Source organism: Streptomyces sp. NPDC060002 (assembly GCF_042737245.1).
Classification (GTDB): Bacteria; Actinomycetota; Actinomycetes; order Streptomycetales; family Streptomycetaceae; genus Streptomyces.
The window spans coordinates 1-114,773 of record NZ_JBHWUW010000009.1 but is presented as its reverse complement, the minus strand read 5'-3'; the positions used below and the strand labels follow the sequence as shown (position 1 = coordinate 114,773).

102 protein-coding genes, 2 pseudogenes and 1 riboswitch (1 of these 105 running past the window's edge) are annotated in these 114,773 nt (G+C 68.1%); of the genes and pseudogenes, 63 read left to right on the top strand and 41 right to left on the bottom strand.

What is annotated here, in order from left to right:
• The 6 genes and pseudogenes from lepB to ACFWBD_RS11550 form a co-directional block, all read left to right on the top strand.
• Positions 1–251 carry the end of a signal peptidase I gene (gene lepB, locus ACFWBD_RS11575; protein WP_385665867.1) on the top strand. 526 nt of this gene lie to the left of the window's left edge, so the window shows 251 of its 777 coding nt (coding positions 527–777); its start codon lies beyond the left edge, outside the window; its stop codon occupies positions 249–251.
• Positions 241–777: an NUDIX hydrolase gene (locus ACFWBD_RS11570; protein WP_385665866.1), complete on the top strand. Its 537-nt coding sequence runs from the start codon at positions 241–243 to the stop codon at positions 775–777. The genes lepB and ACFWBD_RS11570 overlap by 11 nt, the downstream gene beginning before the upstream one ends.
• 56 nt (positions 778–833) lie before the next feature.
• A complete protein-coding gene (locus ACFWBD_RS11565) occupies positions 834–1,142 on the top strand; it encodes a DUF2469 domain-containing protein (RefSeq protein ID WP_005311352.1) in 309 nt (102 codons plus the stop codon).
• A 117-nt stretch (positions 1,143–1,259) separates the two neighbouring features.
• Positions 1,260–1,637 (top strand): YraN family protein, encoded by a 378-nt coding sequence (locus tag ACFWBD_RS11560; RefSeq protein WP_385665864.1) that lies wholly within the window; start codon positions 1,260–1,262, stop codon positions 1,635–1,637.
• Between the two features lies 1 nt (position 1,638).
• Positions 1,639–2,628: pseudogene (locus ACFWBD_RS11555) on the top strand (YifB family Mg chelatase-like AAA ATPase); the annotation flags it as partial.
• A gap of 55 nt (positions 2,629–2,683) precedes the next feature.
• Positions 2,684–4,180 carry a recombinase family protein gene (locus tag ACFWBD_RS11550; RefSeq protein ID WP_385665862.1) on the top strand — a complete coding sequence of 499 codons (1,497 nt, stop codon included), beginning with the start codon at positions 2,684–2,686 and terminating at the stop codon, positions 4,178–4,180.
• Between the two features lie 58 nt (positions 4,181–4,238).
• Here the strand turns inward: ACFWBD_RS11550 and ACFWBD_RS11545 are convergent, their stop codons facing one another.
• Positions 4,239–4,373 carry a hypothetical protein gene (locus ACFWBD_RS11545; protein WP_385665860.1) on the bottom strand — a complete coding sequence of 45 codons (135 nt, stop codon included), beginning with the start codon at positions 4,371–4,373 and terminating at the stop codon, positions 4,239–4,241.
• A gap of 153 nt (positions 4,374–4,526) precedes the next feature.
• Between ACFWBD_RS11545 and ACFWBD_RS11540 the strand changes: the two genes are divergently transcribed.
• The 7 genes from ACFWBD_RS11540 to ACFWBD_RS11510 all read left to right on the top strand — a co-directional run bounded on the left by ACFWBD_RS11540 (position 4,527) and on the right by ACFWBD_RS11510 (position 14,085).
• Positions 4,527–4,856: a hypothetical protein gene (locus ACFWBD_RS11540; protein WP_385665858.1), complete on the top strand. Its 330-nt coding sequence runs from the start codon at positions 4,527–4,529 to the stop codon at positions 4,854–4,856.
• Positions 4,857–5,028: 172 nt separating this feature from the next.
• A complete protein-coding gene (locus ACFWBD_RS11535) occupies positions 5,029–5,517 on the top strand; it encodes a DUF3846 domain-containing protein (protein ID WP_385665856.1) in 489 nt (162 codons plus the stop codon).
• Between the two features lie 303 nt (positions 5,518–5,820).
• Complete coding sequence (locus tag ACFWBD_RS11530; RefSeq protein WP_385665855.1) at positions 5,821–8,004, top strand: SGNH/GDSL hydrolase family protein; 2,184 nt, start codon at positions 5,821–5,823, stop codon at positions 8,002–8,004.
• Between the two features lie 1,087 nt (positions 8,005–9,091).
• Complete coding sequence (locus ACFWBD_RS11525; RefSeq protein WP_385665853.1) at positions 9,092–11,314, top strand: type IV secretory system conjugative DNA transfer family protein; 2,223 nt, start codon at positions 9,092–9,094, stop codon at positions 11,312–11,314.
• Between the two features lie 106 nt (positions 11,315–11,420).
• Positions 11,421–12,245, top strand: a complete 825-nt coding sequence (locus ACFWBD_RS11520; protein ID WP_385665851.1) for a replication-relaxation family protein — start codon at positions 11,421–11,423, stop codon at positions 12,243–12,245.
• 89 nt (positions 12,246–12,334) lie between these two features.
• Positions 12,335–12,553 (top strand): helix-turn-helix domain-containing protein, encoded by a 219-nt coding sequence (locus ACFWBD_RS11515; protein WP_369042456.1) that lies wholly within the window; start codon positions 12,335–12,337, stop codon positions 12,551–12,553.
• Positions 12,553–14,085, top strand: coding sequence for a tyrosine-type recombinase/integrase (locus tag ACFWBD_RS11510; protein WP_385665849.1), 1,533 nt, complete (start codon positions 12,553–12,555; stop codon positions 14,083–14,085). Before ACFWBD_RS11515 ends, ACFWBD_RS11510 begins: the two co-directional genes overlap by 1 nt.
• Positions 14,086–14,207: 122 nt before the next feature.
• Here ACFWBD_RS11510 and ACFWBD_RS11505 read toward each other — a convergent pair whose 3' ends face one another.
• Positions 14,208–14,456, bottom strand: coding sequence for a helix-turn-helix domain-containing protein (locus tag ACFWBD_RS11505; protein WP_369042458.1), 249 nt, complete (start codon positions 14,454–14,456; stop codon positions 14,208–14,210).
• A gap of 341 nt (positions 14,457–14,797) precedes the next feature.
• Here ACFWBD_RS11505 and ACFWBD_RS11500 point away from each other — a divergent pair, with 341 nt between their 5' ends.
• Entirely contained in the window at positions 14,798–15,898 is a 1,101-nt protein-coding gene (locus ACFWBD_RS11500; RefSeq protein ID WP_385665847.1) for a hypothetical protein, read from the top strand.
• A gap of 249 nt (positions 15,899–16,147) precedes the next feature.
• Here the strand turns inward: ACFWBD_RS11500 and ACFWBD_RS11495 are convergent, their stop codons facing one another.
• Positions 16,148–16,723 (bottom strand): hypothetical protein, encoded by a 576-nt coding sequence (locus ACFWBD_RS11495; protein WP_385665845.1) that lies wholly within the window; start codon positions 16,721–16,723, stop codon positions 16,148–16,150.
• Between the two features lie 213 nt (positions 16,724–16,936).
• Here ACFWBD_RS11495 and ACFWBD_RS11490 point away from each other — a divergent pair, with 213 nt between their 5' ends.
• Positions 16,937–17,803, top strand: a complete 867-nt coding sequence (locus ACFWBD_RS11490; RefSeq protein ID WP_385665844.1) for a hypothetical protein — start codon at positions 16,937–16,939, stop codon at positions 17,801–17,803.
• A 27-nt stretch (positions 17,804–17,830) separates the two neighbouring features.
• On the opposite strand, the gene ACFWBD_RS11485 is transcribed toward ACFWBD_RS11490, so the two are convergent.
• The 6 genes from ACFWBD_RS11485 to ACFWBD_RS11460 form a co-directional block, all read right to left on the bottom strand.
• On the bottom strand, positions 17,831–18,727 hold the full coding sequence (locus tag ACFWBD_RS11485) for a Shedu anti-phage system protein SduA domain-containing protein (protein WP_385665843.1): 897 nt from the start codon (positions 18,725–18,727) through the stop codon (positions 17,831–17,833).
• 1,821 nt (positions 18,728–20,548) lie between these two features.
• Positions 20,549–21,229, bottom strand: a complete 681-nt coding sequence (locus tag ACFWBD_RS11480; RefSeq protein ID WP_385665841.1) for a replication-relaxation family protein — start codon at positions 21,227–21,229, stop codon at positions 20,549–20,551.
• 105 nt (positions 21,230–21,334) lie between these two features.
• A complete protein-coding gene (locus ACFWBD_RS11475; RefSeq protein ID WP_385665839.1) occupies positions 21,335–21,985 on the bottom strand; it encodes a hypothetical protein in 651 nt (216 codons plus the stop codon).
• A 22-nt stretch (positions 21,986–22,007) separates the two neighbouring features.
• Positions 22,008–22,640, bottom strand: coding sequence for a hypothetical protein (locus ACFWBD_RS11470; RefSeq protein WP_385665837.1), 633 nt, complete (start codon positions 22,638–22,640; stop codon positions 22,008–22,010).
• Between the two features lie 95 nt (positions 22,641–22,735).
• Positions 22,736–24,907 carry a type IV secretory system conjugative DNA transfer family protein gene (locus tag ACFWBD_RS11465; RefSeq protein ID WP_385665835.1) on the bottom strand — a complete coding sequence of 724 codons (2,172 nt, stop codon included), beginning with the start codon at positions 24,905–24,907 and terminating at the stop codon, positions 22,736–22,738.
• A 2-nt stretch (positions 24,908–24,909) separates the two neighbouring features.
• Positions 24,910–25,068 (bottom strand): hypothetical protein, encoded by a 159-nt coding sequence (locus tag ACFWBD_RS11460; protein WP_385665833.1) that lies wholly within the window; start codon positions 25,066–25,068, stop codon positions 24,910–24,912.
• A 55-nt stretch (positions 25,069–25,123) separates the two neighbouring features.
• On the opposite strand from ACFWBD_RS11460, the gene ACFWBD_RS11455 reads away from it, so the two are divergent.
• Positions 25,124–25,675: a hypothetical protein gene (locus ACFWBD_RS11455; RefSeq protein ID WP_385665831.1), complete on the top strand. Its 552-nt coding sequence runs from the start codon at positions 25,124–25,126 to the stop codon at positions 25,673–25,675.
• Positions 25,676–25,698: 23 nt separating this feature from the next.
• Here ACFWBD_RS11455 and ACFWBD_RS11450 read toward each other — a convergent pair whose 3' ends face one another.
• The 3 genes from ACFWBD_RS11450 to ACFWBD_RS11440 all read right to left on the bottom strand — a co-directional run bounded on the left by ACFWBD_RS11450 (position 25,699) and on the right by ACFWBD_RS11440 (position 26,327).
• Positions 25,699–25,830 (bottom strand): hypothetical protein, encoded by a 132-nt coding sequence (locus ACFWBD_RS11450; RefSeq protein ID WP_385665829.1) that lies wholly within the window; start codon positions 25,828–25,830, stop codon positions 25,699–25,701.
• A 153-nt stretch (positions 25,831–25,983) separates the two neighbouring features.
• Positions 25,984–26,187, bottom strand: coding sequence for a hypothetical protein (locus ACFWBD_RS11445; RefSeq protein ID WP_385665827.1), 204 nt, complete (start codon positions 26,185–26,187; stop codon positions 25,984–25,986).
• On the bottom strand, positions 26,184–26,327 hold the full coding sequence (locus ACFWBD_RS11440) for a hypothetical protein (protein WP_385665825.1): 144 nt from the start codon (positions 26,325–26,327) through the stop codon (positions 26,184–26,186). The genes ACFWBD_RS11445 and ACFWBD_RS11440 overlap by 4 nt, the downstream gene beginning before the upstream one ends.
• A gap of 215 nt (positions 26,328–26,542) precedes the next feature.
• Here ACFWBD_RS11440 and ACFWBD_RS11435 point away from each other — a divergent pair, with 215 nt between their 5' ends.
• Positions 26,543–27,274, top strand: a complete 732-nt coding sequence (locus ACFWBD_RS11435) for a TetR/AcrR family transcriptional regulator (RefSeq protein WP_385665823.1) — start codon at positions 26,543–26,545, stop codon at positions 27,272–27,274.
• Between the two features lie 115 nt (positions 27,275–27,389).
• Here the strand turns inward: ACFWBD_RS11435 and ACFWBD_RS11430 are convergent, their stop codons facing one another.
• The 7 genes from ACFWBD_RS11430 to ACFWBD_RS11400 form a co-directional block, all read right to left on the bottom strand.
• On the bottom strand, positions 27,390–27,722 hold the full coding sequence (locus ACFWBD_RS11430) for an Lsr2 family protein (RefSeq protein WP_385665987.1): 333 nt from the start codon (positions 27,720–27,722) through the stop codon (positions 27,390–27,392).
• A gap of 206 nt (positions 27,723–27,928) precedes the next feature.
• A complete protein-coding gene (locus ACFWBD_RS11425; RefSeq protein WP_385665821.1) occupies positions 27,929–28,939 on the bottom strand; it encodes a hypothetical protein in 1,011 nt (336 codons plus the stop codon).
• Positions 28,940–29,004: 65 nt separating this feature from the next.
• Positions 29,005–30,039 (bottom strand): UvrD-helicase domain-containing protein, encoded by a 1,035-nt coding sequence (locus tag ACFWBD_RS11420; RefSeq protein ID WP_385665819.1) that lies wholly within the window; start codon positions 30,037–30,039, stop codon positions 29,005–29,007.
• The gene (locus ACFWBD_RS11415; protein WP_385665818.1) at positions 30,026–31,621 is read right to left on the bottom strand and encodes an ATP-dependent endonuclease; all 1,596 of its coding nucleotides are present in this window, start codon (positions 31,619–31,621) and stop codon (positions 30,026–30,028) included. Before ACFWBD_RS11415 ends, ACFWBD_RS11420 begins: the two co-directional genes overlap by 14 nt.
• Positions 31,622–32,352: 731 nt before the next feature.
• Positions 32,353–32,970: an ATP-binding protein gene (locus tag ACFWBD_RS11410; protein ID WP_385665817.1), complete on the bottom strand. Its 618-nt coding sequence runs from the start codon at positions 32,968–32,970 to the stop codon at positions 32,353–32,355.
• A complete protein-coding gene (locus ACFWBD_RS11405) occupies positions 32,952–33,302 on the bottom strand; it encodes a hypothetical protein (RefSeq protein ID WP_385665816.1) in 351 nt (116 codons plus the stop codon). Before ACFWBD_RS11405 ends, ACFWBD_RS11410 begins: the two co-directional genes overlap by 19 nt.
• Complete coding sequence (locus ACFWBD_RS11400; RefSeq protein WP_385665814.1) at positions 33,299–33,625, bottom strand: hypothetical protein; 327 nt, start codon at positions 33,623–33,625, stop codon at positions 33,299–33,301. The genes ACFWBD_RS11405 and ACFWBD_RS11400 overlap by 4 nt, the downstream gene beginning before the upstream one ends.
• A 217-nt stretch (positions 33,626–33,842) precedes the next feature.
• Here ACFWBD_RS11400 and ACFWBD_RS11395 point away from each other — a divergent pair, with 217 nt between their 5' ends.
• The 6 genes and pseudogenes from ACFWBD_RS11395 to ACFWBD_RS11370 all read left to right on the top strand — a co-directional run bounded on the left by ACFWBD_RS11395 (position 33,843) and on the right by ACFWBD_RS11370 (position 39,454).
• Positions 33,843–35,009, top strand: a complete 1,167-nt coding sequence (locus ACFWBD_RS11395; protein ID WP_369043263.1) for a helix-turn-helix transcriptional regulator — start codon at positions 33,843–33,845, stop codon at positions 35,007–35,009.
• Positions 35,010–35,026: 17 nt separating this feature from the next.
• A complete protein-coding gene (locus ACFWBD_RS11390) occupies positions 35,027–35,752 on the top strand; it encodes a 5-formyltetrahydrofolate cyclo-ligase (protein WP_385665812.1) in 726 nt (241 codons plus the stop codon).
• Between the two features lie 128 nt (positions 35,753–35,880).
• Positions 35,881–36,525: pseudogene (locus tag ACFWBD_RS11385) on the top strand (ATP-binding protein); the annotation flags it as partial.
• Positions 36,522–37,682: a DNA-processing protein DprA gene (gene dprA, locus ACFWBD_RS11380; RefSeq protein WP_385665810.1), complete on the top strand. Its 1,161-nt coding sequence runs from the start codon at positions 36,522–36,524 to the stop codon at positions 37,680–37,682. The pseudogene ACFWBD_RS11385 and the gene dprA, both read left to right, overlap by 4 nt.
• A gap of 263 nt (positions 37,683–37,945) precedes the next feature.
• The gene (gene whiG, locus ACFWBD_RS11375; RefSeq protein ID WP_385665809.1) at positions 37,946–38,788 is read left to right on the top strand and encodes an RNA polymerase sigma factor WhiG; all 843 of its coding nucleotides are present in this window, start codon (positions 37,946–37,948) and stop codon (positions 38,786–38,788) included.
• A gap of 108 nt (positions 38,789–38,896) precedes the next feature.
• Positions 38,897–39,454, top strand: coding sequence for a TetR/AcrR family transcriptional regulator (locus ACFWBD_RS11370; protein ID WP_385665985.1), 558 nt, complete (start codon positions 38,897–38,899; stop codon positions 39,452–39,454).
• 1 nt (position 39,455) lies between these two features.
• Here ACFWBD_RS11370 and ACFWBD_RS11365 read toward each other — a convergent pair whose 3' ends face one another.
• On the bottom strand, positions 39,456–40,031 hold the full coding sequence (locus tag ACFWBD_RS11365) for a M23 family metallopeptidase (RefSeq protein ID WP_385665807.1): 576 nt from the start codon (positions 40,029–40,031) through the stop codon (positions 39,456–39,458).
• A 280-nt stretch (positions 40,032–40,311) separates the two neighbouring features.
• On the opposite strand from ACFWBD_RS11365, the gene rpsB reads away from it, so the two are divergent.
• The 10 genes from rpsB (at position 40,312) to ACFWBD_RS11315 (ending at position 51,072) form a co-directional block, all read left to right on the top strand.
• Complete coding sequence (gene rpsB, locus ACFWBD_RS11360) at positions 40,312–41,286, top strand: 30S ribosomal protein S2 (RefSeq protein WP_385665805.1); 975 nt, start codon at positions 40,312–40,314, stop codon at positions 41,284–41,286.
• A 146-nt stretch (positions 41,287–41,432) separates the two neighbouring features.
• Positions 41,433–42,269, top strand: coding sequence for a translation elongation factor Ts (gene tsf, locus ACFWBD_RS11355; protein ID WP_384112796.1), 837 nt, complete (start codon positions 41,433–41,435; stop codon positions 42,267–42,269).
• Between the two features lie 185 nt (positions 42,270–42,454).
• On the top strand, positions 42,455–43,213 hold the full coding sequence (gene pyrH / locus ACFWBD_RS11350) for a UMP kinase (RefSeq protein ID WP_171399760.1): 759 nt from the start codon (positions 42,455–42,457) through the stop codon (positions 43,211–43,213).
• A gap of 170 nt (positions 43,214–43,383) precedes the next feature.
• Positions 43,384–43,941, top strand: a complete 558-nt coding sequence (gene frr, locus ACFWBD_RS11345; RefSeq protein ID WP_020128692.1) for a ribosome recycling factor — start codon at positions 43,384–43,386, stop codon at positions 43,939–43,941.
• Positions 43,941–45,113 (top strand): phosphatidate cytidylyltransferase, encoded by a 1,173-nt coding sequence (locus tag ACFWBD_RS11340; RefSeq protein ID WP_385665804.1) that lies wholly within the window; start codon positions 43,941–43,943, stop codon positions 45,111–45,113. Before frr ends, ACFWBD_RS11340 begins: the two co-directional genes overlap by 1 nt.
• 234 nt (positions 45,114–45,347) lie before the next feature.
• The gene (locus ACFWBD_RS11335) at positions 45,348–45,836 is read left to right on the top strand and encodes a DUF4265 domain-containing protein (RefSeq protein ID WP_385665802.1); all 489 of its coding nucleotides are present in this window, start codon (positions 45,348–45,350) and stop codon (positions 45,834–45,836) included.
• A gap of 100 nt (positions 45,837–45,936) precedes the next feature.
• Positions 45,937–47,043: a 23S rRNA (adenine(2503)-C(2))-methyltransferase RlmN gene (gene rlmN / locus ACFWBD_RS11330; protein WP_385665800.1), complete on the top strand. Its 1,107-nt coding sequence runs from the start codon at positions 45,937–45,939 to the stop codon at positions 47,041–47,043.
• Between the two features lie 54 nt (positions 47,044–47,097).
• A riboswitch (TPP riboswitch) is annotated at positions 47,098–47,203 on the top strand.
• Between the two features lie 90 nt (positions 47,204–47,293).
• Complete coding sequence (locus ACFWBD_RS11325; protein ID WP_385665798.1) at positions 47,294–48,406, top strand: thiamine ABC transporter substrate binding subunit; 1,113 nt, start codon at positions 47,294–47,296, stop codon at positions 48,404–48,406.
• Positions 48,382–50,052 carry an ABC transporter permease gene (locus ACFWBD_RS11320; RefSeq protein WP_385665796.1) on the top strand — a complete coding sequence of 557 codons (1,671 nt, stop codon included), beginning with the start codon at positions 48,382–48,384 and terminating at the stop codon, positions 50,050–50,052. Before ACFWBD_RS11325 ends, ACFWBD_RS11320 begins: the two co-directional genes overlap by 25 nt.
• The gene (locus ACFWBD_RS11315; protein ID WP_385665794.1) at positions 50,053–51,072 is read left to right on the top strand and encodes an ABC transporter ATP-binding protein; all 1,020 of its coding nucleotides are present in this window, start codon (positions 50,053–50,055) and stop codon (positions 51,070–51,072) included.
• A 111-nt stretch (positions 51,073–51,183) separates the two neighbouring features.
• Here ACFWBD_RS11315 and ACFWBD_RS11310 read toward each other — a convergent pair whose 3' ends face one another.
• The 7 genes from ACFWBD_RS11310 to ACFWBD_RS11280 form a co-directional block, all read right to left on the bottom strand.
• The gene (locus ACFWBD_RS11310) at positions 51,184–51,900 is read right to left on the bottom strand and encodes an LAETG motif-containing sortase-dependent surface protein (RefSeq protein ID WP_385665792.1); all 717 of its coding nucleotides are present in this window, start codon (positions 51,898–51,900) and stop codon (positions 51,184–51,186) included.
• A gap of 162 nt (positions 51,901–52,062) precedes the next feature.
• Positions 52,063–53,190: an LOG family protein gene (locus tag ACFWBD_RS11305; protein ID WP_385665791.1), complete on the bottom strand. Its 1,128-nt coding sequence runs from the start codon at positions 53,188–53,190 to the stop codon at positions 52,063–52,065.
• A 35-nt stretch (positions 53,191–53,225) separates the two neighbouring features.
• Complete coding sequence (locus ACFWBD_RS11300; RefSeq protein WP_385665789.1) at positions 53,226–53,645, bottom strand: VOC family protein; 420 nt, start codon at positions 53,643–53,645, stop codon at positions 53,226–53,228.
• A gap of 113 nt (positions 53,646–53,758) precedes the next feature.
• Entirely contained in the window at positions 53,759–55,273 is a 1,515-nt protein-coding gene (locus tag ACFWBD_RS11295) for a hypothetical protein (protein ID WP_385665786.1), read from the bottom strand.
• Positions 55,255–55,998 carry an ABC transporter ATP-binding protein gene (locus tag ACFWBD_RS11290; RefSeq protein WP_385665784.1) on the bottom strand — a complete coding sequence of 248 codons (744 nt, stop codon included), beginning with the start codon at positions 55,996–55,998 and terminating at the stop codon, positions 55,255–55,257. Before ACFWBD_RS11290 ends, ACFWBD_RS11295 begins: the two co-directional genes overlap by 19 nt.
• A gap of 195 nt (positions 55,999–56,193) precedes the next feature.
• On the bottom strand, positions 56,194–57,558 hold the full coding sequence (locus tag ACFWBD_RS11285; RefSeq protein ID WP_385665782.1) for an aspartate aminotransferase family protein: 1,365 nt from the start codon (positions 57,556–57,558) through the stop codon (positions 56,194–56,196).
• A gap of 19 nt (positions 57,559–57,577) precedes the next feature.
• Positions 57,578–58,096 carry an Lrp/AsnC family transcriptional regulator gene (locus ACFWBD_RS11280; protein WP_385665780.1) on the bottom strand — a complete coding sequence of 173 codons (519 nt, stop codon included), beginning with the start codon at positions 58,094–58,096 and terminating at the stop codon, positions 57,578–57,580.
• A 164-nt stretch (positions 58,097–58,260) separates the two neighbouring features.
• On the opposite strand from ACFWBD_RS11280, the gene ACFWBD_RS11275 reads away from it, so the two are divergent.
• The 6 genes from ACFWBD_RS11275 (at position 58,261) to ACFWBD_RS11250 (ending at position 63,339) form a co-directional block, all read left to right on the top strand.
• Positions 58,261–59,709, top strand: a complete 1,449-nt coding sequence (locus ACFWBD_RS11275) for a gamma-aminobutyraldehyde dehydrogenase (protein WP_385665778.1) — start codon at positions 58,261–58,263, stop codon at positions 59,707–59,709.
• A gap of 346 nt (positions 59,710–60,055) precedes the next feature.
• Positions 60,056–61,249 carry a spermidine/putrescine ABC transporter substrate-binding protein gene (locus ACFWBD_RS11270; protein ID WP_385665776.1) on the top strand — a complete coding sequence of 398 codons (1,194 nt, stop codon included), beginning with the start codon at positions 60,056–60,058 and terminating at the stop codon, positions 61,247–61,249.
• A gap of 99 nt (positions 61,250–61,348) precedes the next feature.
• A complete protein-coding gene (locus ACFWBD_RS11265; RefSeq protein WP_385665774.1) occupies positions 61,349–61,723 on the top strand; it encodes a sortase-dependent protein in 375 nt (124 codons plus the stop codon).
• Positions 61,720–62,331 (top strand): class F sortase, encoded by a 612-nt coding sequence (locus ACFWBD_RS11260; RefSeq protein WP_385665773.1) that lies wholly within the window; start codon positions 61,720–61,722, stop codon positions 62,329–62,331. The genes ACFWBD_RS11265 and ACFWBD_RS11260 overlap by 4 nt, the downstream gene beginning before the upstream one ends.
• Positions 62,328–62,828 (top strand): RNA polymerase sigma factor, encoded by a 501-nt coding sequence (locus ACFWBD_RS11255; RefSeq protein ID WP_385665771.1) that lies wholly within the window; start codon positions 62,328–62,330, stop codon positions 62,826–62,828. The genes ACFWBD_RS11260 and ACFWBD_RS11255 overlap by 4 nt, the downstream gene beginning before the upstream one ends.
• Entirely contained in the window at positions 62,812–63,339 is a 528-nt protein-coding gene (locus tag ACFWBD_RS11250; RefSeq protein WP_385665770.1) for a hypothetical protein, read from the top strand. The genes ACFWBD_RS11255 and ACFWBD_RS11250 overlap by 17 nt, the downstream gene beginning before the upstream one ends.
• 13 nt (positions 63,340–63,352) lie before the next feature.
• Here ACFWBD_RS11250 and ACFWBD_RS11245 read toward each other — a convergent pair whose 3' ends face one another.
• On the bottom strand, positions 63,353–64,552 hold the full coding sequence (locus ACFWBD_RS11245; RefSeq protein WP_385665769.1) for a serine hydrolase domain-containing protein: 1,200 nt from the start codon (positions 64,550–64,552) through the stop codon (positions 63,353–63,355).
• 276 nt (positions 64,553–64,828) lie between these two features.
• Between ACFWBD_RS11245 and ACFWBD_RS11240 the strand changes: the two genes are divergently transcribed.
• Entirely contained in the window at positions 64,829–66,598 is a 1,770-nt protein-coding gene (locus ACFWBD_RS11240) for a sigma-70 family RNA polymerase sigma factor (protein WP_385665766.1), read from the top strand.
• 249 nt (positions 66,599–66,847) lie between these two features.
• On the top strand, positions 66,848–67,009 hold the full coding sequence (locus tag ACFWBD_RS11235; RefSeq protein WP_385665764.1) for a hypothetical protein: 162 nt from the start codon (positions 66,848–66,850) through the stop codon (positions 67,007–67,009).
• A 13-nt stretch (positions 67,010–67,022) separates the two neighbouring features.
• Here ACFWBD_RS11235 and ACFWBD_RS11230 read toward each other — a convergent pair whose 3' ends face one another.
• Both ACFWBD_RS11230 and ACFWBD_RS11225 read right to left on the bottom strand, forming a co-directional pair.
• Positions 67,023–67,709 (bottom strand): glycerophosphodiester phosphodiesterase, encoded by a 687-nt coding sequence (locus tag ACFWBD_RS11230; protein ID WP_385665762.1) that lies wholly within the window; start codon positions 67,707–67,709, stop codon positions 67,023–67,025.
• A gap of 26 nt (positions 67,710–67,735) precedes the next feature.
• Positions 67,736–68,857, bottom strand: coding sequence for an adenosine deaminase (locus ACFWBD_RS11225; protein WP_385665760.1), 1,122 nt, complete (start codon positions 68,855–68,857; stop codon positions 67,736–67,738).
• A gap of 512 nt (positions 68,858–69,369) precedes the next feature.
• Between ACFWBD_RS11225 and ACFWBD_RS11220 the strand changes: the two genes are divergently transcribed.
• Positions 69,370–70,365, top strand: coding sequence for a DUF4190 domain-containing protein (locus ACFWBD_RS11220; protein ID WP_385665758.1), 996 nt, complete (start codon positions 69,370–69,372; stop codon positions 70,363–70,365).
• 258 nt (positions 70,366–70,623) lie between these two features.
• Here the strand turns inward: ACFWBD_RS11220 and ACFWBD_RS11215 are convergent, their stop codons facing one another.
• Positions 70,624–71,184, bottom strand: coding sequence for an NADAR family protein (locus ACFWBD_RS11215; RefSeq protein WP_385665756.1), 561 nt, complete (start codon positions 71,182–71,184; stop codon positions 70,624–70,626).
• A 222-nt stretch (positions 71,185–71,406) separates the two neighbouring features.
• On the opposite strand from ACFWBD_RS11215, the gene ACFWBD_RS11210 reads away from it, so the two are divergent.
• From ACFWBD_RS11210 to ACFWBD_RS11180, 7 genes are all read left to right on the top strand, one after another.
• A complete protein-coding gene (locus ACFWBD_RS11210; protein WP_385665754.1) occupies positions 71,407–72,921 on the top strand; it encodes a gamma-aminobutyraldehyde dehydrogenase in 1,515 nt (504 codons plus the stop codon).
• Positions 72,922–72,978: 57 nt separating this feature from the next.
• A complete protein-coding gene (locus tag ACFWBD_RS11205) occupies positions 72,979–74,226 on the top strand; it encodes a spermidine/putrescine ABC transporter substrate-binding protein (RefSeq protein WP_385665753.1) in 1,248 nt (415 codons plus the stop codon).
• Between the two features lie 5 nt (positions 74,227–74,231).
• On the top strand, positions 74,232–75,386 hold the full coding sequence (locus tag ACFWBD_RS11200; RefSeq protein ID WP_385665983.1) for an ABC transporter ATP-binding protein: 1,155 nt from the start codon (positions 74,232–74,234) through the stop codon (positions 75,384–75,386).
• Entirely contained in the window at positions 75,386–76,315 is a 930-nt protein-coding gene (locus ACFWBD_RS11195; RefSeq protein ID WP_385665751.1) for an ABC transporter permease, read from the top strand. Before ACFWBD_RS11200 ends, ACFWBD_RS11195 begins: the two co-directional genes overlap by 1 nt.
• Positions 76,316–77,116 carry an ABC transporter permease gene (locus ACFWBD_RS11190; protein WP_385665749.1) on the top strand — a complete coding sequence of 267 codons (801 nt, stop codon included), beginning with the start codon at positions 76,316–76,318 and terminating at the stop codon, positions 77,114–77,116.
• Between the two features lie 29 nt (positions 77,117–77,145).
• On the top strand, positions 77,146–78,564 hold the full coding sequence (locus ACFWBD_RS11185; protein WP_385665748.1) for an NAD(P)/FAD-dependent oxidoreductase: 1,419 nt from the start codon (positions 77,146–77,148) through the stop codon (positions 78,562–78,564).
• 124 nt (positions 78,565–78,688) lie between these two features.
• Positions 78,689–79,141 (top strand): hypothetical protein, encoded by a 453-nt coding sequence (locus tag ACFWBD_RS11180; protein ID WP_385665746.1) that lies wholly within the window; start codon positions 78,689–78,691, stop codon positions 79,139–79,141.
• A gap of 271 nt (positions 79,142–79,412) precedes the next feature.
• Here the strand turns inward: ACFWBD_RS11180 and ACFWBD_RS11175 are convergent, their stop codons facing one another.
• Both ACFWBD_RS11175 and ACFWBD_RS11170 read right to left on the bottom strand, forming a co-directional pair.
• On the bottom strand, positions 79,413–81,041 hold the full coding sequence (locus tag ACFWBD_RS11175; RefSeq protein WP_385665744.1) for a PucR family transcriptional regulator: 1,629 nt from the start codon (positions 81,039–81,041) through the stop codon (positions 79,413–79,415).
• 122 nt (positions 81,042–81,163) lie between these two features.
• A complete protein-coding gene (locus tag ACFWBD_RS11170) occupies positions 81,164–83,545 on the bottom strand; it encodes an ATP/GTP-binding protein (protein ID WP_385665743.1) in 2,382 nt (793 codons plus the stop codon).
• A gap of 237 nt (positions 83,546–83,782) precedes the next feature.
• Between ACFWBD_RS11170 and gabT the strand changes: the two genes are divergently transcribed.
• The 3 genes from gabT (at position 83,783) to ACFWBD_RS11155 (ending at position 87,839) form a co-directional block, all read left to right on the top strand.
• Positions 83,783–85,117, top strand: a complete 1,335-nt coding sequence (gene gabT, locus ACFWBD_RS11165) for a 4-aminobutyrate--2-oxoglutarate transaminase (RefSeq protein ID WP_385665742.1) — start codon at positions 83,783–83,785, stop codon at positions 85,115–85,117.
• 484 nt (positions 85,118–85,601) lie between these two features.
• Positions 85,602–86,354 (top strand): phosphatase PAP2 family protein, encoded by a 753-nt coding sequence (locus tag ACFWBD_RS11160; protein ID WP_385665741.1) that lies wholly within the window; start codon positions 85,602–85,604, stop codon positions 86,352–86,354.
• A gap of 39 nt (positions 86,355–86,393) precedes the next feature.
• Entirely contained in the window at positions 86,394–87,839 is a 1,446-nt protein-coding gene (locus ACFWBD_RS11155; RefSeq protein WP_385665739.1) for an aldehyde dehydrogenase family protein, read from the top strand.
• 110 nt (positions 87,840–87,949) lie between these two features.
• Here ACFWBD_RS11155 and ACFWBD_RS11150 read toward each other — a convergent pair whose 3' ends face one another.
• On the bottom strand, positions 87,950–90,847 hold the full coding sequence (locus tag ACFWBD_RS11150; protein WP_385665738.1) for a glycoside hydrolase family 3 C-terminal domain-containing protein: 2,898 nt from the start codon (positions 90,845–90,847) through the stop codon (positions 87,950–87,952).
• Positions 90,848–91,173: 326 nt separating this feature from the next.
• On the opposite strand from ACFWBD_RS11150, the gene ACFWBD_RS11145 reads away from it, so the two are divergent.
• The 7 genes from ACFWBD_RS11145 to ACFWBD_RS11115 all read left to right on the top strand — a co-directional run bounded on the left by ACFWBD_RS11145 (position 91,174) and on the right by ACFWBD_RS11115 (position 102,217).
• Positions 91,174–92,877 carry an extracellular solute-binding protein gene (locus ACFWBD_RS11145; RefSeq protein ID WP_385665736.1) on the top strand — a complete coding sequence of 568 codons (1,704 nt, stop codon included), beginning with the start codon at positions 91,174–91,176 and terminating at the stop codon, positions 92,875–92,877.
• 25 nt (positions 92,878–92,902) lie between these two features.
• Positions 92,903–93,937, top strand: a complete 1,035-nt coding sequence (locus ACFWBD_RS11140; protein WP_385665734.1) for an ABC transporter permease — start codon at positions 92,903–92,905, stop codon at positions 93,935–93,937.
• Positions 93,934–94,869 (top strand): carbohydrate ABC transporter permease, encoded by a 936-nt coding sequence (locus ACFWBD_RS11135; protein ID WP_385665732.1) that lies wholly within the window; start codon positions 93,934–93,936, stop codon positions 94,867–94,869. Before ACFWBD_RS11140 ends, ACFWBD_RS11135 begins: the two co-directional genes overlap by 4 nt.
• A gap of 199 nt (positions 94,870–95,068) precedes the next feature.
• On the top strand, positions 95,069–97,252 hold the full coding sequence (locus tag ACFWBD_RS11130; protein ID WP_385665731.1) for a 1,4-beta-glucanase: 2,184 nt from the start codon (positions 95,069–95,071) through the stop codon (positions 97,250–97,252).
• Positions 97,252–99,231 carry a beta-galactosidase gene (locus ACFWBD_RS11125; protein WP_385665730.1) on the top strand — a complete coding sequence of 660 codons (1,980 nt, stop codon included), beginning with the start codon at positions 97,252–97,254 and terminating at the stop codon, positions 99,229–99,231. The genes ACFWBD_RS11130 and ACFWBD_RS11125 overlap by 1 nt, the downstream gene beginning before the upstream one ends.
• Positions 99,228–101,468, top strand: coding sequence for a glycoside hydrolase N-terminal domain-containing protein (locus tag ACFWBD_RS11120; protein WP_385665728.1), 2,241 nt, complete (start codon positions 99,228–99,230; stop codon positions 101,466–101,468). Before ACFWBD_RS11125 ends, ACFWBD_RS11120 begins: the two co-directional genes overlap by 4 nt.
• A 35-nt stretch (positions 101,469–101,503) precedes the next feature.
• Positions 101,504–102,217: a hypothetical protein gene (locus ACFWBD_RS11115; RefSeq protein WP_385665726.1), complete on the top strand. Its 714-nt coding sequence runs from the start codon at positions 101,504–101,506 to the stop codon at positions 102,215–102,217.
• Positions 102,218–102,294: 77 nt separating this feature from the next.
• Here the strand turns inward: ACFWBD_RS11115 and ACFWBD_RS11110 are convergent, their stop codons facing one another.
• Complete coding sequence (locus ACFWBD_RS11110; protein ID WP_385665724.1) at positions 102,295–104,337, bottom strand: TIM-barrel domain-containing protein; 2,043 nt, start codon at positions 104,335–104,337, stop codon at positions 102,295–102,297.
• Positions 104,338–104,777: 440 nt separating this feature from the next.
• Positions 104,778–105,791, bottom strand: a complete 1,014-nt coding sequence (locus ACFWBD_RS11105; protein ID WP_385665722.1) for a LacI family DNA-binding transcriptional regulator — start codon at positions 105,789–105,791, stop codon at positions 104,778–104,780.
• Positions 105,792–106,204: 413 nt separating this feature from the next.
• Here ACFWBD_RS11105 and ACFWBD_RS11100 point away from each other — a divergent pair, with 413 nt between their 5' ends.
• The gene (locus tag ACFWBD_RS11100) at positions 106,205–108,175 is read left to right on the top strand and encodes an acyl-CoA dehydrogenase family protein (RefSeq protein WP_385665720.1); all 1,971 of its coding nucleotides are present in this window, start codon (positions 106,205–106,207) and stop codon (positions 108,173–108,175) included.
• A 38-nt stretch (positions 108,176–108,213) separates the two neighbouring features.
• Here ACFWBD_RS11100 and ACFWBD_RS11095 read toward each other — a convergent pair whose 3' ends face one another.
• The 5 genes from ACFWBD_RS11095 to ACFWBD_RS11075 are packed head-to-tail and all read right to left on the bottom strand — an operon-like array spanning position 108,214 to position 111,542.
• The gene (locus tag ACFWBD_RS11095; RefSeq protein WP_385665718.1) at positions 108,214–108,933 is read right to left on the bottom strand and encodes a hypothetical protein; all 720 of its coding nucleotides are present in this window, start codon (positions 108,931–108,933) and stop codon (positions 108,214–108,216) included.
• On the bottom strand, positions 108,930–110,018 hold the full coding sequence (locus ACFWBD_RS11090; protein WP_385665716.1) for a hypothetical protein: 1,089 nt from the start codon (positions 110,016–110,018) through the stop codon (positions 108,930–108,932). Before ACFWBD_RS11090 ends, ACFWBD_RS11095 begins: the two co-directional genes overlap by 4 nt.
• An 11-nt stretch (positions 110,019–110,029) precedes the next feature.
• A complete protein-coding gene (locus ACFWBD_RS11085) occupies positions 110,030–110,887 on the bottom strand; it encodes a ThiF family adenylyltransferase (protein WP_385665715.1) in 858 nt (285 codons plus the stop codon).
• A gap of 33 nt (positions 110,888–110,920) precedes the next feature.
• A complete protein-coding gene (locus tag ACFWBD_RS11080; RefSeq protein WP_385665713.1) occupies positions 110,921–111,361 on the bottom strand; it encodes a hypothetical protein in 441 nt (146 codons plus the stop codon).
• Between the two features lies 1 nt (position 111,362).
• Positions 111,363–111,542 carry a hypothetical protein gene (locus tag ACFWBD_RS11075; RefSeq protein WP_385665712.1) on the bottom strand — a complete coding sequence of 60 codons (180 nt, stop codon included), beginning with the start codon at positions 111,540–111,542 and terminating at the stop codon, positions 111,363–111,365.
• A gap of 244 nt (positions 111,543–111,786) precedes the next feature.
• Here ACFWBD_RS11075 and dxr point away from each other — a divergent pair, with 244 nt between their 5' ends.
• The 3 genes from dxr to ACFWBD_RS11060 form a co-directional block, all read left to right on the top strand.
• Positions 111,787–113,040, top strand: a complete 1,254-nt coding sequence (gene dxr, locus ACFWBD_RS11070) for a 1-deoxy-D-xylulose-5-phosphate reductoisomerase (RefSeq protein ID WP_385665710.1) — start codon at positions 111,787–111,789, stop codon at positions 113,038–113,040.
• On the top strand, positions 113,037–114,341 hold the full coding sequence (locus tag ACFWBD_RS11065; RefSeq protein WP_385665708.1) for a M50 family metallopeptidase: 1,305 nt from the start codon (positions 113,037–113,039) through the stop codon (positions 114,339–114,341). The genes dxr and ACFWBD_RS11065 overlap by 4 nt, the downstream gene beginning before the upstream one ends.
• Before the next feature lie 202 nt (positions 114,342–114,543).
• The coding region (locus ACFWBD_RS11060; protein ID WP_310434220.1) for a flavodoxin-dependent (E)-4-hydroxy-3-methylbut-2-enyl-diphosphate synthase at positions 114,544–114,773 on the top strand (230 nt) is incomplete at its 3' end.

The following is a 114,773-nucleotide window of genomic DNA, read 5'->3' as shown; positions in this document are numbered from 1 at the left end:
CCCAGGGCACGGTCGCGCGCAGCGCCGTCACGGCCCGTGTCGACGCCGTCGTCTGGCCCATGAAGGGCATGCTGGAGCGCCCCACGGGCTTCACGACGCTCGGCGCCCTCTCCCAGCCGGGCCCGCTGGGCACGATCGGCTGGCTGATCGTCGCCGGTGGCGTGCTGGTCCTCGGTGGCGCGGCCTACGGCCCGATCGCCAAGCGGACGTCCGGCCGCCGTGCCCGGCCGGAGGCGGCCGGTGCCCGCTGACCCCACGGACGAGCCGGCCGGCGCGGGCGTCGACTCCTACGAGGGCGGGCTGCGCAAGGTCGCCCGGGTCGTCCTCCTCGACCCGCAGGACCGCATCCTCCTGCTGCACGGCCATGAACCGGACGACCCCGCCGACAACTGGTGGTTCACCCCCGGTGGCGGGGTGGAGGGCGACGAGACCCGTGAGGAGGCGGCTCTGCGGGAACTCGTCGAGGAGACCGGCATCGCCGAGGTCGAGCTCGGCCCGGTGCTGTGGCGGCGGATGTGTTCCTTCCCGTTCGCGGGCCGCCGCTGGGACCAGGACGAGTGGTACTACCTGGCCCGTACGACGGTGACGGCGACCCGTGCCACGGCCCTGACCGAACTGGAACGGCGCAGTGTCGCCGGAGCGCGCTGGTGGACGTGTCAGGAACTGACCCGGGCACATGAGACGGTGTATCCGACCAGACTCGCCGAGCTGCTGCGCAGGCTGCTCGACGAAGGTCCTCCGGCCGGACCCGTAACCCTGGACACGGAAATCGTCTAGGGGCGCGCGGGACTGGCGCACAATGGGGAGATCGCACGGCTGAAGGGGAACATGCCATGAGCGCCGAGGACCTCGAGAAGTACGAGACCGAGATGGAGCTGAAGCTCTACCGGGAGTACCGCGATGTCGTCGGTCTGTTCAAATACGTGATCGAGACCGAGCGGCGTTTCTACCTCACCAACGACTACGAGATGCAGGTGCACTCGGTCCAGGGTGAGGTGTTCTTCGAGGTGTCGATGGCGGACGCCTGGGTGTGGGACATGTACCGGCCGGCCCGGTTCGTGAAGCAGGTGCGGGTGCTCACGTTCAAGGACGTGAACATCGAGGAGCTCAACAAGAGCGATCTGGAGCTTCCGGGGAGCTGATCCCCCTCGTGGAGCGCCCGTGCGGGTGACGGGGTTGTCCACAGCCGCCGGGTTTTCCACCAAGATCCTTTCCGTGGTGGCGGATGCGTGAGCGTGGGTGCCGGAGGTGGTGCCCACATGAACACGAACACGGATCTGGCCCGAGGCGCACTCGGCAGGTACGGCGAGGAACTGGCCGCACGGCGGCTGGTCGAGGCCGGGATGACGGTCCTGGAGCGCAACTGGCGCTGCGGCAGGACCGGTGAGATCGACATCGTCGCGAGGGACGGCGACGTCCTGGTCGTCTGCGAGGTGAAGACCCGCAGCGGCGGCGGATTCCAGCACCCGATGGCGTCGGTGACGCCCGATAAGGCCGAGCGCCTGCGCGGCCTGGCCGAGCGGTGGATCCAGGCGCACGGAGGAGCCCCGCCGGGCGGCGTCCGCATCGATCTGATCGGTGTCGTCCTGCCCCGCCGCGGGGCCGCCGTCGTCGAGCACGCGCGGGGGGTGGCCTGAGATGGGCTTCGCGCGTACGTGCTCGGTGGCGCTGGTGGGCGTCGAAGGGGTCGTCGTCGAGGTGCAGGCCGACCTCGAACCGGGGGTGGCGGCGTTCACGCTGGTAGGGCTGCCGGACAAGAGCCTGACCGAGAGCCGGGACCGGGTACGGGCGGCGGTGGTGAACTCGGGCGGCGAATGGCCACAGAAGAAGCTCACCGTCGGACTCAGTCCCGCATCGGTTCCCAAGGGCGGGAGCGGCTTCGACCTGGCCATCGCCAGCGCCGTGCTCGGCGCGGCCGAACGGATCGACCCGCGGGTGCTCGCCGACATCGTCATGATCGGAGAGCTCGGCCTGGACGGACGGGTGCGCCCGGTGCGGGGCATCCTGCCCGCGGTACTGGCCGCGGCCGAGGCCGGATACGAGCAGGTGGTCGTGCCCGAGTGCGCCGCCGCCGAGGCCGCACTGGTCCCCGGGGTGTCCGTGCTCGGGGTGCGCAGCCTGCGGCAGCTGATCGCCGTCCTCGCCGACGAGCCGGTCCCCGAGGAGGATCCGGACGAGGTGGGCCGCCCGGATCCGCTCCTGGCCGGTCTGCGCATGCCCGGCACGGGGGCGGCCACCGGGATGCACAGCATGGGCGCCGCCCACCAGGACCAGGAGCACGACCTCGCGGACGTGGTCGGTCAGAGCTCGGCACGGACCGCGGTGGAGGTGGCCGCGGCCGGCGGACACCATCTCTTCCTGGAAGGGCCGCCCGGGACCGGCAAGACCATGCTCGCGGAGCGCCTGCCCGCCGTACTGCCCCGGCTGAGCCGGCAGGAGTCGCTGGAGGTCACCGCGGTCCACTCGGTGGCCGGGCTGCTCCCGCCGGGCAAGCCCCTCATCGACGTGGCCCCGTACTGCGCCCCGCACCACTCGGCCACGATGCAGTCGCTGGTCGGGGGCGGGGCCGGGTTCGCCCGCCCCGGCGCCGTCTCGCTGGCCCATCGGGGAGTGCTCTTCCTCGACGAGTTGACAACATCATGACGTATCCCACATAATACGGACATAAGGGATACGAACAAACGTGCGAAACGAACTGAAGGGACAACCGGCCGGAATCTACCTCCGCATCAGCGACGACAAAGAAGGTCGTGAGCTTGGTGTCGCTCGTCAGGAGGAAGATAACCGCCGTCTCGCTGACAGGCTGGGCGTGAACGTTGTCGAGGTCTACAAGGACAACGACATCTCCGCCAGTACCCGCACGAAGAAGAAGCGTCCCGACTACCGCCGGATGCTGCGTGACGCCGAGATGGGCCGCATCAAGGTCATCATCGCCTACACGAGTGCGCGCATCACTCGACGTCCGCGCGAGAACGAAGACCTGATCGACCTCGGTGAACAACACGGAACCGTCTTCCAGTACGTCGCATCACCAGCGTTCGACCTGAACACCGCCAACGGCCGGATGGTCGCCCGCATCCTCGCTGCCAGTGACGCAGGCCAGGCGGAGACGACCGCAGAACTGATCACCCGAAAGAAGCTGGAGCGCGCGCAAGACGGCAAGTTCCATGGTGGCGGTCGCCCGTACGGCTACGAGAAGGACGGCAAGACACCACGCCTCTGTGAGATCAAGTGCGTCATCGAAGCGGTACGCCGTCTCGGAGCCGGAGAGAGCCAAGCCTCGGTGATCCGCAGCTTCAACGATCGGGCTACGAAGACGGCCGATGGCTACCTGTGGAACGTCGGCAACTTCAAGCGGATGGTCACGAAGAAGCGGTATGTCATCTTCGACGACAGCGACCCGGAGCGCCGAGGCACCCGAGAACACAGCTCCGGCACCTACCGCGCAGAGTGGGAGGGTTTCGTCACCCGCGCAGAGCACGCGCTGATGATGGCCCATCTCGACAAAGCAGCCCAGCCGTGGGCTCACGGCCTCTCTAACGGTCGCCGGTACCTGCTGAGTGGTTGGTTGCAGTGCGGCGGCCACCACGCCTCTGGAGAGCCGTGTACGGCTTCGATGATCGGGCAAGCCAGGAAGCGCGAGAACGGCACCCACCAACGGCGGTACCGCTGCAAGGGTCGAGACAACTTCGCCCGCATCGTGGGGTGCGGCAAGGTGTTCCGCGACGCGACAGCGTTGGACGAGTTCGTCACGGAAGCGGTACTCACCCGCTTTGACTCGCCGAACATCGCACGGGCGCTCACTCCGAAGGAAGACGCCGACAAGGTGGACGAGCTGGTCAAAGAACTGGCCGGCTTCAACCTACGACGCCAGCAGCTCGCCGCTGAACACGCCCTCAAGCCGTACGCGGACTACGACATCATGCGCGCCACGATCATGCAGGCGATCGGCAAGGTTGAGAAGGAGCTGAGCAAGCTGCATGTCGGCAGTGCGAAGTCACTTCTTCCCACCGATCAGCCGATGCGAGCGACGTGGGCCAAAGCGTCGATCGAGTGGCAGCGTGACATCCTAAAGATGGTGATCGAGCGCATCATTGTGCACCCAGGTAGTCCTGGTAGCCACACCTGGAATGGGCACCGCTTCGATCCGAGCCGGATCGAGATAGTCTGGCGGGTCTAACCGCTATCACCGAATAGAAAGAAGCCGCACCCTTATCGGGTGCGGCTTCTTTCTATTTCTACTCTTCCAGCTGCTGCGCCCGGATGAGCTGGGTGACTTGCCCGATGACGGCGGGGTCTTCGACTTTTAAAGGAACGCCGCTGTCTTCAGTCGACCTTTTTACCCACTCCATCAGCTCTGCGTTGTCGTTCATTGGTGAAATTCTCCGTCTATGCAACTAATTATACGCCAGCAGCCTTCACCAACCAAACTTCCCAAGCGCTCCGCCAGATCATTTTGGCTTAATAAGAGTACGGCCGAGGAACACCCCTCGACCGAGCACCGAAACACCGAGTGGAGCAGAAAGATGGCAATCGTCAGTCAGAAGGTCTCAGACCTCAGCGGTAAGCAGGGGACCGACAAGCAGTTCGCCGCAGTCGTCGTCCGGCACCACCCGGACATCGACCAGCCGAAAGCGCTGGACGTGCTTGCTTCCGAGCTGGGCGCGTTCAAGGACATCGGAAATGACCTGGTGATTCTCGAAATCACGACGCCCGACGGCAAGAAGCGCGACGCGTACGTTCCCCTGGAGGAGTTCAACAAGGCTGCAACCGACATGCCCCAAATTCTGAAGGACGCACGCGGCACCCGTGGCCGCGTCCCTGGGACCAAGGTCGGCAACGGTAACGGCAGCTAACCCCCTCAGCTCCGAATCTGCCAACGCTCCCGGCAGTACGGAAATCCCCCGTCCTGGTGATCCCAAAGGGTCATCGGGGCGGGGCTTATCAACTTCACCGTGAGATTCAAATCTGGAGTGAAACGACCGTCACTCCAGACACAGTCCCACGGTCGAGAAAGCAAGTGGTTACGTGATAACCGGCATCTTGTTCCCCTCCGACGAGGAGCAGCCCATCAAACGGGTTGAGGTCGACGCGGAGAACGTAGAACACATACAGAGCATCGTCGGCGGGTCATACGAGGCATTCAACTTCGATAGCCCTCCAGCCTCCATCTTCGCGAACGACGAAGCGATGCTTTGGTCCCTACCCCACAACCTGCGCGCCACCGTTCTACTGTGGCAGCACGCCAAAGGGCTCCGCGGACAGGCATATATCAGTGGGGATGCAATCCTCATGGGCATGCCCGACGGACGCGGAATCACCAAGTCGGTTCCTCAGCAGTTGATAACGCTGCTACTCGAAAGCGAGACGTACGGCGTTGAGTTCCTCCACCACCCCGACGGGCCTTGGTCGCGCAAGGCGGTGACGTTCAGCGGATGGTTGGAGGCATACAACTACGCCATCATCCACGAGGAAACGTTCGCCACCGTCAGGAGCGCCAGAGTCATCGGCGTATAGCAGTTTCAGTAAGCCGTGGGATTCCCCCTCCGAGGAGGGGGTTTCTCAATTTATAAGTTCACACGTTACGTGCTCATTCCTAAAAGCAAGTTGTTGTAAATTCTACGGCTTTGCAGAAATAGAGAAACCTGTCATAAATACTATCGGCTCTCAGTCAAACAGAGGCGATCAATGGGTGCGGCCATGCCGAATGCGGCAAGGCCCTCTTTTTTCGCTTCCGTTCATTTACAACTCGAATCAAGCAGACGAAAGATGGTGAAACACCTCATGCGTCCAAAACGACGCACAACACGGGCGACAGCCGTGTCCATCCTGATGGGCATGCTGATGTCGCTCGGCCTGGTGGCTATCTCTTCGGGGACGGCGCACGCCGACACAGTGCCGGTGTTGCAGTACCCCGCCGTGACCGTAGGCAACTACTACGGCGACATCGTCACCAGCCCCACGGGCGAAGTGACGGTCGGTTGCAGTACATCGGGCAGTGGCCAGGACTTGGTCACGTACAACTCGTCCGGTGCAGTTGTCCGTCAGATCTCGCGCACATCGCAGATCGACGGCTACGCGAACTGCATCCAGAACCCCGTCGTCGACAAGAACGGCGACATCTACGGGAAGCCGAACGGCGGCAGTACCGGCACCGGCCCCAACCTGCTCGCGTACCACGCCAACACCCTGAAGTGGAAGTACCCCGCCGCGTGCGGGACTACCCCGGTTCAGGTGGCGGTGGGTGCCGACGGCAACATCTATACGCTGGTGAAGGTCAGCGGTGTTGTCCATCTCATCGGGCTCTCGCCCGAAGCGGCGGCAGGACAGACGACACCGACCACGGTGCTCGATGTTACGGTCGCCAGCGGCATCTGCAACATGACCGTCTCGTCCTACAAGGACGGCGTCGTCTTGAGTGGAAACACTTCCACGACGGACGTCTACTCCTACGCGGGCGTCCTCGTGAGTCAGGTCGCAGGCAGCGCCCTTGACGACAAGGTGAACGCTAACGGCCGGCTGTTCAGGCCGACCTACACGCAAGGAACCATCCTCAGCGCCAGCGTCTCGGCGTATAACCCCGGCAGCGGCGTATCCGCGTGGACAACGCAGGTATCGACGTCCGGGGCGAACGTGAGTGGTGGCGTTGACCTGAAGCCTCTTCCGGGAGGCGGGGTCACAGCAGTCGTCTACGAGCAGAAGATGTCCGGTGGCGTTCCCGTCGTTCCGAGCGAGTACAACTTCACTCTGGTGACGCTGAACGCCAACGGTCAGAAGCTGTGGGCGAAGTCGCTCCTCAAGACCAACGCGCAAGGCGACTCCTACGGTGGCGCCAGCGCCATCACCGCTGACACCACGAATCACATCGTGGTCAGGCGGCAGTTGGCGCACATCGGCGGTAGCCCACTGGTTTCCAGGCCGCAGGTGACCATCTCTGTACTCGACGCTGCCACCGGCAACGAGACGTACAACGGGATGATCAGCGGACTCATGGACGCCGCGAACAAGACCGGCTACACGGTGGACTCTGCCGACATCAGGCAGCACACGACCAGCGTCGACACGGTGTTCATCACGTCTCAGTGCCTCGGCACTTGCGCGGACACCAACGTCAAGCTGTACCCCGTCAAGGTGACGGGGCTCGGCTTGAACTACCCGCAAGGGGCGGTTCTCGGCGTCCCTACCCTGAAGCCGTACGTGGCCATGGGCGACTCGTACTCGTCTGGCCAGGGTGCTGGTGTCTACGACACCAGCACGGTGACCAGTACGAACAAGTGCTACAAGAGCTACAACTCGTACGGTCGAATCCTCGGCCGGGACCTCACGAGTCCGCTGACGCTCACCAGCTTCGCGGCCTGCGGCGGTTCTGTCACCTCGGATATCAAGACCACAGGAACCTATTCCGGGGTCTCACCGCAGGACACCGCTCTGTCGAGCACGACTACCAAAGTGGTGACCATCTCGATCGGTGGGAACGACATCGGATTCGCAAACGTCATCACGACGTGCGCGGACCCGACCAAGGACTGTGACGGTGCGTTCAACGCCGCCACTAACCTGCTCGGCCCCATCTTCGACAACAAGTTGCAGACGGTGTATCTCGACATTCTCCAGAAGGCGCCCCTGGCGCAGGTGTACATCCTCGGCTACCCGCCGCTTCTGGCTCCTGGATCGTCGGGCTGCATGGTCGGCAACAACGGAAGTTCTGCACCAATCTACAGTGCAGCCCGCGTGCAAAAGGCGGTCACGCTGTCAGGCAACCTGAACACCAGCATCAAGACCAACGTGGACGTGATCCGCGCGCTCGGCGTGAACTACCAGCGTCTCCACTTCGTGGATGCGACGATCTCCGGGTCACCGTTCATCGGTCACGACGTGTGCTCCAGCGACCCCTACGTCAATGGGCTCACCCTTCTCCCGGGTGACACTGCGGAGAGCTTCCATCCCAATGCGAAGGGGCAGAAGGCATACGCCGATCTGCTGGCGGCGGCGATGACGCCGTAACAACGTACAACTGAACTGAAGAGCCAAGGCCCTCAGTCCTTCGAATCGCCCACAAGGCGAGACGGGACTGGGGGCTTCTTCATTTCCCTAAGCATGTAAATCATTTGGCAAATGAGCTATAATTCTTCATGAAATGACACAAAGAAATTCTAAAACATCACTACCCGGATCCTGGCGCGGGACTCTCGCATCCTGTTTGGTGATTATTTCTTTATTCGTTATACTCTTTGTCCACGCAAGCGTAGCGGCAAAATCCTATCTCGCAACCTCTCTAGTGGGAGGTGTTTACCTGCTTGCTCTCTGGGGGTATGTACTTCTCTTTACTGGAAGAAGTACTTCAGAGACCCTTATGCAGTTCATGATGTTTTTTAGCATCGCTGGCGCCGCAGCTTCCGTCTTCCTTCTGTGGTCAATCTTCACGTTCTCTATGTAAGATAAGTTTTCCAGAGGGCGAAGTTACTTGCAGAAAACCCGGCAAATGATAAACTGGACTTAATGAGTAAACAACAAAAAACTACATCGAATCTACGAAAACACGAACGCATTGCCCTTTCCGCGAGCGTGGCAGTCATAATCCTTTCATTTATCCTTATAGGAACACCGTACTTCACGCTTTCTTGGGCATTTCTGTTGGTCGTCATGGTCGACTTGATTATCCTTATGGGGAATGCTCAGACTGAAACTGTTAGGCGTGTAGTTTTATTTCTCAGCGTCACTGCTGCGTTTTTCGCGGCTTTGTTTGCTGCTAGCGCATATTTTCCATGGTTATTCCACTACACCTAAGAGAACGATTTTAAGTCACGCGGGTCACTGCAGATCCATCGCCTAGCGATGGATCTTTTGATTCCAGCCAACCCCATACCCCCACCTCCACTCAACCTCAGCTAACCTCAATATCGACCGGGCATAGTAAGGGATAAGAGCAATCCATCCCGACCGACAGCAGGCAGCAGGCGTCTCACGAGATTGCTCCCAGACGAAAAAGTTGAATAATCATGTCAGCACAGATTCTCTGAGCCCTAGTGTTCAGCCTTCTTGTTGACACCCTCAACTTCCGAGAACCCACGTAACAGAAAGGAGGAACGCCATGTCCCAAAACCCCACGATCAAGCGCAGAGGACCACCAGACCACTCGGGTCTGATCTGGTTCGAGGTGCACTTCCCTCACGAGTTGAGCGTCCCCCAGGTGGTCAAGGCGCTTCAGCCGCTCGCCTACCGACCCTTGCTGGGCTGGTTCAAGCGCACGCCGGCCGTCGTCCTTGAGATGCGCGGTTCATCGGGTGGCGAGGTTCGCTGGTTGGTTGGCGTCGACCACCGGATCAGCGGCGAACTGCCAGGACAGCTCACGGCGCAGCTCCCTGGCCTGGTGCTGGTTCTCCTTGATCGCTCTCCTCGGCCCGTGCCAATGGTCGCAGCAACCATCAGGTCAGTTGGCCTCGCACAACCGCTCCGAACGGACATGGCGGCCAGCGTCGCAGCTGGACTCCTCGAAATCATGAACGCCCTCGGAAGTGGCGAATCTGCCGTCGTCCAATGGGTCATCGGACCCGCACAGTCACGACGCAGCAGACCAGAACCGTTCAACGCCGCTCGCGCCCTCGGCCTGGTCGCCGTGGCTCACGAGACCACAGACGACCGGAGACTCTGGAAGCAGAAAGCCGCTGAACCACTGTTCGCGGTACGCGGTCGGATCGGTGCCCGCGCCCGAGATCCTGAGTACGCCCGTGCCATCGTGCGCATGTTGGGTGAAGCGGTCCAGCTCGTCAGCGACGCGCATGCAGAACTGCGGATCAACCGCCCGGCGACACGTGACGCAAGCCAGCTCGACCGAGCGACGGCGCCGCGGTGGTCGGGCATCCTCAACGCTGCCGAACTCGCAGCGGTCATCGGGTGGCCGGTAGATGGAGCCGCTTCAATGCGCACGGCGCACGGTCGCCAGTACCCGGCACCACCGCAGATCACCGCGTCGGTAGAACGGCACCACCAACCGCAGGGTCGGGTCCTCGGCGCCGGCCTGCACCCAAGTCAGCGCAATCAACTCGTCACGCTGCCGACGGAGAGCGCGCTCCACCACTTGCACGTCGTCGGCCCGACTGGAAGCGGAAAATCAACGCTGCTGAACCAACTGCTCCACGCGGACATCGCGGCGGGGCGAAGTGTCTTCGTCCTAGAGCCACGCGGTGACCTCGTAGAAGGGGTGTTGGCCGGCGTGCCCGCGGAGCGCCGTGAGGACGTCGTCATCATCGAGCCGGGATCGCCCGGGGAGGTTGTCGGGTTCAACCCGCTCGCCGGGAGTACCGAGGACGCCGAGCAACGCGCTGACCATCTCTTGCACCTATTCCGTGAGCTGTACGGCACGAGTCTCGGGCCACGTAGTACCGATGTCCTCATGCACGCTCTGGTGGCGCTTGCACGGAGCGACCGAAGCACACTCGCCGATCTGCCGGTCATCCTGACCAACGCGGTGTTCCGCCGTCGAGTGCTCGCGGCCGTCAACGATCCCCTTGTGCTAGCTCCGTTCTTCTCCTGGTACGACGGTCTGTCGGAGGCTGAGCGGCAACAGGTCGTTGCGCCCGTACTGAACAAGACGCGCGCCTTCCTCAGCCGCACCGCCATCCGAAGGCTCCTCGGTCAAGCCTCACCGCGGTTTGCGCTGGACGAGCTGTTCTACCGTCCGCGCATCGTCCTCGTGAACCTGAACACTGGCGTCATCGGAAGCGAGACGTCCCAGATGATCGGGGCGCTGCTGGTGACGCAGCTCTGGCAAGCGATGCAGCGCAGAGCCTTGATGCCCTCGACTCACCGGCAGCCGGCCATGGTCGTTATCGACGAGGTTCAGAACTACTTGCGGCTCCCCGTAGACCTCGGCGACATGTTCGCCCAGGCGCGCGGCCTTGGTGTCGGGCTCACCGTGACGCATCAGCACATGGGCCAGCTCACACCCAAGATGCGGGCCGGACTCATCGCCAACGCCCGTAACCGTGTGGTCTTTCACCCCAGCAGTGAGGACGGCTCGCTACTTGCGAACGTTCTTGGTGGCGGTCTCGTCGCGGATGACCTCGCGCTCCTCGGGGCGCACGAGGCGTACGCCGAAGTCCTGGTGAACCGACAGCCAAGCGAACCATTCCTTATCCGTACGCGTCAGCCGGACGGGCGGGTGCTCAGTGATCCCACCGACCTACGACGCCAGAGTGCGGCGCGGTACGGGGTCGACGGCGTACAGCTCGACGCAACGCTTCGTCAGCGCTGGCAGGGCAACGCACAATCGCCAGACGGACTCATAGGACAACAGCCACGGAGGACGGCATGACCTGTCCTTCGCTCCGTGCTTCGCATCGTGTCGTACGCGGTGGTCGGTACTCCTCTGTTACTGGAGAGGAGGCACCAAAGAAACTCTCACCACCAGGAGTGTTCCTATGGTGAGACCGCTTTCGATCCCCACGGCGCGGGTGGAACGATTGCGTTCTCGGCTCAGCCCGCGTGACCTTGCAGTGCTGGCGTCCCTCGACCGCGTGCGGCTCCTCAGCCTGATCCAGATTTGTCGCCTGGCGGTGACGGATGGATCACCACGTGCTCGCACCCGTCGTGCGCAGCTCATGATGACCAGACTTACAAAGCTCGGCGTCGTGGTGCGGTTCTCGCGGATCATCGGGGGTGTGCGGGCGGGATCGTCCGGCTACATCTACGGACTGAGCGGTGTTGGCCAAGCCGTCCTCAACACGGACGGTCCGCTTGGCGGTCGCCGTCGCCGAGTGTGGGAGTCGAAACCGTACTTCCAGGACCACATGCTCGCGGTCGCTGAACTCTACGTTCAACTGGTCGAGCGCCACCGCGAAGGTACGACGGAGCTACTGGCCTACGACGCGGAGCCAGCCAACTGGCGTCACTTCACCGGGGCCGGTGGCGAACTCGTGCAGATCAAGCCGGACGCGTACGTACGGATAGGTCGAGTAGCCACCGAGTACAGCGCGTTCATCGAGGTCGACCTGTCCACCGAGACGCTCCCCACCATCCAGAAGAAGTCACAGCGGTACATCGACTACTGGCGCAGTGGCATGGAGCAGCAGTGGCGCGGCGTCTTCCCGAAGGTCGTGTGGCTCGTAGAAACCGAGCGCCGACGTGAGCGGATCGCAGGGGTGATTGGGAAGCTCGCCCTCGACGGCCAGGCACTCTTTGATGTCGGACTCCTCGACGACGGCCCTGAACTTCTAAGTGGTACCGACCAAGGAGCTGCCGCATGATGTCGAAACCACACTGCCGAAGTCCACCAAAATAGTTAACAACTTCAACTAATTGAGCTTAAATAGATAGAGAGAAGGAGGAAAATCCCATGAATGAAGTGATCAAACAGCTAACTCCTGGCGGTGACAGTGTCATCCTGCTGACCGTGCGCGAGGCATACATGAAACTACGCATTAGCAAGTGGAAACTATACGACCTGCTTCGGACAGGTCAGATTGAAGCCGTCAAGATTGGGAGGCGGACATTGATCCCGCTCCAGTCAATCGAGGCTTACGTATTGAAGGGCTGGAAGGAGTCATTAGCCTGATGGCTCGCCGTAACTCGAACGGCGAAGGCTCGGTCTACCAACGCAAGAGCGATAAGCGGTGGGTCAGTTCCATATGGGTTGAGACGGCAAGTGGGAAATCCAAGCGGGTCTATGTCTACGGCAAGACCCGCACCGAGGTACACACGAAACTTACCGAACTCAAAACGAAGAAAGATCAAGGCATCTCGACGGCAGACAAGAACTGGCTACTTGGTGACTACCTTGACTACTGGTTGACCGAGGTCATTAAGCCGAACCAGAAACCCACTACATACGACCTATACGAGTCGAACGTACGCCTCTACCTCAAGCCCGACTTGGGGAAATTGCCACTGGCCAAGCTGACCGTGCCAAGTCTGCAAAAGTACCTAAATCACCAGCTAGAAACCGGTCACTCTGTCCGCAAGGTACAGACACTCCGTGAGGTAGTAAGTTCTGCGCTCACCCGTGCCATGCGCGAGGAGGTGCTTACCCGCAATGTTGCCAAACTGGTCGAGGTGCGAAGCGTTCAAGGTAGAGGAAAACACTTCGAGCCATGGACGCCCGCAGAAGCCCGCCAGTTTTTAGAGGTAGCGTTGAAACATCAATGGTTTCCAGCGTTCCTCATCTCGGTGCTGTACGGAATGCGTCGAGGCGAAGTCCTGGGTCTGCGATGGCGCGACATCGACTCTGTCAACATGGAACTACACATTGAGCAGCAGGTATTTCGCGCCGGGGGCATCGTCCAGATTGGCCCAGTGAAAACCAAAGCCGGAGAACGAGACTTGCCCTTGCTGGAAGTTGTGGGCAAGCTACTCCTACGCTGGAAAAAGCAGAATGGCAGCATCCTTGACGATGGACTAGCCTTCACGACATCCACAGGTCAACCAATCGAACCGCAGAACTATACGCGCGCTTTCCAGCGTCTATGTGCCAGGTATCAGATCCGACGGATCAGGTTGCACGACCTGCGGCACGGTGTTGCAACGCTACTGAAGGATCTCGGGGTACCCGATAAGGACGTACAGCTCATCATGGGGCACAGCAACATATCCATAACCCAGAAGTTTTACCAGCACGCAGGGATGGACTCACGACGCACAGCGTTGAATCAAGTTGGAGATGCGTTTTTGTCGCCCGAGGTACTGATTAGCATGGCGGACGACAGCAGGTCGCTTCCCCTTGCCGTACGTACTGACAGCAACGAGATTAGTTTCGTTAGTCGGGGTAGCTGTCAAAATGGATGTCAAACACCAACCACCCCATCTTTGATCGATCAGTTCAACTCCTCGCCCGAGGGCAAAAACAAACCGGCAACAGGGGTACCTGTTGCCGGTTGGCTGAATGAATTTCTTGGTGATCTCACCGGGAATCGAACCCGGATTGCCAGGATGAAAACTCGGAACACGCCAGGTTTGGGTGGTATGCAACAGCGCGCCACCGAGGTTGACGAGATCTTGCAAGCACGGCGACGAACGTGGTTGCTCGGCGTCGTAGCTGTCAGCGCTGCTGTCAAAGACACCAGGGACGAGGAGCCGGACCTTGCTGCATAACTCAAGGCGACCAACCGCACGCCGGCCACGAGCCCTGGAACGTCCATACCAACGGCCCGCCGCGGATGCGGCGATGTTCAACGCTTCCAACGAGGGGTTCCTGCCCACCGACCGTCAAAGCTCTACTCCGAGCTGCCGGGTGCCTTGAGTCCTTGCATCAGCTCGCTCGGATCGACACCGAGCGCCTCGGCCAGCTTGAGGATGTTGTGCAAGCTGACGTTGCGTTGGCCGCGCTCCACCTGACCGATGAATGTCCAGTGCATACCGCTGTCGTCGGCAAGGCGTTCCTGGCTCTTGCCGAGTTCGTTCCGGCGGGTACGCACTCGCGCGCCGAACGTCTGTGCTGCGTCTGAGATGGGCTGTTTTGCCATAGCAGGCCCTAGCTCATACGTCCCAACCCTCAGTATCCAGAGACGATGTGTCCCAATCGCCTGCGTCCCATGACTATGTGTCCTATCCTGCTCGTCACAACCCGAGAATGCGAGGGAGGTGATGATCATGCAGCGCATCAACGGCGGCGGCAGTGGCGGCACGAAGCACTGACGCTCGCGAACCCCAGGGAAGCCCCGAGCTAACGCATACGCAGCTCGGGGCTTCCGCTTGCCAACCATTGCCCTGACCTGCAAGTTCTGTATAATTGATCTTGTATATGTCGAGTCCGTTAGAACGTCTCTATAAGACCAAGCTGGCACTGCTCGCGACCATCTCAACAGTGGTTGGCATTGCTCTGATGGTCCTGGCTCACTGGGCGGACGGCCACGCAGCCGGAACCTGGCTGAACAACCTGCCGGTCATGGACGTTGGCTCGGCACTCTTCACGACTGGCCTCATCGCAATCCTCTTCGCCTACATCGACCAGGCGGACGCCGAGACCCGTGCAAACGAGCGATTGCGGAAGGTTCTCGTCGAGGAGGCACCTGCCATCCGCGACGCCGTCGTAGACGGCTTCGCCTTCGCGCCGGAATCCCTGACGAACGTTGCCTCGGACAATACGCTCGACCGCATCATCGAGAACACGTTGGGCATCCGCCTCGGTGACAAGGAGCTCGCTGCCGACGCGTACCAAGACTTGAAGGAACAGGTCATCGGGGCGAAGCGCCGCCAGGTGGACGCCCGCGTTTCAGTGGCGCTGACGCCCTGGAAGAACGGGCCGGCTTCGGGTGAGGGGTCGATGTTCGTGGCCACCATCTCGTGGGAGTCCCGGGTCACACCGCCGACTCCGGTCCTACGCTTCTCGTGCGTTTCAGACCTCGACACCTACCGAGAACTCTCAGTCGATCCAACCTCCACGATCTCCTGGTACTTCCCTCGCTTCAACGGACTTGATGCTGCATCACCAGAGGTATTCGAGCTGGTCCAGGTCGCCGTGAACGGGAAGAATCAGACCGTCCGGCGCAGCACCCGTAAAGGGGGCCAGGTGTTCACCTGCACTCTCGACAACGACGCGAGCTTGAAGGACGAAGCCACCATCTCGTACACGTACCGCGTCCTGGTCCAGAGGCACGGTCATGTACTGCACCTCGATCTCGCCCAGCCGACCAAGGACTTTCGGGCTGAACTTTGGTACGGCGACTGCGGCATCCGGCGCATGAACGTCATCGACTACCTGTCCGGGCCTCGCCAGCCGAGGCACCGACACCTTGACGCCTCCGACCCATCCCCAAGTGTCGAAGTCGCCTACGAAGGCTGGACGTTCCCGAAGGGCGGAGTAGCTTTCGTGTGGGTGTTGGAGGACGAGATGAGCGGTGACGCAGCAGCACCGGGTACACCAGTAGGAGCCCCCGTCCAACCCTCAGCCGGCCATCGCCGGTAGCTCGACAGAGCCAACCGGACATCTGACCGCGGATGAATACGCGTAGCCATCGACGACCGCGACCTCACTCTTGAACTACCTGGCCAAGCCTCATGTCGGCGCCTTTTCTTGATCCCGCCAACCAAAACACCCCGTGGCCAGTACTGGCTGCGGGGTGTTCATCAGCTCCAGACAACGTTTGACGCTGTTGAGGATTAACGGCCTGCGTCTACCAGCGGCTGTACGCGACTCAATCAATCCTATGCCTGATCAGGCAATCATTCCCAAATTTCCCCAGGTAGCGGTAGTTCCCTTCACGTTTACCCTGATGGTCAGTTGTACCTCTTTTGGATTGGCGTCCAAGATCAGCAACCGATCAGTCTCAACGCTTACCTTCGTAATTAGTTTGTCGTCTTCCAGCAGACAGTACAGCGGAGCCTCGTCGGGCGTTGGTGACCACGATGAGGGTACTTCACTTTGATCCGTCGGCCGTCGCAGTGCATCGAACAAGGTCTTGAGCTGATTGTCGATGTCACCGGCCTTAGAAATAACTGCCCCGGGAGCTTCCGGACGTAGCATGAGGATATCAAGCTCTGCATAGAGATATTGACGGGGGTGCACTAGTGAAGCAAAGTCGTTTCCTTGGATATCCGTAAGAAGGGAGGCGTCACTACTGTCCTCCTCCTCTCCACTGTTGCGCGTAACCAGGTTCGCGGAGTGAGCCAACGCCGGGTGAGTTCTCCAAAGTTCCTTAAGCTGGGGGTGCAGTTTTCTGCGTATGTCATGTTTGACCTTCGCGTTGCTGCTGCTCGGCAGTTGGCCGTTATACGTGAGCGTGAAGTGCATATACCGTCTCCTCTTACACATCCATCATTTGTTGATCAGTATGCTGCGTCTGGGAGTCCTGGTCCAGAAGTTCACCGGACCAGGGGCTTGAGCCCGGTGACCTACACGTCCAAGCTCAACCTCGCCGCATAGACCAAGACGACCAACCCCACGCCGGCCCCTGCCGCTTGATCCGCCCGACCTAGCTGCGCAGGAAGTGTGAGCTGTGCGGTAATGGCTGCCGTGGATCAAAACTCACTGCGAAAGCTCGTGGAAGGCCAGCTCCTTCGGTTGGAGGGCAACACGTTCCAGGACTGCATGGATCGGCTCGGCCTGGAGCTGTACCCCCGCGACTACCAACCTGTGCGGGCGGCCGGGCCCAAGGGCGACACCAAGAACGACGGGTACTGCCCGCACGCTCGGGTCTTCTTCGCAGCACACGCCACGCGCGGTGAACGGATCGATAAGACCAAAGCCAAGATCCGCGGTGACCTAGAGGGCTGCCTCCAGGAGCACCGCGACGTGCGGGTGTGGCGCTTCCTCACCAACGACACCTTGCCAGGTGAGGTCGACCAGTTCATCGACAACGAGCTTCGCCCGCTGCACCCCGGCGTCACCATCGAGGTGTGGGGACTCAAGACGTTGGCCGATGAGATCAGCAAGCTCAAGAAGGAGCAGGTCGACAGGATCATCGACGTCATCACGGTCGACGAGCCAGAGTTTGAAGTCGTGCTGCTCGACCACATGAAGACAGGGCGTGATCTCTGGCCGATCCTCTCCGGCTGCCTTGGCTGGATGCCGCATGAGGAACCAGACGACTGCACTGACGACGAGCAGGACCTCATTGACAGCGCGGTCCAAGCGTTTCAGGACTGGAGCGACATCTCAGGAGACATCGAGTTCTCTCGCTCCTCGGTGCGAGACGCACAGCGAAGCATCACCGCCATCCTGGAGGAGCTTGCAGAGAAGAAGCTCGCCCTCTTCGCCGCAACGAAGAACGACTATCCTCTTACTGGCGGACCATCACCCTTTCTAGGAACAGTCGCCATATTCAGGATTACCCGCGTCTCCGCAAATCAGCTGGAACCCACCGACGAGTGAAGGCGATCGCCTTGTGCGGGCTCGAATCTACTCTCGACCCACGGCTATAAAGTATTCGTGCTTCGCAAGAGCTACCTGACGCCAGTATTTCCAGCGATCGACAACGTAGGCCCTTCGCTCCTCGCTCATGAGTTCTGTTCGAGAAAGTACCATCGAAGGGTCAGCAACGATTTCAGCAAGATCCATCATGGTCGAGCCGGTCGTGAAGGTGGGTGGCAGCGAGTCGAGACGCCACTTGTCGACCTCACACGTAACGGTTGCGTAGTCGCCAGCCTCCCGTTCCGCAGTTAGTTGGTCGTAGGTGAAGTAGTACTCACGGCTCCGAGGCATGTGGTCGCGCTTCTGCCGCATATAGGTGGGGTTGTCGTGAATTGACGTCGCTGCACGGAACTCTGAGTCGCGCCCATAGACGAGAACGAACTGAGCCTCGACGGGGCGATAGGAATAACCAGGTGCGTACGTCTTCGCAAAAATGAGCTGGTTCTCCGGTGAGGAAAACCAGACCTTCCACTCTGTGAGTTGGTCGACCGCCTGAGTGAGCTCCGCTGTCGGAGTCCTCGACCCCTTGTTAAACCAGGACTTACGGGGACTCTCGATCTCAATACAGATCGGTCGGATCGCCCCTGTATCCAGCCGGACCCACATGAAGTCCGGAACGCGTGTTGGGCCAAGACCTTTCAGCGGGGGCTGACGGATCACAGCGGAGAACGACGGCCCATGATGACCACCGGGGCCGATGTCGTCTGTTGCTCCGGGGAGGAAGCAAGGGTGAAGCTCCAAGAACTCTTGCATCTCCCGCTCGCTGGGGGAGGAGGCCAAGAGGCTCTGCCACTGCGGTACCAATGAATCGTGGTACGTCTCCCAAGGAGTTGCTTGGGGACGCTCTGGACTCGTGTCGGTCTCTGCATGACGGAAGGTGTCCACCGCAGCAGTATGGATGGAAACAGACGACCAAGTGCTGAAAACGGCAGCTACCAGAACAAGTTGACGGGCCCTTGGCGGACACACGGTCATCGACCCGCAGACGTCCGGAGAAGCTGTCGACCTACCCTGCCCGCCGGCATGGAGTTAGGTCGAAAGCTCAGCCACGAGGCCGCGGCTGTGGATGGTTGCGAGCACTCACCAGCCACCAGCTCGACAGCAGGTGCCACCCATCAAGCCGCAGCCGGCCACACCGCCTGGATCGGCCGCAACTATCTGCGTGCCTGGTGGTACTTGAGCGAGCTCGACCTCCACGGCACCGCGGACGCTCATGAGGCCGATGACTCAATCGTGCGCCGGCCCCTTTGTTTTATGTCGCGCTTTCTACCTACCGCATGCGTAGAAAGTTGCCCCTCGGCCACGCCTACTTACCGTAGGACGGAAGCTGACTTCAGCTTGTCGCGCCAGTCAAAGAAATGCGAAACCTAGATCTAGGCGAGCTCGAAGACCGCAGTCTTCTTCCAAAGCTTGAGTTCAACTACAACGATAACAATGTTAGTCATGCTGACTCACCCGACACCCAGTCGGACGGCAACACCCGCTTGATGATTCACTTCCAGAACTTCAGTATGCAGGATGAGATCGTGCGCGTGCACGAACATCAGAATTAGCCTATCCTATTTCTCCGTTTGCTTGGCAGTAGTTAGAATGTAGCGAACTATTCGACGAAATGGCGAGTAGATCATCAGTGCTAGCTTGTGTATTTGAACTGTCGGGAACGGGGCAACATTCGCCGTGTACTTTTTTCCGATTGTGTCGTACGCAATTACGTATCCAATATCCCTCCACGTGCCACCCGGCAGATCGCGATCCTTGTTAATGTTAAAGACTGCGGGCTCGCCTTCTTCGATACGGACAGTATAGATGGAGTCGAATGGAGTCACCTCTCCAAATGTCCAAAGCTTTCTATATGCAACCGCCATTATGGTTATTGGTCTACGGCCAGTATTGGTCACGACGATACTCGCTGTTCTCATGCCCAACATCACAGATCGCGAGGTCTTGAAAACGTGGACCTTTGCCGTAGCTCGATCTCTTCGATAAGTAAGCCAAGCGATAGTTAGCGAGACGGCAGAGAAAACCAGTGCGAAACCCGCAACAGGATCAATATTCGATGCGACACTCAGACTGCGCGCCCACGCTATGAGTGAATCGAAGCTCACTGTAAAATCCGCCACATGATGACACCTAGGACTAGCCCTAGGGAAATTAGGGCCGCAAGTGTGAAGTCATCGACTAGTTTGGAGTGGCCAATTGACGATGCGGAGACCCGAACGACAGTTACTCGTCCGCTAGGTTGACTAGTCCTGCTCTGCGGTCCCCAAAGAATCCGTGACAGCAGTGGCGTTTTTCGTGCTCGGCGCCCCATTCTTGCTCCTCGTTTATTTCTCTTTCCATTATCCTCCTTTCGCCACTGTTATTCAATACCTTCTGTATCTGGTGGGGATGCTCGTTTTTGTGGCGTAAAAGCGATTAGGTAGCCGGACATGAGTGCTAGGAACCCACCGACGACAATAGCGGTCGTCGCCCGATCTCTACCTGAGTTGTAGTCTTGCCATGCACTAGCGGAGCAGCGAGCCCAATCAGAATTATCCGTGTACGCTCGCCCGCAGTAACTAAGGGCAGTCTGTGTGCTCTCATAGCCTGCATTGGTTTGAATGTACCAAACACCCCATGCGGCGAGGACTATTCCCAAGAAAAAGATAATGCGTTTCATCTACTCCAAGTTATACGTGAGTTCTCGGCGCAGTGCAAGGATTTTCATTAGAGGCGGATCAATTCAGGCACCAACTCCCCGATCAAATACACCCTCAGCATGTCCCGTTGCTCCTCTGGCAGCTGCCGGAAGATCCGGGCCAGCTCGTTCTTACGCACCTGGTGCCGCACCACAAACACCACGTACGGGAAGTAGTCGGCGGTGCTCACCTCGACGGCCTGCCAGTACCCGGCGACCTTCTCCCGGATGCGTGCCGGTTGTTCGGTGCTCAGGTCGATCTCAAGGAAGAACGAACTACTCCGCCCCTGCTGCGGGAAGTCCAGCGAGACGTACAGATCAGCGCGAACACTGGGCGGCACGCGCCGTTCAACCTCCCAGGCCGTGACCGCGAGAACGCCCGCCTCCTCCGCTCGCCGCAGTTCCAAGTAGGTGTCAGCCATCATGAGGGCGTGGCTGTTGACGCTCGGCGACAGCCGTCCCTCGACGTCCAAGAGGAGACGGCCGGCGCGGCCGAGCTGGTACACGAACGCCCCCGCCCCACCCTTGGCACTAGTCGCCCTCCGACCAACCCGGGAAAGGTAGCTGAGCTTCACCAACCGCCCAAGGACCCTGTCCGGGATGCTGTGCGATACGTCCGCGAACAGCAGCTCGGTTATGTGGGTCGAGGCCACCTGGGAAAAGGTCTGGGTGAGCCTCAGTACTTCATAGTCGCGGGTGGTCAGCTCCACCGTCCGTCCTCCGTCCGGATAGGTCACGCCGTCTTCGCTGGTCAGGATGGCTACGGGTATAGGGGTAGACCTACGGTCGGCCTACCCCTGGCCTACGGGGTTCGCCTACGCCGGGTACTTCCGCATGAAGGCTTCCACCCCATCGATGAGTCGTCGCACTTGGTCACGGTCGTAGTCGGGGTAGTTGCCGTGCGCTGCCTTGTTCCGGAGGTCCATCCAGGCCGTGACCTCCTTCTGCTGCAACCCGTCGTAGACGCCGGCCTTCTTGAGGTCGGCATTCATGGTGTCGGCCTTCTTCGGCTTGCCCGCCACCGTGGTGGTTACGTTGTTCTTCGCGCAGAGAGCCCGCACGTGGACTTCAAGGGATGTCCCCGCAATGACAGCCGCAGCGTCCTTGTATCCCTTGGCAAGCAGTTCCTCTGCCATCTCCAGATAGTCGCGGTACGTATCGGCGTGCACCAACTCGACGACCGATTCAACCCATCCGGCAATCAGGTCGTCGCGCAGGCCTAGTGCGACGATACGCAGTTCCCTGAGTCGGTTAGGCTGGATCTTAATGCGAGCAGACTGAAGCTGCTTCATGTAGATGGAGCCCGGTCGCGCAGCTCGCTCAATTGCAGCTTCAAGCCGGTTACTGAGAACGATGGGGTCATCCGCCGCGCCATCCAGAAGAGACCAACTGTCATTCTTGATGTAGTTCTCAGATGCCTTGATCAGGAAATCGAGCTGTTCGACTACCTTGTCGACGTTGGCCATCCCCGTTCCCTCCGTTTTCGCTCTACGCCGGATACTTGAGCATGAAGTCGCGAACGCCACTTGCCAGGGCCCGAACTTCATTGGTGTCGTACTTCGCGTAGTTCCCGTGGGCTGCTTGGTTCCGCAGATCCATCCACGCCGTCACCTGCTTCTCCTGAAGTGTCGCGTAGACATCAGCCTTCTTGAGATCGGCGTTCATGACGGTGGCCTTCTTCGGCGCTCCGTCAGCTAGCTCTGTTTCAACACCGTTCTTCACGCACAGCGCGCGCACGTGGACTTCAAGGGCCGTCCCTGCAATTACCGCTGCGGCATCCTTAAACCCGGACCGGAGCAAGGTCTCCGACATCTCCAGGTAATCGCTGTGAGTGTCAGCGTGGACCATCTCAACAACAGACTCGGTCCAACCGGCATTGAGGTCCTCACGAAGTCCGAGCGTGATGCTGTAGATCGCTCGAAGCCTATTTGTCGTCCGCTTGTCGTCACGATGGTTGTCAAGCTGACGCACGTAACTGCTACCAGGGACAGCCAAGCGATCGATTGCCGACTCAAGCCGACTGGCAAGTAGCTTGGCCCGGTCTGACGACAGCACGCCCTCCGTCCCCGTGCGAAGCATGTCCTGATACTCGCCGATCAGGACGTCGAGCTGCTCCACCATCTTCGCCGTATCCAGCAACGTAGGTACTCCAAGCTCAAGTTGATCTCAACAGAACGGATCAGGATATGACTTGACTCCGTCCTCGCGCCAGGGAGTTAGCGAGGTCCACCGAACCGAGGTCGCCTCGTAGGAGCGCTCGCGGCCGGCTGCCGCCCGCGGCGCTGCCTAATCTCCGCCTCCACCTCCGCGACCGGTCGGCCGTAGGTACGGCGTGATCGGCGCCGCACTTCGTCGGCAGAGCCCGTTGCATCAACAGGCGGGAGCGTCACGCCAGTTACCGGCGAACTCACCCCGTTGCTTGTGGCGAGCCGCATCAAGACCTCGAACCGGCGCTGGTTCAGGAAGTCCTCTTCGGTGACGCTGCGGCCGAACTGCCGGGCAAACGAGCGGGCTTCGTCCGCTGAGGTCTGGAACACCACCGTCGACCGCGCGTTGTTCTGGGTGGCGTCCTGAAGCTCACGGGTGAGCTGTCCGAGGTGCTGATGCGCCACCGTCATCGCGAGTCCGAGCGAACGGGCCTGGGCGAACATGTCAGCGGGCGCGATCGGCAGGTTGATGAAGTCCTGGAACTCATCGAGGTACAGCATCGTAGGACGAGCCGGATTAGCGGCTCCTGCCTGCACCACGCTCCACACGGCATTCAGGAGGAGCGAGCCCAACAGCCCGGCCGTGTCCTTCCCCTCCGTTGCTCGACCAAGATTGACGAGCAGGATTTTGTTTCCCCGGATCACGTCACGTAGGTCGATCGTGCTGGCGCTTTGCCCGATGATGTTCCGGATCGAGGGCCGGTTGTTGAGTTGCCAGATCCGATCCATGAGCGGCTGGAAGTGCGAAGAACGCATCCGGTCGTCTATCCCGGCCCACCACGTCGCCAGGTCCTCGATATGTGCGACCCCACGAACGAGGTTCTTCGAGAATTCCACCTGATCCGCCCTGGGTACAGCGAGCGGCCCGATATCCGCGAACGTCATAGGTGAGGAAGTCCCGGCGCTCATCATGAGCGTCAGGATCAGGTGGTAGAACCCCTGCCGGACGCGTACTCCTCGGGCATCCTGCGGATACAGATGGTCGAACAGCCTCTGGATGTCCGCCGCCACCACGAAGGGGCTGCCCTGCAAGATGTTGAAGCCGACCGGGTAGTCCGTGTCGCTCACGTCGAGCAGCACCACATCTTGAAGCCGGCCTTCAGGGACACGGTCGAGGACCGCTTGAAACAGGTCGCCCTTGCTCTCGATCAGGATGACCCCGCGGCCCGCGTTCATGTCCTGCGAGATGAGGTTCGTAAGAAGTGCCGTCTTCCCGGAGCCAGTTGGCCCGACAACCTGCATGTGCCACGTCGACTCTTCGGGAGACAGAGCGAGCAACCGTTCCGCCCCTGGGAAGTTGGAGCGAGCGACTACCCGACCCGTGCGAGGAATCGTGCCCGTAGCGGCAAGCTGACGCGACCTGGCGGCGGGAAGCCCGGCAACATGCGGTGAGCCAACCGGCCAGCAGATCAGGCCAACCAACTCAGAGCCGGCCAGCTGCATTGGGAAAAGCGTAGGCACCGCCCGCTCGTGGACCCGTGAAATGACGCGACCACTGGTCATGAGCCGCTGCTTGAGCCGGTTGCTACTACTGCCGACCGCTCGCAGACTGGCGCGCACGCGGGCCAGGAGGTGTTCGCCGCGCTCCTTGCTGGGTGCCTTTACGGCGACACGGAGCACACCGAGAAAGTTGGGCTCCGACAGCTTGTTCCGGATGTCGTTGATCCGGTCACGGTCGTTCCGACGACCAAGGGCATGACCCATAGAACGGCGGGCCATGCCCTCCTCCCGTTCGACGGGTGGTCGCTGTCGCAGTGCTGGCGACACCACCCATTGAAGCAGCAGCGCTTCAGCCCGGCCGAGCCCCTGGAGAGATGCGAGCAAGCTGGCCGAAATAGCCTTCGGGTTCACGGTGCCGAGGCTGCGGCGAGGGTTCGCCTGTCCCAGCTCTACAGCTAGCGTCCATTGGTGGGCGGCACCATCCGCGCCCGCCGGCTGAGCCGTAGAACCTGGCACCAATGCCCGCAGCTGACCGGTCAGGAAGTCGGCCGTACCTTCCGGCACCACCAGCCGGTACTGGATACCTGCTTCTGTCGCCTCGACCTCGAATGCCATGGACGAGACGTGCAGGAGGCGCCGCGGCCCGGTGGTGAGTGTGCCGCTTACCGCCGTCAGCCACGTACCTACTTGGTCGGCGTCGAGGTCCGATGGGAAGTTCAAGCGGTAGGTCTGAGTCGTCACCGTCACCACCTCGTCATGCGGTGGTAGATGAAGCCCAGCACCAACACGATGGCGAGCGTACTCACGACGTATGGGACGAGCGGTTCTACCGCGAGCCACAGCACGCGGATCGTGAACGCTGCCAGCAGCAGCATCAGGAGGATGTTCCTGGCCTTCCCCACGACAAGCTCCTTGGGATCGAAAAGGCAGTCATTTAGGCGTAAAATGGACCTAGGAATGACAGAGGATCAAAAGCACATCTGGGAACGGGAGAAGCGGGCAGTCGGCGAGCTTCGAGACGGTCTCGGTAAGCCGGTCGATCCAGCGATCGTCGAGACGGTGACGGTCCTGCGACTCCTCGACTTCACGACGCATAGCTCTTGCGGCGGTCACCTCGACCGACCCGCCAGTCCGTACGTCGCCTTTCGCGCGTCGAGCAATCAAGCCGACCGGCGATTCATCGAGGAGGCTGAGACTCAAGACGAGCAGCGCCGCCGCAAGGACGAGGCGATGCAACACAACGCCGCGGTGCTAGACCGACTGCTTGGATACCTGGAGCGCTTCTACGTTGACCGAGACGTTCCGTTACAGCAACGGCTCATCTGCCAAGGCTTCGGGGTGATTGGGTACCGGCTCACCACTCAGTCCGCGGACCTGGTGCATGTCGCGACCAAGGATGAGCGGCACGATCTGGTGGACGTCCAGCGCCAAGAATTCGACGCCTTCACGGAGTTCTTGAAGGCCGAGTTCTTCGGCACGAAGGACGACGCACCATCCCGAGCGGCCTGAGCCGCCGCTCGGGATGGCTTGGACTACTCGTCCTCGTCGTCTTCGACGCGTACGAAGCCGTCCCCATCACAGGTCGGGCAGTCGATCGGTTCCTCGACGCCGGGCGGTGCGATGAGTCCGTTGCCGTCACACTCGACGCAGACCTCGTTCGCCATGTTCATCACCTCCCCTCAACTCGTTCGGGGTGGATGCCGCCGACCCACAGTCGCGGCCGGCGGCGAACTAGAAGGAGCGGATCAAGCGACAGTCAGTGGTCGGGGTGGCTGGCCAACATGGCTGCCTTCCCTAGCGCCTATTGATGCGCGGTTCTATCGACCGTTTCGCTCGTCGATCAGCTGCTGGGCGATCCGCTCGGCAGCCGCAGCGTCACGCGCTCCGAGCCGCATGGCCGTTTCGATCTCCTCGTCCCGGCGCCGCTGCATGTAACCGGGGCCGTACCAGTTGGCGACCTTCACCATCCCCCAGACGAACAGTCCTGGGATGACGACGAAGATGATGAGTACAGACATCATGAGCTGCCTCCGTAACTCCTGCGTGTGATGCGCTCGTTGGTGATCTCTTCCTCGACCATGGCGACCTTGTCGTCCTGGTAGTACGTCCGCCGCCTCGACGTCTGACGCTCGACTTGTTCGGTGGCTTCTTCTCGCTCCATCAGCAACCGATAGAGCTCAGCACCAAACGAGTAGGCACCAGGGCGGGGGTCGTACTGCCTTGGCCGTTCAACCTCTCGGGCCATGAACAGCTCCTTCTTCCCCGAGCCGGCCTTGCGGCTTAGCTCGATGGCATCAAAGTAGCTCTAGAGTCATGTTGAGTCAACAGCCTATGCGGACTCTTCAGTCTGCTTGACTCCAGAGCTAGTATGGCCGCATGGTGGAGGAAGAGATGGGCCCCCGGCAGAAGGCGGCCAGGACGAAGCGAGAACGCACGAGGGAGTTGATCGTTGTGTCAACGCTTGAGCTGTACGACGGGAAGACCGAGGGCGACTACACGCGGGATGAGATTGCGGCGGCTGCTGGGGTTGGAGTGGCAACGCTCCACAACAATTTCGGCAGCAAGTACGAGGTGCTGCGAGCGGCGTATGACCGGCTGCTGTCACCCGTAGTCGACACGATCATCGAGGGGAACAAGGCCGGGGTCTATCACCCGAAGGATGGCGTGGATGAACTGCTCCGCTACGTCTACACGGTCGCCAGGGTGAGCCAGAACAACCGCGCTCTCACGGTCGCCCTGGTCAAGTCGTACTACGACACCCCACCCGAGCTGGACAGATCCGAAAGGCTGGTCACGCAGACTGACCGGCTGCTTGGTGGCCGGATCGCTGAGGGTTTGCAGCCCATCTTCAAGACCAAGACGTTCGTCCCGCAGAGCGAAGAAGAGAACTGGAAGTCCCTTGAGCGGGGTGACATGCCCCTCGAACCGTCAACACTCCTGTATCACTCGCAGGGTTTCTTGACGAGCCTGTTCCACACGAACTCGGCCTACCAGACCACGCATCAGGTTTGTGTGGCGCTTCTATCCGTGGCACGACCCGGCCCTTGGTGGCTGTACGTAAGTCGTCAGCTCGAACCCATCATGAAGCAGGTGGACGCGTCCGCGTAGCTACTGATCCGCGCGAGCATTTCCTCTCGGAGATCATGACCGTAGATTCGAGAGCACCCCGCTGCCCGTTAAGGCGGCGGGGTGTTTCTCATTTCTGCGGTTCGAATAGTCGGCGCTACGCAACCTTGGCCTTCGCGTACGCCTCCTTGATCTCGGCGGGAACGCGACCACGGTCGTTCACCTCGTAGCCGTTCTCCTTGGCCCACGCGCGGATCTGCGCAGTGTCGCCGTCGGCAACCCGCGCCGTACCTCCGCGCTTGCCACCACGTGCCTGGTTCGTCTTCCTGCCCTTGTCGACGTAGGACTCAAGGGCCTTACGCAGCTTGGCCGCGTTCTTCTCGTTCAAGTCGATCTCGTACGTCTTACCGTCGAGGCCGAACACGATCGTCTCGGACGCCTCGGACCCGTCGAGGTCATCAAGCAGCTGGATAATGGTTTGCTGTGCCATCGTCGGTTCGTCCTTCTTCGGGTTCCAGGTGAACAACGTACTGATGTTGCTGACTTCTTATCAGCGCAGCAACCACACCCGCAACGCGGCCAGAAAATCAGCGCGGAGAAACCCCGTCATTGGTTGCGGCGTTCAGCATTTCTGGGGATGCCGCCTGGAACCAATCAACCACCAGGCCGTGGCCGGCCTGCGCTGGATCGCCTCGTTCAAGACGACCGCGGACCGACCTCGCGGCCGAGCTGCCATCGGTAGCGCTGTACTCGGACGAACTCCGAACCTTCCTCCAGCACGATCCGGACGGCTTGAAGGTCGGCCGCCGGCTCGTCGGGAAAGTGTGCATCGATCAGCTCGTGTACCTCAGCAGCAAGCAGCGGTTCGGCTTGCCGTGCCAAGACGATAGCCACTTGCTGCCGGATCGTAGGCCGGGATGGTGCAGCGAGGATGACCTCGCGCAGCTTCTCAACTCCCTGCCGCTCCTGCGCCGTTGCCGCCTCCAGCTTGGTACCGACCACTTCGAGTGCCTTGACGGCGAACGAAGCAGCCGACTTCCTCCTGTCGGACTTCTTCAGGAGTAGCGCCCCACCACTCAGAACGACGGCACCAATCGCCCACGGAGAGATGCCGGTCTGCCGTCCCAGGAGCTTGACCAATCCCACTACACCCCTGGCCGGAAGCGCGGCTGCGTTCATCGTGACGGCCTGGTCCCTCACACCATCGGCAATGTCGAGGACAGACTTCGCCGCTCGTTGCCAGTCCTTCGGGGCGAACCCAGGCTTCTTCAGGTGCTTGTCATCTGAGAACACGACACACGGCGCGATGAGCTTGGCCAACCATCCCGTTGGCACATCGTCAGTGTCAGTGATCGCCAAGACCTGTTCGTCCGGGTCGTCGACGTCCGACATCGTGACGAACCGCAGCGCCGGTAGGTACTCAGCTTCAAAGTGGGCGCGGAGGGTGGCGAGCGGCACCAAACCACGCTCAGCCATCCTCGGAAGGTGCTCGTAGGTCTCATCGAGGACGTGGTCGGCAGCATAGAGAGTTGCGGTGCCAGCGTCGCTCATCCGTAGCAGCCGTGACCGGAACCCCTTGCGGCAGTCGTTCTCGATACTGCTCAACAGCGCGTTGGTGTCCACGATGCCGACCAGATGCGGCGCGCTTGAAGTGTAGGGATCAAGCGATGTGCGTCTGGCGATCGGTGCGCGCTGGTCTTCCGTCATGGATCAACGGTAGTCGTCGGGTATGACAGCCTCCATCAGGTTTCAGTGGTGAACAGGAGGCAGCCTCACGACATGACAAACGCTGCGCTGTACTTCGCCCGCGTCACCGCGACATACAGCTTCGCCCTGTCCCCAGCCTGACTAGCGTCCTTCGTCTTGCAGTACTTGATCATCGGTGCCGTGGGGAAGATGAGCACCCGGTCGAAGGTGCTGCCCTTCGAGGTGCCCATGTTCATTGCTTCCAAGCCGCACGTGTCAGAGTTCTTGTTGTAGCGCAGCACGACCGGGGCATACTGCTCTGCATACGCCGGAGCGTCTGACTTCTTGATCTCGAAGATTCCGTCGTGGCCCGTGATTTCTGTGTTCTTAGAAACTGTCCGTGCAAGGTCGGGGTACAGATCATCCGCAAAATCGCAGATTTCTTGGTTGCACCGATAGCTCTCCACACGGTTCTCAACCAGGCATAGCTCAGCACGCCTACTGAGCCAGTCGACGATGCCGCTTCCCTTGAACTGCTTGTTCTTGGCGGCGTTGTTCGTCACGAAGGTGGCCTGGCGGGGGTCGCCAACGACAGTGACGGCAATCGGCGAATTCATGAGAAGGTCCAGGAGTTCGAGGTCGTACCCCGCCATGTCCTGGATCTCATCAATGTAGATGTGGTCATACATCCGCGAGAGACGATCAACCACCATTCCCTTGCTCACCTTGTTGGCCTCGAAGGAAAATGCCGATACGCCATCCCGATAGGCAGACTTGCCACGGTCTAGGTAGTACTGATGAGGCTTACTCTTGGGGATGTACCTTGAGCGCTGCCCTACGAAGTTGAGCCCACCCATCATGCCGGTTTCACCAAGAACGAAGCTTTGATAGGGACGAGCGCACTCGTTGAGAAGAAACGTGAACCAGCCCATGACTGTGACGTGTCCTGGAAGGACTCCGGTGCCTGCACTCAGCCGGTTCACGATCTGATGCAGGTTCTCGTTGGTATAGGTCGTCACCAACACGCGTTTGCTCGGATCGGCAACGACGCAGTCGATGATGTGCTGGGTCTTCCGCGAGCCGGCCGCCGCGATGACGGCCAGATTATTAGGCGACTGCATCCCTGATGTACTCCGGCATGTTGATGGTTTGGTCGCTAGAGAAAATCGTCAGAGCACAGGTTGTCTTTCGATCCTCCATATGTTCAAGCAGGTCCGCTTCGGAGGTGAAATTCTCCCCAAGGATGGCGTTCATTACGGCTAGACCGTTCGCCTTTAGGAGTTGCGGTTCAAGGGTCTTGTACGCCTTATCCTGTCCCACGTGAACAGAGATGTTCGGGAAGGCAGTGTGAGTGGCGTACTTTCGCTCTACCTCTGTGGCCTCTGTGCCGTCGTTGTCCCTCACGACGGCAACCACATTGCCAGTTAGTGATGCGATGTCGAGGAAACGCCGGAACGCCAAACCGCGGACGCTGATTACGTCTACGCCGTCTTCGATAGGAAGGCAGCCATGGATGTCCTTGTACGCCCTCTGGACAATGAGTTCATCGGAAGGCCCTTCTACAAGGATTGACCGTCGAGCAAGCACAAGGCGCAGGGTGTCGTAACCCGACAGCTTGCGGAAGTAATCTTGCGTGTCAGCGGGGAGGCTGTCGAGCCGGAAACCCTCCGTGGTTGAGAGCAAGACGAGCTTTTCAAGCCCTAGCTTGTTCAGTACGTAAGAGCTGTGCGTAGTGATGAAGACTTGCTTGCCGTCGCACTTGTCGCTGATCTTCTTAACCAACTTACCCAAGTTGGAGAACGACAGGTGATTCTCCGGTTCCTCGACGAGCACGACGTGAGCATCTTCTACCTTCTTGTTAAGAGCGAGAAGGATCTTGAGCGTGCTCTGCTCTCCCTTGCCGACATACTGAAAAGGCAGCTCGTCGAGATGCGGAACAATGCTGCTTTCCCAGCTCGACTTCTGTGACACGTCGATACCAAGCGTCAGTTCGCGGTCACTTACATCACTGGGAGCTCCCCGCAGTTTCTCGTTGATCTTCACGATTGAGTCATCCGCTGCAAAATTTTCACGGAGGCTGCGATAGGCGCGCGTTAGCTTTACGCGCTCGTCCGGCGCAAGGTGCGAGTTGATGATGCCGTTCAGGTAGTAGTCGACACCACTCTGAAGATGGATGTTCGAGGCGTCAATGAGCGAGGCGGTTGCCGGAATGCTACGGAAGGTGATGCCGTTCCCCGAGAAAGCCAACCAGTCGACCTTGTAGTACTCGGTCGGAACCAATCGAACTTGGGTCGGATCCTTGATGAACTCCTTGTACTCGGGTTCATAGTCCGGGTTAAGGGCAACGCGGATACGCACGCCCGGTTCATTAGCCTTGAGGAGGTTGTTCGTTCCCATCAGTTCGGCGGGCGCCGTCTTGCTGTCGAGAAAGAGATCAATGATGATCTCAGGCGGCCTTGCTTCCCGCCCTTCTCGAAGAGCGGCAATGTACTCGTCGACGGAATCTTTGTGGAAAAGGTAGGGCGTGAGGTCCTGTGCGAGGAGCCGACCTCGAAGCCTGCCGGTGAGCGCCAGGCTGATCGCTTCCAAAATCGTCGACTTACCGGCGTCATTGTCGCCAACCAAGATGTTCATCTTGGGGTCGAATTCAAGCTTAAACTTACGAAACGTCCGGTAGTTCTGAATGACGATTTTAGAAAGCATACGTCCCCCTAGTATAAAACTTTCCCTTTCCGGAGGCGAGCATAAGTTTGATCAGTGGAATCACACTCCCCATGAGGTTCCACAGCACACCTTCGAACAAGTGACGAGGAGCGTAGCAGGCGTCCCGCCAGTTACAGGGGCAGAGCCGATAAAGTCGAACAAGCTATCTATTTGCTCTGGTCAGAGCTTATGGGAGTTGAAGAATCATTTCAGCCATATGGCTTGAAAGCGACGCTACCTCTATACCCTCAATGGAAATGACCCGCCAGTAACAAAGGTGCGCCTGTGCTTGTACGAAGCAGAGACGCACCTTTGTGTAGTTGACCACCCGAGGGCTACGTGCGTTCAGAGCTCTCGCCCGCAGCAACCCTGCTTTCGTCCGTGTCGTAGCTGCTCCATTTCCTGTAGCGCAGCCACCCAAGGGAAAGCAGTCGTGTCCTTCGTGACCCGCCACGGGGCGGTAGGTGGAGCCGTTCCAGCTGCCAGGCTCGACGGCCGGTCGCGAACCAATGTGACTGCTGCATCCGGAAGATGCAGTGATGACATGCGAACAGCGGCAGCGCCTTGTCCTGGACGGTGATATCTCCGACGTGCGCCACGGGAACGGCGACCGCCTCACAGCGGAAGCACGCCCCTTGGAACCAGTCGAACAGCTCCCATATCTGGTCGGGCTTCATCGGGTGGTCACTCGTCGGAGAAGGTCGCCACCAAGGAGTAGCCGGCTGCGATCCCTAGGTCGCATCGTTCACCCGCGTCGAGATCATGGCGTCGACGGTCGTCTTCAAGAGCTGGTCGAAGAGTGCCGTACGCGCCTGCTCCTCAACGGGTCCCCGTGACGCCCGGATGCCCGGTGGCAACATCAGGGGTACGTACTCCTGGTCGAAAGGGGGCGGCTCCAGCGGAACGCCAAGGGGCAGTTCAGCCCAGACGACTTTCCCGCCCACGTGCGGGTGGTAGACGTTCCATCGCTTCACTAGCTCGTCAAGGAGTAGCAGGCCACGTCCGCTTGTGTCTTCAAGGGTGGGGTTCTGCCTGAGAGGTGCAGTGCTGATTCTGTCCCAGACCTCGACGTACAGGCTGGCGTCGATGGCGCGGAGCTGTATCCCGATGACGTGCTCCGCCTTGATCTGCCACGGCTTCGGGTGTGGGTCCGTGATGCCACTGGCCTTGACGGCGTTGGTGACGAGTTCGCTCATGACGAGCGTCGCCGTGTCGGTGTGTTCTTCGAAGCGCCACCGCGCCAGCGTGTGCCGGACGAACATCCGGGAGGTAGCGACGGCCGATGGGACGGCGGTCAGCCGGAGCGACGCAGTCAGTAGAGCAATCGGGGTCACGGCGTCGGAGGGCATGACAGCTCCTCGTTGGTGGAGGTGACGATCCAGACCTGACCGCCGATTTCTTGTTGCAGCAGTTCTTTCGCGAGGTTCGCCAGGATTGGCAGCGTGTTCAGGTGCTCGCTGGTCGGCACCATCACGTTGCGGATGTCGTGCCGCTGGCGGTATCGGGTCAACGCTCCGAGCGCGGTCGTGTGTCCCGGTTCCTTCTCGATGAATACTTCGGCGAGCGTGAAGCCCTCGTGTTCAGCGAAACGCCCCATGTCACCGCTCAGGCGGACAACGCCACTCATGTCGATTCCAGGCAGCGCGCGGACGTAGCCCAGTGCTCGTTGCTTCGCGCTCACGGCCTGACCCCTTGGACGATCCACAGCCGCGCGCCGATCTCGCGTTCGATGTGATCGCGCATGGCGGCCTGAAGTCCTGGCAGCCGCGCGAAGTGCCACAGCGATGGCACGATGACGTGCTTGACGCCGCTGGTCCTCAGCGTGTCGACCAACAAGAAAAAGGCCGACTCGTCGTCAGCCCCCAGTTGTTCGATGAAAAGCTGGTCCAAGGTGAAGCCCGCGCGGCGGGCGTGAGTGGTCAACGCCGTTCGCATCGTCTCGATTTCATCGCTGTCGTCATCGCCTGTGGTGAGTCGCATGTAGCCGTACATGGCTGGTGGCATCCGTTCCTCCTGGGGACTGGAACGGCTGGCGAGCGGTGGCACCGTCCTCAACCGCTCGCCAACCTGCCCGCCAGACAAGCGCTTTGACCTGCAAAGACACCACAGCAAACGTGCCGCACCAATGACGCATCCGTGTGGCACTCTGCGGTCTGGCCTGCACGGATGGTGTCAACGTGGCTATGGTGATGACCCGCCCTGTACACCCGGAGGGATGGCGATGGCCGCGAAGCGCATACGCCTCGCCAGGCGTCGCAAAGCGGCAGGCTTCACACAGGAGCGGCTTGCCGAGTTTCTCGGCGTCGAGCGTTCCACGGTAGGTCGCTGGGAGAACGCCGAAACCGAACCACAAGCATGGTTGCGGCCAAAGCTGGCGAGCGCGCTCAGGGTCTCGGTCGAAGAGCTTCAAGCGCTCCTGGACGACGTGACCGTCACCGACACGCGCCCCAGTGACCGGATGTCGTATGCCTTGGAGAATCCAGCGTCCGCCGACCTGATGGTGGTCGCCTACCTCCATGAGCAGCTGCGTCAGCTGGATGAGTCGTACGACAAGGAAGCATCGACGGCGCTGCTTGGTCGAGCCGGACAGCTGCACGGCCAGGTGAGGTTCCTTCGGGAGAACGCAGCGAACCCACGGGTACGCCGGGCGCTGTACGAAGTCGAAGCTGATTCAGCGACGTTCATGGGACAACTGGTCTGGGACGTCAGCCAACGACGCGACCACCACGCACCCCTTGGCTATTTTCAGGAAGCGGTCGAGGCTGCTCGTCATGCCCGTGATCCATCGACCGAGTCGTACGCGACGCTGCGGATGGCGTACGTGGCGCTCTACGGCGAGAAGAACCCTGGCCACGGTGTGACACTCGCGGAGCAGGCTGCCGAAGCCGCCAAACTGGTCAGTCCTTCGCTCACTGGGTTGAGCCTTCTTCACGTCGCCGAAGGACACGCCATGACCGGCGCGACCACCGAGTGCGAAGCGGCGCTAAAGAAGGCGGAAGGCCAGTTCGACCGCGTCCACCCTGATGACATTGCCGCCCCGTTCTACACGGTGAACGAGTACAACCGGCTGGCGGGCTCCTGCTACCTGTTCCTCGGCTTGCCTGAACGCGCCGAACCCATCCTCCGTATGACCACGCGGGCGCTGGCGGCCAAGAAAAAGTCTCAGGCCATCGCTCTGGGCAACCTGACGTTGGCACTCATCCAGCAACGGAAGCTCGATGAAGCGGCCAGCACCATGCACCGCACCATTGATGCGGTGGAGCTGACTCGTGGTGGCGGTGGTCTTAACCTGGCCTTCTCTGCCGGGCGTGAGCTGCGGCAGTGGCGACAGGAATCATGGGCGCAGGAGATCAACGATCGGCTGCTGGCCTTGATGGCAGCGATCTAAGTACGGGCGGGGTGGGCGTGAACGACATCGACCAAGCTAAGCAGGAGCTGCGCGAGAAAGTGTGGCGTCGCCTCATCGACGGCGGCGGCGCGCCTGCTGACTCGTACGGCAAGATTCCGGGTTTCTACGGCACCGAGAACACCGCCGAGATGCTGGCCGGTCAGGACTTCTGGCAGCGAGCCACCACCGTGAAAGCGAACCCCGACTGGGCGCAGCTTCCGGTGCGTGTCCGTGCACTCAAGGACGGCAAACGCGTCTACATGGCCGTGCCGCGTATGGCGTCGCTCGAACCCTTCTACCTGCTCGACCCCAAGAACCTCGGACTTCCGCCCGAAGAGGCTGCCGAGAAGAAGGGCGCGGCACAAGTTGCCCGCCGGCTCGCGCCAGAGTCGATGGAACCTATCGACGTGGTGGTGTGCGGCAGTGTCGCTGTAAACCGTTCGGGGGCACGCATCGGCAAGGGTGCCGGGTACTCCGACCTGGAGGTTGCGCTGTTGATCGAGGCGGGGCTCGTCACGGATCAGACGGTGATCGTCGCGCCCGTTCATCAGCTCCAAGTCGTCGAGGATGACATCCCTGAGACGGAGCATGATTTCTCGGTGGACTACATCGTTACGCCCGATGAGGTGATCCCCTGCCCCAACCCGCGACGACCGCGGGGCGTTGTTTGGGGTGACCTAACGGCTGACAAAATCGCTGCGATTCCAGTGCTGGCAGCGCAGCATGGACAACGCCCCGCGTAGGTCAAAACCGCAGGCTGTAGGCCATAGACGACCTCACCAGCAAGATCATTTTCGAGCTGCTTGGAGCCTGCCCACGGGGCTGCTTGGCCGGTAGACTGGGCAGTGCCCAGGGGATACGTGGCCATGTTGTTGACGAGACCCCCGAGTTCGGCAGCCACGCCCTCGACGCCCTGCGGCAGCCCCTGGAAGCCGGGCACGTGGTGATCGCGCGCAGCTCCGGAGTGGTGCGGTTCCCGGCACGGTTCCTGATGGTCCTCGCCGCGAACCCCTGCCCGTGCGGCAGGTTCTCGCAGCGGGACACCCAGTGCGAGTGCCCGCCCTCGGCGATCCGCCGCTACCAGGCGCGGCTCTCCGGCCCGCTGCTCGACCGGGTCGACCTGCGCGTCGAGGTCGACCCGGTCAGCCGGGCCGACCTCGCGCACCGCGGTCCCGGAGGCGAGTCCACGGCGATCGTCGCCGACCGGGTCAGGGCCGCCCGGGAACGTGCGGCGGCCCGGCTGGCGGGCACTCCGTGGCGGACCAACAGCGAGGTGCCGGGGCGGGAGCTGCGCAACCGCTGGCATGCCGCGATCGGCGCCATGGACGAGGCGGAGCGCAGCCTGGAGCGCGGGGTGCTGACCGCCCGGGGGCTCGACCGGGTCCTGCGTGTCGCCTGGACCGTCGCCGACCTGGTCGGTCACGACCGGCCCGGCCCGATGGACGTGAACCTGGCCCTGCAACTGCGCACGGGGGTGCCGCGCGGCGTGCCGATGGCCCTCGGGGCCCTGACGTGAACGGCGGCGGCGAACCGTCCGGCGAGCGGCTCGCCCGGATCTTTCTCGGGCGGGTCCTCGAGCCCGGCGACGAGGTGGGCGGGCAGTGGGTGCGCGAGCGGGGCGTGCCGGAGGTGGTGCGGCGGCTGCGGGAGGACGGGGAGCCGCTGCCGGGGGTGACCGCGCGGCGCTGGGCCGGCTTGCGGGCGCGGGCGGGGCAGGCCGAGCCGGAGCGGGATCTGGCCGTCGCGCGGGAGGCCGGGGTGCGCTTCGTGTGCCCGGGAGACGCCGAGTGGCCGGGGACGCTGGACGAACTCGGGGACGCCCGGCCGCTCGGGCTCTGGGTGCGGGGGCGGCCCAGTCTGCGGATGTGGGCGCTGCGGTCGGTCGCCGTCGTCGGTGCCCGCGCCTGTACCGAGTACGGCGCCCACATGGCGGCCACCCTCTCCGCCGGCCTCGCCGAACAGGGCTGGGTGGTGGTGTCGGGCGGCGCCTACGGGGTGGACGGCGCCGCCCACCGGGGGGCCCTCGGCGCGGGCGGCGCCACCGTCGCCGTCCTCGCCTGCGGGGTCGACCAGCCCTACCCGCGCGGCCACACGGCCTTGATCAACAGGATCGCCGAACAGGGACTGGTGGTCGGCGAGTTGCCGCCCGGCGACCATCCGACCCCGAGCAGGTTCATTCTGCGCAACCGGGTGATCGCCGCGCTCACCCGGGGCACGGTCGTCGTGGAGGCCGCCTACCGCAGCGGTTCGCTGGTCACGGCTCGGGCGGCCCTGCGGCTGGGCCGGCACACCATGGGGGTGCCGGGGCCGGCCACGAGTGGTCTGTCCGCGGGTGTGCACGAACTGCTGCGGGGAGAGGCCGTGCTGGTCACCGATGCCGCGGAGGTCGTCGAACTGGTCGGCGACATGGGTGAGCTGGCCCCCGACCGGCGTGGCCCCGCGCTGCCGCGCGATCTGCTGGAGCCGGCTGCCCGGCGGGTCCTGGCCGCGCTGCCCGCCCGCAGACCCGCTGCGGTCGACGAGGTCGCCCGCGAGGCGCGGACCACACCGGACGACGCGATCGCGAGACTCTACGAACTCAGAGCGCTCGGCTACGTCGAACGACACGGCGACGGCTGGAAGTTGACACGCCAGGCGGTGGTCTCCGTTCGAGAGGGTCGACGTCCGTGTTGACCCAGGGTGTTCGGCCGTCCGGGGGAACGCCGAAAGCCTTGGGGATTCCGGCAGTTGACCCGCCTCCGGGTCGACCGCCGTGACCGCCGTGCCCCTGGAGTGCGTCCAGCGGAACGTATCTGCGTACCGGTCCGGGCACGTCCTTCGCGCACCGCGACACCGCAGTCACGCTACGCTCACGAGGATTACGGCACAGACCGGTACCTCTGCACCACGCGGTACCCACCTCACGCACTTCACGGCAGAACGGCACAAGGCGACGAATGCCCCAGCACACCTCCGGGTCCGACCGGGCGGCGATCACCCCAGCCGCCCGTGACGGCGGCAGCGTGCGGCCGCCCGCTCCCTCGACACTCGACGAGCTGTGGCGGTCGTACAAGGCGACGGGGGACGAACGGCTGCGGGAGCAGCTGATCCTGCACTACTCGCCGCTGGTGAAGTACGTGGCGGGCCGGGTGAGCGTCGGCCTGCCGCCCAATGTGGAGCAGGCCGACTTCGTGTCTTCCGGGGTCTTCGGACTGATCGACGCGATCGAGAAGTTCGACATCGAACGAGAGATCAAGTTCGAGACCTACGCGATCACCCGGATCCGGGGCGCGATGATCGACGAACTCCGGGCGCTGGACTGGATCCCGCGGTCGGTGCGGCAGAAGGCGCGCAACGTCGAGCGGGCCTACGCGACCCTGGAGGCCCGGCTGCGGCGGACCCCCTCGGAATGCGAGGTGGCCGCCGAGCTGGGCATCGCGGTGGACGAACTGCACGCCGTTTTCAGTCAGTTGTCGCTGGCCAACGTGGTGGCACTGGAGGAGTTGCTGCACGTCGGAGGCGAGGACGGGGACGGCCTCAGCTTCATGGACACGCTGGAGGACACCGCCGCGGACAACCCCGTGGAGGTGGCCGAGGGCCGGGAGCTCAGGCGGTTCCTCGCGCGGGCGATCAACACACTGCCCGACCGGGAGAAGACGGTCGTCACGCTCTACTACTACGAGGGCCTGACGCTCGCGGAGATCGGGAACGTGCTGGGCGTGACCGAGAGCAGGGTCAGTCAGATCCACACCAAGTCCGTCCTCCAGCTGCGCGCGAAACTGGCGAGCTTCGGCCGCTGAACCGGCGGGCCCGGCCCGGCCGGACGACGGAAGTGCGGGCGCAGTCACTCCCGCCGGGGGTGGCGCGTCCGTAGAGTGGTCGGCGTGCCAAGGATTCGAGCGGCCTCCGTGGCCGAGCACCGGTCGATGCAGCGTGCCGCCCTGCTGGACGCGGCACGCTCCCTGTTGTCCGAGGGCGGGACGGAAGCGCTGACCTTCCCGGCCCTCGCCGAGCGCACGGGCCTCGCGCGCTCGTCCGTGTACGAGTACTTCCGGTCCCGGGCCGCCGTGGTCGAGGAGCTGTGCGAGGTCGACTTCCCCGTGTGGACGGCGGAGGTCGAGGCGGCCATGGCCGCGGCCGACGGGGCCGAGGCCAAGGTCGAGGCGTATGTCCGACAGCAGCTCGCCCTGGTGGGGGACCGGCGGCACCGGGCCGTCGTGGCGATCTCGGCGAGCGAGCTGGACGCGGGGGCCCGGGAGAAGATCCGGGCGGCGCACGGCGGGCTGGTGGCGATGATCGGGGCGGCGCTGGCGGAGCTGGGGCACGCGGAGCCCCGGCTGGCGGCGATGCTGCTGCAGGGCGTGGTGGACGCGGCCGTGCGGCGGATCGAGCTCGGGGCCGCTGAGGAGCCCTCGGCGATCACGGACGCCGCGGTGGGCATGGTGCTGCGGGGCGTCCGGGGCTGAGTCACGGCAGGGGCACGCCGAGCACCGGCAGCAGCCGTGACGGACCGCTCCGCCGCAGCCACGGGGGCAGCAGCGACAGCGGGTCCAGATAGGTCTCGCCGCTCAGCAGCCCCCAGTGCACACATGTGCGTGCGCAGTGCGAGCCCGTCGGCTCCACCGTGCCGACGACCTGGCCCGGCGCCACCTCGTCGCCCTTGCGCACCGACGCACGTACCGGCTCGTAGGTGGTCCGCAGGGGTGGCCAGCCCGTCGCCGACAGTTCCACCGAGACGACGCCCCGGCCCGCGACCCGGCCCGCGAAGGACACCCGGCCGGCCGCCACCGCCCGTACCGGAGCGTCCGGCGCGGCCGCGAGGTCGACGCCCCGGTGGCCGTGGGCGTACGGGCTCGCCGGGGGCTCCCAGCCGCGTACCACCGCCGGACGGGTGCCCACCGGCCAGGCCCGGCCGATCGCCGGGACGGGCGGCGCGGGGAGCGCCCGGGCTCCGGTCGCGGTCTGTGGGTCCGCCCACGCCACCGAGACCACCGTCATGATCGACAGGACCGGCAGCAGGGCCGTGAATCGCTGTGCGTGCATGGCGACACCGTTCCGTGTTCCCGCGGGCCCGGCCGTGGCCTGTGGACCACCCCGCGGTTGTGGACAGCGGCGTCACCCGGTGCCTCGCCGGTCCCGTACACTTCTTCTGGCGATCCGGGTCACCGGGTCGACTTCGCACGCCCCGGTATCGGGGGCCGGTCACGGTCGGTCCCTCGGTATCCGCGCCCCTCGGTCCTTCGTGGCTCGGCGCACAGCGGGCGTCAGGCGCGGGAGCCGTCCGGCCCCCGCGGCACAACCGAGAAACTCAAGGAGAACGGCCATGGCCGTCGTCACGATGCGGGAGCTGCTGGAAAGCGGCGTCCACTTCGGTCACCAGACCCGTCGCTGGAACCCGAAGATGAAGCGCTTCATCTTCACCGAGCGCAACGGCATCTACATCATCGACCTGCTCCAGTCGCTGTCGTACATCGACCGCGCCTACGAGTTCGTCAAGGAGACCGTCGCCCACGGCGGCACGGTCATGTTCGTCGGTACGAAGAAGCAGGCGCAGGAGGCCATCGCGGAGCAGGCCACCCGCGTCGGCATGCCCTACGTCAACCAGCGCTGGCTGGGCGGCATGCTCACCAACTTCTCGACCGTCTACAAGCGCCTTCAGCGCCTCAAGGAGCTCGAGCTCATCGACTTCGAGGACGTCGCCGCCTCGGGTCTGACGAAGAAGGAGCTCCTGGTCCTCTCGCGTGAGAAGGCCAAGCTGGAGAAGACCCTCGGTGGTATCCGCGAGATGTCCAAGGTGCCCAGCGCCGTCTGGATCGTGGACACCAAGAAGGAGCACATCGCGGTCGGCGAGGCCCGGAAGCTCAACATCCCGGTCGTCGCCATCCTCGACACCAACTGCGACCCCGACGAGGTCGACTACAAGATCCCGGGCAACGACGACGCGATCCGCTCCGTCACCCTGCTCACCCGCGTGATCGCCGACGCGGTCGCCGAGGGCCTCATCTCCCGTTCCGGCGTCGCCACCGGCGACAAGGGCGACAAGGCCGCCGGCGAGCCGCTGGCCGCGTGGGAGCGCGACCTGCTCGAGGGCGAGAAGAAGGCCGACGCCGAGACCACGGACGAGGCCGCCGAGAAGCCGGCCGAGGCCGCTGCTGAGGCTGAGGCTCCCGCCGCCGAGGCCGAGGCCGAGGTTGCTGAGGCTCCCGCCGCCGAGGCTGAGGCCCCGGCCGCCGAGGCCCCCGCTGCTGAGGCTCCCGCCGCCGAGGCCGCTCCGGCCGCCGAGGGCGAGCAGGCCTGAGTCAGGCCGTAGGCCGTACGGCCGACAGGTCGTTCGTACGGCCCTAGGGACGAAGTGACGGCGGGGGGTGCCCAGTGCACCGCCCGCCGTTCACCCACAGCCCCCAGATCTTCGAGACTTCGAACTCCGAGAGAGATTCACAGATCATGGCGAACTACACCGCCGCTGACGTCAAGAAGCTCCGTGAGCTCACCGGCGCCGGCATGATGGACTGCAAGAAGGCGCTGGACGAGGCCGAGGGCAGCGTCGACAAGGCCGTCGAGGCGCTCCGGATCAAGGGCCAGAAGGGCGTCGCCAAGCGTGAGGGCCGCTCCGCCGAGAACGGCGCCGTGGTCTCGATCATCGCCGACGACAACTCCTCCGGCGTCCTCGTCGAGCTGAAGTGCGAGACGGACTTCGTCGCCAAGGGTGACAAGTTCCAGGCCGTCGCCAACGCGATCGCCGAGCACGTCGTCAAGACCTCCCCGGCCGACCTCGAGGCGCTGCTCGCGTCCGAGATCGAGGCCGGCAAGACCGTCCAGGCGTTCGTGGACGAGGCCAACGCCAACCTCGGCGAGAAGATCGTGCTGGACCGCTTCGCGCAGTTCGCCGACGGCTTCGTGACCGCGTACATGCACCGCACGATGCCCGACCTGCCCCCGCAGATCGGTGTTCTCGTCGAGCTGGACAAGCCGAACGCCGACGTCGCCAAGGGCATCGCCCAGCACATCGCCGCCTTCGCGCCGAAGTACCTCTCCAAGGAGGACGTGCCGGCCGACGTCGTCGAGTCCGAGCGTCGCGTCGCCGAGGAGACCACCCGCGCCGAGGGCAAGCCCGAGGCCGCCCTGCCGAAGATCGTCGAGGGTCGCCTCAACGGCTTCTTCAAGGACGCCACGCTGCTCGGCCAGCCGTACGCGCTGGACAACAAGAAGTCCGTCCAGAAGATCCTGGACGAGGCCGGTGTCACCCTGAAGCGCTTCACGCGCATCAAGGTCGGCATCTGAGTCCGTGCCGCGATCGACGCGTCGGCCCGATAGGGTCGGACGCAGTCGTCCGGTACGCCGTCACGCGCGTGCGTGACGGACGACAGCAGATCTGACGAGGAGGCCATTGCCGCGCACGGGTTGGAACACCCCACCGGCAATGGCCTTCTTCGCATGTGCACCACGTGAAAGAGGCGGGATCTCCCATGACCACCAAGGCCCAGAAGAGCGACGACGGCAAACTACGCGGCCGGTTCATGCTGAAGCTGTCCGGGGAGGCATTCTCCGGTGGCGGGGGCCTGGGCGTGGACCCCGACGTGGTGCACAAGATCGCCCGTGAGATCGCCGCCGTCGTCCGTGACGGCGCCGAGATCGCGGTCGTGATCGGTGGCGGCAACTTCTTCCGCGGCGCAGAACTCCAGCAGCGCGGCATGGACCGCGCCCGCTCGGACTACATGGGCATGCTCGGCACGGTCATGAACTGCCTCGCCCTCCAGGACTTCCTGGAGAAGGAGGGCATCGACAGCCGCGTGCAGACCGCCATCACCATGGGCCAGGTCGCCGAGCCGTACATTCCGCTGCGCGCCGTGCGGCACCTGGAGAAGGGCCGTGTGGTCATCTTCGGCGCCGGGATGGGCATGCCGTACTTCTCCACCGACACCACCGCCGCCCAGCGCGCCCTGGAGATCGACGCCGAGGCGCTGCTGATGGGCAAGAACGGCGTGGACGGCGTCTACGACTCCGACCCGAAGACCAACCCGGCGGCCGTCAAGTTCGACGCCCTCGGCTACGGCGAGGTCATCACCCGCGATCTGAAGGTCGCCGACATGACCGCGATCACGCTGTGCCGCGACAACAAGCTCCCGATCCTCGTCTTCGAGCTTCTGACCGAGGGCAATATCGCTCGCGCCGTCAAGGGTGAGAAGATCGGCACGCTCGTGGGTGAGCAAGGCAGCCGGGCCTGACCGGTGGAACCCCGGTTTCGTACGACAACACCTGACCGGGGACGGACCCTGGTCGGGGGATGGACAATGTCCTGCCGGTCGGGAACCGTGCAGGAAGAAGACGCGACGCAGCCGGCCCGCCTCCGCAAGGAACCGCAGCCGGGCCTACTCAAGACACGCAGGAGCAAGTGGTGATCGAAGAGACCCTCCTCGAGGCCGAGGAGAAGATGGAGAAGGCCGTCGTGGTCGCCAAGGAGGACTTCGCCGCGATCCGCACCGGCCGTGCGCACCCGGCGATGTTCAACAAGATCGTTGCCGACTACTACGGCGCACCGACGCCGATCAACCAGCTGGCTTCGTTCTCCGTGCCGGAGCCGCGCATGGCGGTCGTGACCCCGTTCGACAAGACCGCGCTGCGCAACATCGAGCAGGCGATCCGCGACTCCGACCTGGGCGTCAACCCGAGCAACGACGGCAACATCATCCGAGTGGTGTTCCCCGAGCTGACCGAGGAGCGCCGCCGCGACTACATCAAGGTCGCCAAGGGCAAGGGCGAGGACGCCAAGGTGTCGATCCGCGCCGTCCGCCGCAAGGCCAAGGACGCGATCGACAAGCTGATCAAGGACGGCGAGGTCGGCGAGGACGAGGGCCGCCGTGCGGAGAAGGAGCTCGACGACACCACCGCGAAGTACGTCGCCCAGGTGGACGAGCTCCTGAAGCACAAGGAAGCGGAGCTGCTCGAGGTCTGATGAACGACTCTTCCTGGGGCTCACCGCCACACGCCGGGTCGCGGGCCGGGTACTGGGGGCCCGTCGACCAGGGGCCTGTCCAGGGGGCCGCCCCGGCGGGTCCCGCGTACGATGCGCCTGAGGCGCAGCAGACTCGCCCCATGCCCATCGTCCCCGAGCACGGCGGAGACCAGGATGAGGGCCGGGGGGCCGCTCGGCCGGGCGGCCCCCTGTTCCCGGACCGGCCGTACGGCACCCAGCCGTACGGCGACGCCGCCCACGGCCACGACACACCGTCGGCACAGCCCCACGCGGCGGTGCCGCAGAATCCGGAGCCCATGCCCGACGCCTCTCACCCGGCGCCCGCACCGCAGAAGAAGAGTGCGGGCCGAGACCTGGGCGCGGCCATAGGCGTCGGGGTCGGGCTCGGCGTAGTGATCGTCGCTTCGCTGTTCGTCGTCAAAGCCGTGTTCATCGGCGTGATAGCGGTGGCCGTCGTCGTCGGCCTGTGGGAGCTGACCAGCAGGCTGCAGGAGCGCAAGGGCATCAAGGCGCCGCTCGTGCCGCTCGCGGTCGGCGGCGCGGCGATGGTCGTCGCCGGATACGTCCGGGGTCCCGAGGGCGCCTGGGTCGCCATGGCCCTCACCGCGCTCGCGGTGCTGGTCTGGCGGATGACCGAACCGCCCGAGGGCTACCTCAAGGACGTCACCGCAGGTGTCTTCGCGGCCTTCTACGTTCCGTTCCTGGCCACGTTCGTCGCCCTGATGCTCACCGCCGACGACGGAGCGTTCCGTGTCATGACGTTCCTGGTCCTGACGGTCGTCAGCGACACGGGCGCGTACGCCGTCGGCTGGCGCTTCGGCAAGACCAAGCTCGCGCCGCGTATCAGCCCGGGCAAGACCCGCGAGGGCCTGCTCGGCGCGGTGTCGTTCGCGATGGTCGCCGGCGCGCTGCTGATGCAGTTCGTGATCGACGACGGCACCTGGTGGCAGGGCCTGCTGCTCGGCCTCGCCGTCGCGGCCAGCGCCACGCTCGGCGACCTCGGCGAGTCCATGATCAAGCGGGACCTGGGCATCAAGGACATGGGCACGCTGCTCCCGGGCCACGGGGGCATCATGGACCGGCTGGACTCGCTGCTGCCCACGGCTCCCGTGGTGTGGCTGTTGCTCGTACTGTTCGTGGGCTCCGGCTGACCCACCGGTACAACCGGCTCGTGCGGGCCCCTTTCCTGTGCTTCGTGCGTCAGGCGAGGGGCCCGTTGCCATGTTCGGTCTACGGCGACGGCGACGGCGGTGTCGGCTTCGGTGTCGGCTTCGGTGTCGGTGTCGGTGTCGGTGTCCGCGTTGGCTCCCGCGACTGCCCGTTCTGTGCCGGCGGTGGCTGATCGCCCGGCTCGTACCCGATGCGGCACCGTTGACGGCCGACGCATGATGGCCGTCATGGAGAGCACGCCCGAGAAGATCAAGGTCTGGTTCCGGTTCGTTCCTCGCGAGGGCTGGCTCCCGCAGGACACCGAGGGTCTGTGGGCGACGAAGCTCAGTGCCGATACGGCCCGCGTGCAGAACGTCCCCTTCCTCCAGGACGGGGTCGCCGAGGGCGACGTCGTGCGGTTCCGGACCGACTCCGAGGGGCTCCACTGGGCCGTCGGCCGGGTCAGCGCCTCCGGCGCCTGCACGATCCGGGTGCTGCCGGTCCGTACCGGCCCGCTGGGGCCGAGCCCTCAGGCGGTCCACCAGCGCTTCTCCGGGTTCGCGCTCGGCGGTGAGGTCTTCAGCGACGACTTTCCCATGGTGGCGTTGACCGCTCCGGCCGACGCGGACTTCGCCGGGATCAAGGCACTTCTGGCCCACGGGCAGGAGGAGGGCTGGTGGCACTACGAAGTCGGCTGCGGCACCGACGAGTGGTGGAGCGCCTGACCCCCACGAGTGCGCGGTTCTCCGCGCCCGACCGGCAGCGATCACGCTGCCTGGCTCGCCGCCTGGGCCATGCCATTCGATCTGCGACACTGGAAGGGTTATGCCGAAGCCCGGAGAACTCACTTTCGTCGCCCCCCGCGGAGCCAAGAAGCCGCCGCGGCATCTCGCCGACCTCTCGCCCGCCGAGCGGAAGGAGGTCGTGGCGGAGATCGGGGAGAAGCCGTTCCGTGCCAAGCAGCTGTCGCAGCACTACTTCGTGCGCTACGCGCACGACCCGGCGGAGTGGACGGACATCCCCGCCGGTGCGCGCGAGAAGCTGCGTGAGGCGCTGCTGCCGGACCTGATGACGGTCGTCCGGCATCTGTCGACGGACCAGGGGAACACCCGTAAGACCCTCTGGCGGCTGTTCGACGGCACGCTCGTGGAGTCCGTGCTGATGCGCTACCCGGACCGGGTGACGATGTGCATCAGCTCGCAGGCCGGGTGTGGGATGAACTGCCCGTTCTGTGCGACCGGACAGGCGGGTCTTGACCGCAATCTGTCCACCGCCGAGATCGTGCATCAGATCGTCGACGGGATGCGGGCGCTGCGGGACGGGGAGGTGCCCGGGGGTCCTGCCAGGCTCTCCAACATCGTCTTCATGGGGATGGGCGAGCCTCTCGCCAACTACAAGCGGGTCGTGGGATCCATCCGCGCGCTCACCGACCCGGCTCCGGACGGGCTGGGGCTCTCGCAGCGCGGCATCACCGTGTCGACGGTCGGGCTGGTGCCTGCCATCCACCGGTTCTCCGACGAGGGCTTCAAGTGCCGGCTCGCGATCTCGCTGCACGCGCCGGACGACGAGCTGCGCGACACCCTCGTCCCCGTGAACACGCGGTGGAAGGTGCGCGAGGTGCTGGACGCCGGGTTCGAGTACACCGAGCGGTCCGGGCGCCGGCTGTCCATCGAGTACGCGCTGATCCGCGACATCAACGACCAGGCCTGGCGTGGTGACCGGCTCGGGCGGCTGCTGCGCGGCAAGCCCGTGCACGTCAACCTCATCCCGCTCAACCCGACCCCGGGTTCGAAGTGGACGGCCTCCCGGCCCGAGGACGAGAAGGCGTTCGTCGAGGCGATCGCCGCGCACGGGGTGCCCGTCACGGTCCGGGACACCCGTGGCCAGGAGATCGACGGGGCGTGCGGTCAGCTCGCGGCCACCGAGCGGTAGTCTGACCCCGATATCAGCTATCGGGTATCAGTACATCCGTATCAGTACATCTTCATATTCCGACAGGGGAGCGCCACAGCGCTGAGAGTGCGGGAGAGTCCGCAGACCCTCTGAACCTTGCCCAGGTCATTCTGGGTAGGAAGTTCGGTCATCACTCAAGCTGTTGCGCCCTGCCCGGGCGCCGGCGGAACCCTCCGCCGGCGTCCGGGCAGGGCCGCGTCTCTTCCTGGTCAACCCCAGGAGGAATCCAGTGCACACCAGGACGTTCGTGGCCGCGGCCGTCGGCCTCGGCCTCGTCACCCTGTCCGCCTGCGGATCGTCGGACGACGACGGTTCGACGGCGGGCTCCAGGACCGTCACCCTCGTCAGCCACGACTCGTGGGCCGTCTCCAAGAGCGTGCTCGCGGACTTCGAGAAGCAGTCCGGCTACCAGGTGAAGGTCCTCAAGGACGGCGACGCCGGTCAGGCCGTCAACAAGGCCGTTCTCACCAAGGACAACCCGCAGGGCGACGTCTTCTTCGGCGTCGACAACACGCTCCTGTCGCGGGCCCTCGACAACGGGCTGTTCCAGTCGTACGAGGCGAAGGGCTCCGACCAGGTCCTGCCCGCGTACCGGACCGACCGGGGCAAGCACCGGGTCACGCCCGTCGACACCGGCGACATCTGCGTCAACTACGACAAGGCGTACTTCAGCGAGCACAAGCTGACCCCGCCCGCCTCCTTCGACGACCTGCTGAAGCCCGCGTACAAGAACCTGCTGGTCACCGAGAACGCCGCCACCTCCTCGCCCGGTCTCGGTTTCCTGCTGGGCACGGCCGCGAAGTACGGCGGTGGGGGCACCTCCCGGTCGAGCGAAGCCGAGAGTGGGGGCGGCTGGGCGGACTACTGGAAGAAGCTCAAGGCCAACGGCGTGAAGGTCGTCGACGGCTGGGAGCAGGCCTACAACGAGGAGTTCTCCGGGTCCGCGGGCGGCAGGAAGGCGGGAGCCGACCGGCCGCTCGTCGTCTCGTACGCCTCCTCGCCGCCCGCCGAGGTGATCTACGGCGACCCGAAGCCGACCACCGCCCCGACCGGCGTCTCCACCGGCACCTGCTTCCGTCAGGTCGAGTACGCGGGTCTGCTGAGCAACGCCGCCAACCCCGAGGGCGGCAAGGCGCTCCTCGACTTCCTGCTCACCGCGGAGTTCCAGCAGGACATGCCGCTCAACATGTTCGTCTACCCGGTCCGGAAGGGGGCCGAGGTCCCGGCGGAGTTCACGGAGTTCGGGCCGCAGGCGAAGGACCCCGAGACCCTGGACCCGGCGAAGATCGCCGACAACCGTGACGACTGGGTCAAGTCATGGACCTCGCTCGTACTGAAGTGACCGGGCGCGAAGGCCGCGCGGGGAACGCGGCGCGGCTCGGGCTCATGGCCGTGCCCGTCGCGTTCTTCGCGGTCTTCTTCGCCTACCCGGTCGCCGCGATCGTCTCCCGGGGACTCGGCGCCGACGGAGGCCTGCGCTTCGGGCGGCTGTGGGACGTGCTCGCACAGTCCGACATCCGGCATGTCCTGTGGTTCACCACCTGGCAGGCGCTGGCCTCCACCGCGCTCACGCTCCTGGTCGCGCTGCCCGCCGCGTACGTCTTCGCCCGCCTGGAGTTCCCGGGCAAGCAGGTGCTGCGCGCCGTCGTCACCGTCCCGTTCGTGCTGCCGACGGTCGTCGTCGGCACGGCGTTCCTGGCGCTCGTCGGGCGCGGCGGACTGCTCGACGACCTGTGGGGCGTACGGCTGGACACCACGGTGTGGGCGATCCTGCTGGCGCACGTCTTCTTCAACTACGCGGTCGTCGTCCGCACGGTGGGCGGGCTGTGGTCGCAGCTCGACCCCCGGCAGGAGGAGGCGGCGCGGATGCTCGGCGCGTCCCGGCTCACGGCGTGGCGCACGGTCACCCTGCCCGCCCTGGGGCCCGCCGTCGCCGCTGCCGCGCTGATGGTCTTCCTCTTCACCTTCACCTCCTTCGGCGTGGTGCAGATCCTCGGCGGTCCCACCTTCTCCACCCTCGAGGTGGAGATCTACCGGCAGACCTCCGAGATCTTCGACCTGTCCACGGCCGCCGTCCTCACGATCGTCCAGTTCATGGCCGTCGGCGCGATCCTCGCCGTGCACGCCCGGGCCGTACGGCGGCGGGAGACCGCGTTGCGGCTGGTGGACGCGTCGGTGACGGCGCGGCGGCCGCGCGGCGCCGGGCAGTGGGCGCTGCTGGCCGGGGTCCTCGGCACGGTCGCCGTCCTGCTGGTGCTGCCGCTGGCGGTGCTGGCGCAGCGCTCGCTCGACGCGCCCGACTTCGCCTACTACCGGGCGCTGACCAGCGACGACGGCAATGTCTTCCTGGTCCCGCCGATCGAGGCGGTCGGCAACTCGCTGCAGTACGCCGCGACCGCGACCGCGATTGCCGTGGTCGTCGGCGGGCTCGCCGCGGCCGCGCTCACCCGACGGGACGCCGGCCGGCTGGTCCGCGGCTTCGACGCGCTGCTGATGCTGCCGCTGGGAGTCTCCGCGGTGACCGTCGGCTTCGGGTTCCTGATCGCGCTCGACGAGCCCCCGCTGGACCTGCGCGGTACGTGGATCCTCGTGCCGCTCGCGCAGGCGCTGGTCGGCGTCCCCTTCGTCGTACGGACCATGCTGCCGGTGCTGCGGGCGGTGGACCAGCGGCTGCGTGAGGCGGCGGCCGTGCTCGGGGCCTCGCCGTGGCGGGTGTGGCGGGAGGTCGACCTGCCGATGGTGTGGCGGGCGCTGCTCGTCGCGGCCGGGTTCGCCTTCGCGGTGTCGCTGGGGGAGTTCGGGGCGACGGTGTTCATCGCGCGGCCCGACAACCCGACGCTGCCGGTCGCCGTCGCGCGGTTGCTGGGGCGGGCCGGCGAGCTCAACTACGGGCAGGCGATGGCCCTTTCGACGATTCTGATGGTGGTGTGCGTGGTGGCGCTGCTGGTGCTGGAGCGACTGCGGACCGACCGGACGGGGGAGTTGTAGATGCTGCTAAAACTGGAGCGCGCCACCGTGCGGTTCGGTGAGCGGCCCGTGCTCGACGCCGTCGATCTCGCGGTCGCCGAGCACGAGGTGGTGTGTGTGCTGGGGCCGAGCGGCAGCGGCAAGTCGACGCTGTTGCGGGCGGTGGCCGGGCTCCAGCCACTGGACGCAGGGCGGGTGCTGCTCGACGGGCGCGACCAGGCGGGGGTGGCCGCGCACAAGCGGGAGCTCGGGCTGATGTTCCAGGACCATCAGCTGTTCCCGCAGCGGGACGTGGGCGGCAACGTGGCCTTCGGGCTGCGGATGCGCGGCATGTCCAGGGCCCGGCAGGGCGAGCGGGTGGCGGAGCTGCTCGAACTCGTCGGACTTCCGGGCGCCGCGGGCCGTGCCGTGGCCGCGCTCTCCGGTGGGGAGCAGCAGCGGGTGGCGCTGGCCCGGGCCCTCGCGCCACGTCCTCGGCTGCTGATGCTCGACGAGCCGCTCGGCCAGCTCGACCGGTCGCTGCGGGAGCGCCTGGTCGTCGAACTCCGGGAGTTGTTCGGCCGGTTGGGGACGACCGTGCTCGCGGTCACCCACGACCAGGGCGAGGCGTTCGCGCTCGCCGACCGGGTCGTGGTGATGCGGGACGGGCGGATCGCCCAGTCCGGGACGCCCCTCGAGGTGTGGCAGCGGCCGGCGGACGCGTTCGTGGCGCGATTCCTCGGCTTCGACAACGTGGTGCAGGCGACCGTCACGGAGGAGGCCGCGGTCACGCCGTGGGGCAAGGTGCCGGTGCCGGCCGGGTCGGGGCAGGGGGCGCGCATGCTGCTGGTCCGGCCCGCCGGTGTGCGCCTGGTGGGTGCGGACGAGGGACTGCGCTGCACGGTCGCCGCCCGTACCTTCCGTGGCACCCATGTCGCCGTGCGCCTACAGCCGGAGGGCGCGCCGAGACTGGAGGCGGCGTGCACGCTGCGGGACGCGCCGGAGGTCGGGAGCGTGGTGGGAGTGTCCTTCGACGCGACCGAGACGGTCGTACTGGACTGACCACCGACGGCGGGCGAAGTCCAACCGAGGGCACGGGACATGCGGATGGCCCGCCCCGGAGAGAGGGGCGGGCCACACTTGTGCGTCCGGCGGGCCGGTCGGTCGTGCGGGTCAGCGCTGGCTGGACCCGCGGCGCCGCATACCGAAGAACACCGCGCCACCGCCGACGGCGACCAGGACGGCCGCTATGCCGACGACGAGGCCGGTGTTGGAGCTCGCGCCGGTCTCGGCCAGGTTGGACTCCTGGACCGCGGCCGACGGGGCGTTGCTCGCGGAGGGCGCGGGCGCGGCGCTGTCGCTCGCCGAGTCGGACGGCGACGGGGACGGAGTGGTCGTCTCGGCCGGCGGCGGAGTGGTGGAGCTGTCCGGCGGCGTCGAGGACGGGGTGGTGGACGGGGTGGAGGTGTCGTCGGCCTCGCAGGCCTTGGACGGGGTGGTCAGGTTGCCGGGGATGTCCTTGTCGACGACGACCTTGACGCCGTCGACGGCCTTGACGTGGATCCGGTATTCGGCGTTCGGCTCCCAGTCCTCGGCGAAGGACACGGTGACGCCCTTGGCCGAGCCCTTGACGGTCTGGGCCACACCGACCTGCCTCAGATCGCCGCCGTTGTTCTCGAGGAACACGGTGATCTCGGCCGGGACGCCCGAGGGGTCCTTGTCGGTGACAGTGATGACGCCCTTCGTGCCGTCACAGGCGGCAGTGGCGGAGAACTCGCTGATGTCGCAGGCCAGCGCGGTGCCGGCGGCGCTGAGCGCCAGGGCGGCGGAGGCGGCGGTGACACCGAGCATGCGCACCGAACGGGCGGCGGTACGGCGGGAAAGGGACACGTTTGTCCTTTACGGGAAGCGCAACTGCGGGGGGTGGAGGGGAAGATGGCGCCCCCGGTGAGCCGAGTGCGTCACCATCCCCAGCAGACCCACAGGTCTATAAGCGTTTCATAAGAAGTGTCAATGCGGGGACGCCTCCGAGCGGCTGGCTTTGCCCGCTTATTAACCACCGAGACGTTTCAACGCCTCCGGAGCCTCCTCGATCCGGTCAACGAGGGCGATACGGGACTCCATGGACCGCTCCCGGGCGAGTGACCGCAAGAGCGGCCAGGCGGGCAGCCGTCGAGTCCAGTGCTCCCGGTCCACGAGCACCATCGGCGTCGGCTCGCCCCGCGACCCGTAGTAGTTGGGCGTCGCGTTGTCGAAGATCTCCTGTACGGTCCCGGCGGCGCCCGGCAGGAACACCACACCCGCGGTGCAGCGGGCCAGCAGACCGTCCTCGCGGGTGGCGTTGGAGAAGTACTTGGCGAGGTGCGCGGCGAACGGGTTCGGCGGCTCATGGCCGTAGAACCACGTGGGGATGCCGACCGAGGGGCCGCCGCCCGGCCACTTGGCCCGCACCTCGAAGGCCGCCGCCGCCCAGTCGGTGACGGAGGGCGTGAACTTCGGTGCCCTGGCGAGGAGTCGGAGGGCGCCCGCGAGCATCTCGTCGTCGAAGGGGGCCGCGTACGCGCCGAGGTTCGCCGCCTCCATCGCGCCGGGTCCGCCACCGGTCGCCACCATGAGCCCGGCCCGGGCGAGTGCACGGCCGAGCCGGGCCGCGCCGGCGTAGGCCTGCGTGCCGCGCGCCATGGCGTGGCCGCCCATGACACCCACCACGCGCTCGTCGACGAGGAGTTCGTCGAGCGCGTCGGAGATGGCGTCGTCGTGGATCGAGCGGAGCATCGAGCCGAATATGTCGCCGTCCGTCTTCGTGCGCTGGAACCACGCGTACGTGAGGGCGTCCGGCGTCGCCTCGTAACCCTCGTCCAGGGACGCGAACAACTCGTCGGGGGAGTAGACGAAACCGCGGTACGGGTCGAAGGACAGACCCGGCACGGGCGGGAAGACCAAGGCGCCGGAGGCGCGGGACTTCGTGGCCGCCGCCGGGTCCATCGGGCAGCCGAGGAAGACGGCGCCGGAGGTGTCGAGGGCGAGGAGCGCGTCCGTACGGGCCGTCAGGTCGACGGACTGGACGCGGAAGTGGGAGAGCGTGCCGTGGGCGGCGACCACCTCGTCGAACTCGGCGAGGGACTCGATCTCACGGTCGTGGGAGCCGTCGAACGGCTGGGCGGGTGTCGTCGGATGCACCCGCCCATGCTAGGCAGCGCCGGACGAGCGGTGGGTCAGCTCTCGATGGCCGACGGGTTCATCCAGACGACCTCCCAGGTGTGACCGTCGAGGTCGTCGAAGGAACGGCCGTACATGAAGCCCATGTCCTGCGTCTCGCCGCTCGGCGAACCGCCCAGCGCGAGCGCCCTGTCGACGAGTTCGTCGACCTTCTCGCGGCTCTGCGCGCTCAGGGCGATCAGGACCTCGCTGGTCTTCGAGGCGTCCGCGATCTCCTTCTTGGTGAAGGTCGAGTAGAACGGCTTGGTGAGCAGCATCGCCACGATCGTCTCGCTGATCACCACGGACGCCGCGTTGTCGTCGCTGAACTGCGGGTTGATCGTGTAGCCGAGCTCCGTGAAGAACTTCTTCGAGGCCTCGAGGTCGTTCACGGGCAGGTTCACGAAGATCATCTGCTGATAGGCCGGGGTGGTCATCGGGTCTCTCCCAGGGGATTCGCGTTGCTGGTGTGGGGCGTTCGACGGGGTAGACCGGGGGGCCGTGCGGAACTCATCGCGGGGCGGGGATCTTTTTTGTGCGCGGGCGTGCTTCAGCGGGTCAGCGGGAGAGCCGCCAGTTCGGCCACGATCAGGGTGAGCGGGACGAAGAGGGCGAGCAGGGCGCCGGTGCGCAGGGCGGCGGCGCTGCGCAGCGTCTTCGCCGGGGCGCCGAGGCGGAGCAGAGCGGCGGTGGTGTCGGCGCGGACCTGTCGCGCCTCCACGGCCGCGGTCAGGAGCGTGGCGACCGTGCAGCCCGCCACGACCAGGGCGCCGAGGGTGGTGAGCGGGCCGAAGGCCGGGTCGGCCGGGTCGTACAGCGCGGCCATCGTGAACGCGCCGGACGCCACCGCGCAGACCACGCCCAGCGGCCGTCCGATACGGTCCGCCTCCTGCATCAGGCCGCGGCCCGCGAGGAGACGGAGGGCGCCGGGGCGGGCCGATTGCAGCAGACGGCCGCAGAGGTGGGTGAGACCGGGGCCGGCGAGGGCGAGGCCCACGGCGGTCAGGGTCCAGCCGAGGAGGACCGCGGCGGGGCCGGTGGGGAGGCCGCCGGGGAGGGGGAGGGTGCTCGGGTTCGCGGTGCGGTTCGCGTACGCCTCCACGGCCAGGCCGGCGGCGAGGAGGGCCATGCCCCAGGGGAGGGCGGTGGGGTGGGGCGGGCGCGTCTGTGTCTGCGTCGGGGTCTTCGCCTGTGGTGGTGCCTGGATCCCAGGGATGCCGTCGGCGGAGGTCTCCGCCGTGCCGTTGACCGGAACAGGGGCTGCGGCCGCGGGCAGGGTCGTGGTGCCCGGTGCCGACGGGATGCCGTTCGCCGTCAGGTCGGCAGCCGCCGCGGCGGGATGCGCGCCCGGAGCCGGGCGGGAGGGCAGGCCGTCCGCCGCGGGGTCGGGAGCCGGCTCGGCGAGGGGGGCGTCCGCCGCCGGGAGCGTCGGCCGGGCGCTCCTGGTCCTCGCCCCGTAGCGGCCGTACTCGCCGAATCTGTCGCCCGGCCCCGTCCTCCCGAACGCGCCGAACCGTCCGAGCAGCCTCGGGGCCGCCTGGGCCGCCACACGGGTGTCCCTCGGGCGGAGCATCAGGGCGACCGCGAGGGACGAGGTCACCGGGACCAGCGCCAGCAGGGTCAGGGACGCCGGCAGCGGAAGGGGCTGGTTCGCGGCCAGGAAGTCGTCGGCCGCTCCGTCGAACGGCATGCCCGCGAGGTCGCCGCGCAGGTGCAGGAAGAGCAGCAGGGCCAGCATGGAGCCGAGCAGCGTCGACAGGGCCGTCGTCATCGCCGAGACGGCCATCAGGCGGGCCGGGCCCAGGCCGATCGCCGCCAGGCCGGGGCGCGGGCGGGTGCCGGGGTCGGTGCGGGCCACCGCCAGGGCGAAGTAGACCGTCGCGGCCAGCGGGACCGCGCACCAGGCGAGGCGGAGCACGGACGCGGCCGGGGCCTCGGGGTGGGTGAGAGCGCGGCCGAGGGTGCACAGGAGGAGGAAGCCGGTGCCCGCCGAGGCCGTCGCCACCAGGAGGCGGCGGAGCTGGACGGCGGGGTGGGCGCTGCGCGTCAGACGGCGAGCGAGCACGCGGCCCCCCGGCCTTCCGGCTCCGTGACCGGCGGCAGCTGGACCGTCTTCACCCGGCGGCCGTCCATCAGGGTCACCGTGCGGTCGGCGAGGGCGATGGTCTCCGGGTCGTGGGTGGCCAGCACCACGGTGATGCCGTGGGAGCGGGCCGCCGTCGTCAGGGTGCGCAGGACCTGGGCCCGGTCCGCACGGTGCAGGGGGGCCGTCGGCTCGTCCGCGAAGAGGACCGAGGGGGCCGGGGCCAGCGCGCGCGTGATGCAGACCCGCTGGCGCTCGGCCTGGGTGAGCTCGTGCGGGCGGCTGCGGGACCTGTCGCCGATGTCCAGGCGGTCCAGCCACTCCAGCGCGGCGGCCTTGGCCCGGCGGCGGCTGGTGCCGCGCAGCATCAGGGGAAGGGCCGCGTTCTCCCAGACATTGAGTTCGGGGACGAGGACCGGTGCCGGGTCGATCCAGCCGAAGCGGTCGCGGCGCAGCCGTTCGCGGGCCATCGGGCCCATCGTGTGGACGGGGACGCTGTTGAACCAGACCTCGCCGCGCTGGGCGGGCACCAGGCCGGACAGACAGTGCAGCAGGGTCGTCTTGCCGCTGCCGCGCGGGCCGCTGACGGCGAGGATCTCGCCCTCCCGCACACCCAGCGAGACACCGCCCAGCGCCGGTGAGCCGTCGCGGTGCGTGTAGTACAGGGAGCGTGCCCACAGCACGTCGTTGTCCGGCGGGGCCTCCATGGGCGTACACCTCGGTTCAGATCTGTGGTTCCCGTGCCAATCCCCCGTGCGGGGGAACGAAGACAGGGCCGATCGGTCACTCGCACGCTAGGCAGCCAGGAGGGGAAGGCCGGACAGCACACGGCCCCGGGTCGCCGTTTCTCACTCGAACGGTCGACGCCGGGGCCGGTGTTGATCAGCTGATCAGGCTGACGATCACAGCTTCGTCCACGCCTCCGACAGCGTGGCGCGCAGGATCTGCTCGATCTCGTCGAAGGTCTCCTGGTTGGAGATCAGCGGCGGGGCGAGCTGGACGACCGGGTCGCCGCGGTCGTCGGCACGGCAGTACAGGCCGTTGTCGTACAGCGCCTTGGAGAGGAAGCCGTACAGGACCCGCTCGGTCTCCTCGTCGTTGAAGGACTCCTTGGTGTGCTTGTCCTTCACCAGCTCGATGCCGTAGAAGAAGCCGTTGCCGCGGACGTCGCCGACGATCGGCAGGTCGTGCAGCTTCTCCAGGGTCGAGCGGAACGCGCCCTCGTTGTCGAGCACGTGCTGGTTGAGGTTCTCGCGCTCGAACAGGTCGAGGTTGGCCAGGCCCACCGCGGCCGACACCGGGTGGCCGCCGAAGGTGTAGCCGTGCAGGAAGGTGTTGTCACCCTTGTAGAACGGCTCGGCCAGGCGGTCGGAGATGATGCAGGCGCCGATCGGGGAGTAGCCCGAGGTCATGCCCTTGGCGCAGGTGATCATGTCCGGGACGTAGTCGAACTTGTCGCAGGCGAACATGGTGCCCAGGCGGCCGAAGGCGCAGATGACCTCGTCCGAGACCAGCAGGACGTCGTACTTGTCGCAGATCTCGCGGACACGCTGGAAGTAGCCGGGCGGGGGCGGGAAGCAGCCGCCGGCGTTCTGGACGGGCTCCAGGAAGACCGCGGCGACCGTGTCGGCGCCCTCGAAGAGGATCTCCTGCTCGATCTGGTCGGCGGCCCAGCGGCCGAAGGCCTCGGGGTCGTCGCCGAACAGCGGGGCGCGGTAGATGTTGGTGTTCGGGACCTTGTGCGCGCCCGGGACGAGCGGCTCGAAGGGGGCCTTCAGGGCCGGCAGGCCGGTGATCGACAGGGCGCCCTGCGGGGTGCCGTGGTAGGCGACCGCGCGGGAGATGACCTTGTACTTGGTCGGCTTGCCGGTGAGCTTGAAGTACTGCTTGGCGAGCTTCCAGGCGGTCTCGACGGCCTCGCCGCCGCCGGTGGTGAAGAAGACCTTGTTCAGGTCGCCGGGCGCGTGGTCCGCGAGGCGCTCGGCGAGCTCCACGGCCTTCGGGTGGGCGTAGGACCACACCGGGAAGAACGCCAGCTCCTGCGCCTGCTTGAACGCCGCCTCGGCGAGCTCCACGCGGCCGTGGCCGGCCTGGACCACGAACAGGCCCGCGAGACCGTCGAGGTAGCGCTTGCCCTTGTCGTCGTAGATGTAGGTGCCCTCGCCCCGGACGATGGTCGGGACGGGGGAGTTCTCGTACGAGGACATGCGGGTGAAGTGCATCCACAGGTGGTCGTACGCGGTGCGGCTGAGGTCCTTGGTGCTCACGGTTATCGGGTCCTCACGATTATCGGGTTCCCCACATGTAGGTCTGCTTCTTCAGCTTCAGGTAGACGAAGCTTTCGGTCGTGCGCACGCCCGGCAGGGCACGGATGCGTTTGTTGATGACGTCCAGCAGGTGGTCGTCGTCCTCGCAGACGATCTCGGCGAGGATGTCGTAGGAGCCCGCGGTCATCACCACGTACTCGACCTCCGCCATGTCGGTCAGCGCTTCCGCTATGGACTCGACATCACCCTCGACGTTGATCCCGACCATCGCCTGCCGGCGGAAGCCCACGGTGAGCGGGTCCGTCACGGCGACGATCTGCATCACGCCCTGGTCGAGCAGCTTCTGGACGCGCTGGCGCACGGCCGCCTCGGAGAGGCCGACGGCCTTGCCGATCGCGGCGTACGGCCGACGGCCGTCCTCCTGGAGCTGCTGGATGATGGCGAGGCTCACGGCATCCAGGTGAGGGGTGCTGCCGTTCCTGGACTCGCGGGAGTCCCTGTGCTCTGCGCTTCGACTGGCCACGGCCTCACTGTGCACGACGTCTCGACAGTTCCGCAAGGTCGAGGCGATGAAATTCGTTGTTTACGTAAGGGAGATCTGCGGATTCCGCAGCCTCGACGGGATCGGGGGTGTTGAAAACGTCGGGGCAAGGATTAGTGTGGGTGTCTCAGTCAATGGACACCGAACCTGGAGGGCCGGCAGTGAGCACCGAGCTGGGACGGCTGCGCAAGCTACGCAACTACATCGCCGGCGAGTTCCGGGACGCCGCCGACGGACGGACCACCGAGGTGGTCAACCCCGCGACGGGCGAGGCGTACGCGACCGCCCCGCTGTCCGGCCCGGCGGACGTCGACGCCGCGATGGCGGCCGCCGCCGAGGCGTTCCCGGGCTGGCGCGACACGACGCCCGCCGAGCGTCAGAAGGCCCTGCTGAAGATCGCGGACGCGTTCGAGGAGCGGGCCGAGGAGCTCATCGCGGCCGAGGTGGAGAACACGGGCAAGCCGATCGGGCTGACCCGCTCCGAGGAGATCCCTCCCATGGTCGACCAGATCCGCTTCTTCGCGGGCGCGGCCCGGATGCTGGAGGGGCGCAGCGCCGGCGAGTACATGGACGGGATGACCTCGATCGTCCGCCGCGAGCCGGTCGGCGTCTGCGCGCAGGTCGCGCCGTGGAACTACCCGATGATGATGGCCGTGTGGAAGTTCGCCCCGGCCATCGCGGCCGGCAACACGGTGGTGCTCAAGCCGTCCGACACCACGCCGGCCTCCACCGTCCTGATCGCCGAGATCATCGGTTCGATTTTGCCCAGGGGCGTCTTCAACGTCGTCACCGGCGACCGTGACACCGGCCGGCTGATGGTCGAGCACCCGACCCCGGCGATGGCCTCCATCACCGGCTCCGTGCGAGCGGGCATGTCGGTCGCCGAGTCGGCGTCGAAGGACCTCAAGCGCGTCCACCTGGAGCTGGGCGGCAAGGCGCCGGTCGTCGTGTTCGAGGACACCGATATCGCCAAGGCCGTCGAGGACATCTCCGTGGCGGGCTTCTTCAACGCCGGCCAGGACTGTACGGCGGCCACCCGCGTCCTCGTCCAGGAGGGCATCCACGACGAGTTCGTGGCCGCGCTCGCGAAGGCGGCGGCGGAGGCCAAGACCGGGCAGCCGGACGACGAGGACGTGCTCTTCGGCCCGCTGAACAATCCCAACCAGCTGAAGCAGGTCATCGGTTTCATCGAGCGGCTGCCCGCCCACGCCAAGGTCGAGGCGGGCGGACAGCGGGTCGGCGACAAGGGCTACTTCTACGCCGCGACCGTCGTCTCCGGGCTGAAGCAGGACGACGAGATCATCCAGAACGAGGTCTTCGGGCCGGTCATCACCGTCCAGGCCTTCACGGACGAGGACCAGGCGGTCGAGTGGGCCAACGGCGTCGACTACGCCCTCGCCTCCTCGGTGTGGACCAAGGACCACGGCCGCGCTATGCGGATGTCCAAGAAGCTCGACTTCGGCTGCGTGTGGATCAACACCCACATCCCGCTGGTCGCCGAGATGCCCCACGGTGGCTTCAAGAAGTCCGGCTACGGCAAGGACCTGTCGGGCTACGGCTTCGACGACTACACGCGCATCAAGCACGTCATGACGTCCCTCGACGCGTAGCGCTCCGCTGGGCCGGGCGATCTGTGCGGGTCCGGGTTCGCTGTGCTGGTGCTGGTGCTGGTGCTGGTGCTGGTTGCCGGGTGCCGGGTGCGGGGTGCGGGTTCGCTGTGGCTGGTCGCGCAGTTCCCCGCGCCCCTTGGGGGGTTGGGCTGGTCGTGTGGTTTCCCGCGCCGCCCCTTGGGGGGTTGGGCTGGTCGTGTGGATTCCTGCGGCTTGCGGGGAGTTCGGCCCCCGGTCTTCGGACCGGGGGCCGATCGCTGTCTGATCGACAGGGTGTCGGGTTGCGCGCAGTGTGCTCGACGCTGCGTCGATTGTCCGGGAGCCGGCCCCACGGCATGCTGACGGCGTGCCCCAGACTCCCTCGCTCTCCCGCACCGTCTCCCGCCGTTCCCTGTTGCACGCGCTCGGGGGCGCCGCCGCTCTCGGCGGGCTCGCCGGCTGCGGGGTGCCCGCCGCGTATGTGCGGCCAGGTGACCGCGCCGCGGCCGACCTCTCGGCCAGCGACAAGCGGCTGACCTGGGCGAACTGGCCGCTGTACATCGACACGGACGACGACGACCCCAACCGGCGGCCCACGCTCGACGCCTTCCGCAAGAGCACGGGCATCTCCATCGACTACGTCGAGGAGATCAACGACAACGACGAGTTCTTCGGCAAGATCAGCCCAGCGCTGATGAACCATCAGCGGACCGGCCGCGACCTGATCGTCATCAGCGACTGGATGTGCGCCCGGTTCGTACGGCTCGGCTGGGTGCAGGAGATGGACCGGGCCGCGCAGCCCCATGTCACCCAGTACCTCGACCCACTGCTGCGTTCGCCCGCCTTCGACCCCGGACGCGCGTGCACCGTGCCGTGGCAGTCCGGCATCACCGGCATCGCCTACAACCGGCGGAAACTGGGCCGCGAGATACGCGGCGTCTCGGAGCTGTGGGCCGACGACCTCAAAGGGCGGGTGACGCTTCTGTCCGGCCTGGACGAGGCGTTCGCGCTGCTGATGCAGGGAAACGGCGTGGACGTCACGAAGTGGACCGCCGACGACTTCCATCAGGTCTGCGACCAGGTGGAGAAGCAGGTCGACCGCGGCCAGATACGCCGTTTCACCGGCAACGACTACACCAAGGACCTGGTCAGCGGTGATGTCCTGGCCTGTCAGGCGTACTCGGGCGATGTCATCCAGCTCCAGGCCGACAACCCCGACATCCGCTTCGTCGTGCCCGAGGAGGGCGCCGAGCTGTGGGCGGAGTCCCTGATGATCCCCAACCTCGCCCGGCACAAGGCGAACGCCGAGAAACTGATCGACTACTACTACCGGCCCGAGGTCGCCGCCGAGCTCGCGGCCTGGGTGAACTACGTCTGCCCGGTCCCCGCCGCGCAGGCGGTCCTCGCGGACTCCGACGACGAGGAGACGGCGGCCCTCGCGGAGAACCCGCTCATCTTCCCGAACGCCGAAATGCGCGAACGCCTCGCCATCGCACGTGACATCACCTCCACGGAGCGGCTGGAGTTCGCCAAGCGGTGGAACGCGATCGCGGGGCTGTGACGCCGACCTCACCGGCTTTGCCATCTCTTTACAACCTGCGTCCCGGCTGTCTCGTCTCTTCGCTCGATCCGTCAACGGACCGATGAAAGAGAGCGATTCATGCGACTCATGCCGCGAACGGGCCTCGCCGCCCTGGTAGTTGCGGGCACCGCCCTGTTGGTGGGCGCGTCGCCCGCACTGGCAGACGGCGGAACGCCGACGCCCGGCGCCACCATTGCGGACCAGAGCGCCACGCCGGCCCCCACCGAGGCGGGCGGGGACGCGAGCGCGGTCCCCGCCCCGGCCGATGCCACCACGGCTCCGTCCGCCCTTCCGAGCCAGGTCGGCGTCGTGCCGCGGGGCGGGGCCGACACCGGTGTCGGGGAGCCCTCCGAGGGACACGGCGGGCTGATCGGCGGCAGCGCGGCCGCGGTGTTCGCGGCGGCCGGCACGGGCTTCTACGTCGTACGGCGCCGGAGGGCGACCGGCGCATGAGCCCGCTCTCCAGACGCGCCCTGATCCTCTCGGCCCTGGCGGCGCCGCTGGTCGCGGGCTGCGCCGGCGACCCGGCCGCCCCAGGCGCCGCCGCACGTACGTCGGGCACCTCCCCGGCCCCCTCCGTCCGGGCGGCGCATCCCCTCGCGCGCTCGGTGCCGGTCGGGCTGCGGATCGCGGCCATCGGGGTCGACGCCCCGGTCATGCGGCTGGGGCTGGCCGCCGACGGCAGCGTGCAGGTGCCTCCGGTCGAGGAGCACGACCGCGCGGGATGGTACGAGAACTCGCCGACACCGGGACAGACCGGGCCGTCGGTGATCCTCGCCCATGTCACGGTCGGCACGTACGGGGACGGCGTCTTCCGGCACCTCGACCGGCTGAGCCGGGGTGACCGGATCGGGGCGCGTCTGGAGAACGGCACGACGGCCGAGTTCGCCGTCACCGAGGTGACGACCGTCGACAAGGCGGAGTTCCCGACCGAGAAGGTCTACGGGAACGTGGACCGGCCCGAACTGCGTCTCATCACGTGCGGCGGCCCGCGTACCGGCGACGGATACCGCGACAACGTGATCGTCTTCGCCGCCCTGACTCCCGCGGGAGAACGTTGAAACGGCCCTCTCGGTCCCGTGAGAGGGCGGCGTCCGAGCTGTTCGCCGCCCTCTACCCACGCCTCGCCGGCTGGTGCCGCCGTCTCGTCGACGACGACGAGACGGCGCACGAGATCGCCTCGGAGGCGTTCACCCGGCTCTGGGCCCGCTGGACGGCCGTGGCGGAGCCCCAGGGCTTTCTCTTCGTCACCGCCGCCAACCTGGTCCGCGACCACTGGCGCAAGCTCGAACGCGAGCGCCGGGCCCTGCGCCGGGTCACCGCCGAGGCCGCCGTCGCCCCGCCCGCCGAGCCGGCCGACCCGTCGGTGCGGCTGCTCGTGCAGTCCCTGCCCGACCGGCTGCGCGTCCCGATCCTGCTGCACTACTACGCTGACATGCCGATCCGGGAGGTGGCCGTGCTGACCGGGCGCAAGGAAGGAACCGTCAAGGCCGACCTGCACGCGGCCCGCGAACTGCTCCGCGCCCACCTGAGGAGAAGCCTTGATCACACCTACTGACGACTTCGACGACGGCCCGGACCTCGACCCCGACGACCCCCTCACCGTCATCCTGGGGCCCGTCCCCGGCCACCTCGGGCCACCGCCCGGCCGCTACGAGGAGATCCGCCGCGGCGCGATCCGCCGCCGGCTGCTGCGCACCGCGGCGGGGGTCGGCGCGACCTGCGGGATCGCCGCGCTCGCCGTCCTGCTGCCGTTGCGCCTGACGGCGTCCGACGCACCCGCGCGTCCGGCGGTCCCGCTCGCCCCGCCGTCGGTGAGCGGCCCGTCCACCGTGCCCCCGCCGTCTTCGTCGCCGTCGGCGGTGCCGGGCACCGAGAACCCTACCGAGGGGGGCGCGACCCCGGGCCAGGATCCGCGGTCGTCGACTGCCCCCGTCGACACCGCTGTCCCGACCATCGGCAGCGACCGCGGCGAGTCGCCGGAACCGACCACGGCGAGTGAACAGAGCAGGTCCCCCACGGCGCAGCCCACGCCGTCGGTCGCGCCGTCGGAGGGCTCGCGGGAGTGAGGCCGCCGGGCCGTCACTTCAGCGCGGCCATGGCGATGCGCTGGGCCACCGGGTTCATGTCCTCGCCCTTCGCGTCCGTGGAGTTGACCGAGTAGACGAGGGTGCGGCCGAGGTCGCGGGTGCCGGCGATCAGCGCGCTGTAGCCGTACCGGGCGCCCGACTTGAGCCAGTAGACCTTCCCCTCGTACGCGAAGCGCTGCAGGCCCGCGCTGTAGGAGGCGCCGTCGATTCCGGCCGGGACGGTGAACATCTCGCGCAGTTGCGGCCGGGGGACGATCCTGCCCCGGAACAGGGACGTGAGCAGCCGTTCCAGGTCGGCGGTCGTGGAGATCATGTCGCCGGCCGCGAACCGGTCCGCCTGGTTCCACTCGGTGACGTCCACGAACTCCGTCGTCCCGTCGGCCTTGCGCACCGCCTGGTAACCGTGGTTGTGCGGGCCGATGATGCGCGGGTCGGCGCCGGGGAAGTACGTGGCCCGCATGCCGGCGGGCCGCAGGACGAGCCGCGTGGCCTCGGAGGCGTACGAGCGGCCGGTCACCTTCTCGATCAGCAGACCCAGGATCGTGTAGTTGATGTTGAGGTAGTGCTGCTTCTCGCCGGGGTCGAACTCCGGGCCCTTCGCCGCCGCCGACGCGGCCACCTGTTGCGGGGTCAGCGTGTCGAAGCGGTGCGCGTACACCTCCTCGAAGGAGTCCCCGAGGCCGTCGCCCGGCTGGATGCCGCTGGTGTGGTTGAGCAGCTGCCGCACGGTGATCGGCTGGAACTTCCCGTCGAGCAGGCCGGGCAGGTAGCGCTGGACCGGCTTGTTCAGGTCGATCCTCCGCTCGGCCGCCAGACGCAGGACGGCCGCCGCCGTCACGACCTTCGTCGTCGAACCGGCCCGGAAGCGGGCGTCGGGGTCGGCCGGCGCGGCGCTCGTCAGGTCGTGCACGCCCGCACCGCCCCGCCAGGCGCCGTCGGTGCCGCCGACCCGGACGAGGGCGGCGGTCGCGTCCTGGTCGGGGAGTCCGGCGAGCGCGGCGGTCAGGGCGTCGACGTCGAGGCCGTTCGCAGGGTGCGCCGAGGTCGAGGTCGGGGTCGTGGGAGGGGCCGAGGCCGAGTTCGAGGCAGAGGTCGGCGCGGGCGTCGCGAAGGCGGGCGCGGCCAGCGGGCCCGCGGCGAGGGCCGCCACCAGGGAGGCGGCGAGCACGGTGGTGCGACGGCGAGCGTGCATACGGGGGCTCCAGAAGAAGGGGGCCGGAGGATTCGCCATGATCTTCCGACGAGGTGCGCCCATCGCGGATCGTCGCCGAGGAGGGTGCCCGACCCTGGTCGAACCCTGAGCAACTGCCATGCCACATAGGGGAGTTGCTCAGGGTGCCCCCTACGGGTGCCGGACCGGCTGCCGGACCGGGTGCCGAAAAGTGTTATCCGAGAGCCGCCCCGGCCGTCTCCCTGGTGTGATCTCCGAGCTTGCCAACAGCGGGGTCCCGGCTGAGAGGGTGCGGGCATGAGTACGTACGCCGAAGCCGGCCGGCACTGGCGTGCCACCATCGCCGACGCGCAGGCCGGCGACCGGCGGGCGCTGGACGAGTTGGTGGCGGGCTGGCTGCCGCTGGTCTACAACATCGTCGGCCGCGCCCTGAACGGTCACGCCGACGTCGACGACGTGGTGCAGGAGACGATGCTGCGCGCCGTCGGCAACCTCGGCTCGCTGCGTGACCCCGACAGCTTCCGCTCCTGGCTGGTCGCGATCGCCATGCGGCAGATCCGGGACCGTGCGCGCCGCAGGACGCCGCAGCGCCTCGACGAGAGCGTGCCGCCCGGCGAGGCCGCCGACTTCGCCGAACTCACCGTCCTGCGGCTCCAGTTGGAGGGGCAGCGGCGCGAGGTCGCGGAGGCGGCGCGCTGGCTCGACGACGAGGACCGGCAACTGCTGTCCCTGTGGTGGCTCGAGGTCGCGGGCGAGCTCACCCGCCGCGAGCTGGCCGCGGCCGTCGGCATCAGCAGGCAACACGCCGCCGTACGCGTCCAGCGGGTGAAGGAGCGCCTGGAGGTCTCCCGGGGCATCGTGCGCGCCCTCGACGGCGCCTGCCCCGATCTGCGCGAACTGACCAGCCGCTGGAACGGCCGGCCGGACTCCGTGTGGCGCAAGCGGCTGGCCCGGCACATCCGCGGCTGCGGCTACTGCGGCGACACCCGTGAGTCCGTCGTACCGGCGGAACGGCTGCTCGTCGGGATCGCGCTGGTCCCGGTGCCGGCCGGCTTCGCGATCTCCCTGGCGCTGGGCGGCAAGACGGCCGCCGCGGCCACCGGCGCGGCCTCCGCCGGCTGGTCCGCGAAGGTGCTGACCGCGCTCACCAAACCGGCCGTCGCGGTCACGGCCGGCGCGACACTCGCCGCGGGCGGCGCCTATGTCGTCGTACAGACCCCCGACGATCCGCCCGTCCACGCGGCCGTGGTCCCCACGGCGGCGAGCACACCCGCCGGCGCCCCGTTCTCGCCCAGCCCCGCCACGTCCCGCTCGGCCCCGCCGTCGCCGTCCCCCTCGGCGTCGGCGAGCGAGCCGAGGACGGCCCGGTACGGGAGCGGGGGGGGCGCCCGGGGCCGCGCGCCCCACCCCGCCCCCCCCCCCCCCCCCCCGCCCCCGGGGGCCCCCCCCGGCGGGGCCCCCCACGGCCGCCGCCCCCCCGACCCGGACACCCCGCCCGCCGCCCTGCCGCGGCGGCCCGCCGCGGGCGTCACCAGCAGCGGCGGCGCGCACGCCACCATGAACCACCGCGGGGACGGCGTGACGCTCAGCGGCCAGGGTTACGTCCTGGTGCGCTGGCAGATATCGCCGCAGTACCGGTCCGGCGGACTGGTCATGCCGAGCTGGACGGGGCTGAAGGGCAAGCTCTTCCACGTCGCCTCCGGCGGTGGCCGCCGCATGGACGACCCCGTCAGCGCCACGGACACCACCGCCACCGGCATGGGCAGCACGACCACCGGCCACGTCGTCCTGCCGTCCGGCACCCAGCAGATGTGGCAGAACGAGTACTTCTACCTGGCCGGCAGCGTCACCCTCACCGTGAACGAGCGGGGCGCCGACTACGGCCTCAACGTCTTCCCGACGACCTGGGACGCCGTGGAGAAGGACGTCACGAGCGGCCCCGGCCAGGGCGCCGGGCGCTACGGCCTGGTCCGTGACACCGGCGAGGACGACACACCGGTCCCGCAGTACGTCACCCGCGAGACCCCGGCCGACCCGGCGACGGTCCCTCAGGCCTCGCGCGTGTAGCGGTCCGGTGGGACCGGATTCCGGACTGCTCACGGCGGGCGGCCACCGGATTTCGGCCTGCTCACGGCGGGCGGCCCGGCGGCGGCCGAACGCATCGCCGCCGCCGCGCCCACCGCGCACGTCGTCAAGGCCTTCAACCTGTGCCACGTCGACGTCTGGCGCCTGAACCCACCCGTCTTCGACGGCCGCCCCCTGGCGGTCCCGCTGTGCGGGGACGACGAAGCGGCCCTGTCCGTCGTACGCAGACTCGTGCGCGACCTGGGCTGCGAACCGCTGAACGCGGGGGGACTCGACAGGGCCGGTCTGCTGGAGGCGACGGCGGCCCTGCTGATCCGGCTGTGGCTGGGGGAGGGCGCGGACGCCCAGGCGATCTCGCCGCCGTTGGCGTACGCGGCGGGTCGATACACCTAGCCTGCCGGAGCGGTCAGTCCTGCTTGCGAAGAGCCGTCAGCACCTCGATCCGGTTGGTGGTGATGGAGTCGACGCCCAGGTCGATGAGCCGGCGCATGGACCGGCGGGTGTCGGGGGTCCAGACGGACAGCAGGTGACCGTCGTGGTGGACGCGGGCGGCCAGGTCCCGGTCCACCAGGGAGAAGCGGTAGTTGAGCCAGCGCGGCTTGACCGCGTCGAGCAGCGCCGGCCGCGGCGGCGCCAGGCTGGTGCAGGTCAGGGCGATCTCGGCGGACGGATCGGCGGCGCGCACGGCCAGCATCGCGACGGCGTCGGCGCAGTAGTGCACCCGGTCCGCCGCCCCGGCCTCGCGGACGGCGTCCACGATCCGCCGTGCCGTGCGCACCTCCCGCGTCCCCGGCAGGTCGAGCATCAGCCGGCTTCCCGCGGTCGCCGCGAGCGCCTCCGCGAGGGTCGGCACCCCGCCGGCCGTCAGCCCGCGCACCTCGGCGGCGGAGAGCGACCGCAGCGGCCGGTCCTGCTCCCACAGCCGCTTCAACGTCTCGTCGTGCAGCAGGACCGGCACGCCGTCGCGGGTGAGCCGTACGTCTAGCTCGACGGCGTCCGCGCCCTGGTCGAGCGCGGAACGCAGCGAGTCGAGGGTGTTCTCACGGAAGCGGTAGGGGTCGCCGCGATGGGCCACGGCAGTCACGGTGCGCATGGGCTCATTGTGGCGGCCGCCGGTCCTCAGGTGGCGAGCCGGCCCGTCGTGTAGGCGTCGATCTCGGCCTTGATGCGCGCCTTGCCCGCCGCGTCCAGGAAGGACGCGTCGACCGCGTTCCCGGCGAGGGCGGCGAGGCCCCGCTCGTCGAGGTCGAGGAGGCGGGCGGCGACCGCGTACTCGGTGTCGAGGTCGGTGCCGAACATGGGCGGGTCGTCGGAGTTGATCGTGACCAGGACGCCGGCCCGCACGAACTCCTTGATCGGGTGCTCGTCCAGGGTGCGGACCGCGCGCGTGGCGATGTTCGAGGTCGGGCACACCTCCAGCGCGATGCGGTGCTCGGCGAGGTGCGCGAGCAGCTTCTCGTCCTGCGCGGAGCTGGTGCCGTGGCCGATGCGCTCGGCGCGCAGGTGGGTCAGCGCGTCCCACACCGTCTGCGGTCCTGTGGTCTCGCCGGCGTGCGGCACCGACCGCAGCCCGGCGGCGATGGCCCGGTCGAAGTAGGGCTTGAACTGCGGGCGCGGTACGCCGATCTCGGGCCCGCCGAGCCCGAAGGAGACCAGCCCCTCGGGGCGGATCCGGTCGTCGGTGGCGAGCCGCGTCGTCTCCTCGGCGGCCTCGAGACCGGCCTCGCCGGGGATGTCGAAGCACCAGCGCAGCACGGTCCCGAACTCCGCCTCGGCCGCCTTGCGGGCGTCCTCGATGGCGTCCATGAAGGCGAGTTCGTCGATGCCGCGCCGGGTCGAGGAGAACGGGGTGATCGTCAGCTCGGCGTACCGCACCTGCTGGCGGGCCAGGTCCCGGGCGACCTCGTACGTCAGCAGCCGGACGTCCTCCGGGGTGCGGATGAGGTCCACGACGGACAGGTACACGTCGACGAAGTGGGCGAAGTCGGTGAACGTGAAGTAGTCGGCCAGTGCCTCGGGGTCGGTGGGCACCTTGGAGTCGGGGTGCAGGGCGGCCAGCTCGGAGACGATGCGGGGGGAGGCGGAACCGACGTGGTGGACGTGCAGTTCGGCCTTGGGCAGCCCGGCGATGAAGGCGTGCACGTCACGGGCGCCGGCCGCGGCGGCCGAAGTGGGACCGGCGGGTGCGCCGGAGACGGGGGAGCCGGGGGCTGTCGCGGATGCGTCGAAGCGGTCGGTCATGGGGTCCTCCCCGGGACGGCGCCCCGGGCCGAGCGGGCCGGACGGGACGCGGGTGATCGGCTGATCGATGAGTCGGGATCATCGTAGGCGGAGCGGGCGGGAGACGGTCGTCGGCCTCGCTCGCGGCCCGGCCGCAGCCCACGCGCCGCACCGGCCGCAGCCCACCCGCCGCACCGGCCGCAACCCACCCGTCGCACCGGCCGCCGCCCATCCGTCGCACCGGCCGCAACCCACCCGCCGCACCGGCCGCAACCCACCCGCCACGACGGCCGCAGCCCACCCGCCGCACCGGCCGCAACCCACCCGCCACGACGGCCGCAACCCACCCGTCGCACCGGTCGCCGCCCACCGCACCGGCCGCGGGCCGTAGCATGACGGAACGTACGCAGGACGGAACGGCGTACGGATGACGGAACGCAAGAGGGAACGCAAGAGGGAACGCGCGAGCGCGAGCGCGTAAGACGGAACGCCTGGCGGAACGCGGGGCAGAGGGCGACAGAGGGGACCCACGCATGTCCGACGACGCGCCGACTCCGGCCGGTGACGCCGCCCGAGACCCGTGGCCCGCGCCCGCTTCCGACGGGGCGGACGGTCCGCAGGACGCGACTCCCAAGGTGCCGTTGGACAAGGGCAGGACGGACACGGGCACGACCGGTGTGACGGGTACGACCGGTACGACGGGTACGACGGGTGTGACGGGTACCGGTGCGACGGAAAACGGTGTCGGCTCCGCCGCTTCCCCGGCCGCGCCGGACCCCTGGGCCGCTCCGGGCGACAGCGCGCAGAGCGGGCCCGGCTACACCGTCGCCGCGAACGAACCGCTGACCCCTGCCCCTGCCCCTGCCCCCGCCCCTGTCCCGGGCTCTGCCCCCGTCCCCTCGGACCAGGCGCCGCCGACCGTCCATGACCAGCGGACGGTCACCGCGCTGCCCAGCGTGCCCCCGCCACTCGCGGACGGCACCCCGCAGCCCTGGGCCGCCCCCTTCGGGAATCCGCCCGCGAACGGCCCGATCGGGTCCTTCCCGCCGCCCCACCCCGGCCCGGCGGCGGGCGGCGGCCCGCCGGTCAATCCCTTCGCGCCCCCCGGCCCGCCGGTCAATCCCTTCGCGCCCCCCGGCCCGGGCGGGGTGGTCCCTCCGCCGCCCCTCGCACCCCATGGGCCCGGCCAGATCCCGTACGGATACCCGGGCGGCTACGGCTACCCGTCCCAGCCCCACTACGGGGGCGGCGTTCCGGGGCCCTACGGCTGGCCCGGCGGGACGGGGGACAGTAACGGCATGGGCATCGCCGGGCTCGTGCTCGGCATCATCTCGGCCGTCGGCTTCTGCATGTGGCCGCTGGCCGTCATCCTCGGCATCCTCGGCGTCACCTTCGGCGCGGTCGGGCGCGGGAAAGCCAGGCGGGGCGAGGCCTCGAACCCCGGTCAGGCGCTGGCCGGGATCATCTGCGGAAGCGTGGGCATCGTGCTCGCGATCGGACTGGGCGTGCTGCTGATCGTGCAGCCCTGAGCCCCCGGCGGGTGCGGGCGCGGCCGTGCCCTGACGCCGGCCGCATCCGCGACCCGGTCCAGCCGTCACTCAGTGCGCAGCACCGACTCATCCGCAGCCTTGGCCCTGGTCGCCCCGTGGCTCAGGCCGTCCCGCGACCCAGCCGCAGCGGCGCTTCAGCCGCCGCCGTGGCTCAGGCCGTCCCGCGACTCCAGCCGCTGCCGTGGCTCAGGCCGTCCCGCGACCCGGCCGCAGCGGCGCTTCAGCCGCCGCCGTGGCTCAGGCTGCCGCCCGTACTCTCTTTCGGGCCTCCATCAGCGCGAACCCCAGCAGGTTCGGCCCCCGCCAGCGCTGCGGATCCATCGCCGCCTTGTCGTCCGCCGCCAGGCCGATGCCCCACACGCGGTCCATGGGGCTCGCCTCCACCAGCACCCGGTCGCCCGTACTCAGCAGGAACGAGCGCAGCCCGGGCTCCGAGGCGAACTTGTGGACGCTGCCCTCGACCACGATCCGGAACCGCTCCCGCTGCCAGGTCGCCTCGTCGAAGCCGCGCACCAGCCGCCCCTCCTTCTTCGCCTGGGCGGGAGACTTCGCGGCCAGCACCCGCTTCTCCGCTTCCACGTCCTCGAACAGGCGGGCCTTCCCGGCCATCATCCAGTGCTCGGCCGTCGGATAAGCGACGCCCTCGACCACGAAGGGTGACGGCCACCACTGGCTCAGACAGCTCGAGCCCAGCCGGCCGTCGGGCCGCGGCCGGTGCCCCCAGAAATGCAGGTACTTGATCCTCGCCCCGGCCCGGACCTGGCTGACCAGGGCTTCCAGGCAGTCGATCTTCTCCATGCACGCGAGTCTGGCACGCGCCACTGACACTGCGTCCTGCCTTTTCCGCTCCGACTCGACACCTGGTCGACCCGTCGCCGACAGATTTCGTCGCGTAACCAAAAGGCAACAACGGAATCACTTGTTGGAGTGCCCTTGCTCTGTCAGGATCGGCAATCAAATCAAGCTGGAGCTACGCCAGCCGCCACCGCGCACAGCGGGGCGAAGGCGGAGGAGAGCGACATGCAGGACCGGTTCCCCGCACAGGAACGTTTCGCGGACGGCGCTCAGTACATCGGGGGCCGTCTCAGACACGGCACATCAGGCCGCACCCACTCCGTGGTCGACCCCGCCACCGGCGAGGACGTCTTCACCTACGAGCTGGCCGGCGCCGACGACGTCGACGCGGCCGTCGCCGCCGCCCGCGCCGCCTTCCCGGGCTGGGCCGGCAGCACCCCGGGTGAGCGCTCCGACGCGCTGCACCGGTTCGCCGCCGTCCTCGCCGACCGCGCCGAGGAACTCGCCCGCGCCGAGTCCCTCCAGTGCGGCAAGCCGCTGAAGCTGACCCGGGAGTTCGACGTACCGGGCACCATCGACAACACCGCGTTCTTCGCCGGCGCGGCCCGCCACCTCGCGGGCCAGTCCGCCGGTGAGTACTCCGGCGACCACACCTCCTACGTCCGCCGTGAACCCATCGGCGTCGTGGGCTCCATCGCGCCCTGGAACTACCCCCTCCAGATGGCCGCCTGGAAGATCCTGCCGGCGATCGCGGCGGGCAACACCATCGTGCTCAAGCCCGCCGAGCTCACCCCGCTCACCTCGCTCCTCTTCGCCGAGGCGGCGACGGAGGCCGGGATCCCCGACGGTGTGATCAACATCGTCAACGGGACCGGACGGGAGGCCGGTGAGCGCCTCGTCGGGCATCCCGACGTCGCCATGACCTCCTTCACCGGCTCCACCGCCGTGGGCAAGCGCGTCGCCGAGGTCGCCACCGCGACCGTCAAGCGGCTCCATCTGGAACTGGGCGGCAAGGCGCCCTTCGTCGTCTTCGACGACGCCGACCTGGAGGCCGCGGCCAACGGCGCGGTCGCGGGGGCGCTCATCAACACCGGGCAGGACTGCACGGCCGCCACGCGCGCGTACGTGCAGCGACCCCTCTACGAGGCGTTCGTCGAGCGGACGGCCGTCCTGATGGAGACCGTCCGGCTCGGCGATCCCTTCGCCCCCGGCACCGACCTCGGCCCGCTGGTCTCGCACGTCCAGCGCGACCGGGTCGCCGCCTTCGTCGACCGGGCGCGTGCCTACGCGCGCGTGGTGACCGGCGGTGAGGTTCCGCAGGGGGATCTCAAGAACGGCGCCTACTATCGCCCCACCCTGATCGCGGACGCCGCCCAGGACAGCGAGGTCGTCCAGTCCGAGATCTTCGGCCCGGTCCTGGTGGTGCTGCCCTTCGACAGCGACGACGAGGGCATCTCGCTCGCCAACGACACCCCGTACGGGCTGGCCGCCTCCGCGTGGAGCCGGGACGTCTACCGGGCGAACCGGGCGACGCGCGAGATCAAGGCGGGGTGCGTGTGGGTCAACGACCACATCCCGATCATCAGCGAGATGCCCCACGGCGGCTACAAGGCCTCCGGCTACGGCAAGGACATGTCAGCGTACTCGTTCGAGGAGTACACACAGGTAAAGCACGTTATGTTCGATAACACGGCGGTGGCCCGCAAGCCCTGGCACCGCACCATCTTCGGGGACTGTTAGAGCGACGACGACCGGCCGACCGACCACGGCCGACCCTCCCGAAAGGGCACCACGCGCATGGAGCAGTACGAGCCCGACCGCCTGAGCCCGGCCCAAGTGGCCGCCATGCGGCGCAGCCTCCGCAACGGCAGGGCGGCCATGACCCGCCGGTCGCTGCTGCGCGCCTCCACGGGAGGCGCTCTGGCGCTGGGCGGCCTCGGCGCCCTCAGCGCCTGCGGGATCCCCGCGGCCGGCAAGACCGAGGGCGGCACGTCCGCCGACGATCACTCGGCGAAGGAGAAGACCGTCAGCTTCTCCAACTGGACCGAGTACATGGACGTCGACGACAGCGGAAAGCACCACCCGACGCTCGACGCCTTCGCCGAACGCACCGGCATCAAGGTCAAGTACACCGAGGACATCAACGACAACAACGAGTTCTTCGGCAAGATAAAGCCGCAGCTCGCCGCGGGCCAGGACACCGGCCGCGACATGATCGTCCTCACCGACTGGCTGGCCGCCCGCCTCATCCGCCTCGGGTGGGTCCAGAAACTGGACCCGTCCAACCTGCCGCACGCCTACGCCAATCTGTCGGGCCAGTTCCGCAGCCCCGACTGGGACCCGGGCCGGGCGTACTCGTATCCCTGGCAGGGCATCTCCACGGTGATCGCGTACAACAAGAAGGCGCTCGACGGCGTCGAGGTGAAGTCGGTCTCCGACCTCCTCGACAATCCCAAGCTCAAGGGCCGCGTCGGCTTCCTCACCGAGATGCGCGACAGCATGGGCATGATGCTGCTGGACATGGGCAAGGACCCGGCGAAGTTCACCGACGACGACTACGACGCCGCCATCGCCCGCCTCCAGAAGGGCGTCGACAGCGGTCAGATCCGCCGCTTCACCGGCAACGACTACACCTCCGACATCACCAGCGGTGACTTCGCGGCCTGTATCGCCTGGGCCGGCGACGTCGTACAGCTGAAGGCGGACAGTCCCGACGTCGACTTCGTCATTCCGGACAGCGGCTATCTGACGTCCAGCGACAACATGCTGATTCCCAACAAGGCGCGTCACAAGACGAACGCCGAACGGCTCATGGACTACTACTACGAGCCGGAGCCGGCCGCCGCACTCGCCGCGTACATCAACTACGTCTGTCCCGTGGACGGCGTGAAGGACGCGCTGGCGAAGATCGACGAGGATGCGGCGAACAACCCGCTGATCATCCCTGACAAGGCCATGCAGGCGAAGTCCCACTCCTTCCGCTCACTGAGCTCGAAGGAAGAGACCGCCTACGAGGCGAAGTTCGCGAAGCTCACCGGGGCGTGACGACGATGATGAAGACGACCAACAGCGGCAGCGGCGACGTCCGCCTGACCGGCATCAGCAAGACCTACGGCTCCTTCGCCGCCGTCCACCCGCTCGACCTGACCGTCCCGCAGGGCTCCTTCTTCGCCCTGCTCGGCGCCTCCGGCTGCGGCAAGACCACCACCCTGCGCATGATCGCCGGTCTGGAGGAACCTTCCTCCGGGACCGTCCACCTCGGCGACCAGGACGTGACGGCACTCCCGCCGTACAAGCGTCCGGTGAACACCGTCTTCCAGTCCTACGCCCTCTTCCCGCACCTCGACATCTTCGAGAACGTCGCCTTCGGTCTGCGCCGGCGCGGCATCAAGAGCGTGAAGAAGCAGGTCGAGGACATGCTGGAGCTCGTACAGCTCGGCGAGCAGGCCCGTAAGAAGCCGCACCAGCTCTCCGGCGGCCAGCAGCAGCGGGTCGCCGTGGCCCGCGCCCTGATCAACACCCCCAAGGTGCTGCTGCTCGACGAACCCCTCGGCGCTCTCGACCTCAAGCTGCGCCGCCAGATGCAGCTGGAGCTCAAGCGGATCCAGACCGAGGTCGGCATCACCTTCGTGCACGTCACGCACGACCAGGAGGAGGCCATGACGATGGCCGACACGGTCGCCGTGATGAACGCGGGCCGGGTCGAGCAGCTCGGCTCGCCGGCCGACCTCTACGAGAACCCGAACACCACGTTCGTCGCCAACTTCCTCGGCACGTCGAACCTCATCGAGGCCGAGGTCGACGCCAAGAGCGGCGACGACATCGTGCTGAAGGCGGGCGGCGGCAAACTCGTCCTGCCCGAGTCGCGCTGCTCCGCGCCCACGACGGCCGGCGGCAAGGTGCTGGTCGGAGTCCGTCCGGAGAAGATCTCCCTCACCCCTGCCGACGACGCCGGTGAGATACCCGAGGGCCGCAACCGCATCACCGGGAGGATCGCCAACTCGTCGTTCATCGGCGTCTCCACCCAGTACGTCATCGACAGCTCGGTCTGTCCCGAGTTCGAGGTCTACGCCCAGAACATCGACCGGGACGTCCGGCTCGCCCCCGGCGCCGAGGTCGTCCTGCACTGGAGCCCGGCCCACACCTTCGGTCTGGACGCGGCCCAGGACATCGACGCGGGCATCCAGGAAGAGGCGGCCCTCTGATGGCGACGCTCACCGAGGCGCCCCCGCCCCTCTCCCCGACGGCGCCGGCGAAGAAGCCGCCCCGCAAGCGCGGGCGCTGGACGCCGTACTGGCTGCTGCTGCCCGGTCTGCTCTGGCTGTTCGTGTTCTTCGCGCTGCCGATGATCTACCAGGCCTCCACGTCCGTGCAGACGGGCTCCCTGGAGGAGGGCTACAAGGTCACCTGGCACCTCGCGACCTACTGGGACGCGCTGAGCGAGTACTGGCCGCAGTTCCTGCGCTCGGTCCTCTACGCGGCCGCCGCGACGGTCCTGTGCCTGGTGCTCGGCTACCCGCTGGCCTATCTGATCGCCTTCCGGGCCGGCCGCTGGCGGAACCTGATCATGATCCTGGTGATCGCGCCGTTCTTCACCAGCTTCCTGATCCGCACCCTCGCCTGGAAGACGATCCTCGCGGACGGCGGCCCGGTCGTCGGCGCCCTCAACACGCTGCACGTCCTCGACGTCACCAGCTGGCTCGGCTGGACCGCGGGCGACCGGGTCCTGGCCACCCCGCTCGCGGTGGTCTGCGGTCTGACGTACAACTTCCTCCCCTTCATGGTCCTGCCGCTCTACACCTCGCTCGAGCGGATCGACGGGCGGCTGCACGAGGCGGCCGGGGACCTGTACGCCAGGCCGGTCACCACCTTCCGCAAGGTCACCTTCCCGCTGTCGATGCCGGGCGTGGTCTCCGGAACGCTGCTGACCTTCATCCCGGCGGCCGGCGACTACGTCAACGCGGAACTCCTCGGCTCGACGGACACCCGCATGATCGGAAACGTGATCCAGACGCAGTTCCTGCGGGTGCTGGACTATCCGACGGCGGCGGCCCTCTCCTTCATCCTGATGGCCGCCATTCTGCTCATGGTCACTCTCTACATCCGCAGGTCCGGGACGGAGGATCTGGTCTAAATGCCTCTCGTCAATTGGCTCAAGCGCCATTTCGTGGTCATCGCGGGACTTCTCACGCTCGCCTATCTCCTGCTGCCGAACATCGTCGTCACGGTGTTCTCCTTCAACAAACCGAAGGGGCGCTTCAACTACCAGTGGCAGCAGTTCTCCACCGACGCCTGGCAGGATCCGTGCGGGGTCGCCGGGCTGTGCGGGTCGCTGTCGCTCAGCCTCCAGATCGCCGTCTGGGCGACCATCGGCGCGACCGCGCTCGGCACGATGATCGCCTTCGCGCTCGTCCGCTACCGGTTCCGCGCGCGGGGCGCCGTCAACTCGCTGATCTTCCTCCCCATGGCGATGCCCGAGGTCGTCATGGCCGCCTCGCTGCTCACCCTGTTCCTCAACCTGGGTGCCCAGCTGGGGTTCTGGACGATCCTCATCGCGCACATCATGTTCTGCCTCAGCTTCGTCGTGACGGCGGTGAAGGCGCGCGTCATGTCGATGGACCCGCGCCTGGAGCAGGCCGCCCAGGACCTCTACGCCGGGCCGGGGCAGACGTTCCTGCGCGTGACGCTGCCCATCGCCGCCCCCGGAATCGCCGCGGGCGCGCTGCTCGCCTTCGCGCTCTCCTTCGACGATTTCATCATCACCAATTTCAACGCGGGCTCGACCGTCACCTTCCCCATGTTCGTCTGGGGTTCGGCGCAGCGCGGAACGCCCGTTCAGATCAATGTCATCGGTACGGCCATGTTCCTGATCGCCGTACTGTTCGTCCTGACCTCGATGGTCATCGGAAATCGCCGCAACAAGCAAAAGGCGTAATCAGAAAAGCCCTGTAGGGAGTTGAAATCATGGCCCCAAGCGCCATGAACCGGTGGATCACTTCTCTTTCCGACGCACAGCCGGTCCCGTACTGGCTGGAAGATCCCGGCAAGCCGCACCCCCAACCCGCGCTCACCGGCCCCGAGACCTGCGATCTGCTGGTCGTCGGCGGCGGCTACAGCGGACTGTGGACCGCGCTCGTCGCCAAGGAGCGCGAGCCGCAGCGGGACGTGGTGCTGCTGGAGGGCCGCGAGGTGGGCTGGGCCGCCTCGGGCCGCAACGGAGGCTTCTGCGCGGCCTCCCTCACTCACGGGCTGGCCAACGGGCTCGCCCGCTGGCCGGACGAGATCCACCGGCTGGAGGAGCTGGGCGCGCGCAACCTCGACGAGATCGAGGCGGCGATCGCCCGCCACGGCATCGACTGCGACTTCGAGCGCACCGGTGAGATAGACGTCGCCACCGAGACGTACCAGGCGCGGGAACTGCGCGACTGGTACGAGGAGCTCGAAGGCAAGGGTCTCGCCGGCGGGATGGAGTTCCTCGACGCGGACGCGGTGCGCGAGCAGGTCGCCTCGCCCACCTTCCAGGCGGGTCTGTACGACCGCCGGGGCGTGGCCATGCTCCATCCCGCCAAGCTCGTCTGGGGTCTGAAGCAGGCCTGCCTGCGGCTGGGCGTCCGCGTCTACGAGCACACCCCCGCCCTGACACTGACGTCCTACGGCGCCGGAACGGCCGTGGGCACCCCCTACGGGCAGGTGCGGGCCCGGCAGGTCGCGCTCGGCACCAACATCTTCCCCAACCTGGTCAGGCGGGTGCGGGCGTACACCGTCCCCGTCTACGACTACGCGCTGATGACCGAACCGCTGAGCGCCGAGCAGCTCGACTCGATCGGGTGGAAGAACCGGCAGGGCCTCGGGGACTCGGCCAACCAGTTCCACTACTTCCGGCTGTCGGCCGACAACCGGATCCTGTGGGGCGGATACGACGCGGTCTACCCCTACGGGGGCCGGGTGCGCGCCGAGTACGACGACCGGCCGGAGACGTACGCCAAGCTCGCCGGGCACTTCTTCGACTGCTTCCCGCAGCTGGAGGGCGTGCGCTTCACCCACGCGTGGGGCGGGGCGATCGACACGTGCTCGCGCTTCTCGGCGTTCTTCGGCACGGCCCACCAGGGGAAGGTGGCCTACGCGGCCGGGTACACGGGCCTGGGCGTCGGAGCCACCCGCTTCGGGGCCGAGGTGATGCTCGACCTGCTGTCGGGGGAGAGCACCGAGCGGACGTCGTTGGAGATGGTCCGCAAGAAGCCGCTGCCCTTCCCGCCGGAGCCCTTCGCCTGGACCGGCATCGCCCTCACCAAGTGGTCGCTGGCCCGCGCCGACGCGCACGACGGGCGGCGCAACCTGTGGCTGAGGACGATGGACCGGCTGGGGCTGGGCTTCGACAGCTGACCGATTCGGGTGAGCTGTGACCCGGTTCACTCCAACGGGTGGCCCCGATCCGCGTAATGCCCGCCGGGAACCTCCCTCTCCCTCGTGACGCGACCGCGTCCACGAGTGAAAGGGAGGTCTTCTCATGGCTGGGGCGAAGAAGGCCGTCGAATGGCTGGCATCCGTCGCACCGGATCCCGAGGCATGCCGCTGGGAGTGGGAACGCAACCCCCTGGGGGTGGCGCTGCTGCCCGCGGGCAGGGCCTGGGACGTACTCATCCTGCCGGGCGAGCTCGGCTATCCCACCCTCGACGTGCTCACCCGGATCCTGCACCGACCGGGTCCCGTGCTGGTCGACTTCGGAGACAACCGCATGGGTTTCCTCGTGGCGCCCGGCACCGCCGCCCGCTGGCTCGGCACCGGTATCCGCACGGCCGGGGACGGCACCTGGATCGTCGTGCCGTATCCGGGCCGTTCGACCCGGGGGGTCCGCTGGCTGGTCCCGCCGGACGGCTCCGGCACCCTGACCGATCCGGCGCTGCTCGAACTGGCGATGCACGAGGCGGCGGCGGGACTGGCCGGCGGAGAGGGCGGCTGACCGACGGGCACCTCCGCCGCAGTACCCGGCCGGGGCCGGCGCGCCCCCACGTCCCCCGTACCGGGAGGCACGGCAGATCCCTTTCACGTCGGCCGCCCGTGCGGCGGACGCGGACGCCTCCGCCTCCGGCACAGGGACGGCTACTCGGTGCTGCCGTCTGCCGTCTGCCGTCTGCCGTCTGCCGTCTGCCGGTGCCCGGTGTCTGTGTTCGCGCATGCTGCCCCGGGACTGCGCCTCGCTCCGTCGTCGCCGGCCTGCCCCGTCCGTCGCGTCACTCCGTCGACGTCGCCTTCAGCGCCAGCCACAGTTCCATCCGGACGTCCGGGTCGTCCAGTGAACGTCCGAGGATCTCCTCCACCCGCCGCATCCGGTAGCGCAGGGTGTGCCGGTGGACGCCCAGGTCGGCCGCCGCCGCGTCCCACTGGCCGTGGCGGGAGAGCCAGGCCCGAAGCGAGGCCACCAGGTCGCCGCGGCCGGTCGCGTCGTGTTCGTGCAGGGCGCGCAGCAGACCGTCCGCGAACGCCCTCACCGCGTCGTCCGCGAGAAGGGGCAGCACGGAGCCCGCCGCGAGCTGCTCGTGCTCCACGAGGACCCGTCCCCGGCGCCTCGCCACCGACAGCGCCTGCTCGGCCTGCTTGTACGCCGCCGCCGCGGCGATCGGCCCGGCCGGCGCGGACAGGCCCACGACGAGTCCGCCCTCGTCGCCGGACTCGGGTCCGGCGCCCCCGGCCGCCCGGGTGCCCTCCAGAGCCGACGTGTACTGCGCGCACGCCGCCCCGGCCGCGCCTCCGTCCGCGACCAGGGCCACCAGCCGGTCGCCCTCGGGCACCACCAGCACGGCCTCCCCGGCCCGGGCGGCCGCCGACTCGACGGCCTCGGTGAGACCGTCGAAGGGGTCGCCGCTCGCGTCGCCCGCGGCCGAAGCCGTCGCCGCGTCGGCGACGATCACCCGGAAGGGGGCGTCGAGCAGACCGCCGTACAGGTCCCCGGCGACGGCCCGCGCGTGGTCCGGTTCGCCCGCCAGCAGCATGCACAGCACCGCCGCACCGATCCGCTGCTGTGCCGCGTGCAGCGAGCGGGAGCGTTCCGTGGTCAGGGTGAGCAGCGCGATGGCCGAGTGGACGGCGTACCGCTCGGCGGTGCCGGGAGCCGAGGCGGTGCCGACCGCGAGCGCGGCCCGCGGGCGCCGGCCGGCGCCCAGGGAGTGCAGCTCGATCCGGTCGTCGTGCCGGTCGTCGGGTCCGGAACGCTCCGCACCCCCGCCGCCGCCCACCACCGCCGAGGCCGGGGCCGGCCGCTCCCGCAGCCGTTCCACCTCCGCCGTGAGCCGCGCCGCGCGCCGGCCCGCCCACTCCGGCGCGGCTCCCACGACGGCGCCCGAGGCGTCGTACAGGGCCGCCCACCCGTCGACCTGAGCGGCGAGCGCGCGGAGCAGCCCCTGGGGGCCGTCCGTCAGCGCCTGCTTCGTCAGCTCGCGCTGAGCCGCGAACCCGGCCGTGACCGCCCGGTACTGGTCGGCCGCGATCGCCGCCGACACCGCCTTGCTGATGGCGAGGAAGGGCGTGCGGCGCGGCACCTCCAGCAGGGGCAGACCCTCCTCCTCGGCCGCGTCCACGAGGGCCTTCGGGATGTCCTCGTAGTTGACGCCGACGGCGAAGCCCAGCCCGACCACCCCGGCCTTGGCCAGCCGCCGCACATAGCGCCGCATGGCATCCGGGTCCTCCGCGTCCAGCTTGAGCGCGGTGATCAGGAGCAGTTCCCCGCCCTCCATGTACGGCACGGGGTCCGCGAGCTCGCTGACGTGCGCCCAGCGCACCGGCACGTCCAGCCGGTCCCCGCCCGCCCGCACGGTCAGTTTCAGCGCGGAGTGATGGACGAGCGAGGCGAGCGTGGGAGGCATGGGGCCTTCAGGTCGGGGAGCGATCGGCGGTGATCGGCGTGACGGGCGGTGTGATCTTTTGGCCGCCGCGTATGAACGGCCTCACCCGATTCTGCCTCACTGTACGGACCGCGGCCGCGCCTTCAGCCCCGCAGATCCACCAGCAGGGGTGGCGCGTGCTCCCCCCGCACGTTGGCCAGGGACAGCACCGCGTGGCCGGGCGGCACCTCGTGCGCCAGCCGGGACGCCGACCACCGCTCCCGCTCGACCTCGCGCACGGTCACCGCGTCCGTGGTCACCGCCTTGCCGGTCACCAGCTTGCGCAGGGCGTGGATGGCGCGGGTCATCGGCTGGTCGGCGAAGACGGTGTGCCGGGCGACCTCCGTGGTCTCCACCCACTCGGTGCCCCAGGTCTGCGCGAACCGGCTGCCGTCCCAGGTGGTGATGCCGGAGAACGCCATCCGGCAGCCGACGGCCCCGTACAACGGCCCGTGCAGCGCCTCCGGGACGTCGCCGACCGAGCGCAGGGCGAGCACCACGCCGGCGTTCTGCGAGCGCAGCCGCTGGAGCCGGCGCACCGACCCGTCGGTGACCGTGCCCGTCGCGTCGTCCAGGACCAGACAGGCGAAGTGGTCGCGCCGCTCCCGCACGACGGTGTGGAACTGGGCGAGGACCAGCCGGGTGATCAGCCGGGCGGCCTCCTCGTGACCCCGCTCGGGCAGGTCGACGCGGACCCGCAGCGGGTGGTGGGCGACGGCGCGCAGCGAGAACGCCCGGTGCGCGTTGCCGCCGCCACCGAAGAACTCGGCGAACACCGGGCGGTTCAGCAGCGCCAGCCGGTCGGCGAGGGCCCGGCCCGCGTCGCCCGGGGTCCCCGTCTGACGGACGCGCGCCTCCAGCTCACGGCGCATCACCTCGTCACCGGCCACGGCCTCGCGCAGCGCGGACAGCGCGGCCGGTTCGCCCTCCAGGAGCTCGCGCAGCTCGGGCAGGGTGGGGAAGCAACCGTGCGCGCTCCGGTAGGGGCCGAGTACCTGGGCGAGCGCCGTGGCCGCGCTCTGCCCGCTCACCGTGTCGAGGTCGCCGACCAGTGCCTCGGCGAGGATCTCGGCCGCCTCGTCCGGGTCCTCGGACTCCGCGTACGGGTCCAGGTCGTGCACGGACGAGGGGTCCCCGATCCCGACGATCACGTCGAACGCGGAGTCGGAGCCGAGCCGGCCGCCCCCGGGCGACGACACCGCGACGACGGCGCACGCCCCGGTGAGCGCCTGGAGGGCGAGCGCCTCGGTGAGCGGCTCGACCAGGGTCCGGGTCTTGCCCGACCCGGACGGTCCGACCGCGAGCAGCGAGGTGCCCAGCACGTCAGGGCCGAGCGCGGCGCCCGCGTCGTGGTAGCTGACCGGGGTGCGCTCGGCGGCGACCCAGCGGCCGACGCGCACCTGCCCGGTGAGCAGATCGTGGCGCGCGGTGCGCCGGGGCAGGTCGCGGGCGCCGGAGGGGTGGGTCCAGGCGGCCCCGCCCTGCCGCAGCACGGTCTCCCGGAAGTCCGCGAGCCCCGCCGTCCAGGCCCGCCGTACGCGCACGCAGTCCACGTCGCTCATCCGGCCGGCGGCCACCTCGGCGGTCAGCAGGTCGGCCGCCTCGTACTGCCCCGCGTCCCGCAGCTCGGGCCACTGGGCGCGGGGCCGCTCGACCGCGGGCGCGGCCTGGCCGGGCCCGGCGCGCCGGGCGGCGAGTCGTTCCTGCACGTACGGCCACCAGCCGCCGACCTTCGCGAACGGCCACACCACGAGCACCGTGATGACCGTGTACAGCACGTTGGTGAACAGGGGGGAGGCGAACAGTTCGTAGCTGCCGGAGATCAGCACGATCAGCGAGAACAGCGGGTCGATGACGGGCAGGGCGTCCCAGCCGACCCCGAACGCGCCGGGGAAGACGAAGCTGAGGGTGGCGAGCGCGCCCAGCAGGGCGACGAGAGCCCGCGCGGGCTGCGGCCGGCGGCCCACGAAGTGCCGCACGGCGTGTGCCCAGCTGCCCAGCCGGCCCATGGCGTAGACGAGGACGGCGAAGAACACGCCGTCGTAGACCACGCGCGCCTCGGCGCCCTGCGTGGACTTCGGGGACGCGATCGTGCCGCCCCACCACCAGTCGTCCGGGGTGAACAGCCGCAGCAGGGTGAACTGGTAGGGCAGGCCGCCGCGCCGCCACAGCGACCACAGGACCAGCGCGACCACCAGCGGGACCAGCATGCCGACGACGGTGACCGGCGCGAGCCGCTCCGTGGCCCGGGCCGCCTTCGGCGGCCGGTAGCCGAAGCGCCAGATCCCCGTCCCGGCCGTGGGGCGGGTCTCGTCGAGCCAGTCGGCGACGGCGGACGCGGCCCGCGGGGAGTGCCCCGGAGCAGGCGGTACGCCCGGCGCCCGGTCCGGCCGCGGCGGAGTCGAGGGCGGCCGCGCCGGCCCCGCCGGGCGCGGCACAGGATTCGCCTGCGTACCCCGCGCGTCCTGCGTCCCGTCGCTGTCCATCGCCCCTGCCCCCTGACCAGCCGTTCCGTCCACCATCAGCGAGTCAATCTAACGCGCCCGCAAGGGGAGTTCACCGCTTACGCGGCCGGGCCTGCGACGATCACCGTCCGGTGGCACTGTCCACGACGGACAAGCCGCCGCGCCGACACCGCCCACATGGAGCATGCCCACCCTCCACTCCCCGTCCTAGCCTGCGAGAAAAGAACGAAAGCGTCCGCAAAACCCCAGGAGCCCCTCATGACCGCCCTTCCGCAGGAGCGCCGCGTCGTCACCGCCATCCCCGGCCCGAAGTCGCAGGAACTCCAGGCCCGCCGTACCGCCGCGGTCGCGGCCGGTGTGGGTTCGGTGCTCCCCGTCTTCACCACGCGCGCGGGCGGCGGCATCATCGAGGACGTCGACGGCAACCGCCTGATCGACTTCGGCTCCGGCATCGCCGTCACGTCCGTCGGCGCCTCCGCCGAGGCCGTCGTGCGCCGGGCCACCGCTCAGCTCGCCGACTTCACCCACACCTGTTTCATGGTCACCCCCTACGAGGGCTATGTGGCGGTCGCCGAGGCCCTCGCCGAGCTCACCCCCGGTGACCACGCCAAGAAGTCCGCGCTGTTCAACAGTGGCGCCGAGGCCGTCGAGAACGCCGTCAAGGTCGCCCGCGCGTACACCAAGCGGCAGGCGGTCGTCGTCTTCGACCACGGCTACCACGGCCGCACCAACCTCACCATGGCGCTGACGGCGAAGAACATGCCGTACAAGCACGGCTTCGGCCCGTTCGCGCCCGAGGTCTACCGCGTCCCGGTCGCCTACGGCTACCGCTGGCCCACCGGCGCCGAGAACGCGGGCCCCGAGGCCGCCGCGCAGGCCATCGACGAGATCACCAAGCAGGTCGGCGCGGACAACGTCGCCGCGATCGTCATCGAGCCGCTGCTCGGCGAGGGCGGCTTCATCGAGCCGGCCAAGGGCTTCCTTCCGGCCATCAGCAAGTTCGCCTCCGACAACGGCATCGTCTTCGTCGCCGACGAGATCCAGTCCGGCTTCTGCCGCACCGGTCAGTGGTTCGCCTGCGAGGACGAGGGCATCGTCCCGGACCTGATCACGACGGCCAAGGGCATCGCGGGCGGTCTGCCGCTCGCCGCCGTGACCGGCCGCGCCGAGATCATGGACGCCGCGCACGCGGGCGGCCTGGGCGGCACCTACGGCGGCAACCCGGTGGCCTGCGCGGGCGCGCTCGGCGCGATCGAGACGATGAAGGAGCTCGACCTCAACGCGAGGGCGAAGCACATCGAGGCCGTCATGAAGGGCCGCCTCGCCGCCATGGCCGAGAAGTTCGAGATCATCGGCGAGATCCGCGGCCGTGGCGCGATGATCGCGATCGAGCTGGTCAAGGACCGTACGACGAAGGAGCCGAACCCCGAGGCGACCGCCGCGCTCGCCAAGGCCTGCCACCAGGAGGGCCTGCTGGTCCTGACCTGTGGCACGTACGGCAACGTGCTGCGCTTCCTGCCGCCGCTGGTCATCGGCGAGGACCTGCTGAGCGAGGGCCTCGACATCATCGAGCAGGCTTTCGCGCGCATCTGAGCATGGTTCGGCGCGCATCTGAGCCTGGGCACCGCACAGCTGATTCCCATGGGCCGCAGAGCGTGTGAAGAAGGTGTGCGAGGAGGATGGCGGGACGGGATACAGCCTGTCGTACGGCCCGCCTCTGCCGTAGGTTCTCAGCAGATGAGAGATACACCCCGTCCGCAGGGGACTGCGGACGGACCCAGGCCGGGGCCTCCCCAGCTTCGACCTGGTCGTGCCCTCGCGCACACAACCGGAGTTTCCGGCTTCGGATCTCCACACCGATCGGACGGCCGCCCGCCCCAAACCCCCCGGGGCGGCCGGCACTCCGGTCCGGACGGCCACCCCGGAACCACCCCCCCCTGTTCCGGGGTGGCCGACCTCCTTCTGAGGTGCAGACCACGGAAAGCGGACCCCGGATTCGATCCGGGGTCTTTTTCGTGGTCCTTTTCGGTCCGGGCTCCTTCTCCGCCGTCCGGCCGCTGCTGACAAGCTGGGGCCCATGCCGTCCCGCCCCACCCGCCTCACCCACGCCGTCCTCGGCCTTCTGCCGCCCGGCCTGCTCTTCGCGCTGATCACCTGGCAGGTCGCCGCCGACGGCCCGCTGCTGCGCCCGGACGAGCGCCTCAGCCGCGCCCTCGTCCATCCCGACCGGGCCTCCGAGCTGCTGGCCGACCTGGGCGAGGTGCAGATCGCGGTGCCCGTCCTGGTGCTGGCCGCCGGGTACGTCGCGTGGCGGGGGAGAGCGGCGGGCGGGGCGCGGTGGTGGGTGCCGTCCCTGGCCGCGTCGGCCGTGATGGTGCTGGTGCCGCTGATCGTCGTCCCCCTGAAGGTGTGGACCGACCGGCCCGGTACGCCCGCCGTGCCCCCGGCCACCGGCTACTACCCCTCCGGGCACACGGCGACGGCGGCCGTCGCCTACGGTGCGGCGGCGCTGATCCTGCTGCCGTGGCTGCGCGCCGCGTCCGCCCGGTGGCTGGCCCTCGCGACGAGTGCCCTCCTCGTCCTGGCCGTGTCGTTCGGGCTGGTCCGGCGCGGCTACCACTGGCCGCTGGACGTCGTGGCGAGCTGGTGTCTGTGCGCGGTGCTGCTCGGCGCGCTGTGGCTCCTCCTGGAACGGGAGCGGCTCCGCACGGCAGCGGGGCGACCGTGCCAAATGGGCGCACCCCGGCCGTCCACCCGTACGACTCGGACAAGCGACCCTTCGGCCTCCCGCCCCTACCGTGGAGCACGGAAACCACAGGACACCCCCTGAGCGGAAGGGCCGGGACTCGCAATGCCGCAGGAAAAGAATGTGGGGGCCACCCACGCCTTCTGGCTGGCCGGCCGCCAGGTCACCGGCGAGGACGGCTTCGACGTCACCTCCCCGTGGGACGGCCGGCTCGTCGGCCGGGTCGGCGTGCCGACGGACGCGCAGGTCGAGGAGGCCGTGGCCGCCGCGTACGCCGTGCGGGACGAGTTCGCCGCGACCCCGGCCCATGTGCGCGCCGCCGCCCTCGACCACGTCAGCAAGCGGCTCGTCGAGCGCACCGAGGAGATCGCCCAGCTCATCTCCGCCGAGAACGGCAAGCCGATCAAGTGGGCGCGGGGGGAGGTCGGCCGAGCCGTCTCCGTGTTCCGGTTCGCGGCCGAGGAGGCCCGGCGGTTCAACGGCGGCGAGGCCCAGCGGCTCGACACCGACGCCGGCGGCCAGGGTCGGCTGGCGCTCACCCGGCGCTTCCCGAAGGGCGTCGTGCTCGGCATCGCGCCGTTCAACTTCCCGCTGAACCTGTGCGCCCACAAGATCGCCCCGGCGATCGCGGCCGGTGTGCCGATCATCCTCAAGCCGGCTCCGGCGACCCCGCTGTCCGGCCTGGTCATCGGTGACCTGCTGGCCGAGACCGAGCTGCCGGCCGGCTCCTGGAGCATCCTGCCGGTCGCCAACGACCGCATGTCCGCCCTCGTCCAGGACGAGCGCCTGCCGGTCATCTCCTTCACCGGCTCCGAGAAGGTCGGTTACGCGATCATGGACTCGGTGCCGCGCAAGCACTGCACCCTGGAGCTGGGCGGCAACGGCGCGGCCGTCGTCCTCGGCGACTTCGCGAGCGACGCCGACCTCGACTGGGCCGCCACCCGCATCGCGACCTTCTCCAACTACCAGGGCGGCCAGTCCTGCATCTCCGTGCAGCGGGTCATCGCGGACGCCTCCGTGTACGACCGGCTGCTGCCGCGCATCGTCGCCGCCGTCGAGGCGCAGGTCACCGGCGACCCCTCGGACGACAAGACCGATGTGGGCCCGCTGGTCAGCGAGGACGCGGCCAAGCGCGTCGAGACCTGGGTGGACGAGGCCGTCGCGGCGGGCGCCTCCCTCCTCGCGGGCGGCAAGCGGGACGGCGCCTCCTACGCGCCGACCGTCCTCACCGACGTACCGGCGGACACCACCCTCGCCTGCGAGGAGGTCTTCGGACCGGTCCTCACCGTGACGAAGGTGGACGGCGAGGCCGAGGCCTTCGCCGCCGTCAACTCCTCCAAGTACGGCCTCCAGGCGGGCGTGTTCACGCACGACGTCCAGGTCGCCTTCCGGGCGCACCGCGCGCTGGAGGTCGGCGGTGTCATCGTCGGCGACGTGCCCTCCTACCGCGCCGACCAGATGCCGTACGGCGGCGCCAAGCAGTCCGGCGTGGGGCGCGAGGGCGTGCGGTTCGCGATGGAGGACTACACGTACGAGCGGGTGCTGGTCCTCACCGGGCTCGCGCTCTGAGGTCACCCTCTAGCTAATGGGAACCATTTTCATATAGGCTCCCCGAAGGGGTCCGGCACCGGTGCCTTCCGGTGCCGGACCCCTTCTTCGTGCCGGCTTCCTCCGGACCCTCAGCCGGTGAAGCCGACATGCGCCAGCCGCAGCGGGCCGCGCAGTCTGAGACGCAGATCGTGGACGCCCCCGGCGGTGAGGGCCGCGTCGACGGTGCGGTGGTCGTACGGTCCCGCAGCGGGCGCGGCGACCGTCAGCGTGGCCAGGGTCGGGCCGCCGTCGAGCGACAGCTCCACCGTGCCCGAGCCGGCCGCCGTCAGCGTCACGCCCGTCGTGCCGGCGCCCATGCCGAAGTCGCAGGCCCGGTAGACCACTTCGCCCGTCCCGCCCGCCACCGGCGTCACCGCGTCGCCCGACACCTTCGTACGGTCGACGATCTCCACCCCGCTCTGCTCGTCGAAGTCGGCGGCCTCCAGACCGCGCCGGCGGACCGGGCGCGGGGCGGACGGCTCGCCCTCCAGCGTGACGGTCGTCCGCAGCCGGACGTCCGCGCTGGACGCGCCGACCAGCAGCTCGTACGGGCCGGACTCCAGACGCCACCGGCCCTGCGCCACGTCCCAGAAGGCGAAGGCGGACAGCGGGACGTCGAAGGAGAGCTCCGCGCTCGCCCCCGGGGCGAGCGTGACGCGGCGGTGGTCGAGCAGCTCGCGGCGCGGCCGGGTGACCGAGGGGTCCACGGCGCGGGTGTAGAGCTGGGCGACCTCGTCGGCCCTCAGGTCCCCGGTGTTGGTGACCGTGCAGGAGACGTGGGCCGTGCCGTCCTCGACGCGCACCGCCAGGTCCGCGTAGGAGAACGACGCGTACGACAGGCCGTGCCCGAACGGGAACAGGGGGGTGCCCTCGAAGTAGAGGTACGTCTGACGGGCGCCGATCACGTCGTAGTCGAGGAGGTCGGGCAGATCGGCGTCACCGGCGTACCAGGTCTGCGGGAGGCGTCCGGCCGGGGAGACGTCACCGGCCAGGACCCGCGCGAGAGCGGTGCCCGCGGCCTGACCGCCGTGCGCCGTCCACAGCACCGCGGACAGCGGGCCCGGCTCGATCGCGTACGGATACGCCGACACCAGGGCCAGCACCGTGCGCGCGTTCGCCGCCCGGGCGGCCGCCAGCAGCCGCTCCTGGTGGGCCGGCAGCCGCAGCGTGGTGCGGTCCTCGGTCTCCCGGCCGTTGATGTGCGGGTCGTTGCCGGCCACGACCACGACCACGTCGGCCGCGGCCGTGACCCGGGTCACCGCGTCCTCGCCGGATTCGACGACGACCACTTCGACGACCGTGTGGACCTCGTGATTCTCCTCGTCCGGCCCGGCAACCCTGACGCCGTCGGCGGCGACACAGACGGGGCGACCCGTTCCCAGATGCAGCAGGAGGTGACCGTGTCCGTGTCCGTAGCCGTGGGTGTCCCCGTCGGCGTCCGCCCGCGGTTCCAGGCGGAACGTCTCCTGGACGACCCAGCCGCCGGGCTGGTCGGCGGAGGCGCGCAGGTAGCCGTCCTCGGCGACGGAGAGGTAACGCCCGTCGGGCGCGCGCAGCGTCAGCACGCCCTCGCCCCAGTCGACGAGCGCGAGCTCCGTACCGGTCGAGTCCGTGGTCAGCGGCGGGAGGTCGGTGCGGCCCGCGAGCAGCGCCGGGTCGAGGGCGCCCTCGACGCCGCGCACCTCGTCGGTGGCCTCGGGGGCGGTGGGGACCTTCAGGAACGTCCCCGCGGAGGTCTTGAGCAGGACCCGGTCCACGCCCTCCGCGAACTCCACGCGCTCGGCGCCGAACCGCTCGTACAGGCCCTCCAAAGGGGTGGAGCGGTGCAGCAGCGTGCCGCTGTACCAGTCGAGCTTGCACTCGTCGGCGAGCAGGCCGACGACCGCGATCCGGGTGTCGGCGGCCAGCGGCAGCACACCGTCGTTGCGCAGCAGGACGATCGCCTGCTCGGCGGCCTCCCCGGCGAGCGTGCGATGGGCCGGGGAGTCGAACTCGCCGGTGCCGGCGTGCGGATCGTAGTGCGGGTCGAACTCGCCCAGCCGGAAGCGGACCGAGAGCTGACGGCGGACCGCCGCGTCGACGTCGGCCTCGGTCAGCAGGCCCTGCTCCAGGGCCCCCTCGACCCGGGCGACGATCTTCGAGCTGTCCGTGCCGTGGTCGGTGAAGCTGTCCACTCCGGCCACGAGCGCGGCCGCCGTCGCCTCCTCGTGGGTGTCGAAGTAGTGCTCGGAGTCGACCAGGTTGGAGGGCGCGCCCGCGTCCGAGCAGACCAGCAGCTCCTCGTCGGTCCAGGCGCGCAGGTGCTCGCGCAGATACGGCGAGACATGGTTGGGGCGGCCGTTGACCAGGTTGTACGCCGGCATCACCCCGGCCACCGCGCCCGCCTCGACGCATCCGCGGAAGGCGCGCAGGTCGTACTCGTGGAGCACCCGCGGGCGGACCGAGGACGAGGTGACGTCCCGGCCGGTCTCGTTGTTGTGGGCCAGCCAGTGCTTGAGGACCGGGGCCGTGCGCCAGTACGTCGGATGATCACCGCGCAGTCCGTGCGTGTAGGCGGTGGCGATGGCGGAGGTCAGCCGGGGGTCCTCGGAGTAGCCCTCCTCGTTGCGGCCCCACAGGGGGTGGCGCAGCAGGTTGACGGTGGGGGACCAGACGTTCAGGCCTACCCGCTCGTCCCGGGCGCGCATCGCCCGGACCTCCTTGGACACCGCCTCGCCGATCCGGCGTACGAGGTCGGTGTTCCAGGTCGCGCCCAGCCCCACCGCCTGCGGGAACACCGTCGCGGGGCCCATCCAGGCGACACCGTGCAGGGCCTCCTGGCCGGTGCGGAACGCGGCGATGCCGAGACGCTCGACGGCGGGCGCGAACTGGTGCAGGAAGGAGACCTTCTCCTCGGGGGTCAGCCGGGACAGCAGATCGTCGATGCGCTTCGCGAACGGCAGCTGCGGATCGCGGAAAGGCGGCGTGGGCGGCGTGTGTGCGGTCACGTGGGGATCCCTTTGCGGTGGAGCGGGGAGGCTCTTTCGAAGCGCTTCGATGCTCATTCGACGGTGGGGCGGGTGTCAAGGGGACTTCACCGCAATTTCAAGCAGCACATACGGAGAGGTCGCCCCTGATACCTCGGAGGAATGTTGGGAGCGACCCTTGTGCACCCCAGGGTGTTCACTTAACCTCGCAGCAACATCGAAGCGCTTCGACTGGAAAACGTCGAGACATTCGTCGGAGGACCGCTTCAGCTCAGCCAGTTCCACTCGAGACACCGCAGCCGACGGCCACCGCCGGGTGTCCTGGTGCGCCATGAAGGGTTGACGCAATGACGCCGAACGCCGCCTCCCTCTCCGCTGGTCCTTCCGGACCCAGCCGGAGAAGCTTCCTCGCCTCCACGGCGGTCGCCACCGCCGCGGTGGCGGGAGGGATGCCGTTGCTTGCCGCCTGCGGCGGTACGGACAGCGGCTCGCGCGACGGCACCACCTCGGGCAAGGACGCCAAGAAGATCCTCCCGGCGTACGTCGCCTCCCACGTGGTGACGCCCGACATCCCGTCGAAGAACGGCTCCTCGGTCGGCTTCAGCAGCAAGCTCGACCTCGCCACGCTGAAGTCCTCGGTGCCGAAGACGCTCGGCAAGGGCGGCAAGGTCACCGTCATGTCGCCGTTCTGGGGCTCACCGCCGAAGAGCGACAACGCCTACTACACGGCGATGAACGCCCTCATCGGCGTCGACGTCGTCTGGCAGAACCAGGACGGCAACACCTACGACCAGAAGCTCGGCGCCGTGCTCGCCTCCAGCGACGTGCCGGACGTGGTGGTCGTCCCCGGCTGGAACATGGGCGGCAAGATACCCAGCGCCATCCTCAGCAAGTTCGCCGACCTGGGCCCGTACCTGTCCGGTGACAAGGTCAAGGAGTACCCGAACCTCGCGGCGATTCCGACCGACGCCTGGCAGCGCTCCCTCTTCGGCGGCAAGCTGCGCGGTCTGCCGATGCCGTCGTCCTACGTCACCAACATCGTGCCCTTCTACCGCAAGGACCTCTTCGACAAGAACGGCTACGAGGTCCCGACGACGACGGACGAGTTCACGGCCCTGGCCAAGGAGATCACCAACGCCAAGGCCAAGGTGTGGGCCTGCGGCGACATGAAGTGGACCGCGTTCAACAGCTTCGGAGTGCCGTCCGGCGGGGAGAAGCCGCTCGGCTGGATCCTCGAGGGCGGCAAACTGATCAACCGCATCGAGCTGGACTCCTACCTCGAAGCGCTGGAGTGGACCCGCAAGCTGTTCGCCGCCGGTTACGTGCACCCGGACTTCAAGCTGGGCAAGAGCCAGGCCGTCGACCCGAGCACCAAGTTCGCCGCCGGCGAGTTCCTCATCTACAACAACGACATCTCCAGCTGGTACGGGCAGCAGGCCTCGCAGGCCGCCCAGAACCCGGACTTCCGGATCTGGGGCATGGACATCTTCGGCCACGGCGGCGCCGACCCGGTCATCTACGCCACCCAGCCGGCCAACATCTTCGCCTTCGTCAACAAGAAGGCCTCCGAGGCCGTCATCCGCGATGTGCTGGCCGTCGCCAACGTCACCGCCGCCCCGTACGGCACCAAGGAGTACATGCTCACCAACTACGGGGTGGAGGGCACGCACTACAGCGTCAAGGACGGGGTGCCCGTCAAGAACGACAAGGGCAACCAGGAGGTCCTCAACGCCTTCGTGATGGTCGCGAGCCCGGCGTCGACCATCGCCCACCCCGACTTCCCGGACATCGCCAAGGGCCAGGTCGAGTGGCAGCAGCGGATGGGCGCCTTCACCAGGAAGTCGGCCTTCTACGGCATGCAGATCACCGAGCCCAGCCGCTGGACCAACCTCTCCAACAACTTCGAGCAGCTGGAGGACGACATCGTCCGCGGCCGCAAGAAGGTCGGCGACATGCAGGCGGCCGTCTCCGACTGGAAGAAGAAGGGCGGCGACGAGCTGCGCGCCTGGTACCAGAAGCTGCTCGACGACAACGGCACGGCGACGAGCTGACGGCAGCGAGGCAAGGAGAACGGCCGTGTCGCACAGCACGGTGCCTCGGAGCAGGGCCGAGGCCGACGAGCCGGGAAAGACCCCGGTGGCGCCCGGCGGCGCCACCGGCCCCCGCCGGAAACGGTCCTCCGGGAAGCTGGGCCTGCGGGTCAGGCTCAGACGGGACCGCGTCCTGCTGCTGATGACGCTTCCGGCCATCGTCCTCATCCTGCTCTTCAACTACGTGCCGATCCTCGGCAACGTGGTCGCCTTCCAGGACTACGACCCCTACGTCAGCGACAACGGGATCGTCGCCATCTTCCACAGCCCCTGGGTGGGGGTGGAGAACTTCCAGCGGCTCTTCGAGGACTCGGCCTTCTGGGAGGCCGTCCAAAACACCCTGGTGCTGTTCTTCCTCCAGCTGGTGCTCTACTTCCCGATCCCGATCACGCTCGCGCTGCTCATCAACAGCGTGGTCAGGCCCCGGATCCGGGCGGTGTCGCAGGCGATCCTCTACCTGCCGCACTTCTTCTCCTGGGTGCTGGTCATCGCCGTGTTCCAGCAGCTGTTCGGCGGCGCGGGGATCCTCTCGCAGCTGCTGCGGCAGCACGGGTACGACGGCATCGACATCATGACCGACCCGGAGACCTTCAAGTTCCTGATCACCGCGCAGAGCGTCTGGAAGGACGCCGGCTGGGGCATCATCGTCTTCCTCGCCGCGCTGGCCTCGGTCAACCCCGACCTGTACGAGGCCGCCGCGATGGACGGCGCGAACCGCTGGCGCCGGATGTGGCACGTGACGCTGCCGGCCCTGCGCCCGGTGATCGCGCTGCTGCTGGTGCTGCGGGTGGGCGACGCGCTGACGGTGGGCTTCGAACAGATCCTGCTGCAGCGCACCGCGGTCGGGCCAGGGGCGTCGGAGGTCCTCGACACCTTCGTGTGGTGGAACGGCGTCCGCAACCAGGACTTCGGCTACGCGGCCGCCGCCGGTCTGATCAAGGGCGTCATCAGCCTCGGTCTGGTGCTCGTCGCGAACAAGGTGGCCCATCTCATGGGCGAGCAGGGGGTGTACCAGAAGTGACCGCCGTGATCGACAAACCCGTGCGCCCGCCCGGCCGCTGGGCCGCGCCGCCGCGGCCCGTGTGGGAGGAGGAGCCCGGCAGGGCCGGCCTCGCGGGCAAGGGCATCGCCCTGTCCTTCGCCTGCCTGGCGATCCTCTTCCCGCTGTGGATCGTCCTCGTCACCAGCCTCTCCTCGCGGAAGACCATCGACGAGGCCGGCGGGCTGGTGATGGTGCCCAAGGGGATCACCTTCATCGCCTACCGGGAACTGCTCAGCGGCGGACAGGTCACCCGCGCGGCGGTCATCAGCGTCCTGATCACCCTCGTCGGCACGCTCTTCTCGATGGGCGTCTCCGTACTGTGCGCCTACGGTCTCTCCCGCTCGGGCTCGCTGGGGCACCGGTGGATCCTGATGGTCCTGCTGGCGACCATGTTCTTCAGCGCCGGCCTGATCCCGACCTACCTGCTGGTGCAGTCCCTGGGCCTGATGGACACCTACCTCGCGCTGATCCTGCCGAGCGCGATCAGCGTGTTCAACATCCTGGTCCTGCGCGGCTTCTTCATGGGGATCTCGCAGGAGCTCGTCGACAGCGCGCGGATCGACGGGGCGGGGGACTTCCGGATCCTCTGGCAGATCGTCATGCCGCTGTCGAGGGCGGTGCTGGCCGTCATCACGCTGTTCTACGCCGTCGGGTACTGGAGCGCCTGGTTCAACGCGTCGCTGTACCTCAACGACCAGGACATGATGCCGTTGCAGAACGTCATGATCCAGCTGGTGCAGAAGCAGGAGGCACCGGTCGGGCTGGGGCAGGCGATCAAGACGGGGCAGTTGTCGGGGCTGGCCGTGCAGATGGCGGTCATGGTGCTGGCTCTGCTGCCGGTGGCGGTGTTGTCGCCGTTCGTCCAGAAGCACTTCAAGAAGGGGATGCTGACGGGGGCGGTCAAGGGCTGACGTCCCCCTTCGGGGCGAGGGGCGGCGGACTGTCGTACTTCGGCCGCGGGCTTGCGGGGCCGGTCGCGCAGGTCCCCGCGCCCCTGGGGCCCCCTCGTCCCCTCCCCGGCTGCGGGCAATCGCGCCTCCGCCGGTGAGCGAAACGCACCCCCGGCCCACCGCGTCCACCTTTCGTCCACGACCCCCTGCGAGGAAACCCGTGCACGTCACCCGTCGTACCGTTCTCGCCGGAACGGCAGCCGCCGTAGGTGTGGCCGCGCTGCCCGCCGGGCAAGGCGTCGCCGGGGCCGCCGAACCCCACGCCCCGGCCTACCGTTGGCGTAACGCCGTGATCGGCGGGACCGGATTCGTCACCGGTGTGCTGTTCCACCCGGCCGTCCGCGGTCTCGCCTACGCCCGTACCGACATCGGCGGCGCCTACCGCTGGGACGACCGCGCGGCCCGCTGGACCCCGCTCACCGACCACCTCGGCTGGGACGACTGGAACCTCCTCGGCGTGGAGGCCCTCGCCGTCGACCCCGCGCACCCGGACCGCCTCTACCTCGCCCTCGGCACCTACGCCCAGTCCTGGGCCGGCAACGGAGCCGTGCTGCGCTCCGAGGACCGCGGCGCGACCTGGACCCGCAGCGACCTCGCCGTCAAGCTCGGCGGCAACGAGGACGGCCGGGGCGCGGGGGAGCGGCTGCTGGTCGATCCGCGGGACAGCGACACCCTGTGGCTGGGGACCCGGCACGACGGGCTCCTCAGGTCCACCGACCGGGGCGCCACCTGGGCGGCGGTCACCGGCTTCCCGCCCACCCCGAGCGCGAGCGGCCAGGGCGTCACCCTCCTCGTCGCCGCGGGCCGCACCCTCTACGCCGGCTGGGGCGACTCCGACGGGACGACCGCCAACCTGTACCGGACCGCCGACGGCGCCAGCTGGGAGGCCGTCCCCGGCAGGCCCACCGGAACCGCCGCCAAGGTGCCCGTCCGCGCCGCCCACGACCGCCACACCCGTGAGCTGTACGTGACGTACGCCGACGCGCCCGGCCCCAACGGCCAGGCGGACGGCAGCGTGCACAAACTGGCGACGGCGAGCGGCAAGTGGACCGACGTCACCCCGGCCCGGCCCGCGGCCGGTGACACCTTCGGCTACGGCGGCGTCGCCGTGGACGCCCGGCGCCCCGGCACCGTCGTCGTCTCCACCAACAACCGCTGGGCGGCGGTCGACACCCTGTACCGCACCACGGACGGCGGCCGCACCTGGACGTCGCTCAAGGACGCGGCGGTCCTCGACGTGTCCGAGACCCCGTTCCTCACCTTCGGCACCGACGCCCCCAAGTTCGGCTGGTGGATCCAGGCCGTCGCCGTCGACCCGTACGACTCGAAGCACGTCGTCTTCGGCACCGGCGCCACGCTCTACGGCACCCGGGACCTGAAGCACTGGGCCCCGCAGATCCGGGGCCTGGAGGAGACCTCCGTGCGGCAGCTGATCTCGCCCCCGACCGGACAGGCGCACCTGATCAGCGGTCTCGGGGACGTCGGGGTGATGTACCACGAGCGACTCACGGCCTCGCCGTCCCGGGGCATGGCGACGAACCCCGTGTTCGGGACGGTGACGGGGCTCGCGCAGGCCGCGGACAGACCGTCGTACGTCGTCCGCACCGGCTGGGGCGACCACGGCAACGGCGCCTGGTCGGCCGACGGCGGCAGATCCTGGGCGCCCTTCGTGGCCCAGCCCGCCCTCGCCGAGGACGCGCCGGGGCCCATCGCCACCAACACCGACGGCAGCGTCCTGCTGTGGACCTTCGTGCACTGGGACGGCACCAGGTACCCCGCCCAGCGCTCCACGGACAACGGAGCGACCTGGTCCGAGGTCTCCTCCTTCCCCAAGGGCGCCACCCCGCTCGCCGACCCGGCCGACCCGGCACGCTTCTACGCGTACGACACCGACACGGGAACCCTGTTCGCCAGCACCGACGCCGGCCTCACCTTCACCGCCCGCGCGAGCGGACTGCCCTCCGGCGACAGCCAGTTCCAGCTGGCCGCGGCCCCGGGGCGCTCCGGCGACCTGTGGCTGAGCACCAAGTGGAACGGCCTGTACCGGTCCACCGACGGCGGCGCGGGCTTCACCAAGCTGACCAGCTGCTGGGCCTCGTACACCCTCGCCTTCGGCAGGGCCGCCGACGGCGCCGCCTACCCGGCGGTCTACCAGGTCGGCTCCACGGAGGCGATCACCGCCGTGTACCGCTCCGACGACGGTGCGCAGACCTGGGTGCGGATCAACGACGACCGGCACCAGTGGGGCTGGACCGGCGCGGCCATCGCCGCCGACCCGCGCATCCACGGCCGGGTGTACATCGCCACCAACGGCCGGGGCATCCAGTACGGGGAGCCCGTCTGATGCCCGCCGTCGACCGGCCGGGCCTCGCCGACGCCACCCGCGGCCGCATCCTCTTCGGCGGCGACCACAACCCCGAGCAGTGGCCCGAGGAGACCTGGCACGAGGATGTCCGGCTCATGCGGGACGCCGGCGTCAACTCGGTCACCCTCGGTGTCTTCTCCTGGTCCAGGCTCGAACCCGAGCCGGGCGCACGCGAGTTCGGCTGGCTCGACACGCTGATGGACCTGATGCACGCGAACGGCATCGGCGTCGTCCTCGCCACCCCCACCTCCGCCCCGCCTCCGTGGCTCGGCCGGCTGCACCCGGACACCCTGCCCCGCGACGAGAACGGCGACATCGAGTGGTGGGGCGGACGTCAGCACTTCTCGCACTCCAGCGCCGCCTACCGCCGGCACGCCGCCGCCATCACCGAGGACCTGGCCGCCCGCTACGGAGGGCACCCCGCCCTCACGATGTGGCACATCAACAACGAGTACTGCACGGCCGATCACGGCGACGAGGCGGCCGCCGCCTTCCGCCGCTGGCTGCGCGGGAAGTACGGCACCCTGGACGCCCTCAACACCGCCTGGGGCACCGACTTCTGGAGCCAGGGCTACGACAGTTGGGACAGCGTCCTGCCCGCCCGCCGCACCCACTACCTGAAGAACCCCGGTCAGGTGCTGGACTTCCGGCGCTTCACCTCCGACATGCTCCTGGAGTGCTACCTCGCCGAGCGGGACATCGTCACCCGGCACACCCCGCACATCCCGGTCACCACCAACTTCATGCCGCTGTTCTTCGGCCAGGACGCCTGGCGCTGGGCCGAGGAGGAGGACGTCGTCTCCGTCGACCTCTACCCCGATCCGCGCGACCCGCTCGGCGCCCAGCACGGGGCACTGGTGCAGGACCTGACCCGCTCCCAGGCGCGCGGCCCCTGGATGCTGATGGAACAGGCGGCGGGACCGGTCAACTGGCGCGGGGTGAACCACCCCAAACCGCGCGGCCTCAACCGGCTCTGGTCCCTCCAGGCCGTGGCCCGCGGCGCGGACGCCGTCTGCTACTTCCAGTGGCGCCAGTCCCGGCAGGGCGCCGAGAAGTTCCACTCCGGGATGGTCAGCCACGCGGGGGAGCGGGGCCGCACCTTCCAGGAGGTCAAGCGGCTGGGCGCCGAACTCGCCCGGATCGGTCCCGAGGTGACGGGCAGTCACGTCAAGGCGGACGTCGCCATCCTGCACGACTGGCACGCCTGGTGGGCCGGCGCCCAGGACGGCCGCCCCTCCACCCACGTCGACCACCCGGCCGTCCTGCACGCCTGGCACCGCGCCCTGTGGGAGAGCCGGCTCACCACCGACTTCGCCCACCCCGGGCACGACCTCACCGGCTACCGGCTGGTCGTCGTCCCCCAGCTGTACGCGATGGCGGACACGGCGATCGACAACCTGCTCGCCTACGTCAGCGGCGGCGGCACCCTCGTGGCCGGCTTCCTGACCGGCGTGGCCGACGAGGACGACCGGGTCCGTCCCGGCGGAATGGACGCCCGCCTGCGCGAGCTGTTCGGCATCCGCACCCTGCACGAGTGGTGGCCGCTGGAGCAGGGGGAGCGCGTCGAGACCGACGGCTTCCGCGGGACCCTGTGGTCGGAGGAGCTGGAAGCCGCACCGCAGGCGGTGGAAGCCGTCTACAAGGGCGGCGAACTCGACGGACTGCCCGCCGTCCTGCGCAACGACCGCGCCTGGTACGTCTCCACCCTCCCCGAGCCCGAGGCCCTCCGCGCGCTGCTCGCCCGTGTCGCCGCCGACGCGGGCGCCCGGCCCGTCCTCGAAGGCCTCCCGCCGGAAGTCGAGGCGGTACGCCGGGGTGAGCTGCTGTTCCTGCTGCACCACGGCCGCGAGCCGGTGACCTTCGAGCTCCCGGGCACCCACCACGACCTGCTGACCGGGACACACTTCACGGGCGAGATCACGCTGGGCCGCTACGGCGTGGTGGTGTTGCGCTCATGACCGACTCCCCGTCCCGGGCGTACCCCGCCCTGCCGAGCACCGACCGCCCCGTGCACGGAACCCACGAGTACCGGCCCGCCGCCCGCTGGGAGGACGCCTTCCTCGGCGGCAACGGCCGGCACGGCACCCTCACGTTCGGCGATCCGTACGACGACCGGGTCATCGTCACCCACCACACCCTGGTCCGCCCCAACGGCGCCGAACGCGCCCGCCCGCCGGAGCTCGCCGCCGAACTCCCGGCCCTCCAGGACAAGTTGCTGGCCGGGGAGTGGGAGGCCGCCGAGAGCTTCACCGACCACCGGCCGCTGCAATGGGTCCAGCCCTTCCACCCGGCCTTCCAGATCCGGCTCAGGGCGCCCTCGGACGAGCCGCGCCGCTACCGCCTGCGGGCCGTCGACTTCACCACCGGCGAGGCCACCGCGACCTGCGCGGGAGGCACCAGCCGGGTCTTCGTCTCCCGCGCCGACGACGTGATCGTCCAGCAGGTCACCGGCCTCGACCTGGACATCTCCCTGGACCACCGGCTGCCGGGCGCGCCCGCCGGCCTCGCCGTCGGCCAGGGGTCCGTCCTCACCCCGGGCGGCGCCCTGCTCACCCTGCGCGCCCGCTACCCCGACAGCGACCGCGCCTACACGGGCGTGACCCTCGTCGTCGTCACCGGCGGCCGCACCCGGCTCACCCACCCCGGCGTACGGGTCACCGGAGCGGAGTCCGTGCTGCTGCTCACCCGCGTCCGCCGGCACACCGGCGAACTGGACGTCACCATGGAACAGCGCGCCCTGGGCGAGCTGCCGCAGCTCTACGACGACCTGCTCGACCGCCACCTCCCCCTCCACCGCACCGCCTACGAGCGCGTCACCCTCGACCTGCACGCCGAGCCGGGCGAGCGCGGACTCCCCGGCTCCGAGCTGCTGGAACGCCCCCGCAGCACCGCGCTGCTCGAGCGCCTCTTCGCGGCCGGGCGCTACCACCTCCTCTCCTCCTCGGGCCTCAACCCGCCCCGCCTGCCCGGCCTGTGGACCGGCGACTGGGACACCGCCTGGGCCGGGGGGTTCACCAACGACGCCAACGTCAACCTCCAGACGGCCTCCGCCGCGGCCGCCGCCCTCCCCGAGGTCAGCGACGCACTCGCCTCCCTGATCCACCGGCAGTTCGACGACTGGCGGGAGAACGCCCGCGCGCTCTTCGGCGCCCGCGGCGCGGTCGCGCCCGCCCACACCGACGGCGAGTCCGGGCTGACGTACCACTTCAGCCGCGAGTACCCGCTCCACCTGTGGACCGCCGGCGCCGACTGGCTGCTCAAACCCCTCGTCGACCACGACGAGACCCGCGGCGGACGCGATCCGCGCACCGTCGCCGCCCTCGCCGAAGTCGCCCTGTTCTACGAGGACTTCCTCACCCGTACCGACCCCGACGACCCCGAGGGGCCGCTCGTCGTCGTCCCCTCCTACTCGCCGGAGAACCGGCCCACGGGCGGCAGCTGGGGCGCGGTGAACGCGGCCATGGACCTCTCGGCGGCCCGGCACGCGCTGCTGACGGCCGCCGACCTCCACCCGGACACCGCCGACGCCGAGCGCTGGCGTGCCCTCGCCGACCGCCTCCCGCCGCACCGGATCAACTCCGACGGCGCCCTGGCCGAGTGGGCCCGCCCCGGCCTCGGCGACACCTACGACCACCGCCACCTGAGCCACCTCTACGGCGTCTGGCCCCTCGACGAGATCAACCCCTACGACACCCCGGGTACGGCCGCCGCCGCCCGTCGCGCCCTCGAACTGCGCGGCGCCGAGAACGACTCCGCGCACGGCCACCTCCACCACGCGCTGATCGCCGCCCGGCTCCGGGACGGCCGGCGGGTCGCCCACGCCCTCGGCGAGGTCCTGGACGGCGACTTCTTCCACGACTCCCTGATGAGCGCCCACTACCCCCGCCGCGACGTCTACAACGCCGACGCCGCGCACGCCCTCCCCGCCGTGCTGATCGAGGCGCTCGTCCAGTCGACCCCCGACCGGCTGGTCCTGCTGCCCGCGCTTCCCCCGGCGCTCCCGTCGGGCGAACTGCGGGGCGTGCGAACCCGGTTCGGCGCCGAACTCGACCTCTCCTGGGGACCCGACGGCACCCGGGCCGTCCTGCGGCCGGGGCGCGGTCACCGCATCGAAGTCCGGACTTCCTCCGGCGACGTCGAGCCGCTCGCCCTCGTCGCCGGAGAAGACCACGTCCTCACCCTGGGGACGTGGTAGCCCCACCGGCTCCCCCCACCCATGGAAGGGACACCATGGCAACACGTATCCGGAGCAGGGTCGTCAAGGCCCTGCTCGCCCCCGCACTCGCACTCGGCGCCACCGTCGGCCTGGCCGCCGCCCCCGCCCAGGCCGCCGTCTGGAACTCCTGCGACCAGTGGGGCAACACCAGCCTGAACGGCTACACCCTCTACAACAACATCTGGGGCTCCGGCGCCGGCAGCCAGTGCGTGTGGGCCAACTCCGGCACCAACTGGGGCGTCTGGGCCAACCACCCGAACACCGGCGGCATCAAGTCGTACCCCAACTCAAAGAAGGTGATCAACAAGACGATCACCTCGCTCGGTTCGCTGTCCAGCAGCTACAACGTCACGGTCCCGTCGTCCGGCGCCTACAACACCTCGTACGACATCTGGGACACCGACTACGACTACGAGATCATGCTCTGGGTGAACTACAACGGCGCCGTCGGGCCGCTCGGCACCTCCCAGGGCAACGTCACCCTCGGCGGGCACACCTGGACCGTCTACAAGGGCAGCAACGGCGCGAACGAGGTGTTCTCGTTCCTGCGCACGTCCGACTCGTCGTCCGGCACCGTCGGCATCCTGCCGATCCTCAAGTGGATCAAGGACACGAAGGGCTGGTTCGGCAACGAGACCATCGGTGACGTGCAGTTCGGATACGAGGTCACCTCGTCCTCGGGCGGGCTGGACTTCGTGACCAACAACCTCACCGTCAGCAGCAGCTGACCTCGGGGCAGGTTCCGCGGACGGCCGGTCCCTCCCCTGATCCGGGACCGGCCGCCCGTGTTCCCCTCCCCGTGCGGCTACTCCGTCACCGGCAGCCGCGCCCCGTCCCGCAGGAACAGCGGGAGACGGTCCAGCGGGGCGTCGACCGTCACGGCCGCGCCGCCCTCGTACGTCTCGCCCGTCCAGGCGTCCGTCCAGGTCGCGCCCGCCGGGAGGTAGGCCGTGCGGGCCGTGGCGCCCGCCGCCAGCACCGGGGCGACGAGCAGGTCCCGGCCGAAGAGGTAGGAGTCGTCCACCGACCAGGTGGCCTGGTCGTCCGGGAACTCCAGGAACAGCGGCCGCATGGGCGGCAGTCCCTCCTCGTGGGCCTCCCGCATGACCGTCAGGACGTACGGCTTGAGCCGCTCGCGCAGCCGCAGGTACTTCTCCAGGACCGCGCCGGCCTCCTCGCCGTACGACCACACCTCGTTCGGGCCGCCGGTCATGTCCGGACCCAGCGGCATGCCCGGGTCGCGGAAGCCGTGCAGCCGCATCAGCGGGGACAGCGCGCCGAACTGGAACCAGCGGACCATCACCTCCTGGTACGCCGGGTCGCTCGGGTCGCCGCCGTGGAAGCCGCCGATGTCGGTGTTCCACCACGGGATGCCCGACAGCGCGGTGTTCAGCCCGGCCGCGATCTGCCGGCGCAGGGTCGCGAAGTCGGTGCCGATGTCGCCGGACCACAGGGCGGCGCCGTAGCGCTGGCTGCCCGCCCACGCCGAGCGGTTGAGGCTGATGATCTCCTCCTCGCCCGCGGCGCGCAGACCCTCGTAGAAGGTGCGGGCGTTCTCGGCCGGGTAGCTGTTGCCGACCTCCAGGCCCGGACCCGCCCAGTAGCGCAGGTTCTCCTGGAAGCCGGGCTTCAGCTCCGGCTCGCAGGCGTCCAGCCAGAAGGCCGTGATGCCGTACGGGGCAAGGTAGTTGTCACGGATCTTCGACCACACGAACTCCCGGGCGCCGGGGTTGGTCGCGTCGTAGAACGCCACCTGGACCGTCGACGCGACGCCCTTGTCCGGCCAGTCGGCGTGGGCCATCGGGCCGTACTGGGTGCCGATGAGGTAGCCGCGCTGCTCCATCACCGGATGGTTCTCGCTCAGCGGCGACACCGACGGCCAGACGCTCACCACCAGCTTGACGCCCAGTTCCTCGAGTTCACGGACCATCGCCGCCGGGTCGGGCCACTCGGCCAGGTCGAACTTCCAGTCGCCGAGGTGGGTCCAGTGGAAGAAGTCGCAGACGATGGCGTCGAGCGGCAGGCCCCGGCGCTTGTACTCCCGTGCCACGCCGAGGAGTTCGTCCTGGGTGCGATAGCGCAGCTTGCACTGCCAGAAGCCCGCCGCCCACTCCGGCAGCATCGGGGTGCGGCCGGTGGCCGCGCTGTAGCGGCGCTGGGTGTCGGCCGGGGTGCCGGCGGTGATCCAGTAGTCGATCTGCCGGGCCGAGTCCGCGACCCAGCGGGTGCCGTTGCCGGCCAGTTCGACCCGGCCGATCGCCGGGTTGTTCCACAGCAGGGTGTAGCCGCGGCTGGAGGTGAGCACCGGGATGCCGACCTCGGCGTTGCGCTGGACCAGGTCCAGGACCAGGCCCTTCTGGTCCAGGCGGCCGTGCTGGTGCTGGCCGAGGCCGTACAGCTTCTCGTCGTCGTACGCGGCGAAGCGCTGCTCCAGGCGGTGGTGGCCGTTGCCGACGGCCGTGTAGAGGCGGGTGCCCGGCCACCAGAAGTGGGCGCGTTCCTCGGCCAGGATCTCGGTGCGGTCGTCGGTCCGCAGGAACCGGATCACGCCCTCGCCGTTCACCTCGACGGTGAGGGCGCCGACGGTCAACCGGCCCTCGGCGTCGGTGATCTTGACGCTGCTCTCGGTGGCCGGCGGCTCGTCGAGGAGCGCGCCCGGCAGTCCTTCGAGGATCGGCCCGCCGAGCCGGGCGCGCACCCGGACGGCGTCCGGACCCCACGGCTCGACCCGCAGGGTCTCCTGGCGGCCGCTCCACTCCAGCGCGCCGCCGTGCTCACGGAAGGTGCCGACCGTGGGCGACGACTGCGCGAGGCTGACCTGAGGCTGGTTTTCGGCAGGCTGGTTCATCGGATACCTCCGAGGAAACCCCGGCTTTCAGGCCGGGGAGGAATCGGACTCCTGCGGAGCAGGGCAGGGAGCTGGGATTGGCCGCCAGGGTGGAGCGCAGTGCTCTGACCCGCAGATTTGAGCGTAACCAGCAATGACACCAGGTTGTGAGCGTGACCACGAAGCATGTGGCGGTGTCTGTCTGGGGAGCTGGTGTAAGACCTCAACGGGAGTCCTCCCGGACGGGGCAGTCGGCGACGAAGCAGAAACCCCCACGGCGCGAGCCGTAGGAACCCCCTCCTTCAGCAGGGGAGGAAGTCAAGTGAGGTGCTCCTTGACGGGAATGGGGATGGCGGTGCCCTGGCAACGGGCGCGACGGCGGAAGAGCCGGGTGGGTACGGAGGAGCCGGGCGGGTCGGGAAGAGCCGGGTGGGGCGGGGGGCGCGGAGGAGCGGGGTGGGTCAGGAGGTGGTGGGCGCCGGTCCCGTGCTCGCCCGGACCGTCAGCTCGGGCGCGATCAGCACGACTTCGTCGCCGCCGCGCCCCTCCAGCTTGGCGACCAGGCGTTCCACGGCGTGCCGGCCCATGTCCTGCGCGGGGATGGCGACCGACGTCAGCCGCACCGAGGCCTGCACGGCGACCTGGTCGGGGCAGATGGCCACCACCGACACGTCCTCCGGCACGGCCCGGCCCTGCTGGCGCAGCAGCGCGAGGAGCGGCTCCACCGCCGACTCGTTCTGCACGACGAACCCGGTGGTGCCCGGACGCTCGTCGAGGACCCGGGCCAGGGTCACGGCCATCGCGTCGTATCCGCCCTCGCACGGGCGGTGCAGCAGCCGCAGACCCAGCTCCTTCGCCCGGTACCGGAGTCCGTCGAGCGTGCGCTCGGCGAAGCCGGTGTGCCGTTCGTAGACGGCCGGCGCCTCGCCGATGACAGCGATGTCACGGTGCCCCAGCATCGCCAGGTGCTCCACGCAGAGCGCGCCGGTCGCCGCGAAGTCCAGATCGACGCAGGTCAGGCCCGAGGTGTCGGCGGGCAGTCCGATCAGCACGGACGGCTGGTCGGTGGAGCGCAGCAGCGGCAGCCGCTCGTCGTCGAGCTCGACGTCCATCAGGATCATCGCGTCGGCGAGCCCGCTGCCGGTGACGCGGCGGACCGCGTCGGGGCCCTCCTCGCCGGTGAGCAGCAGGACGTCGTACCCGTACGTGCGCGCGGTGGTGGCCACCGCGATGGCGATCTCCATCATCACCGGCACGTAGATGTCGGTGCGCAGCGGGATCATCAGCGCGATGATGTTCGACTTGCTGCTCGCCAGCGCGCGGGCGCCCGCGTTCGGGTGGTAGCCGAGCTCCCGGATGCTCTGCTCGACCCGCTGCCGGGTGGTCGTGGAGATGGACCGCTTGCCACTGAGGACATAGCTCACCGTGCTCGCCGAGACTCCGGCGTGCTGGGCGACCTCGGCGAGGGTGACCATCCAGCTCTCCAAGTTTTGTGAAGCGCTTCGACAGTGCGCAGGGCGAACAAGGGCGGGTGAGGGTGGTTCGACAGTAGCTCTAGCGGTGGTGGGTGTCCATAGGTTGTCGAAGCGCTTCGACAGCGAGTTGTGGGGGATTGGTGAAGAAGAGTACGGCAAGCTTTTCCGGCCCCGCGGCCACCACTCGTTCGGCGCAAGCTCCGCGGCGACGGCGAGCGTGTCCCCGGCGACGGAGCCGGCGCCCGGGCCTTGCGGGGAACGGGCCGCCCGGACCGGAGCCGCACGCGGCCGGCAGTGGCCGGACGTGCGCGCGTGGGGTGGCCACCTCGCCCCGGATCGGGTACCAACGATCGGGTAGCACCCATCGGTAACCAATGTGGCCCGAGGTCCCGATTCGCGGCGAGGTGAGCCTCATGTCCGCACCACCCCTCAAGAAACCCACTGTCACCGAGCGTGAGGCGCGCCAGGTCGCCGAGGCGGCTCGGGAGCAGGACTGGCGCAAACCCAGCTTCGGCAAGGAACTGTTCCTCGGCCGCTTCCGGCTGGACCTCATCCATCCCCATCCGCTCCCCACCGACGAGGCCGTCCGGCGCGGCGAGCAGTTCCTGACGAAACTCCGCGCCTTCTGCGAGACGGAGGTGGACGCGGCCCTCATCGAGCGTGAGGCCCGTATCCCCGACGAGGTGATCAACGGGCTCAAGGAGCTCGGCGCCCTCGGCATGAAGATCGACCCCAAGTACGGCGGCCTCGGTCTCACCCAGGTGTACTACAACAAGGCGCTGGCCCTGGTGGGCTCGGCCAGCCCCGCGGTCGGCGTGCTGCTCTCGGCGCACCAGTCGATCGGCGTACCGCAGCCGCTGAAGCTGTTCGGCACCCCGGAACAGAAGCAGCGGTTCCTGCCGCGCTGCGCCCGCACCGACATCAGCGCCTTCCTCCTCACCGAGCCGGACGTCGGCTCCGACCCGGCGCGCCTCGCGACCAGCGCCGTACCCGACGATGGGGGCCCCTCCCGCTCGAGCGATTTCGAGAGTGGGGGAGACTACGTCCTCGACGGGGTGAAGCTGTGGACCACCAACGGGGTGGTCGCCGACCTGCTGGTCGTGATGGCCCGGGTGCCCAAGAGCGAGGGCCACCGGGGCGGAATCACCGCCTTCGTCGTGGAGGCGGACTCGCCCGGCATCACCGTCGAGAACCGCAACGCCTTCATGGGCCTGCGCGGCATCGAGAACGGCGTGACCCGCTTCCACCAGGTGCGGGTCCCGGCAGCGAACCGCATCGGCCCCGAGGGCGTGGGTCTGAAGATCGCCCTGACCACGCTCAACACGGGACGCCTCTCGCTTCCCGCGTCCTGCGTGGCGGCCGGCAAGTGGTCGTTGAAGATCGCCCGCGAATGGTCCGCGGCCCGCGAGCAGTGGGGCAGGCCGATCGCCCACCACGAGGCCGTCGGCGCGAAGATCAGCTTCATCGCGGCGACCACCTTCGCCCTGGAGGCGGTGCTCGACCTCTCCTCCCAGATGGCCGACGAGGACCGCAACGACATCCGGATCGAGGGTGCGCTGGCCAAGCTCATCGCCTCCGAGCTGGGCTGGCGCATGGCCGACGAACTGGTCCAGATCCGCGGCGGCCGAGGCTTCGAGACGGCGGCTTCGCTCGCCGCCCGGGGCGAGAAGGCCGTCCCCGCCGAACAGGTCCTGCGCGACCTGCGGATCAACCGCATCTTCGAGGGCTCGACGGAGATCATGCACCTGCTCATCGCGCGTGAGGCCGTCGACGCCCACCTCTCGGTCGCCGGTGACCTGATCGACCCCGACAAGTCCCTTCAGGACAAGGCGAGAGCGGGCGCGAACGCGGGTGTCTTCTACGCCAAGTGGCTGCCGAAGCTGGTCGCGGGACCGGGCCAGCTACCGTCCTCCTACGCGGAGTTCAAGCACGACGTCGACCTCTCCCCGCATCTGCGGCACGTCGAGCGGCACTCCCGCAAGCTCGCCCGCTCGACCTTCTACGCCATGTCCCGCTGGCAGGGCCGGATGGAGACCAAGCAGGCCTTCCTCGGCCGGATCGTCGACATCGGCGCGGAGCTGTTCGCGATGAGCGCGGCCTGCGTGCGCGCCGAACTGCTGCGCTCGCGCGGCGAGAACGGCCGGGAGGCCTACCAACTCGCCGACGCCTTCTGCCGTCAGTCCCGGATCCGCGTCGACGAGCTCTTCGGCCGGCTGTGGAGCAACACCGACGACGTGGACGGGAAGGTCGTCAAGGGTGTCATGTCCGGCACCTACGAGTGGCTGGAGCAGGGCATCGTCGACCCGTCCGGGGAAGGCCCCTGGATCGCCGACACCACACCGGGGCCCAGCGAGCGGGCGAACGTCCACCGCCGCATCCGCTGAGCGGGCGCCGGGACGTGTGTCCGCCACGGTGCGCGGACTCACGTCCCGGCGGCGCCGGCGCCGCCTCCCGGCGCCCTCCTGGTCAGCACCCGGACCACGTTCGTGGGAACGGTGATCACCCGGCTCCTGGCCCGGGCGGTCACCGCCAGTTCGACCCAGCGCGGCATCGGATCCGGCGGCAGGGTGGCGCCGGCCCGCAGCTCGAGACGCCTGATGAGCTGCGACTCCAGCTGCCACAGCGCGATGTCCAGGCCGCCCTCGGGGACGTCGTACGACAGCGTCCGCGTGAACTCGGACTCCGTGTTCACCGAGATGGTCGACCTGGTGAGCCGGGACCACTGCGCGCTGGCCTGCGCGGCGAGGAACGGGATGTCCAACTTCGCCTCGAGACCGATGGTGGTCGCGAGCTCCCGGGCGGTCTCCTCGCTGACGCCCACGCGGACCGTGCGCTCGTCGGTGAACTGGCTGGGACCGTCGGTGGACACCACCCACAGCAGCCGCCAGCGCTGCGCATGGCCCAGCCGGAAGGTCAGCACCTCCGAGGCCGCGCCCAGCTGCGACGGGGCCAGCGTGCTGAAGCCCGGCTCCTGAGCGAGCAGCCGACGGGTGAACGCCGGGGCGGAGATGCTGCGCGAGACCAGCCAGGCGGACTGGCGGTGCTGGAGCTCACCGAGCGCCGAACCCACCGACTCGCCCAGGAAGGCGGGCGGTTCGCGATGCGTCAGGGCGATGGTGCGCCGGTTCGTGGTCGTGTTCATGGCCGGGGTCCGCTCTGCCCGCCCCGGGCGGGCGGCCCGGCCCACTGGTGCAGTGCGCGTTGGTGGATGTCGGCCGCGCACTGCGCGATGGACTCCACCGCCTCGAGCGCGAAGGCGAGATCGCCGGACCGGTCGCCGGTCAGACTGACCTCGATGGTCTGGCTCCCCGCGACGGTCACCTTCAGCAGACCGTCGGTGGTGTGCGCCGAGGACGGGTACAGCACGTGCAGGGTCACCGGGACCCGGCCGGCCCAGACCACCTGGCCGGTCACCGCGATCCGGTCGGAGCGGACGACATGGCGCAGCCCGCCGTACTTCGCTAGCAGGTCCCGGTCGCGGGCCAGCCGTTCCTGGCCCTGGGGCGAGTCGGTCCAGCCAGGGACCGACAGCGGGACGGACTCGCGCGTCCCCGGACCGTGGACCGCCACGGTCCCGCCCGCCGAGCCCGCCGAGCCCGCCGAGCCCGCCGAGCCCGCCGAGCCCGCCGAGCCCGCCGAGCCCGCCGAGCCCGCCGAGCCCGTCGGGCCCTGCGGCCCCTCGGCCACGATCAGGTTCTCTCCCGCCAGCTCGTAGTAGTGCCGGTCGCCCCGGACGAAGAGGAAGTGCCGGGCCGACGCGAATCCACGGCTGTCCGTGCCCAGGCTGGCGAAGAAGAAGTCGTGGTTGTGCCCCTGGGCGTTCACCGTGTCCCGGTATCCCTCGATGTCCCCGGGACTGAGGTTGCGCAGCTGGTTGGGATGGTGACTGTGCCAGCTGCCCAGATGCTCGATCTCGGGGTACCGCTTCTCCAGCCGCCGGAACTCCTGGGTCTGGAACTCGGTGTCGCCGCGGTGGAAGGTGGGGGTGCGGTCCGCCCGCGGCCCGTCGTCGATGTAGTCCACGACGTGCAGTTCCAGCCGCTCCAGCGCCGCATGGCGCTCGTCCAGGCGTGCGGAACGCTTGGCGCCCCGGATGAACCCGACGTACTTGCCGCCCACCTCCACCTTCGGATGGCTGAGGATCTCCTGCGTGAAACGGTGCGTCACCCGGGGCCGTACGAAGACCCGCAGTGTGGCTGGGCATTTCTTCCGGGCTGTTCCGAACATCTCCACCGTCCTCACTCGCTGCCCGTGCCGGGCTCGGTGGCCGGTCCACAGGTGAGATGGCACCCGGTGAGCGGCCGGAGCAGGATGCGCGTGTTGTCGTACGAGTTGCCGAAGAGGCCTTCCGCCCGGCGGATGCCGACGGTCAGCCAGTTGAAACTCGGCTGGAGCAGATACCGAGAACGGCGGCCGCCCAGCAGGGAGAGCACGTAGTGGGCGTGGTACGAGGCCACGATGGAGATGTCGGCGGCCAGCCCGGAAGCCGCGAAGTCGGTCTCGCCCAGGCCGTAGATCCGCTGCTGTTCCTCGTCGGTGAGTTCCAGCCAGTCGTCGAGGTCCAGGCCCCGGTCCATGCAGAACTTCAGCTTGCAGTCGTGGCAACCGGTCTCGCCCGGGAGATAGGCGTAGACCTCGCCGCCCAGTCCGGTGCGGAACACCATGCCGAAGACACACGGGACGCGGCTGCGCACACACAGCTCGTTGACGTAGTTGCGGGCCACGGCGTCGTCGACCGCGCACACCACCAGGGTCGCCCCGGCGATCGCCCGCTCGGCCTCGGGGGACCTGGTGACGTCGTGCGCGAAGGAGTCGACCCTGCTCGCCGGGTTGCGGTCCACGAGCCATTCCGCGGCGATGTCGGTCTTGAGCCGCCCGAGGTCGCTGCGCCGCGCCGGATGCTTGACCAGGTTCTCCGGCTGGAGCACATCGGGGTCGAACAGCGCCCAGTCACGGATGCCGCACATGGCCAGGCGCTCCATGACCACGGTGCCTCCGCTCCCCAGGCCGACCAGGACGATCCTGGCCCGGCCCAGTTCGGAGGTGTCGAGGAGATAGTCGATGCGGGATGTGTCGAGCACCGCGTCAGCGGTCATAACAGGACCTCCTCAGATGCCCGGTGGCCCCTGTCAGTGGGGCTGCTGCGGGCCCGGCCATACCTGCCGCTCGACCCAGATCTCGTACTTGTTGAGCCAGATCGCCGTCTTCGCGACCACGGCGGTCGCCGAGAAGAAGGAGGACCACTGCCTGCGACGCATCACGCAGATCGTGCCGTCCGCGTACATGTGCGGGTTCTTCACCGGCGTCCAGCCGTGCGGCCAGACCTGCGGAAGGCTGTGCGGATAGCCGTCGGGCAGATCGATCCAGATGTCGTACTGGGTGCCGGCGAACGTCCGCAGCGGGCCCCTGGCGACCGCCCACGTGCCGGCGCGCGGAGTCGTGGAGTCCAGGACGAACCTGGGGAAGTGCAGCGCCAGGATGCGTCTCTCCTCGGCCAGCCGGCCGCCCACCGGATCGGCGCCGATGACCAGGCTGCGGGTGACCTTGATGTCCCTCGCCTCGCCCGGCACGTCAGTACCGGCCCGTCCGGGAGTACTCCCCCTTCTGGTCGGCGATGCCGACGATCGGCTTGTTGATGAACCCGGCGGGTGACTTTCCGGCGGCGTAGATGTTGCCGTCCTCGCCGACCTCCACGAGGTCGTTGTCACCCAGCGAGGACAGCAGTTGCTCCGCCTCTGCGCGGCTCGTCATCAGAACCCCCCGATCGATCCGCAGATCCTGCGCCGAAAGTTAGCGGCACGGATAGGTGAAGTACCAACGAAAAAGACGAAGTGGTCGGTACGGGAAACAGCGCGAAAAACTCCGTACAGCGGACGATATGAAATGCACACCGTCGACCATGTTCGGCCATGCGCGAGGGGGTGTACGCGACCGGTGGACCCTCCCGGGGGACACCCCGGTCCTGCCGCGCAGCCGTTGCGGCAACAATGGGGGGATGAGCGACAGTCCAGCCCCCCTCGCCGACCCGCACCTCGTCTACGACCCGGTCGCGGGCGACGGGCCGAAGGACGTGGTGATCCTCGGCTCCACCGGGTCGATCGGCACCCAGGCCATCGACCTCGTGCTGCGCAACCCGGACCGCTTCCGGGTGACCGGCCTGTCCGCCAACGGCGGCCGGGTCGCCCTCCTCGCCGAGCAGGCCCGCAGGCTGCGGGTGCGGACCGTCGCGGTGGCCCGCGAGGACGTCGTGGCGGCCCTGCGCGAGGCACTCTCCGCCGAGTACGGGACGGGGGAGCCGCTCCCCGAGATCCTGGCCGGCCCGGAGGCCGCCACCCTGCTCGCCGCCTCCGACTGCCACACCGTCCTCAACGGCATCACGGGCTCCATCGGCCTCGCGCCCACCCTCGCCGCCCTGAAGGCGGGCCGCACCCTCGCGCTCGCCAACAAGGAGTCGCTCATCGTCGGCGGCCCGCTGGTCAAGGCGCTCGCCGAGCCCGGCCAGATCATCCCGGTGGACTCCGAGCACGCGGCACTCTTCCAGGCCCTGGCCGCGGGCACCCGCGCGGATGTGCGCAAGCTGGTCGTCACCGCCTCCGGCGGCCCCTTCCGAGGCCGCACGAAGCAGCAGCTGGCGAACGTGACGGTCGAGGAAGCCCTCGCCCACCCCACCTGGTCCATGGGCCCGGTGATCACGATCAACTCCGCGACCCTGGTCAACAAGGGCTTGGAGGTCATCGAGGCGCACCTCCTCTACGACATTCCCTTCGACCGCATTGAGGTCGTCGTGCATCCCCAGTCGTATGTCCACTCGATGGTGGAGTTCACGGACGGATCAACGCTGGCCCAGGCGACGCCCCCCGACATGCGGGGGCCGATCGCCGTCGGTCTGGGCTGGCCCCGGCGCGTCCCCGACGCGGCGCCCGCCTTCGACTGGAGCACGGCGTCGACGTGGGAGTTCTTCCCGCTCGACAACGAGGCCTTCCCCTCGGTGAACCTCGCCCGGCATGTGGGCGAGCTCGCGGGCACGGCCCCGGCGGTGTTCAATGCCGCCAACGAGGAGTGTGTGGAGGCGTTCCGCAAGGGCGCGCTCCCGTTCAACGGGATCATGGAGACCGTCACCCGGGTCGTGCAGGAGCACGGCACGCCGGCGACGGGAACTTCACTCACCGTGTCGGACGTCCTCGAAGCGGAGACCTGGGCACGGGCCCGGTCCCAGGAACTGACGGCTACCGCGGAGGCGCGTGCATGACAGCCCTGATGATGATCCTCGGCATAGTCGTTTTCGCGGTCGGCCTGCTGATCTCGATCGCCTGGCACGAGCTGGGGCACCTGTCCACGGCCAAGCTCTTCGGCATCCGGGTGCCGCAGTACATGGTCGGCTTCGGACCGACGATCTTCTCGCGGAAGAAGGGCGAGACCGAGTACGGCGTCAAGGCGATCCCCTTCGGCGGCTACATCCGCATGATCGGCATGTTCCCGCCGGGCGACGACGGCCGGATCACGGCCCGCTCCACCTCGCCGTGGCGCGGCATGATCGAGGACGCCCGCTCGGCCGCGTACGAGGAGCTCCAGCCGGGCGACGAGACGCGCATGTTCTACACGCGCAAGCCGTGGAAACGGGTCATCGTGATGTTCGCGGGCCCGTTCATGAACCTGGTGCTCGCGGTGGGCCTGTTCCTCACCGTCCTGATGGGCTTCGGCATCCAGCAGCAGACCACCACCGTCAGCTCGGTCTCCCCCTGCGTCATCTCGCAGAGCCAGAACCGCGACGAGTGCAAGGCGACCGACCCGGCCTCCCCGGCCGCGGCCGCCGGCATGAAGCCGGGCGACAAGATCGTCTCCTTCGCCGGTGAGAGGACGAACGACTGGAACACGCTCTCCGACCTGATCCGGGTCAGCGCCGGCAAGGACGTGGCCATCATCGTCGACCGCGGTGGCAAGGAACTGACCCTGCACACGACGATCGCCACCAACCAGGTCGCCAAGAAGGACTCCGACGGGACCTACGTCCAGGGCGAGTACATCAAGGCAGGCTTCCTCGGCTTCAGCGCGGCCACCGGCGTCGTCAGGCAGGACTTCGGCGACTCCGCCTCCTGGATGACCGACCGGGTGGGGGAGGCCGTCGACTCCATCGCCGCCCTCCCCGGCAAGATCCCGGCCCTGTGGAACGCCGCCTTCGACGGCGCCCCCCGCGAGCCCGACTCACCCATGGGCGTGGTCGGCGCGGCCCGCGTCGGCGGTGAGATCTTCACCCTGGACATCCCGGCCTCGCAGCAGCTGGCGATGGCCGTGATGCTGGTCGCGGGCTTCAACCTCTCCCTGTTCCTCTTCAACATGCTCCCGCTGCTCCCGCTGGACGGCGGGCACATCGCGGGCGCCCTGTGGGAGTCGCTGCGCCGCAACCTGGCCAAGGTCCTGCGCAGGCCGGACCCGGGCCCGTTCGACGTGGCGAAGCTGATGCCGGTGGCGTACGTGGTGGCAGGCATCTTCATCTGCTTCACGGTGCTGGTCCTCATCGCGGACGTGGTGAACCCGGTGCGCATCTCGTAGCCACCCTCTCGTCACGCGTGGTTCGCGGCGGCCCGGGACGATTCGTTCCGGGCCGCCTTCCCTGTGTTCCGGGTCGCCTTCCATCGAGTGGGTTTGACGGCGGTGATGTGCCCGCGCCGGGGCCGGTGCCGTAATCTCGAAGCCTGGAACCCGCCTCCGACGGGACCTGGGCCTTGATCCACGACTTGGGGTTGCACAGCAGATGACTGCGATTTCTCTCGGCATGCCGTCCGTTCCGACCAGGGTTGCCGAGCGCCGTAAGAGCCGCCAGATCCAGGTCGGATCCGTGGCGGTCGGCGGAGACGCCCCGGTGTCGGTGCAGTCGATGACGACGACCCGCACGTCCGACATCGGCGCCACCCTCCAGCAGATCGCCGAGCTCACCGCGTCCGGCTGCCAGATCGTCCGGGTGGCCTGTCCCACCCAGGACCA

Excerpts from the sequence above, each read along its gene's own strand:
- ACFWBD_RS11435 (WP_385665823.1), top strand. The coding sequence starts at position 26,543 with ATGGTGGAGGAAGAGATGGGCCCCCGGCAGAAGGCGGCCAGGACGAAG.
- ACFWBD_RS11220 (WP_385665758.1), top strand. The coding sequence starts at position 69,370 with ATGTCCGACGACGCGCCGACTCCGGCCGGTGACGCCGCCCGAGACCCG.
- ACFWBD_RS11365 (WP_385665807.1), bottom strand. The coding sequence starts at position 40,031 with ATGCACGCACAGCGATTCACGGCCCTGCTGCCGGTCCTGTCGATCATG.
- ACFWBD_RS11180 (WP_385665746.1), top strand. The coding sequence starts at position 78,689 with ATGGCTGGGGCGAAGAAGGCCGTCGAATGGCTGGCATCCGTCGCACCG.
- ACFWBD_RS11260 (WP_385665773.1), top strand. The coding sequence starts at position 61,720 with ATGAGCCCGCTCTCCAGACGCGCCCTGATCCTCTCGGCCCTGGCGGCG.
- ACFWBD_RS11120 (WP_385665728.1), top strand. The coding sequence starts at position 99,228 with ATGACCGACTCCCCGTCCCGGGCGTACCCCGCCCTGCCGAGCACCGAC.
- ACFWBD_RS11445 (WP_385665827.1), bottom strand. The coding sequence starts at position 26,187 with ATGATGTCTGTACTCATCATCTTCGTCGTCATCCCAGGACTGTTCGTC.
- ACFWBD_RS11425 (WP_385665821.1), bottom strand. The coding sequence starts at position 28,939 with ATGACGGAAGACCAGCGCGCACCGATCGCCAGACGCACATCGCTTGAT.
- rpsB (WP_385665805.1), top strand. The coding sequence starts at position 40,312 with ATGGCCGTCGTCACGATGCGGGAGCTGCTGGAAAGCGGCGTCCACTTC.
- ACFWBD_RS11560 (WP_385665864.1), top strand. The coding sequence starts at position 1,260 with ATGAACACGAACACGGATCTGGCCCGAGGCGCACTCGGCAGGTACGGC.
- ACFWBD_RS11475 (WP_385665839.1), bottom strand. The coding sequence starts at position 21,985 with ATGGCCAACGTCGACAAGGTAGTCGAACAGCTCGATTTCCTGATCAAG.
- ACFWBD_RS11105 (WP_385665722.1), bottom strand. The coding sequence starts at position 105,791 with ATGGTCACCCTCGCCGAGGTCGCCCAGCACGCCGGAGTCTCGGCGAGC.
- ACFWBD_RS11205 (WP_385665753.1), top strand. The coding sequence starts at position 72,979 with ATGGAGCAGTACGAGCCCGACCGCCTGAGCCCGGCCCAAGTGGCCGCC.
- ACFWBD_RS11515 (WP_369042456.1), top strand. The coding sequence starts at position 12,335 with ATGAATGAAGTGATCAAACAGCTAACTCCTGGCGGTGACAGTGTCATC.
- ACFWBD_RS11540 (WP_385665858.1), top strand. The coding sequence starts at position 4,527 with ATGGCAATCGTCAGTCAGAAGGTCTCAGACCTCAGCGGTAAGCAGGGG.
- ACFWBD_RS11440 (WP_385665825.1), bottom strand. The coding sequence starts at position 26,327 with ATGGAGCGAGAAGAAGCCACCGAACAAGTCGAGCGTCAGACGTCGAGG.
- ACFWBD_RS11315 (WP_385665794.1), top strand. The coding sequence starts at position 50,053 with ATGCTGCTAAAACTGGAGCGCGCCACCGTGCGGTTCGGTGAGCGGCCC.
- ACFWBD_RS11230 (WP_385665762.1), bottom strand. The coding sequence starts at position 67,709 with ATGCGCACCGTGACTGCCGTGGCCCATCGCGGCGACCCCTACCGCTTC.
- ACFWBD_RS11415 (WP_385665818.1), bottom strand. The coding sequence starts at position 31,621 with ATGCTTTCTAAAATCGTCATTCAGAACTACCGGACGTTTCGTAAGTTT.
- ACFWBD_RS11100 (WP_385665720.1), top strand. The coding sequence starts at position 106,205 with ATGTCCGCACCACCCCTCAAGAAACCCACTGTCACCGAGCGTGAGGCG.
- ACFWBD_RS11090 (WP_385665716.1), bottom strand. The coding sequence starts at position 110,018 with ATGTTCGGAACAGCCCGGAAGAAATGCCCAGCCACACTGCGGGTCTTC.
- ACFWBD_RS11175 (WP_385665744.1), bottom strand. The coding sequence starts at position 81,041 with ATGCCTCCCACGCTCGCCTCGCTCGTCCATCACTCCGCGCTGAAACTG.
- ACFWBD_RS11245 (WP_385665769.1), bottom strand. The coding sequence starts at position 64,552 with ATGCACGCTCGCCGTCGCACCACCGTGCTCGCCGCCTCCCTGGTGGCG.
- ACFWBD_RS11340 (WP_385665804.1), top strand. The coding sequence starts at position 43,941 with ATGAACGACTCTTCCTGGGGCTCACCGCCACACGCCGGGTCGCGGGCC.
- pyrH (WP_171399760.1), top strand. The coding sequence starts at position 42,455 with ATGACCACCAAGGCCCAGAAGAGCGACGACGGCAAACTACGCGGCCGG.
- ACFWBD_RS11145 (WP_385665736.1), top strand. The coding sequence starts at position 91,174 with ATGACGCCGAACGCCGCCTCCCTCTCCGCTGGTCCTTCCGGACCCAGC.
- ACFWBD_RS11300 (WP_385665789.1), bottom strand. The coding sequence starts at position 53,645 with ATGACCACCCCGGCCTATCAGCAGATGATCTTCGTGAACCTGCCCGTG.
- ACFWBD_RS11470 (WP_385665837.1), bottom strand. The coding sequence starts at position 22,640 with ATGGTGGAGCAGCTCGACGTCCTGATCGGCGAGTATCAGGACATGCTT.
- ACFWBD_RS11290 (WP_385665784.1), bottom strand. The coding sequence starts at position 55,998 with ATGGAGGCCCCGCCGGACAACGACGTGCTGTGGGCACGCTCCCTGTAC.
- ACFWBD_RS11215 (WP_385665756.1), bottom strand. The coding sequence starts at position 71,184 with ATGGAGAAGATCGACTGCCTGGAAGCCCTGGTCAGCCAGGTCCGGGCC.
- ACFWBD_RS11430 (WP_385665987.1), bottom strand. The coding sequence starts at position 27,722 with ATGGCACAGCAAACCATTATCCAGCTGCTTGATGACCTCGACGGGTCC.
- ACFWBD_RS11195 (WP_385665751.1), top strand. The coding sequence starts at position 75,386 with ATGGCGACGCTCACCGAGGCGCCCCCGCCCCTCTCCCCGACGGCGCCG.
- ACFWBD_RS11185 (WP_385665748.1), top strand. The coding sequence starts at position 77,146 with ATGGCCCCAAGCGCCATGAACCGGTGGATCACTTCTCTTTCCGACGCA.
- ACFWBD_RS11510 (WP_385665849.1), top strand. The coding sequence starts at position 12,553 with ATGGCTCGCCGTAACTCGAACGGCGAAGGCTCGGTCTACCAACGCAAG.
- ACFWBD_RS11450 (WP_385665829.1), bottom strand. The coding sequence starts at position 25,830 with ATGGCGAACGAGGTCTGCGTCGAGTGTGACGGCAACGGACTCATCGCA.
- ACFWBD_RS11525 (WP_385665853.1), top strand. The coding sequence starts at position 9,092 with ATGTCCCAAAACCCCACGATCAAGCGCAGAGGACCACCAGACCACTCG.
- ACFWBD_RS11455 (WP_385665831.1), top strand. The coding sequence starts at position 25,124 with ATGACAGAGGATCAAAAGCACATCTGGGAACGGGAGAAGCGGGCAGTC.
- ACFWBD_RS11125 (WP_385665730.1), top strand. The coding sequence starts at position 97,252 with ATGCCCGCCGTCGACCGGCCGGGCCTCGCCGACGCCACCCGCGGCCGC.
- ACFWBD_RS11160 (WP_385665741.1), top strand. The coding sequence starts at position 85,602 with ATGCCGTCCCGCCCCACCCGCCTCACCCACGCCGTCCTCGGCCTTCTG.
- rlmN (WP_385665800.1), top strand. The coding sequence starts at position 45,937 with ATGCCGAAGCCCGGAGAACTCACTTTCGTCGCCCCCCGCGGAGCCAAG.
- ACFWBD_RS11210 (WP_385665754.1), top strand. The coding sequence starts at position 71,407 with ATGCAGGACCGGTTCCCCGCACAGGAACGTTTCGCGGACGGCGCTCAG.
- ACFWBD_RS11095 (WP_385665718.1), bottom strand. The coding sequence starts at position 108,933 with ATGAACACGACCACGAACCGGCGCACCATCGCCCTGACGCATCGCGAA.
- ACFWBD_RS11240 (WP_385665766.1), top strand. The coding sequence starts at position 64,829 with ATGAGTACGTACGCCGAAGCCGGCCGGCACTGGCGTGCCACCATCGCC.
- ACFWBD_RS11410 (WP_385665817.1), bottom strand. The coding sequence starts at position 32,970 with ATGCCCTCCGACGCCGTGACCCCGATTGCTCTACTGACTGCGTCGCTC.
- ACFWBD_RS11110 (WP_385665724.1), bottom strand. The coding sequence starts at position 104,337 with ATGAACCAGCCTGCCGAAAACCAGCCTCAGGTCAGCCTCGCGCAGTCG.
- ACFWBD_RS11225 (WP_385665760.1), bottom strand. The coding sequence starts at position 68,857 with ATGACCGACCGCTTCGACGCATCCGCGACAGCCCCCGGCTCCCCCGTC.
- ACFWBD_RS11320 (WP_385665796.1), top strand. The coding sequence starts at position 48,382 with ATGGACCTCGCTCGTACTGAAGTGACCGGGCGCGAAGGCCGCGCGGGG.
- ACFWBD_RS11545 (WP_385665860.1), bottom strand. The coding sequence starts at position 4,373 with ATGAACGACAACGCAGAGCTGATGGAGTGGGTAAAAAGGTCGACTGAA.
- ACFWBD_RS11075 (WP_385665712.1), bottom strand. The coding sequence starts at position 111,542 with ATGACGAGCCGCGCAGAGGCGGAGCAACTGCTGTCCTCGCTGGGTGAC.
- ACFWBD_RS11395 (WP_369043263.1), top strand. The coding sequence starts at position 33,843 with ATGGCCGCGAAGCGCATACGCCTCGCCAGGCGTCGCAAAGCGGCAGGC.
- whiG (WP_385665809.1), top strand. The coding sequence starts at position 37,946 with ATGCCCCAGCACACCTCCGGGTCCGACCGGGCGGCGATCACCCCAGCC.
- ACFWBD_RS11420 (WP_385665819.1), bottom strand. The coding sequence starts at position 30,039 with ATGCAGTCGCCTAATAATCTGGCCGTCATCGCGGCGGCCGGCTCGCGG.
- ACFWBD_RS11085 (WP_385665715.1), bottom strand. The coding sequence starts at position 110,887 with ATGACCGCTGACGCGGTGCTCGACACATCCCGCATCGACTATCTCCTC.
- ACFWBD_RS11190 (WP_385665749.1), top strand. The coding sequence starts at position 76,316 with ATGCCTCTCGTCAATTGGCTCAAGCGCCATTTCGTGGTCATCGCGGGA.
- ACFWBD_RS11520 (WP_385665851.1), top strand. The coding sequence starts at position 11,421 with ATGGTGAGACCGCTTTCGATCCCCACGGCGCGGGTGGAACGATTGCGT.
- ACFWBD_RS11490 (WP_385665844.1), top strand. The coding sequence starts at position 16,937 with ATGGCTGCCGTGGATCAAAACTCACTGCGAAAGCTCGTGGAAGGCCAG.
- ACFWBD_RS11170 (WP_385665743.1), bottom strand. The coding sequence starts at position 83,545 with ATGGACAGCGACGGGACGCAGGACGCGCGGGGTACGCAGGCGAATCCT.
- ACFWBD_RS11115 (WP_385665726.1), top strand. The coding sequence starts at position 101,504 with ATGGCAACACGTATCCGGAGCAGGGTCGTCAAGGCCCTGCTCGCCCCC.
- ACFWBD_RS11565 (WP_005311352.1), top strand. The coding sequence starts at position 834 with ATGAGCGCCGAGGACCTCGAGAAGTACGAGACCGAGATGGAGCTGAAG.
- ACFWBD_RS11335 (WP_385665802.1), top strand. The coding sequence starts at position 45,348 with ATGATGGCCGTCATGGAGAGCACGCCCGAGAAGATCAAGGTCTGGTTC.
- dxr (WP_385665710.1), top strand. The coding sequence starts at position 111,787 with ATGAGCGACAGTCCAGCCCCCCTCGCCGACCCGCACCTCGTCTACGAC.
- ACFWBD_RS11065 (WP_385665708.1), top strand. The coding sequence starts at position 113,037 with ATGACAGCCCTGATGATGATCCTCGGCATAGTCGTTTTCGCGGTCGGC.
- ACFWBD_RS11400 (WP_385665814.1), bottom strand. The coding sequence starts at position 33,625 with ATGCCACCAGCCATGTACGGCTACATGCGACTCACCACAGGCGATGAC.
- ACFWBD_RS11495 (WP_385665845.1), bottom strand. The coding sequence starts at position 16,723 with ATGCACTTCACGCTCACGTATAACGGCCAACTGCCGAGCAGCAGCAAC.
- tsf (WP_384112796.1), top strand. The coding sequence starts at position 41,433 with ATGGCGAACTACACCGCCGCTGACGTCAAGAAGCTCCGTGAGCTCACC.
- ACFWBD_RS11200 (WP_385665983.1), top strand. The coding sequence starts at position 74,232 with ATGATGAAGACGACCAACAGCGGCAGCGGCGACGTCCGCCTGACCGGC.
- gabT (WP_385665742.1), top strand. The coding sequence starts at position 83,783 with ATGACCGCCCTTCCGCAGGAGCGCCGCGTCGTCACCGCCATCCCCGGC.
- ACFWBD_RS11265 (WP_385665774.1), top strand. The coding sequence starts at position 61,349 with ATGCGACTCATGCCGCGAACGGGCCTCGCCGCCCTGGTAGTTGCGGGC.
- ACFWBD_RS11505 (WP_369042458.1), bottom strand. The coding sequence starts at position 14,456 with ATGGCAAAACAGCCCATCTCAGACGCAGCACAGACGTTCGGCGCGCGA.